Origin of the sequence: Schaalia odontolytica (genome assembly GCF_031191545.1) — a bacterium.
Classification (GTDB): Bacteria; Actinomycetota; Actinomycetes; order Actinomycetales; family Actinomycetaceae; genus Pauljensenia; species Pauljensenia odontolytica.
In genome coordinates this window covers 631,745-747,087 of the sequence record NZ_CP133472.1, presented here as the reverse complement: position 1 = coordinate 747,087, position 115,343 = coordinate 631,745, and the positions used below count along the sequence as shown (strand labels likewise).

Sequence of the window (115,343 nt, the reverse complement as noted above, 5' to 3'; positions counted from 1 at the left end):
TGGTTTTGATGCTGTCTCCCTGGTTCTTCTGGGTGTCGATCATCTGAACCGGTTGAGTGCTCGCGCAGCTACGTGCATGTGGCTTGCTCGTCATAACGCTTGCCCACAGTCAGGTGTGTTCGGCAACAGCCTGGGAGCCGCCGTCGCGCATGGGACGTGCTGCTGTCTAGCGGGTCGACCGAGCGCGGACAGCGACCGAAACCTGGGCGACGACCTCGTCGATGAGTTTTAGATCCGACCAACGAACCCGAATCACCTTCCAGCCAGCGCGTTCGAGGTCTCTCTGGCGACGCTGCTCTGCCTCAATGCTGTCGTGGACTTGATCGATGGTCTCCCCGTACTTGATGCGGCCATCAAACTCGATGGCGATCTTCAGGTCAGCCAGAGCAATGTCGATAAAGTACGTGCGGCCGTCAATGTGGACCTCCTCTTGAGTGCTGATTCCTATAATCCCAGCGCGCAGCAATGCGAGTAAGACGAGGGCTTCCCCGGGAGACTCGCATCCAGCGTCAGCGTGGTTGATGATCCACTTGGCTTGTTTTCGCCCCGGGGTGTTGTGCGGCATCTGTTGAAGCTCGGCGAGTATCTCCTTTCGTGCGCTACTCGCTTTGGTGCGCGACTCCTTCAGATGGAAACGGTCGAACTCTGATGTTCGAGAGAGGCCTGCACATACGAGAGGGAACGATTGCGCATCTTTATAGTTGCGGGCGCAATCGATCAGAATCCGGGTGGGCGTAGCAACCCTAAAACCCAGATATTCCATGGAAGGAATCGGATGTTTCGGTCTCGATGTTTTGAACATCGCGCCAGAAATCTTGGAACCATCAGGTAGCCGGAGTGGAGGAAAGAGGACTTTTCGAGCCCCACCTTGAGTAGGCGAGTAAGCGATGGTGTCCTTGATGCGGCAAGAGGTGGGAAGCCCCAGTAGAATCCCTGCACTTGCACCACTCAAGACGTATCTCGGATGACGAATACTGAATGCTGACAAGCGAGCTATGAGGGCGATCTGTGGGTATTCGCTCAATGGGTGCCCTTCAAAGCTCTCTACGGGAAGATAAACGCCGGTCAGGACACGCAGCACCTCTCCCGATTTGAGCTGTCTGTGTAGTTGAACCTTCGTTCGGTGGACTCCCACAATCAGGAGGGAGGAACGAATGGATGTGATGAGTTCGGACAACATGGGGGCATCACCGTCAAATCATGCGTGTGCGGTTGTTCTGTGAATGGTCTCCCAAGATGGGCCGGCCTGAGAAGTAGAAATACGAACCCTGTGGATACAGGTCCTTGACTGGAGAGGCCTGTGGATAAAAAACGTGCAGTAAAGGGGAATGATGTGAGTCTGCAGGACGTCGTAGGTTTCGTATCTTTCCGAGCTGGAGTTGACAATGGTGCCTGCGGTTTCATGCGGGTCTGGGTGCGCGCTGGCAGTGGTGCTTGCGGTCTCATGCGGTTTGGGTGCGCGCTGGCTGTGGTGTCTGCGGTTTCATGCGGGCGTGTGCGAGTGCTGGCAGTGGCGTCTGTGGTTTCACGCGGAGTGGGTGTTAGTCGGTTGGGTGAAACCGGTGGGGCCTTTGTTGGTTGTGTTGGTGGGCTGGTTGTAACTGGTGGGGCCTTTGTTGGTGGTTTTTGGGCTAGATTGCCGTGTTTTGTGTTATCGGTGGTGCCTGCGGTTTCGTGCGGGCGCGCGCGAGCTGCGGCAGTGGTGCCTGCGGTTTCATGTGGGCGTGTGCGAGCGCTGGCAGTGGTGTCAGTGGTTTCGATTGGGAGTGTCGACGCTGCGGCAGTGATGCCTGCGGTTTCATGCGGGCGTGTGCGAGTGCTGGCGGTGGTGCCTGTGGTTTCATGTGGGTTTGGGTGCGCGCTGGCAGTGGTGCTTGCGGTTTCACGCGGAGTGGGTGTTGGTCGGTTGGTTGTAACCGGTGGGGCCTTTGTTGGTTGTGTTGGTGGGCTGGTTGTAACTGGTGGGGCCTTTGTTGGTGGTTTTTGGGCTAGATTGCCGTGTTTTGTGTTGTTGGTGGTGTCTGCGGTTTCGTGCGGGCGCGCGCGAGCTGCGGCAGTGGTGCCTGCGGTTTCATGTGGGCGTGTGCGAGCGCTGGCAGTGGTGTCAGTGGTTTCGATTGGGAGTGTCGACGCTGCGGCAGTGGTGCCTGCGGTTTCATGCGGGTCTGGGTGCGCGCTGGCAGTGGTGCTTGCGGTCTCATGCGGTTTGGGTCCGCGCTGGCTGTGGTGTCTGCGGTTTCATGCGGGCGTGTGCGAGTGCTGGCGGTGGTGCCTGTGGTTTCACGCGGAGTGAGTGTTGGTGGTTGGTTGTAACCGGTGGGGCCTTTGTTGGTTGTGTTGGTGGGCTGGTTGTAACTGGTGGGGCCTTTGTTGGTGGTTTTTGGGCTAGATTGCCGTGTTTTGTGTTATCGGTGGTGTCTGCGGTTTCACGCGGGCGCGCGCGAGCTGTGTCGGTGGTGCTTGCGGTTTCATGCGGGCGTGTTTGAGTACTGGCGGTGGTGTCTCCGGTTTCACGTGGGCGCGCGCGAGTGCTGGTGGTGGTGCCGGTGGTTTCGTGTGGAGCCGAACACGCGTTGTCAGTGGTGTTAGTGGTTTCGATCGGGAGTGTCGACGCTGCGGCAGTGGCGTCTCCGGTTTCATGCGGGCGTGTTTGAATGCTGGCGGTGGCGTCTCCGGTTTCGTGTGCGGCCGAACGAGTGCTGGCAGTGGCACCAGTGGTGTCACGCCACCACGCCCGCTGGCGGTCGAGCCACCGCGCGATGCCACAGCGGCACACGTAGCCCGCATCTGGACCGGCTTTCATCCGAGGGGCCGCAACCGCCCCGGCCATCAGCCGATGATGGGCTGCTCCTCGGGCATACGGATGACGCGGGAGCGTTGGCGCAAGGCCAGGGCTGCGGCCACGGTCATGGAACCGGTGCGGCCCGCGAACATGAGGAAGATGAGCACGTATTTGGCACCGGTCGGCAGGATCGGGGTGATGCCCGTGGAGAGGCCGACGGTCGCAAACGCAGACACGGTCTCAAACAGGATGATGTCGAGCGTGTACTCCGTCATCGACATCAGCAAGACGACGGAGACGGCAACAAGCGCCAGGCCCAGCAGGGACACGGCGACCGACAGCCGAATCGTTGATGTGGGGATGCGGCGTCCGAAGGCTTCGATGTCGCGGTCGCCTCGAGCCTCCGCGATGACGGCGAGAACGAGGACGGCGAAGGTCGTGACCTTGACGCCGCCGGCCGTCGACGCGGAGCCGCCGCCGATCATCATGAGGATGTCTTGGATGAAGTGGGTCTGCGAGCGCATGGCACCCACATCGAGGGCGGACAGGCCCGAAGAACGGGAGTTGACGCCGGCGAGCATGGCATTGAGGATCTTTGACGGCGTGTCGATCGCGCCGAGCGTCGTCGGATTGTGCCATTCGGTGAGGGCCAGCGCGAGGGCACCGACGAATGCCAGGATCAGGTAGGTGGACAGCGTCAGCTTTGTGTGGAGACGCCAGCGGCGAGGAGTGCGCAGGTTCTTAGCGACGTCCATGATGACGGGGAAGCCGATGGCACCCACGGTCGTTCCGAGGATGATGGGGATCAACATCCACCAGTCGGTCACATGGGGGGCGAGGCCGTCGGGGAGGATGACGAAGCCGGCGTTGTTGAACACGGAGATCGCCATGAAGACGGCATCCCAGATGGCGCGCGCCGGGTCGAAGCCCATGGCGAGGAATCGGGGGAGGAACATGGCGGCCAGGAGTGCCTGCATGGTCAGCGATGTGGCGATGACGGCTTTGAGGAGCGTCGAGATCTGGCCCATGGCCCCCGTCCCGGTCTCCTGCGTGGCAAGCATGCGCTGGGTGAGGCCAAGGTGACGGGAGACGGCGAAGCCGAGGATCGATGCGAGGGTCATGACGCCCAGGCCTCCGACGACGATGCCGGCGGCGATGACGGCCTGGCCGAAGGGGGACCAGTAGGTCGCGGTGTCCACGGTGGTCAGGCCGGTCACGCATACGGCGGAAACGGCGGTGAAGAGCACATCGACGAAAGGCGCGGGTGTGTCCGACGAGGAGGAGATGGGGAGCATCAGCAGCGCCGTGATGACGCCGATGATGAGCGCGAAGGTGCTGAGCGCGAGGCGAGCGGGTGAATAGCGTGCCTGCTTGGATAGCCAGGCGCGCACGCGTTGCGCGGCTGAGGTGGGTACCTCGCCGTGCGGGCTTTGGGGGCCTCCGGGGACACGTCGGACGACTGGGGAGGGCTGCGGATTGAGGGTTTCCTCGGAGATTGCGGGGGACGAGGCCCTGGCTCGTCCGCGCATCAGGGAGCGTGTTGCGCCGGGTTCGGGACGCAGGCGAGGGGGCTTCGCTCGCCCTGTGCGCCCGTTGCGTGCCCGTGCCATCCTTGCTCCTTAACGACTCTGCAACAAAAGTGGACAAAGTTGCAGTTTCCATGTGGTTAGGCAGTAGTATATTCGTGAGGCTACGGAAGCGGTGAACGAATCGGGTTTAGCGCGCCTCGCGAGCACACTGGGAGTCATTAATGGAACAGCAGTCGGCGCCGCGTTTTATGACTGTCACGGAAGTGGCGGACATCATGCGCGTCTCTAAAATGACTGTGTACCGCTTGATTCACGGTGGCGATATGCCCGCGATTCGCGTCGGAAAGAGCTTCCGCGTCCCGGAGGCCGCAGTCGCCCAGATGATCCAGTCTGGTATTGCGGATCACTCTGGTGACCAGGCTCGCGTCATTGGCGGGTAGTATAGGCACGATGTGCCCGGCTCGGGCACCCATCATCCATCAGCGGTAGTACCTCTGCCGCACACACTACGAGGGAGGAACCCCATGGGCTCCGTCATCAAGAAGCGCCGCAAGCGCATGGCGAAGAAGAAGCACCGTAAGCTCCTGCGCAAGACGCGTCACCAGCGTCGCAACAAGAAGTGAGCGAGCGGAGGCCCGGCCATTTGGTCGGGCCTCTCGTGTATCCGGGGCCCTATACTTGGATGTCATGGAACGCACCATTATTCACGTTATGCGCCACGGTGAAGTGGACAATCCGAAGGGTGTTTTGTACGGGCGCCTGCCCGGTTTTGGGCTGACGGAGCTGGGCCATTCGATGGCGGCCCGCGCCGCGCAGTACCTCGTGGATTCGGGGGCGGATATTACGAGCGTGATTTCTTCGCCGCTCCTGCGCGCGCAGCTGACGGCCGCGCCGACGGCGGCCGCGTACGGGCTGACGCTTCAGTCGGATCCGCGTCTCATCGAGTCCGATAACGTGTTCGAGGGAATGCCGGTGAACTCGAATCGCGCGATGCTGGCGAACCCGAAGTACTACAAGTACTACCGCAATCCGCTGCGACCCTCGTGGGGTGAGCCCTACCGCGATGTCGCGTCACGTATGAGCGCTGCCCTCTCGTCGGCCCTGCGCCAGGCTCGGGGGCATGAGGCGCTCGTCGTGTCCCACCAGAATCCGATCGTGACCTTGACGCGCTTCGTGAACGGTCAGCCGCTGGCCCACGCCCCGAAGTCGCGCCACTGCGCGCTCGCGTCGATCACGTCGTTCATTTTCTCGGGCGCGACGCTCGTGGGCACCTCGTACGCGGAGCCCGCTGCAGACCTCGTGGCGATCGCGAAGGATATGACGCCGGGCGACTCGCAGGCGGGCCTGCGCCGCTGAGGCCTACGCCGGGGGCTTCGCGAGGGGCCTGGCGGCCCAGCCACGTGCCCCGAGGCCGGGCCGTGTCGGCGTGCCTCAGTTGGCCTCGTCGCCCGAGGCCGCGGTCGGGTCGCTGTCCTCGCCCTCGGAGCGCTTGCGCCGTTCCTGCTCGCGGCGCTCTTCCTCGCGACGCTTACGCTGGATGTCGCGCTCGAGGCGGAACAGGAACTCCGGGTCGTCGTCGGGAGCGGAGGGGCGCTTCGGGGCCTCGGCCTGCTTGCACTGGGCCTTTTCCGCGCGGGACACCCAGCGCAGCACCAGCCATGCGAGGGGGCCGATGGCGGCGATGGTCGCGGTGAACAGGATGATCATCAGCCAGATTGGCTTAGCGATCTTGCCGGGCATCTCGGCTTCGGGCGTGCGGTGCCAGTCCGCGGCCGCGTAGATGGTGACGGCGAGCATGGCGACGACGAGGGCGATCCTGAGCATGTCCCTAGTCTACGGGGGTGTGGCTGCTCACGCTGGGGGCACTCCCGGGGCAACCGGGGGACGTAGAAGCTGGCTTAGCGTCGAGTGACGCGCGGGAGGGTCGCGTAGGAGGGCGCCGCCCCCGGTGCAAGCACCGCGGTCGATCCCGCCCGGATCCCGTCGGCCACGGCCTCGACGAAGGGCTTTCCCAGTGCCATTGCGGCCGCAAGCGCACCCACGCACGCGTCCCCTGCCCCGGTGGTGTCCACGGCCTCGCCGAGGGTGAGGGCGGGGCAGTGCCCGGCCTCGCTGCCCGACGCCCAGGCTGCTCCGTCCGCTCCGAGCGTCACCATGACGTGCTCGGGGCCGAGGGCTCGGAGCGCCCGCGCAATGCCGATCGCCTGCGTGGGGTTGGAGGGGGTGGGCGTTCCCAGCGTCAGGCCGGCCTCGGTTTCGTTGACGACGAGGATGTCGATACGGGCCATGAACGCGGCGTCGGTGGGGCGTGCGGGTGCCAGGTTGAGCACGACGCGCGCGCCGAACGAATGGGCCCACGCGAGGGCGGCGTCGTTTGCCTCGGCGGGAATCTCGGCCTGGAGGACGACGATGTCGGCGGGGGAGGGGAACAACGAGGCCTTGGCTGGCTCGACCGTCACAGAGGCGTTCGCGCCGGCATCCAGGATGATCGTGTTTTCCCCGGACGCGGCGACGGTGATGAGCGCGGTCCCGGAGGGCCCGTCAACCTCGCGCAGGTGCGTCACATCCACGCCGTGTGATGCGAGGTCGGAGCGCAGGCGTTGGCCCGACGGATCGGAACCGACGGCACCCACGAATGCGACGGCGACGCCCGAGTGTGCGGCGCCGGCGGCCTGGTTCGCCCCCTTTCCGCCCAAGCTGTAGGTCAGGGACGAACCGGACAGGGTCTCGCCCGGGTCGGGGAAGCGGTCGACCGTGACCGTGACATCCTGATTGATCGAACCGACGACGATGACGCGTGCCATGAGGGCTCCTTCGCGAGTGGTTGCTCTATTGTGCCACGTCGCGCATGTGATGATGTGCGCTTCGACGCTTCGTGGACTGGGCCTGGGGCGCGCTCTCGGTGGTGCCGTCATTTAAGTGTTGCTTCATTCGGTCACTAGTTTCCTCTCATACTGCTAAAGGTTTGATTTGTGGTGAACTAATGGCCGTGCGCACCCTCCGCTTCTTCCTCTCGTCGCGCGCGGCAGGCCCCACCTGCCGCGTCAACACCGTACCCTCGCAGGTGATCCGCGGAGCCGACTCGGCCACCGGGGTCAACGTGCGCACCATTGCGACCGACGGTGAGCTGGCGGATGGCCCCGCGCGGGTCCTCCTCCCGCTCCTCGGCGTCTACGCGCTCGGCACCGTCTCCCTGCAGGGATTCAACCTGGTCTACCTGCGCGTCGCGCAGGACATCGGCGCGGGGGACGCCTCCGGCTTGATCACCGCGATCCCCGGCATCGTTCTCGGCGTCGCATGCTTCCTGTACGGAACCCTCGGAGACTTCATTCCGCTGCGGCGTATCGTCGACGTGGGCATCGGCCTCATCGTCGCCGGGTCCCTGCTCGGCTTCGCCTTCTCCACGTCCCTGGTCGGCGTCATCGTCGCCCGAGCGCTCCAGACCCTGGGGTACCAAGCCTCGGCCTCGGCGTACATGATCCTGGCGACAGCCATCCGTGACCCGAGGCGCAGGGGACTCTACGTGGGCCTCATGTGCGCGGCCTTCCAGGGCGGCACCGCGATCGGCATGCTGTCGGGCGGCGTCCTCGCCGACATCAACTGGGCGCTTCTTCTCCTCATTCCCCTCGCCGGCCTTGCCTTCCTGCCCATCATGGGGCGCCGAGTCCCCGCTCGTGCCCGCGCCGGACGCGTCGACGTTGTGGGCCTTGCGATCTTCTCATCGCTGGCCCTGCTGCTCACCCTGGTCGCCGCGAACCCGCGCTGGTGGCTCGTCGCGGGACTCGTGCTCGGCGGAGCGCTTTTCTGGCGCTACATTGGGCGTGCGCGTGCTCCCTTCATTACGCGGTCATTCTTCGCGAACGTGCCGTGGGCGCGCTCGATCAGCCTCATTGTGATCGTCTACTGCATGAACTTCACCGTCGCGCCCCTCATGAACGGCGTCGGTGCCGCGCACTACGGGCTCACGCCCGCGCAGGTGTCCGTGCGCCTGCTTCCCGCCTACTGCGTCGCCCTGGCCACCGCCATGACGTCCGGGATCGTCATGGCACGCATCGGGCGCGGGCGAAGCGTGCGCGCGTGCATCGGCCTCATCCTGACGGGCACCGCCCTCCTCGCCCTGTGCATGAGTATGGGGCCGTGGGTCATCACCGCTGCCATGTGCTTCATCTATGCCGGCTTCGGCGCCTTGTTTACGCCTATCTACGACACGGTGTTCGCGACCGTCTCCCCTGGCCAGAATGGACGCGCCGTTGCCATGAACGACCTCGCCATGCAGGGCAGCGCCGCGATCGGCATCGGCGTGTTCACCCCGTGGCTCGCCTCGGGTGCCTTCCGGGCCGTTGCCCTCGTCTGTGTTGTTGCTGCGGTCATCGGCATCACCGGCGACTGGCTGCACGAATACCTGTACCGCCGCGGTCGCTGACCCGCTAGGTGTTCCGAGCCGCCTGCGGGGCGAGGAGGGCGAGTGGTCGCGCCGCTCGGCGCGCCGCCGTTTGTTGTGTCATCCCTGGCCTGCTGGTGGGAGGGAGGGGTCGAACCAGTCGGGGATACGTCCGGGCTGGTCGATCAGCTGCTTGGGATCGCCGTTGGAGCCGTCCGAGGGAGTGCCCTGCGTGTAATAGTACGTGGCGGTTTCTTCTCCGAGTCGTGTCGTCGCCGACACGACGGCCTGGTACTCCTCGTTAATCCACAGGTAGTCAACGATCTCGACTCCGTTGGAGGTCCAGCGTTTTTCGGATAGTTCGAACCCGAGGGGGAGGAGGCGCTCATTGTAGGTGTCGCGGATGCGATCCGTATCAAGCTCGGCGAAGAAAAACATGCGCGAATGGAAAGAGCAGATAAGCTTGCCATTCTTGTTGAGAGTGTAAACTGTGTAGTTGTTCTTGTACGCCACGAAGTTCTCTTCAGTGACAAGTTCGTTGCGCGCGGCAATGATCGCCGGCTCGATATCACGCTGAAATGCCTCGACAGATTTGACCCGAGGGATGAGCGGATTCATTGGTCCTCCCAAAAACGGTGCGCACGAGGTCGTGCACAGCGCCAGGAGGGCGCATGTGAGGAGGGCGAGTGGTCGCGTCGCTCGGCGTGCCGCCGTTTGTTGTGTCATCCCTGGCCTGCTGGTGGGAGGGAGGGGTCGAACCAGTCGGGGATGCGGCCGGGCTGGTCGATCAGCTGTGGCGGTGTCCCAGTGGATCCGTCCGAGGGCGTGCCCTGCGTGTAATAGTACGTGGCGGTTTGCTCGCCGAGCCGCGTCGTCGACGACACGACGGCGTGGTACTCCTCGTTAATCCACAGGTAGTCAACGAACTCAACTCCGTTGGAGGTCCAGCGTTTTTCGGATAGTTCGAATCCGAGGGGGAGGAGGCGCTTGTTGTAGGTGTCGCGGATGCGGTCGACGTCCAGCTCGGTAAAGTAATACAGCCGAGTATGGAGCGAATACAGCGGTTCCTGGTCGGATCCGAGGCGAGCGATAGATTCTCCGTCTTTGTATGCCATGAAGTTCTCTTCAGTGACGAGCTCGTTGCGCGCGGCAATGATCGCGGGCTCGATGTCACGCTGAAAGGCTTCGACGGATTTGACCTGGGGAGTGCTCGGGGTCATGGGTCCTCCAAGGAGCGGCGCACACGCAGCGCACGCGATAGTTGAAACAAGTATGACAAGGGGTGCGAATAGTCTCCTCATGCGGGAGGGGTCCCTGCAATGACGCTGGCGATGTCGCGGTTCGCCGGAGTATCTTTCTGGAAGTAGCCGCTGTGTTGGTCCCACGGCTGATAGGAGCTCGGAGCAGGGCCGACGTCCCCGGAGAGGTGTTTGTACCCGTCCATCGTGTCGGGGTTCTTACCAAACCAATCATCCGGGCCGACGCCCTGGACCACATCATGAAGGTAGGGAGCAGCGCTTACATAGGTGTGTCCTTCTGGGACGTGGAGCTCGCCCACGTCCTGGACGCCCGAGCCGGGCGAGCCGAATTGCACCAGATCGTCGATGACGCCATCGCCCACCTGGGTTGCGGCGATGCCCGCCGTTGTCGAGCCGTAGGAGTGGGATGCGACCGTGATATGCGCGTCGCCCTTTCCGTGCTCGCGCGCCGCGTCGATGCCGTTCAAGAAGCGGGCTAGCTTCGGCGCACCGTTATTCGCCATGATCGGGTTCGACGCCCCAACGATGCCGCGGGGAGCGTCGTAGCCGAAGAACTCGACCATCGCGACCTTTTCGCCCGGCTTCACAGCACGTTGGGCAGCTTGCCGCATGACTGTAGCGTGATCGTCGTAGTCCAGGATGGAGCCGTTCTTGCCGTTACCCGCAACGCTCGTCGTCATGCCGGGCACGATCACGCCGATGTGGTCGGCGTCGTCGGGGTTGTTCTGCGAGATCGCGGCGAGAATGTTCGGTCCGCTGGCGTCAAGCTGCATCAGGTAGCGTGGAATGGAGGGCTTCTCTGATCCTGATTTCTCGAGGGTTGCGTCGATTTTATCAAGCGCTGTCACGCGGTCTTTTAGGCGCTCTTCCTCAGCGAGCAAACCGGAGTTCTCCGGCGTCACGGGGATGGAAGTGCCGTAAGTATCGTAGAACTGCTGGAGCTCATCCTTTGCCTGCTTCTGAAGGCGAGGCAACATGATGCGATTTGCCTTGTCGCGCGACGCGTAGTCGACGCCCTCAAGGTTGCCGATGACGTCGGGATGCTGCTCGATCATCCACTGCTTATCCTTATCGGACAAAGCGTTCCACCAGGATGCCACCTGCTCAGGAGATGCACTCTTCGGAGGCAGTGTCGGGCGCGTTGCGCCCGTGGCGGAGTAGTGCACGCCGTTGTCGAAAGTTCCCCTGTTGAGGGAGTCGATCATCATCTCAAGCTTTATGACGAGGGCATCGGCAGTGCCGATGATGGTCGCGATTCGCTGGGTAATCCTCGCCATGACGTCTAGCCGGTTGAGTGGATTCTTAATGTAATCAATGACTTCGTCAGCGATGGACCGGAGGAATGAAGCGACTCCGCTCGTATCAATGTGTACGCCGCATGAGTCCGCTAGCTGCATGACGTCTTCGACATCTGCCTTGATCTTGCTGATGCCCTGCACGCCTTCGGAGGCGATCTCGCCCGCCCCGATGAGGTAGTTGACAGTGTCTTCCATAGCCTTGATGCGCTTACGGAGATTGTCCTGGGCGGCAGTGACGGTGAGTCCAGTGCCCGTCAGGCTATTGAGCTCAGTGACGAGGTCTTCGGCTGCTGTCTGCAACCGTTGCTGCTTAGTGGCGCATTTTGTGGCAAGCTCTCGGAGTGGGGCAGGATCCCACTGAAGAATATTAAACCAATTCACGGCTTCATCACCGGATCCAGGGCACCCGCGCCCATCGGGGCGTGCGGGCCCGGCGTGCAGGAATCATTGCTCATCGTGGCCTCCGCTTGAACGGTGAGTAGTGCTGCAGGTCAGCCTACCTGACAGATGGTTGTTTTCATCGCCCGACGGGTTATTGCGAGCGTGAGGCGCCCCGGCCTCGTTGACCAAGAACTAGGAAAGCACCAGGGCGACGGCCGCGAGAATACTCCACGACAGCGCGAAGAAACCGGTGTTGCGCAGGACCGTGATGAGCTCGCGACCCGAGGCGCCGGTGAGGATCGGCAAGCTCACACCCATCGCCCAGGCGGCCGCGCCAACGCCCAGCGCACACGTCGCCAGCGGGTGCAAAGCGACCGCGGCACCGAGAGTGACGATCATCGCGACAGGAAGCCACGCGCAGGCCGCGAACACCCAGCGTGACGGACGGTCGCCCAGGCGAACGGCCGCAGTCATCTTGCCCGACTCGCGGTCTGTCGGAATGTCGCGAATGTTATTGGCCATCAGCAGCGCCACCGACAGCAGACCCAGCGCCGAGGCGCTCATCCACAGCCACCACGGAGCTGATTGAACCTGAGTCCAGGTCGTGCCCACGCACGCCAGCAGGCCAAAGAACACGAACACCATCAGCTCCGACAGGCCGATACCCATGTAGGCGTAGGGGTGCTTGCCGCCCGTGTAGAACCACGCGGCCACGACCGCCGCAGCGCCCGCTGCGATCAGCCACCAGGTGCCCGAAATCGCGACCAGCGCGAGGCCGGCGACGCCGGCCACCCCAAACGAGCCGAGCGCGGCAGCTAGCACCGTCTTCGGCTTGGCGAGGCCGCCCCCCGTCAAGCGAGCAGGCCCCTTGCGGTTGTCGTCCGTGCCGCGAATGCCGTCCGAATAATCGTTCGCGTAATTGACCCCCACCTGCAAGGCCAGCGCCACCACGAGCGCCAACGACGCGCGCACGGCGTCGAAACCCCCCAGGTGGTGCGCGGCCGCCGACCCCACGATCACGGGCGCGGCGGCGGCAGGGAGGGTGCGTAGGCGAGCGCCTTCAATCCAGTCAGAAACGGAAGCCATGCCCACCAGTGTAGTTGGAGCGGGCGCTGACCCGGGCAGCGGGCTAGCGCACCCACTCCCGTTCGGTGCCCGAGGCCTGCGCTGCGGCCTGTGCTGCGGCGGCGCGGTCGATCTTGTCGAAGCCCAGGTAGGGGAGGGAATCTACGGCCACGATCCGGCGAGGAGCCTGCGCGCGTCCGATGTGCGCCGCCGCATGCTCGCGGATCGCCGAGCCAAGCTCCGCCATCTCCAACGAATCCGACGGCATCTGATCGGCAACGACCAACGCGGTGACCACGTGACCCCACTTCTCGTCCGGGGTGCCCAGAATCCACGCATCCGACACGCCCTGACAGAAGCGCACCGCGCGACGCACAGGACCCGGCGCGATCGACAGGCCGCCCGACACGATCACGTCATCCGCGCGGCCGCGCACCTCCACCCTCCCGGAAGCGCGGATGATGCCCAGGTCTCCGGTGATCAGCCAACGGTGGCCGCCCTCGTCGAAGAAGGGGCTGTCCGCGTCCAGGTAGCGGGTCATGAGCGTCGGGCCGTGGATGGCCAGGCGCGTCCGTCCGTCCCAATCCACCGCGCGCACCGACGTGCCCGGCAGCGGCCTGCCGTCGTACACGCAGCCCCCCGCCGTCTCCGTCATGCCGTAGGTGAGGCGCACCTTCAGGCCCGCCTCGGTCGCGCGGGCGTGCACGTGCTGACTCGTCGCCGCCCCACCCACGAGGATTGCCGCCAGGGAACGCATCGGGCCCACGACCTCCTCGCCCGCATCGAGGCACTGGGCGAGCTGGGTGGGCACCAGCGACAGGTAGCCGGGCATCTCGTCCTGCGTGGCCCCCTGAATCGCGGGCAGGAGGGCGCGGGGGTCGAAGCCCTCGGACGTGTCGACGATCTGTGGGTTCGTCTCCGCGACCGCCGCGCGCAGCAGGATCATCGCGCCCGCGATGTGGTGTGCGGGCATGGCCAGGATCCAACGGCCCGGGCCTTCCAGAGCCAGCTCGGTTGTTTTCGCCGAGGCCATGAGAGCCTCGATCGATAGGCCGACGAGGCGGGGGGTGCCCGCGCTCGATCCGGACGTCGGAACGACCAGGTCGATGCCGTCGAAGAAATGAGGGTCGTGGTTGATGCGCTGGGCGAGGCCGGGGTAACGGTCCTCCGGGAAAGCCTCCTCGGGGGCTACCGCGGAGCCGCGCAGTGTCGCCGGTGGCACATCCTCGGGGGTGCGCAGAATGACGACCGTGTGCGGTGCCGGATGATTCGGGTCCGCCTGACGCTCCTCGTAGAGCTCCACGAGCTTATGAATCGACGCATTCGCCAGCGCGACCGCGCCGATAGCGGTGCCCCCGGGCACAACAAGAAGTCGTGGCGCAGTCATGATGAGCCTCCCAAAGTCGACAGCGAACGCATACACAACCAGGATAAGCGCTCGTGTTCCCGCAGGTGGCGAGGGACCTCGCGGCAATAATCACGTTTGTCGGTTGAAACGGCGAAATAATGCCTCTTTCCCTGTGGCAGACAACGCAGCTGAAAATTCAACGTTATGTGCCCGCAACTGCACGCGAGGCTATACGATAGGTGACGATGCTCAAAGTACTATCCCTGAGAACCAAGTGGGCGATCGGCGTTGTGAGCGCCCTCGTCCTCCTCGTCGTGTGCGCCGGCGTCGTCTACGCCGCCAACTACTCCGGACGCGCCCTGCCCGGCACCAGCGTCGCTGGGACCTCCGTGGCGGGCATGACCCGCGACCAGGTCGTCTCCGCCGTGAACCAGCGCGCCGACGCCACCAACGTGACCCTGACCGTCGAAGGCAAGACCACCGAGGCCTCGCTCAACGAAGCGGGTATTTCGGTCGACGCCGACGAAACCGCCGACGCCGCTATGAAGGGCTCCACGTCCTTCCCCGCCTTCGTCAGCGCCCTGTTCTCCGAGCGCGACATCGAGCCCGTCGTCACCGTCAGCGAAGAGTCGATCAAGAAGCTCGCGGCGAGTGCGAACTCGACCCTCACCTCGGAAATGAAGGACGCCTCGGTCATCGTCGCTCAAGATGGCCAATCCTTCACCGTCACCCCCGCTCAGATGGGCAACGGCGTGTCCGCTGAGGACGTGGCCGCCGCCGTGAAGCAGGCGGGTGCCACCCTCACCTCCGTCACCCAGGACGTGAGCGTGCGCCAGATGGAGCCCTCCATCACCACTGAGAACGCTCAGGCCGCCGCCGAGAAGGCCAACGCCCTCCTCGAGACGAACATCGAGATCTCCGACGGTATCGACACCTTCAGCGCCGAGCGCTCCGACAAGGTCCAGTGGGTTGAATTCCTCACCAAGGATGACGGCAGCCTGGACACTCCCTCGATCAGCACCGTCAAGGTCGCCGACTGGGTGAACGCGCTGGCCGCCACCACCGACGTCAAGCCGCAGAACCGCGTCGACAACGTCGACTCCTCCGGCAACGTTCTGACCGTCGCCCGCGAGGGTAAGAAGGGCCTCAAGACCAACAACACCGAGCAGGTCACCAAGGACATCATCGCCGCCATGACCGCTGGCACCCCCTACGAGGGCCTGTTCCACTACGACGATGTCGAGCCCGGCTCCGAGACCAAGCAGGTCGCCGAAGGCACCGAAAACCTGGTCTACCAGGCAGCCGAAGGCGAGAAGTGGGTCGACATTAGTCTCGCCGACAACTCCGTGACCGCCTACGTTGGCGGCAAGGTCGCCGGCGGCCCCTACTACATGGTTCCCGGCGCACCTGACACCCCGACTGTCACCGGCACCTTCCACGTGTACCTCAAGTACGACGTGCAGACCATGCGCGGCGAGAACGCCGACGGAACCAAGTACGAGACCGAAGGCGTCCCGTGGGTCACCTACTTCACCGGCTCCTACGCGATGCACGGCGCCCCCTGGCGCTCCTCCTTCGGATGGAGCGGCTACGGCGGCTCCCACGGCTGCGTGAACATGCCCGTCGACGCAGCGAAGTTCATCTATGACTGGACCGACATGGGCGACACGGTGGTCGTGCATTACTGATCTGTCGTGCGCTGCCGATGACCACTGAGCATCGAGGGCGGGCCGGAACCCACAGGTTCCGGCCCGCTTTTTCCTCACCGTGGTGTTGCGTGTGTAGGCGGGGCTGCCCGCGATTGTATGAGCGTGTAAACGCGCGCATTCGATGGCCCAGGCCGGGTCCCGCAGGGAGGGGTGGTGCCTGCGCGTGTAGGGCACGAGCCCACACGCCGCACATGCCTCGTGCCCAGGTGTGTCGGACGCTGTAGTCTGCCCGTATCGGCCCCGGGCCAGCGTGCCCGAACTCGACGTATGGCAGGTTCTCCATGTTCTTCCGTAACGATGCCCTCGCTCCCGCAGACAGCGGGCTTAGCCCCGACGAGTGGTGGAAGGGTGCGGTCGTCTACCAGATCTACCCCCGCTCCTTCAAGGACTCCAACGGGGATGGTCTCGGCGACCTTGAGGGTATTCGTTCGAAACTCGACTACCTCAAGGGCCTCGGCATCGACGTCCTGTGGCTGTCGCCGATCTACGCCTCCCCGCAGGCGGACAACGGATACGATATCGCCGACTACTACGACATCGACCCCATGTTCGGCACGCTCGAGGACTTCGATCGCCTGCTGGAAGGGGTCCACGATCGCGGCATGCGCCTCGTCATGGATTTGGTCGTCAACCATTCCTCCGACGAGCACCCCTGGTTCGTCGAGTCCCGTTCGTCCAGGGACAACCCCAAGCGCGACTGGTACATCTGGCGCGATCCCAGACCCGGGTACGTCGGCGGCGAGATTGGCGCCGAACCCAACAACTGGGGTTCGTTCTTCTCCGGCTCGGCTTGGGCCTGGGACGAGGCCACAGGCCAGTACTACCTGCACCTCTTCCATCGCAAGCAGCCCGACCTGAACTGGGATAACCCGCAGGTGCGCCACGCCGTCTACGAGATGATGAACTGGTGGCTCGACCGCGGGGTCGACGGCTTCCGTATGGATGTCATCAACCTGATCTCGAAGGACCCCTCACTGCCCGACGGCATCGTCTATCCCGGGCGCTCCTGGGGAGAGGGCTTCCCGCACTTCTCGGAAGGGCCCCGCCTGCACGAGTATCTCGCCGAGATGCGCCGCGAGGTCTTCGAAGGGCGCAGCGCCACCATGACGGTCGGAGAGTGTCCCGGCGTGCGCCGCGACAACGTCCTGCTCTTCACGGACCCGGCCCGCGCAGAGCTCGACATGGTGTTCCACTTCGACCACGTCGACCTCGGCCTCGAATCGGGCAAGTTCCACCCACGCACGCTGCGCCCCGGCGAGCTCGCCGACTGCCTGAGCGCCTGGCAGGAGGCTCAAGGCGAGATCGGCTGGAACAGCCTCTACCTGGACAATCACGACCAGCCGCGCGCCGTCAGCCGCTTCGGCGACGAGGCCTACCGCTACGAGTCGGCGACCGCCCTGGCCACCGCCTTGCACATGCTGCGCGGCACCCCCTACGTCTACCAGGGCGAGGAACTCGGCATGACGAACAGCGTCTTCCGCGGCATCGACGACTATCGCGACGTCGAGGCGCTGCGCTACTACCGAGAGGCCGTGGAGTCGGGGGAGAGCCCCGAGTCCGTCCTGGATGGCCTGGCACTCACCGGCCGCGACAATGCGCGCACCCCCGTCCAGTGGGACGCCGGCCCGAATGCCGGGTTCACGGATGGTACCCCGTGGATCGGCGTCGCCCCGAACTACGAGGAGATCAACGCCGCCGCCCAGGTGGGCGATCCGTCCTCGGTCTACTCCTACTATCGCGCGCTCGCGGACATCCGTCACGGCCTGCCCGTCATCGCGGCTGGCGCTTACGAGCGCATCGTTACGCCCTCGCCCGCGGTGTTCGCCTATCGCCGTATCCTCGACGAGGCTGTTGCAACGGTCCTCGTCAACCTTTCTTCGCAGCCCGCTGTTCTCGGCGATGCGGGGCGTGGGGTGAGTGGAGATCTCATCCTGGCCAACCGCGACCTTCCCGAGGATGACCGGGGTGTCCCGGAGGTCCTCGGGCGATGGGAGGCGCGGGTTTACCTCGCCTGAGAATCTCCAAGGCCCGGGATCGCAGAGATCCCGGGCCTTGGCCGTGAGGTGTTCCCAAGTGAAGCGACGCTCAGTAGTAGTAGGGGTAATCCTCCCAGCGGGGGGCGCGGTGCTCGAGGAAAGCGTCGCGCCCCTCCTGTGCCTCGGCCGTCATGTAGGCCATGCGCGTGGCCTCGCCCGCGAAGACCTGCTGGCCAGCCAGGCCGTCGTCGGCCAGGTTGAAGGCGAACTTGAGCATGCGGATCGCCTGCGGGGACTTTGTCGCGATGGTCGCTGCCCACTCCAGGGCGGTCTCTTCGAGCTGGGCGTGGGGGACTGCGCGGTTGATGACGCCCCAACGCTCGGCGGCCTGCGCGTCGTAGCGCTCGGCGAGGAAGAAGATTTCGCGCGCCCGCTTGTCGCCCGCTTGGCGGGCCAGTAGCGCGGAGCCATAGCCGGCGTCAAAAGACCCCACGTTCGCATCCGTCTGCATGAAGGCGGCGTGCTCGATGGACGCGACCGACAGGTCTGCGACCACGTTGAGGGAATGTCCGCCTCCCGCGGCCCACCCGGGAACCGCCGCGATGACGACCTTCGGCATCGTGCGGATGAGGCGCTGGACCTCGAGGATGTGCAGGCGACCGGCCCTCGCGGGGTCGATCTGCTCGCGGCGCTGGGCGGTGGCCGCCTCGGGGTCCGCGCCCTCGACCTCGTAGCGGTATCCGTCGCGGCCTCGGACTCGCTGGTCGCCCCCGGAACAGAACGAGTAGCCACCGTCGCGCGCCGACGGCCCGTTTCCCGTGAGGATGACGGCCGCGACGCAGGAGGTCTGGCGTGCGTGGTCGAGCGCGCGATACAGCTCGTCGACCGTTCCGGGGCGGAAGGCGTTGCGGATGTCGGGGCGATCGAAGGCGATGCGCACGACCGGCATGTCGGCACCCTCGGGGCGGCCGTCCGCCTCAGGGCCGCGCGAGATGCCGCGGTGGTAGGTGATGTCGGCGAAGTCAAAGCCCTCGATCTCACGCCAGCGGGTCGGATCGAAGGTGTCGGAAACGAAGGGAAGAGCGCTCATGCCTCGGATTCTAATCGACGAGGCAGGGGCAGGCTGCGGGGGTCTGATCGGCGCTCTGGGCGTTTGTGGCGCGATGGTGCCGGAGCCGGACGGCACGAGCGATGACCAGGAGCGCACAAGCTAACCGAGTGGAAGGAAGGATGCTCTTCGCTCGCCATCCGTCATCGTGGCTAGATGGCTCATTGTGTGGCGTGCGAAACGGTCCTGCTTTCCAGGTGTTCTCAAGTCTCTCACAGGCTGTCACTGTGCGCCGCTTACTGCACAATTGGTTACAGGTGGATGCGTGTTGAATTTGTCGAGGGCGTAAGGTTGCGCGATAATGTTACCGATAAGTAAGGAGGGATTGTGAACGCAGGGCAGCAGCCGACACTCATGCGCGTTCCGATGCGCACGCTCAGTCGTCAAACGCGTCACGCCCTCGAAGGCGTCGATGACATCCTCGTGTACAAGGTGGCGATGACGACGCGCTTTCGTGGTGTGACTCGCCGCGAGGGGCTTCTCCTACACGGACATGCCGGCTGGGGCGAGGCAGCGCCATTCTGGAACTATGGCGATGTGGAGTCCTCGCGCTGGCTTGCCGCAGCCCTCGAATCCGCTCGACGTTTGCCGCCGGTGCCGCGCCGCAAGTTTGTGCCCGTCAACGTGACCGTCCCCGTGATCTCTCCTGAAGAGGCCTACGAGCGCGTCAAGGCGTCGGGCGGATGCGCCACCGCGAAGATCAAGGTCGCCGAACCAGGCGTGAGCCTGAGCCGTGACTGCGCGCGCGTCGCCGCCGTCGCCGACGCCCTGCGTGAGACGGTCGGAGGACAGGCCCTGATTCGCCTCGACGCCAACGGCGCGTGGGAGGTCGATGAGGCCCGAGTCGCGATTCCCGCAATGGCATCCGCCGCCGGTGTGGTCCCCATCGAATACGTGGAGCAGCCCTGCTTGACGGTCGACGAGCTGGCGCAGGTGCGCCGATCGGTGGACGTTCCTATCGCCGCCGACGAGTCGATCCGACGCGCCGAAGATCCCCTTGAGGTTGCCCGCAAGGAAGCCGCTGACGTCGTCATCATCAAGGTCGCACCCCTCGGAGGCGTGCGCGCTGCCCTACGCGTGGCGCGCAAGAGCGGGCTCGGCGTCGTCGTCTCCTCCGCTCTCGAAACCTCCGTCGGCCTGTCCGTGGGGGTCGCCGCGGCCGCTGCCGTGCCCGGTGTGCCCCGTGCGGCCGGACTGGCCACGGCCTCGTTGCTGGTGGGAGACGTGACCGCGCCCCTCGTTCCCGACCGTGGCCGCCTGCCCGTGGGACGCCTCGAACCCGACCAGGAGCTCATCGACCGAACCCCGGTCGACGGTGACCTCGTGTCCCGTTGGGGCATGCGGCTGGAAGGAATGGCCGAGCACCTCACGGTGGGAGGCCGGTAGGCTGGGCGCATGCCCTCCGTTGATACCGCCCGCGCCATCCTTAAGTCCCTGGATGCCCTGGGTGTCACGCACGTCCTGTACTGCCCCGGTTCGCGCAGCGCGCCCTTCGCGTACGCCCTCGAAGCGGGGGCTTTTAGCGGGGATGCTCGCGCGATCCTGGATGAGCGCAGCGCTGGGTTCATGGCCGTTGGCCTGGCCCGTGCCGGGGCGCTGCCCGCCATCGTCGTTACCTCCGGCACCGCCGTCGCGGAACTTGCCCCCGCGGTCCTCGAGTCCTCGCACGCGCGCCTGCCGCTCGTCCTCCTGACCGCCGATCGCCCCGGCGAACTGCGAGGCGTCGGTGCCTCCCAAGCGACCGACCAGTCGCGGCTCTTCGGCGGGCACGTGCGCTCGCAGGTGGACCTGGAACCCCAGGAGGCCTCGCCCTCGCTGGTCGGGCGGCTCACGCGCTCCGTCGCTGCGGCGTGCGGCGCGCCCTCGGGAGCGCCCGGGCCCGTGCAGATCAACGTCGCTTTCCGTGACCCGCTCACCCCCGCTCGCCCAGCGTCCGACTCCGAGGCCGTGGCCCCCTTCGTTCCCCGGCCGACCCGGGTGCTGCGCACCCGCGCGACAGCTGAGCGCTGGGAGGACGTTGTTGGTGACGCTCGCGCTGGCCTGATCGTGGCCGGAGAAGGAGCCTCGCCTCACGCAAGCGCATGGTCTCGCGCCGCCCTCTTCCCGCTGCTGGCCGAGCCGGCCTCCGGCGCGTGGGCCCACGGGGAAGTGGTCCCTTTCGAGCAGTCCCTCGTGAGTTCCCCGCTGGGGCGTGAGGTCGACACGGTCGTCGTCACCGGTCGCCCGACCCTGTCTCGCCCCATCCACGCGCTGCTCGCGCGCCCGGACGTGCGCGTCGTCCTCGTCGACGCCTGCGCCCCCTGGGGCGACCTGTCAGGCAACGCCTCGGTGGTGGTGGCCGACCTGACGCCCGCCAGCAGGCCAGTCGAGGCCACACAGGCCGATTGGGCGTTGCGCGTGCGCGATGCCGCTCGCGTTGCGGGTGAGCGCATCGAATCCCTGCTCGCTGCCGGCTCCGGACGGACGATGATCGACTTGGCGCGCGCCGTTGCCTCCTCCACGAGCGGGCCCCTCGTGCTTGGAGCCTCCAATCCCGTGCGCGCCTTCGATCTGGGCGTGTCCTCTTTGGAGGGTCGCGTGATTCACTCCAACCGCGGCCAGGCCGGAATCGACGGCACCATCGCGACCGCCGTTGGCATCGCGCTGGGCTCCGGGTACGCGGGCGAGGCATCGGCGCATCCATGTAGGCGTGTCACCGCCGTCATGGGCGACCTCACGGCCTGCCATGACGCATCCTCCTTGGCCGTGGCCGCGAGCTCCGGAGCGAATCTCGACATCGTCGTCGCCGACGATCAGGGAGGCGGCATCTTCGCCACTCTCGAGCATGGGCGCGCCGCCACCGACGAGGCCTACGGCCGATGGTTCGGCGTCGCCCAAGCGGTGGACTACGAGGCGCTCGCGGCCGCGTATGGGCTCGCCTTCGCGCGCGCCGAAACGCCGTCTGAACTTGCGCAACTGCTCGTCACCGCCGAGGCCGGCCCACGCCTCGTCCATGCGCCCGTCGAGCGCGCCGCGCACCTATACTCGGCCATCCGCGACATCCTCAATTGAGCCCGTGAGGCGCCGTTCACTGTGAGCTGTCGCGGTTTTCAGGAAACATGCAGGACGCTTCCAGTGCCTCTTTGAGAAATCGAATCATACTGGTGGCAGATAACGAACTGACACCAGAGGAAACCATGACCGAGCCTCAGAATCCGACCCCGGACCTATCGCGAGCGAGCGGCGAGGTGACTAGCTACCCGCAGCCCTCGACCGCCGAGGATCCCGCAGCCACCCAGGAGCTGCGCTCTACCGAGGCGACGCGCGAGATGCCCTCCGCGACGAGGATCCCCGCGCCGCCTGCTGTCCCCGTGTCGCCCGCCGATGAACCGATCTCCGCCGCACCAAAGACCGGCGCCCCCTGTGCCGAGGATGCGCCTGCTGCAGGCGGCGTCTACGCCGCTCCCTCCGGTGAGCCCTACGTCGGGTACGCCGCCCCGGCCTCGCCGGAGGCTGCCGGTGCCCCCACCATTGTCGTCACCAAGAAGGGGCCGGGATGGCTCGCCCTGTTCGCCGCGATGCTCCTGACCGTCGGCCTGACTCTCGGCGCCGTGTTCTACGCGCGCCCGGCGATGCTGCGCGCCTCCACGCCGACCAACCTAAACGGCGGAACGGTCGCCACGGTTCCGGCCTCGAACAGTTCCGGGACGGACTGGACGGACGTCGCCTCCGCCGTGTCCCCGGCTGTCGTCACCATCCAGGCGCAGGGAGCCTCCTCGGGCGGCACCGGCTCCGGAGTCATCTACGACGCGCAGGGCGACATCATCACGAACTACCACGTCATCTCCTCCGTTCTCGGAGGTGGACAGATCCAAGTCACCCTCGCGGATGGTCGCCTCTACTCGGCTTCGATCGTCGGCCACGACAAAACCACCGACCTGGCCGTCATCCGCCTGGATAACCCGCCCTCCGACCTGACCGTGGCGCGCTTCGCAACGTCGGCGAACCTGGAGGTGGGTGCTCCCGTCATGGCGATCGGCGCGCCCCTGGGGCTGTCCAACACCGTCACGACCGGCATCGTCTCCGCGCTGAACCGACCCGTCGAGGTCTCCATGGACGAATCCGCGACCTCGGAGGATGGCTCGCAGGCGTCCTCGGATCTCGTGGTGACGAACGCGATCCAGATCGACGCGTCGATCAACCCTGGAAACTCTGGCGGGCCTCTCTTTGACGCGAGCGGCGCGGTCATCGGCATCAACTCTTCCATCAAGTCGCTGGCCTCATCGTCCGATGGGCAGGCGGGCTCGATTGGCCTGGGTTTCGCGATCCCCTCCGATCTGGCGGTGTCCGTCGCCGACCAGCTCATCGCCTCCGGCTCGGCCTCCCACGGCACTCTTGGCGTGACCGTCAAGGCCGCGACGACAACGGTCGGCTCCGACACCTACGTCGGTGCCCAGGTGCAGGAAGTCTCCGCGGGCTCCGGTGCCTCCGCCGCAGGCATCCGTGCTGGCGACGTCATCGTCAAGGTCGAGGGCCAGGAAGTGACCAGCCCCAAACAGCTCATCGGATACGTACGCCGCTACAAGGCCGGTGACAGCGTCTCCATGACGATCGTTCGCGACGGCACCACGCAGGACGTGTCCGTGCGCATTTCGTGAGCTGCATGAGCGCATCAGGGCCCGCCGCCCCTACCGAGGGGTGGCGGGCCTTTGCGCGGGTGCGCGCGAGCATTGGCGGGCGCGGCTCATACGTGTGGCCCGGGCGCGAAGCTCGCGCGATTCAGACCCCGAGGGCATCCAGGAGGGGCCGCATCTTCGCCTCCGTCTCGGCCAACTCGGCGTCGGGGTCGGAATCGGGCATGATGCCGGCGCCCGCGAAGAGGCGCAGGCGAGTGCCCGAGGTGAGTCCGCAGCGCAGCGCGATCGCGAACTCGCCGTCGCCCGCCGTGTCCACCCATCCGACTGGCCCCGAGTAGCGGCCACGCTCAGTGTCCTCCAGCTCCTCGATGAGGCGCATCGCCGCGTCGCGCGGGGTGCCACACACGGCTGCGGTCGGATGAAGCGCCGCCACCAGATCCAGCAGATGCGCCGACCCCAAGCGTGCGTGAACGTCCGTCGCCAGGTGTACGACGTTGGGCAGCGACAGGAGGAATGGCCCCCGTGCCTCCACCTCGGAACACAGGCGAGTCAGGATCGACGACACGGACTCTGAAGCCAAGTCGTGCTCGCGCAGATCCTTCGCGCTCGACGCGAGCGCCTCGCCCTCGCCTGGCCTGCACGTGCCGGCCAGGACGCGCGAGCTTGCCATGCCGTCCGACGCCGCGATCAGCATCTCCGGGGAGGCTCCGATCAGCGAATCCACGCAAAAACGCCACGTCGACGGGTATAGCTCACCCAGGCGCTCCAACAGGAAACGCTCGTCGAAGCCGTGAGGGCAGCGCACCGTCATATCGCGCGCCATGACGGCCTTGTCGGCGGCCCCCTCACGCAGGCGCTGCGCCATCGCTCGCACCGAGTCGCGCCACTGTCCGCGCGACATCGACCCGTGTCCGAAGGTCAGAGACTCCGGCACGCGCGGCGCGGGCCTCGCCCCGGCCAGGGCAGCGTCGACAGCAGCCAGCGGGTCCGGAGCGTCCCCGATGCCCGCGGTGATCGCCCAGCGGGCCCCGGCCTCGTCGATGAGAGTCAGTGCGGGCACGAAGGCGACCGATCGGGCGGGGGAACGGAACGCGAAGGACGCGAAGAGGGCGGGGGAGGGGGCGCCGTTGTCGGTGGACGAGGCTGGCGCGGCCTCCCAGGCGCGGCGCACGTCGGCGATCGCGTCGGAGGTCGCGGACTGAAGCGTCAGCGCTCGTCCCAGGCCCACCATCTGTCGGCGCTGCCCCAGCCAGGCCGCGCCTCCGGAGGTCGGAAGCAGAGATGTCAGCGGGCAAGTAGACCCCGGGTGCTGCGGGGGTAGGACCGACGCCCGAAAAACGAGGCGCGAGCATCCGAAGTCAGTGTGCATGGGTTCCATGGTAGGAGTAGGGGCGGCGGCGCGCTGAAAGACGTGCGAGTATTAACGCATGACTGAATCCCCGCGCGCGGACCTGAACAAGGATCCCGAAGAGATCGCCTCAATGTTTGACTCCCTCGCCTCTCGCTACGACGCGATGGATGCGCTGATGACGGGCGGTTTGGACAGGGTGTGGATGACCGCCCTGCGCAAGGCCGTCGCCCCGCATCCCGGCGAACGCATCCTCGACGTGGCGGCCGGCACCGGTGCGTCGTCGGCGGCGCTGGCCAAGGGCGGCGCCGAGGTCGTCGCCTGCGACCTGTCCGAAGGCATGATCGAGGTTGGCCGTGAGCGCCACCCCGAGCTCGAGTTCGTTCACGGTAACGCCATGGACCTGGATTTTGAGGACGGCTCTTTCGACGCCGTCACCATCTCCTGGGGCCTGCGCAACATCCCGGATCCGCAGCTCGCGCTGCGCGAGATGGCGCGCGTCGTGCGCCCGCGTGGCCGCCTCGTGGTCCTGGAGTTCTCCACGCCGCCCTCGCGCTTCTTCCGCGGCCTGTATAACGTCTACCAGTCGACCGTGATGCCGGCGATCGCGCGCCTGGCCTCGACGAATGACGGTGCCTACGACTACCTGGTGGAGTCGATTCGCGATTGGCCCGCACAGGAGGAGCTCGGCCGCATGATCGCCGCGAACGGCTGGAGCGAGGTCGAGTACCGCAACCTCACCGGCGGCATCGCCTGCATGCACCGCGCGGTCAAGCCGCTGCCGTAGCGCCTTCTCAGCTGCGGCGAGGCCGGGGTACCCGCGTGGGCACCCCGGCCTCGCCGTTTCGCACACGCCCGTCGAGCGGCACCTCACGGCCGCGGAGCAGGCCCGGAGCCGCCGCGCTACTTGGCGTGGTAGCGGGGGCTTGTGCCGATGTGTGTGGGGTAGGGGTTGTTGGGGGAGGTGAGGGCGGTTTCGTCGAGGCCGCGGTAGGTGTAGGAGTTGTCGTAGACGATTTCGGAGGGGTCCACGATCCCGTCGGCGTATTGGCGTACCTCCTCGGGCGTGGGGCTGCTTCCGCCGCCTTTGTCTGCGAGGGGGTTTTCGTCGGGGTATTGGCTGGGGTCGGTGTTGATCATGGAGGCGGGGCTGGCCAGTCCGTATCCGGTGTATTGGTTCCAGGTGCCGTCGGAGTTGACCGTGGTGTGGACCAGGAGCTGCAGGAGCTGGTTCGCGGTCGCGTCCGGCCATTTCTGGCGCGCCAACGCCAAGAAACCCGCCACGATAGGGGTCGAAGTGGAAGTGCCGTAGGTTTCTACGAATGCGTTGCTCGGGTAGTCGCGCGTGATCACGGGACCCCCGAAAGCAGCCGTCGTCACCCCCTGACCCCAGGAAGAGTAGTCGGCTCGCGCGCCGTTGATATCAACCGCAGAAACGCCGACCACGCCAGACCACGTCGCAAGGCTCCCCGAGTCGTTATCGGAGCCACTGTTTCCTATGCCTGCAACGATGATTGTTCCGGAGCTCATCGCCCTGGCCATCGCCCACTTGAGTGAGGCTGTACGGTCATTTGAGCTAATCGAAATGCTGACGATTTGGGCACCGTCGTTGATCGCGTGGTTGATGAGCGACGCGTGCTTATAAATTAGTGCCGAATCTTTGCACGAGGAATCGGCTGTCGAGCCGCTGGCCACAGTCTGATAACTGTTGAGCGTGACATCGGGGGCGACCCCGTAGCCGCGGGCAACCAGTAGCGAGGCGTCTGCCGTGCCATGTTGACGGCTGTCGTTACTTGGGTTGACGGGGCACGGACTCTTATCACTGATTGACGCGCCGCTAAGCTCGGCGACAGACGTATCAACTGGTCCGTCAATGAGTGCGACTGTCACTCCCTTGCCTGTGTATCCCTTGGCTCTGGCTTGGTCGAGGTGGTAGTAGGCGAAGTAGGGCTGCTCGGCGGCCGTGATCGTGTCGGCGGCTCGCGCGGGGGAGGCATCAACGATCGGCATCGCGAGGGCGAGGGCGGCCGCGCAGGACGCCGAGAGCGCGATGCGGGTGCGGGTCGTGGTCACCACTGGCGTTCACTTTGTGTGGTAGCGGGGGCTTGTGCCGATGTGTGTGGGGTAGGGGTTGTTGGGGGAGGTGAGGGTGGATTCGTCGAGGCCGCGGTAGGTGTAGGAGTTGTCGTAGACGATTTCGGAGGGGTCCACGATCCCGTCGGCGTATTGGCGTACCTCCTCGGGCGTGGGGCTGCTTCCGCCCCCCTTGTCGGCGAGGGGGTTTTCGTCGGGGTATTGGCTGGGGTCGGTATTGATCATGGTTGCCGGGCTGGCCAGTCCGTATCCGGTGTATTGGTTCCAGGTGCCGTCGGAGTTGACCGTGGTGTGGACCAGGAGCTGCAGGAGCTGGTTCGTGGTCGCGTCCGGCCATTTCTGGCGCGCCAACGCGAGGAAACCCGCGACGATGGGGGTGGAGATTGAAGTCCCGTTCGTTTCGATGATTTGTGAGGTCCCATAGTCGTAGGCCTTAATTGGGCCGCCGACGGCGGCTGTCGTCACCCCCTGACCCCAGGAAGAGTAGTCGGCTCGCGCGCCGTTGATGTCGACAGCAGAGACGCCGACCACGCCAGACCAGGTCGCAAGGCTCCCCGAGTCGTTATCTGAGGCATTGTTACCCATGCCTGCAACGATGATTGTCCCAGAAGCCATTGCCCTTGCCATCGCCCACTTCAGCGAGGCGTCGCGGTCCTTTGAAGTAATCGAAATGTTGACGATTTGGGCACCGTCGTTGATCGCGTGGTTGATGAGCGACGCGTGCTTATAAATTACTGCCGAGTCTTTACAGGAGGACTCGGCTGCCGATCCGCTGGTCACAGTCTGATAACTGTTGAGCGTGACATCGGGGGCGACCCCGTAGCCGCGGGCAACCAACAGTGAGGCGACTTCCGTGCCATGTCGGCGACTGTCGTCACTTGGGTTGACGGGGCACGGACTCTTATCACTGATTGATGCCCCGGTGAGCTCCGGGCGTGATACGTCTACCGGTCCATCAATGATTGCAACCGTGACGCCTTTGCCTGTGTATCCCTTGGCTCTGGCTTGGTCGAGGTGGTAGTAGGCGAAGTAGGGCTGCTCGGCGGCCGTGATCGTGTCGGCGGCTCGCGCGGGGGAGGCCTCAACGATCGGCATCGCGAGCGCGAGGGCGGCCGCGCAGGATGCCGACAGCGCGATGCGGGTGCGGGTCGTGGTCACCATTGGCGGGGGTCCCATCCGTCGTCCTTGCGCGCCGCGGGCGCAATGTCCCTATCCGATCCGTAGGTCTGAGACATGGGGTTGACGTAACCCGCAGGCACGGCCCCCTCGTCCTCGTCCAGATAGCGGTAGGGCTCGTACTTGCGCCTGCGCCTCTTCTGGTCCTCCTTGGCGCCGCCCGCGCCGGCGCCCATTCCGCCCATCATCGCGGGCTGAGATCCGGCCCCGCCGCCCTGGGGTGCCTGGGCGGCGGGAGGGGTGTAGGTCCCAAACCCTCTGCCGCTGAAGGAGCCGACGCGCAGGTCAGAAGCGCCCGCCGCCGTGCCGATCCCCGCCGATCCCATCCGCGCCGCCCTGCCCAGACCCAGCGCGCCCGCGCCGAGCACGCCGGCGCCACCGAGCCGACCGGCCGCAGTTGCGGTGGAGGCCGGACCGCCGTTGATGCGCCACAGGGGATGGTCGATGTCGGTGGGGCTGGCCGGGACGTGCCCACCCCACACGTAGCCGTTGCGGTGATGATTTGCGTTCACCCGCGCGTGCATGAGATCCATGCCCATCAGATCCTGCGCATCGGTGATCGGCCTGTCGTAGGAGCCCTTCGCGTCCGGCGGGAGGTAGCGCGTGGACACCTGGTGCGAGGCCAGCGCACGCTTGCGTATCGCCTCATCCGTGTCGGGATCGGCGTAGCCGTCCGGGTAGAGGGACTTGTCGGAGCGCAGAGCGGCGCGCCCGTAGTCGTCGGCGGCGCTGCGTCCGTAGGCGCCCAGGTCGTGAGGCGAGTACTGGACGTGGCCCCTATTGAGGTTCTCCTCGGTGCTCGGGGGAAGCGGAATGGAGGGAATATCGATACTGTCGTACTCGCTGCCGGGCCCAGCCTGCGTCAGCTTGTCCAGGCCCCCGCCGAGCTCGCCCACCGTCTCATTGATGCGATTGAGGATCTCAGTGGCCGCCGCCTCGCGCTTGGCGTTCGCCTGGGCTTCCACCGCGTTGACGTAGGCCGCTCCGGTTGCCAGCACCGCCGTGGCGACAAGCCCGGGAACCGGGGCGAGAATGGGAGCGAAAGGCAGCGAGACAGTCGCAGCGCTGCGTAGAGCCTCGGTCTTGGCATCGAGCAGCGTCGGCGACAGCTGCCTCGCATCCGCTTTCGCCTGGGCGACGGCCTGCCTGGCCGCCACGTAGTGGGTGATGCCGCGCGCGTAATATCTCCGCTTTGATTCGAGTCGGGCAACCGTCTTATCCGCCCACTCCTTCAGGGCCTCTCCGGTCTGCCCGGTGAAACCCTGGTGCCGCTGAAAGTGGCGCACGCGCTGGATTGCCTCCTCGAAGCCATCGAGAACGCAGCCGTGCTCGTTGTCCCACGAACGCAACTCCTCGGTGTGATCCGCCTGCGCGGCGAATTGCATAACTCGGTCGTACATCGGTGACGAAACCATGATTGCGATCCTATTCCTCTCAGAACTCGGGCATGCCGCCGACCGGGGCGGGGACACCTGCGGGCTGCGCGCTCGGGGCAGCCGGGGCGGGGGCACCGGAGCCGGAAGTGTTGGGAGTCGCAGTAGTGGGGGAGACGGCTGCGGCTCCGAAATCGGCCTGGAGGGCGTGATTGATTGCCTCGAGCACCGCCGCATTGCCCTCCTCGGCACCCTCGGCTTCCTTCACGGCGATCGACAGATTCGTGCGGAACGTATCGAAGATGTCCTTCTCCTCCGCGAGTGTCTCATTCATCGAATCGAAGAATGCCACGGTCCTCGTTCGGAAGTCCTGGGTCCCCTGTTCGCTCGGCCACCGCGTCTGCGTCTGAGCGCTACTAAGCTGGCGAGTGGCCTCCTCGGAGCGGGACAGCGCCGCCCCCCGTCCTCCACATCCCCGCGCGTGCGCGCGTGAGATTCGCTGTTGAAACCGTAGTCGGCCATGAGTCTGCTTTCTGTCGTCGTCCGGCGCGCGGGGGTGCCGGACGGAACCGGGGTGTCGGTTACACAGTGTATGGATCCTCCAAGGGGGCGGCAAGCAGTTCCGTTGGGGCTGGGATGCCCTCCGTGCCCTACCGTCACGGCCTGTCGACGGTACCGAGGCCGGGTCCGAGATTTACGACAGAGAACCGTTGCGCAAATTGGGATGGTGAGCAACTCTGCGATCCGCATGATTCCCCGAAATATAGCCAAAAAGTAACCTAGGTCGCCGACTGAGGGTTACCTGGCTAGGGTTGCTTGAGGAATGAAGTGATGTGCACGCTTCATCCGCCTTGCACACTCGCGCGGACGCACCCGCGCACCACCTGACGGAGGAATGCCGTGGCATCCACCATGCCTAGTGACATGAGCGCTGACGTCGTCGTCGTTGGCGCAGGCCCGGGCGGGTCCTCCACCGCCTACCACCTGGCCAGAGCAGGCCTCGACGTCATCCTCCTGGAGAAAAGCCCCTTCCCGCGCGACAAAATCTGCGGCGATGGGCTCACCCCGGCCGCCGTCCACGAGCTCATCGCGATGGGCGTGGACACCACCGGCTGGATGCGAAACCGCGGCCTGACCGTCATCGGCGGCGGCCACACCGTCCACATGGACTGGCCCGACCAGAAGTCCCTGCCCGGCTACGGCATGACCCGCGCCCGCATGGACCTCGACCATGCGCTCGCCAAGCGCGCCGTCGAAGCGGGTGCCCGCCTCTACGAGGGCGTCACCGTCGTCGGCGCCATTCAGGATGGCTCCGGCCGCGTCGTCGGCGTGAGCGCCAAGAGCGGGCGCGGCAAGAACGCCACCACCGTTGAGGTGCGCGCCTCCATCGTCGTCGACGCAGGGGGAGTGGCCGCACGACTCGCCACCAGCCTCGGCCTCGAAAAGAAGATGAACCGCCCCATGGGCGTCGCCGCGCGCGCCTACTTCCGCAGCCCGCGCGGCGACGAGGAATGGATGGAATCCCACCTCGAACTGTGGAGCGGCACCCCCGGCGCCTCCGACCTGCTGCCCGGCTACGGCTGGATCTTCCCCATGGGCGACGGCATCGTCAACGTCGGCCTCGGCTCCGTCGCCTCGCGCGCCGGCGCCACCAACCTGCCCTACCGCGAGGTCTTCAAGACCTGGACCGCCAACCTGCCGGGCGAATGGGGCTTCACCCCGGACAACCAGATCGGTCAGCTGCGCTCCGCCGCTTTGCCCATGAGCTTCAACCGCAAGCCCCACTACACCCAGGGCCTCGTCCTCGTCGGCGACGCCGGCGGCATGGTGTCCCCCTACAACGGAGAAGGCATCGCCCCCGCCATGAAGGCCGGACGCTACGCGGCCTCCTGCATCGCACAGGCCCTCTCACGCTCCCACCGCGCCGGTATCGACCGGGCGATGAGCGAATACCCCCACATGCTCCGCGACGAATACGGCGGCTACTACCAGCTCGGCCGCATCTTTGTCGCGCTCATCGAAAACCCGACGATCATGCGCACCTGCACGAACGTTGGGCTGCCCATTGCGCGCCTCATGACGCTCGTCCACAAACTCCTGTCGGACGGCTACGAGAGGACCGGGGGCGACTTCGACGACCAACTCATCACAATGCTGACCAAGGTGGTGCGCCCCGCATGACCACCACCACCGATAACCGGGAGGAACGATGACGAATCCCTACGTGCCGCTGCTCATTATGTCGGCAGCCGCCCTCGTACTAGCCTTCGGAGGCCTGGGCGCCTCCGCGATCCTGGGCCCCACCAAGAAGTCCAAAACCAAGGCCGACAACTACGAGTGCGGCATCCAGCCGACCAGCGCTCACCTCACCGAGGGGCGCTTCCCGGTGCGCTACTACCTGGTCGCCATGACGTTCATCATCTTCGACATCGAAGTTGTGTTCATGTACCCGTGGGCCGTCAGCTTCAACCAGCTGGGCCTGTTCGGACTGGTCGTCATGATGAGCTTCCTGGTCACCCTCTGCGTCCCCTACGCCTACGAATGGCGACGCGGCGGCCTGGACTACTGAGAAATAAGAAGGAAAAGACAAGTGGGACTTGAAGAATCCTTGCCCGCGGGTATCGCGCTCACCAGCGTCGAGAAAGTCCTCGGGCTCGCACGCAAGTACAGCCAGTGGCCCGTCACCATGGGTCTGGCGTGCTGCGCCATCGAGATGATGGCCGCCGGAACCCCCCGTTTCGACATGGCGCGCTTCGGCCTCGAGGTCTTCCGCGCCTCGCCGCGTCACGCCGACATGATGATCGTGTCGGGCCGTGTCTCGCACAAGATGGCCCCCATCATCCGCCGCGTCTACGACTCGATGCCCGAACCCAAGTGGGTCATCTCCATGGGCGCATGCGCGTCCTCCGGTGGCGTCTTCAACAACTACGCCGTCGTCCAGGGCTGCGATCACATCGTCCCCGTCGACGTCTACCTGCCCGGCTGCCCGCCCCGCCCCGAGGCCCTCATCCACGCGGTCCTCGTCCTGCGTGAGCAGATCGGCAAGGAACCCCTCGGCGTCCACCGCCGCGAGATCGCCCGCCGCGCCGAGCAGGCCGCGCTCGAGGCGACCCCCACCCACCAGATGAAGGGACTCCTCGCATGAGCGACCTTTCCATCCCCGAGGAAAACACGCCCGCGGAGGTCGCTCAGTCCTCGTCCCAGCGTGGTTTTGCCCTCCCCGAGCCCATCGCGCACCGCGAGGGCCTCTTCGGCGCGGGCACCGACTCCTCCACCTCCGGTTTTGCCGGCCTGATCTCCGACTCCTTCCTGCCCGGCGAGGCCTCCCGCCCCTACGGCGGCTGGTTCGACCAGGTCGTTGACGTCCTCGAAGAACTCATCGCCGCCGATGGCCTCGACGTCGCCGACGTTATCGAAAAGGTCACCATCGACCGCGGACAGCTCGGGATCTTCATCGCCCGCGAGCACATCGCGCGCGTCGCCAAGTACCTGCGCGACGACGCGGACCTGCGCTTCGAGATGTGCCTGGGCACGAACGGCGCGCACTACCCCCTCGATAAGGGTCGCGAGCTGCACGCCATCTACCCCCTCTACTCGATCACGCACAACCGCATGATCCGCCTCGAGGTCACGTGCCCCGATGAGGACCCCCGCATCCCCTCCATCGTCTCCGTCTACCCCGGAAATGACTGGCAGGAGCGCGAGACCTGGGACCTCATCGGAATTGTCTTCACCGGCCACCCCTCGCTCACGCGCACCGCGATGCCCGACGACTGGGTCGGACACCCCCAGCGCAAGGACTACCCGCTGGGCGGCATCCCCGTGGAATTCAAGGGCGCCGTCAACGCTTCCCCCGACGTTCGTAGGAGTGTGAACTGATGACCACCGCCTTCCACGCGCCCGCCGGCGCGACCGACCTGCCCATCGAGGACATCCCCGAGGTCCTCACCCAGGGCGGCGACTGGGACGACGTCCTGCACGAGATCGAGGCCATTACCTCCGAGCGCATCGTCGTCAACCTGGGCCCGGTTCACCCGGCGACCCACGGCGTTCTGCGTCTGATCCTCGAGCTCGACGGCGAGAAGGTCCGCGAGACCCGCGTCGACACCGGTTACCTGCACACCGGCATCGAGAAGAACATGGAGTACCGCACGTGGGCCCAGGGCGTCGCATACTGCACACGCATGGACTACGTCGCCCCCTTCTTCCAAGAGGCCGCGTACTGCCTGGGCGTCGAGAAGCTCCTCGGCATTGAAGAGGACATCCCCGAGCGCGCCTCCCTGATCCGCATCCTCATGATGGAGCTGTGCCGCATCGCCTCCCACCTGGTCGCCATCGGTTCGACCGGTAACGAAATGGGTGCCACCACGATCATGACGATCGGCTTCCGCGCCCGCGAGGAGATCCTGCGCATCTTCGAACGCATCACCGGCCTGCGCATGAACCACGAGTACATCCGCCCCGGCGGCGTCGTGCAGGACATCGGCGAGGGCACCACGGACTACATCCGTGACCGCCTGCGTCGGGCCCGCAAGGACATCGGCGAGCTCCAGGACATCCTGGTGGAGAACCCGATCTTCAAGAAGCGTCTGTGCGACGTGGCCGTCATGCCGCTCAGCGGCCTCATGGCCCTCGGGACCACCGGCCCCGGCGTTCGGGCCGCCGGCCTGCCCCTGGATCTGCGCAAGAGCCAGCCCTACTGCGGCTACGAGAACTTCGAGTTCGATGTTCCCACCCGCGACAAGTCGGACGTCTACAACCGCACGATGGTCCGCTTCGACGAGTGCTACGAGTCGATGCGCATCATCTGGCAGGTGCTCTCGAAGCTGGAGCAGTGCGAGGGCGCGCCCACCATGGTCGCCGACCCCGAAATCGCCTGGCCCGCGCGCCTGGCGGTCGGCACCGACGGCCAGGGCAACTCGGCCGAGCACGTCCGCGAGATCATGGGGGAGTCCATGGAGTCCCTCATCCACCACTTCAAGCTCGTCACCGAGGGCTTCCACGTGCCCGCCGGCCAGGTCTACCAGACCGTCGAGCACGCGAAGGGCGTCCTGGGCGTTCACCTCGTCTCCGACGGCGGCACGCGCCCGTTCCGCGCGCACTTCCGCGACCCCTCCTACGCCAACCTGCAAGCGCTGGCCATGATGACCGAAGGAGGCCAGCTGGCCGACGTGGTCGTCGCCCTGGCCGCTATCGACCCCGTTCTCGGAGGCGTTGACCGATGAGCTATACACCCGACACCCTGGCACGCCTGCAGGCGGATGCCGCGCAGATCATCGCCCGCTACCCGGACGGTCACTCGCGCTCCGCGCTGCTGCCGATGCTGCACCTGATCCAGTCCGTCGACGGCTACGTCAGCCCGGACGGCATCGACTTCATCTCATCGACGCTCGACCTGCCCCGCGCAGAGATCAGCGCCGTGGCGACCTTCTACACGCAGTACAAGCGTCACCCCACCGGCGAGTACCTGGTGGGCGTGTGCACGAACGCGCTGTGCGCCGTCATGGGCGGCGACGAGATCTGGGAGAAGGTCTCCGGCAAGGTCGGCGTCGGCAGCGACGAGACCAGCGAAGACGGCAAGATCACGCTCGAGCGCATCGAGTGCAACGCGGCGTGCGACTACGCACCCGTTGTCATGGTCAACTGGGAATTCTTCGACAACCAGACTCCCTCGTCGGCGCTGGCGATGATCGACGACATCCAGGCCGGCCGCGACATCCACCCGACGCGCGGTCCCATCGTGGCCCCCACGTTCAAGGAAAACGAGCGCGTCCTGGCCGGCTTCCTGGACGGCCACGAGAACGAAGGCCCCTCCGCGGGCCGCGCCACCCTGCTGGGCCGCGAAATCGCCGCGGCGAACGGCTGGACCGAGCCGGTCGCCGCCCGCGTCACCGACGAGGCCACTGATACGAAGGGAGAAGAGGCGAAGTGAGCACCGCATACGTTGCGCCCGGACCGCTGACCCCGATCCTCACCAACGGGTGGGGAGAGGAGCGCTCCTGGACGCTGGACTCCTACCGTGGCCGCGGCGGCTACCTGGGCCTCGAAAAGGCACGCACGATGGAACCCGCCGACATCGTCGCGGCCGTCAAGGACTCCGGTCTGCGAGGCCGTGGCGGCGCAGGCTTCCCGTCAGGCCTCAAGTGGTCCTTCCTGCCCCCGGCCGACGGCGGCCCGCGCTACCTCGTGGTGAACGCCGATGAGTCCGAGCCGGGCACCTGCAAGGACATCCCGCTCATCATGGGCAACCCGCACGTCCTCATTGAGGGTATCGCCATCACGTCGCGCGCTATCGGCTGCGACCACGCGTTCGTCTACCTGCGCGGCGAGGTCACCCACGTGTACCGCCGCCTCCTGGAGGCCGTGCGCGAGGCGACTGAAGCCGGCGTGCTCGGCGACCTGCGCATCACCGCACACGCGGGTGCCGGAGCCTACATCTGCGGCGAAGAGACGGCCCTCCTGGATTCTCTCGAGGGACGCCGAGGCCACCCGCGCCTCAAGCCGCCCTTCCCCGCGGTCGCAGGCCTGTACGCCCGTCCGACGGTCGTCAACAACGTCGAGACCATCGCTCAGGTGGCGGGCATTTTCCGCAACTCGCCCGAGTGGTTCGCATCGATGGGCACCGAGAAGTCCAAGGGCCACGGCATCTTCTCGGTGTCGGGCCACGTGAACAACCCCGGCCAGTTCGAGGCACCCTTCGGCATCACGATGCGCGAACTCATCGAGATGGCGGGCGGCATCCGCGACGGCCACACGCTGAAGTTCTGGACCCCCGGCGGTTCCTCCACCCCGATCTTCACCGAAGAGGAGCTCGACACGCCCCTGGACTACGAGTCCGTGGGCGCGGCCGGTTCGATGCTGGGTACGCGAGCCCTGCAGGTGTTCGACGAGACCGTCTCGGTGGTCCGCGTCATCACCCGCTGGTCCGAGTTCTACCAGCACGAGTCCTGCGGTAAGTGCACGCCCTGTCGCGAAGGCACCTACTGGATGAAGCAAATCATGCTGCGTCTCGAGCGAGGCGAGGGTCGCCCCGGCGACGTCGACCTGCTCGACGAGATCGCGCACAACATCGCGGGCCGCAGCTTCTGCCCGCTGGGCGACGCCGCAGCAACCCCGATCATGTCGGGCATCAAGCGCTTCCGGGACGAGTTCGAGGCCGGGCTCACCACGCCCGCCCGCGAGCTTTTCCCCTACGAGGCGTCCGCTAACTACGCGCGAGGAGGTAGCCGATGAGCGACGCACCCAACATGATCGACGTCACCATCGACGACGTTCAGCTTTCTGTTCCCCAGGGCACGCTCGTGATCCGCGCGGCCGAGCAGGCCGGCATCCGGATCCCGCGTTTCTGCGACCACCCGCTGCTGGCCCCGGTGGCCGCATGCCGCCAGTGCCTCGTAGAGGTCGGCATGCCCGACCGCAATACGGGCGAGCTGCGCTTCATGCCCAAGCCGCAGCCGTCGTGTGCGCAGACCGTCACCCCGGGAATGGTCGTCAAGACCCAGCACACCTCCGAGGTGGTCGACCGCGCGCAGCGCGGCGTCATGGAGTTCCTGCTCATCAACCACCCGCTGGACTGCCCGGTCTGTGACAAGGGCGGCGAGTGCCCCCTGCAGAACCAGGCGCTCACGGAGGGCCGCGGTAAGTCCCGTTTCACGGACGCCAAGCGCACCTTCAAGAAGCCGCTGCGCCTGACCTCCCAGATCCTGCTGGATCGCGAGCGCTGCATCCTGTGCCAGCGCTGCGTGCGCTTCGGCAAGGAGATCTCGGGTGACGTGTTCATGGACCTGCAGGGTCGCGGCGGCGGCACCGCCCCCACGGAGCACCACTACTTCATGGGCGAGCAGGTCGGCGGCTTCGACTCGACCACGCTCGACTTCTTCGATCCCAAGGCCAAGGAGGCGTCGACCTCGTCCCTGTCGTCCCCGTACGGCACCGACGCGATCGTCGGATCAATCAACGAGGGTGAGCTCTCCGTCGCCGAGCGCGACGTGTCCGGGCGAGCCTTCGCGTCCTACTTCTCGGGCAACATCATCCAGATCTGCCCGGTCGGTGCCCTGACCGCCGCGTCCTACCGCTTCCGCGCGCGTCCCTTCGACCTCGTGTCGACGGCTTCCGTGACCGAGCACGACGCGTCGGGCAGCGCGATCCGTCAGGACGTTCGCCGCGGTGAGGTCGTGCGCCGCTTGAGCGGCAACGACCCCGAGGTCAACGAAGAGTGGATCACCGACAAGGACCGCTTCGCCTTTGAGTGGGACAAGGTCGATCGCCTGACCTACCCGCTCGTGCGCTCCGACGGCGAACTCGTTCCCACCTCCTGGTCCGACGCGCTCGACCGCGTTCGTGAGGGCCTGGAGAATGCGGGTTCGTCCGTGGGCTTCCTGCCCGGCGGCCACCTCACCTTCGAGGACGCCTGGGCATGGTCGAAGTTCGCGCGCACCATCGTCGGCTCCGACTCGATCGACTTCCGTTCGCGTCGCTGTAGCGAAGAAGAGCGTTCCTTCCTGGCGTCCCACGTGGCCGGCTCCGGCCTCGAGACCACGTACGCGGATCTGGAGAGCGCGGGTCAGGTGCTGCTGGTCGCCCTCGAGCCCGAGGACGAATGCGGTGCCATGTTCCTGCGCCTGCGCAAGGCCACCCGAAAGTCGGGCCTGAAGGTCGCCACCGTCGCGCCTTTCACCTCGGCCGGCTCGCGCAAGATGAAGGCGCAGCTCCTGCACGCGGCCCCCGGCGCCGAGCCGGGCGTCGTCGACGCGATCGCCGCCGGCGGTGCCTACGCCGACCTGGCCGAGGCCCTTTCCGGTGGCATCATCCTCGTGGGCGAGCGTGCCGCGCAGACCCCCGGCCTGCTGTCAGCCGTCGTCGCGCTGTCCGAGCGCACGGGCGCCCGCCTCGCGTGGGTGCCGCGCCGCGCCGGTGACCGTGCCGCCATCGAGGCAGGCCTCCTCCCAGGCCTGGCTCCCTTCGGACGCGGAATCGACGAGGCCGGGGCTCAGTCCCTCGGTTGGGGCGAGCTTCCCGCTCGCGGCCTCGACGCCGAGCAGATGATCGAGGCTGCCGCCTCCGGTGAGCTCCAGGCTCTGGTCGTCGGCGGCGTGGACGTTCGCGACTTCGACGACCCCGCCGGCGTGCGTGAGGCCCTTGACAAGGTTCCCTTCCTCGTGTCGCTCGAGGTTCGTGCCTCGGAGATCACCGATCGCGCGGACGTCGTCCTGCCGGTGGCTCCCGCGGTCGAGAAGAACGGCACCTACATCAACTGGGAAGGCCGTCTGCGTCCCTTCGGCCAGGCCCGCTCGGCCACGTCCCTCACGGATCGCGACGTGTTCGTGCGTCTGACCGAGGAGTTCGACCTCGACCTGGGTATCACCGCCCTGTCCGATCTCTACGAGGAAGTCAACCCCCTCATGGAGTGGGACGGCGCGACGCCGCAGTTCGCACCGGTCTCGGCGCAGGCTCCCGTCGTTGCGGGCGAGGGCGAGGTCATCCTGGCCTCTCACAAGCCGATGATCGACGCCGGTCGTCTTCAGGATGGTGCCCCGTGGCTGGCCGGTTCGGCCCGCCGCCCCGTCCTCCTGGCCTCCGCCGCCACGCTGGCCTCCGCGGGCATCGCCCCGGGTGCCGACGCGACGCTTGAGACCGAGCGTGGCACGATCACCCTCCCGGCCGCCATTGCGGACCTGCCCGACTTCGTCGCGTGGGTGCCCGAGTGCTCGACCGGCTCCGTTATTCACGAAAATCTCGGCGGTGCCGGCACCGTCGCGACCCTGCGCGCCACGCAGGAGGTGGCACGATGACACTCGCTCCTTTCGCAGTCCCGGAGTACACCGCCGCGGACTTCAGCCACGAAACCTGGTGGCTCAGCCTGATCAAGGCGGTGTTCATCATCGTCTTCCTCATCGCCAACGTGCTGATAGCACTGTGGGTCGAACGCCGAGGCCTGGGCCGCATGCAGACGCGTCCCGGCCCGAACGTGGCGGGCCCCCTCGGCCTATTCCAGGCGTTCGCCGACGCCGGCAAGCTCCTCTTCAAGGAGGACATGTGGACCCGTCGGGCCGAGAGGTTCCTGTACTTCCTGGCCCCCGCGATCGCGGCGTTCGCGGCGTTTAGCGTCTACGCCGTGATCCCGATGGGCCCGAACGTGATGATCTTCGGCCACTCCACGCCGCTGCAGCTCGCCGACATGCCCGTCGCCTCCCTGTACATCCTGGCGATCGCCTCGCTGGGCCTGTACGGCATCGTTCTCGGTGGCTGGTCGACCCGCTCGACCCTGCCCCTGTACGGTGCCGTGCGTTCCTCCGCGCAGGTCATCTCCTACGAACTGGCCATGGGCCTGTCCCTCGTGAGCGTCTTCCTCATGTCGGGCTCCATGTCCACCTCGCAGATCGTTGCGGCCCAGGGACAGTTCTGGTGGGCATTCACCCTGTTCCCCGCGTTCGTCATCTACTGCATCAGCGCCACCGGCGAGGTTAACCGTCTTCCCTTCGACCTCCCCGAGGCCGAAGGCGAGATCGTCGCGGGCCACATGACCGAATACTCGTCGATGAAGTTCGGCTGGTACTACCTGTCCGAGTACGTCAACATGCTCAACGTCTCGGCCGTGGCCACCACGATGTTCTTCGGCGGATGGCACGCCCCGTGGCCGCTCTCCCACGTCGAGTTCCTCAACTCCGGTTGGTGGGGCATGCTGTGGTTCTTCCTCAAGATCTGGTTCTTCATGTTCCTGCTGGTCTGGACGCGCGCCACGCTGCTGCGTTTCCGCTACGACCAGTTCATGAATCTCGGCTGGAAGCGCCTGATGCCCATCGCCCTGGGCTGGCTCGTGCTCGTCGCCCTCGTGCGCGGCATCACCCAGTTCGTCCAGCTGCCCAACCACATCCTGTTCGGAGGCGTCGGTGTCCTCTTCGTGATCGCCCTGGCGATCATCTGGCTGACGGACAAGTCCGAGCCCGAGGAGATCCCCGCCTCCGAGCGCGAATACACCGGCTTCGAGGACGGCTTCCCCGTCCCGCCGCTGCCCGGACAGACACCCGTTGCCTCGCCGCGCGGACTCGCCACCATCGAGGGCGAACTGGCGACGGCCTCGGCAATCGATAGCCCGAAGGAGTCCACCGATGAGTGAGAAGACCACCGACGAGGAAATGCTCTTCGAGCATGACCCCAAGGGTGCGTTCGCCCAGTTCGTCGCACCCATGGCCGGCTACGGAGTCACCATGGCTTCCTTCTTCCGGCCCACCGTCACCGAGCAGTACCCGCGCGAACCCGCGCGCGTCATGCCCCGTTTCCACGGACGTCACCAGCTCAACCGCTACGACGACGGCCTGGAAAAATGCGTCGGCTGCGAGCTGTGCGCCTGGGCGTGCCCCGCTGACGCGATCTTCGTCGAGGCCGCGTCTAACACCCCCGAGGAACAGTTCTCGGCGGGCGAGCGCTACGGCCGCGTCTATCAGATCAACTACCTGCGTTGCATCTTCTGCGGCATGTGCATCGAGGCCTGCCCCACGCGCGCCCTGACGATGACGAACGACTTCGAGATCGCCAAGTACACCCGCGAAGACGACATCTACGAGAAGGAAGACCTCCTGGTCCCGCTCGCAGACGGCATGCTCGCAACGCCCCACCCCATGGTCGAGGCTAAGAACGACATCGACTACTACTGCGGGGAAGTCACCGGCCCCACCGCCGCCCAGGTTGACTGGGTTGCGAGCCGCCGCCCCGACGACCCCTCCCTCAAGACGGTACGAGTCGCCGAGGAGGCACACTGATGAACCTGTCCAACGGTTGGCCCATGATGGGGTCAACGGGGGAGATCATCCTCTTCGCATGCACGGCCATCTTCATGGTCGCCTGCGCTGCGGGTGTCCTCTTCTTCAAGAAGGCCGCGCACTCGGTCATCTGCATGGTCGGCGTCATGCTCGGCCTTGCGGTCCTGTACATCGCGAATAGCGCCCCCTTCCTGGGTGTCGCGCAGATCGTCGTGTACACCGGCGCGATCATGATGCTCTTCCTCTTCGTCATCATGCTGATCGGTATCGGCACCTCCGACGACTACGCCCGCCAGTCCCGCGGCGCGATCGTCGCTGCCGTGCTCGGTGGCCTCGGACTGATCGTCATCGTCGCGACGGCGATCCTGAAGTCCATGCCCGCCACGCACCCCGCCAGCGAGGTCGATCCCTACTCGAATCAGCCCATCACCGACCTGGCGATCATGCTGTTCCAGCAGCACTGGCTGAGCATGGAGCTCGCCGGTGGCCTGCTGATCACCGCCGCCGTCGGCGCGATGCTGCTGACCCACTCGGATCGTCTTACCCCGAAGGCCGACCAGGCCGAGACGGCTCGTAACAAGATGCGTGCATTCGCGCAGAAGGGTGCCCGCATCGGTCAGCTGCCCGCCCCCGGTGTCTACGCCAAGTCGAACGCGGCCGACGTGCCCGCCATCTCCGGTGAGACGCTCGGACCGGTCGAGGAGTCGGTGCCTCGAGTCCTTCGCGTGCGTGGCCTGACCCGCACGATCGGCGAGGTCACCCCCGAGGTCTCCGAGCAGCTCGCACTCGCGCGCACCGAGGATGCCGGCACCTCCGACCTCGACGAGTCGCCCTACACCATCGGGCGCACGCCCGACGTCCCGCGCTCAGGTTCCTTCGGGATGCCCGGCGCCGCCGCGCCCACCGGCCTGGCCCAGCCTCGGGCCCGCAAGGCGCGCACCACCACCCCCATTGAGAAGAAGGAGGAGAGCAAGTGAGCCTCGCCTGGTACCTCATCCTTGCGGGTGTGCTGTTCGCCATCGGTGCGACCACGGTCCTCGTGCGCCGCAGCGCTGTCATCGCGCTCATGGGTGTCGAAATGATGCTCAACGCCGCGAACCTCGTGCTCGTGACGTTCGCGCGCATTAACTCCAACGTTGACGGAGAGATCATGGCGTTCTTCGTCATGGTCGTCGCGGCCGCCGAAGTCGTCGTCGGCCTGTCGATCATCGTGTCCATCTATCGTTCGCGCTCGACCACGAGCATGGACGATCTCAACCTGCTGAAGAACTGAAGGAGGACACACGCATGACCACCTTCATTCCCGCTCAGGCTACCGGCACAGTCGATACGGTCGCGGCAACCGGAGCTGCCTCCTACGCGTGGCTGCTCATCCTCATCCCGCTGGCCAGCGCCGGCCTGCTCCTCCTGCTGGGCCGCGCCTCGAACAGGTGGGGCCACCTGCTGGCGACGCTAGCCTCCTGGTCGACCTTCGTGGTCGGCGCGCTGATCGCCGCCCAGATGTCGAACGCCCCCGAAGCGGCGCGTCGTTTCCAGCAGACGCTGTTCACGTGGATCCCGGCGGGTGACTTCACCGTCGACTTCGGTCTTCTCGTGGACCCGCTGTCGATCACCTTCGTGATCCTGGTGACCTTCGTCGGTTCGCTCATCCACGTGTATGCGATCGCGTACATGGAGCACGACGAGGCTCGCCGCCGCTTCTTCGCCTACCTGAACTTCTTCATCGCGGCGATGCTGACCCTGGTCCTCTCGGATTCCTACGCCGGCCTCTTCGCCGGTTGGGAAGGCGTGGGTCTAGCCTCCTACTTGCTGATTGGCTTCTGGAACCATGTCCCCGCGTACGCGGTAGCCGCCAAGAAGGCGTTCGTCATGAACCGTGTCGGCGACATGGGCATGCTGATCGCCATGATGGCGATGGTCGCTTCCTTCCACTCGGTGTCCTTCTCCGAGGTCTCCGCTTCAGTCGCTTCGATCCCGACGGCGTCGGCGACCGTCATTGGATTCTTCCTCTTGGTCGCAGCCTGTGGTAAGTCCGCACAGTTCCCGCTGCAGGCGTGGCTGGGTGACGCCATGGCTGGCCCGACCCCGGTGTCCGCGCTTATCCACGCGGCCACGATGGTCACCGCCGGCGTCTACCTGATCGTTCGCTCCGGTGCCGTCTTCCTCGCGGCTCCGGTGGCCGCGACCGCCGTCGCCGTCATCGGTGCGATCACGCTCCTCTTCGGTGCGATCGTCGGTTCCGCGAAGGACGACATGAAGAAGGTCCTCGCCGCCTCGACCATGAGCCAGATCGGGTACATGATGCTGGGCGCGGGCCTGGGTCCCATCGGTTGGGCGTTCGCGATCTTCCACCTGTTCACCCACGGCTTCTTCAAGGCCCTCATGTTCCTCGGTGCCGGTTCCGTCATGCACGGAATGGGCGACCAGGTGAACATGCGCCGCTTCGGCGCCCTGCGCGGTGCCATGAAGGTCACGTGGCTGACGTTCATGATGGGTTGGCTCGCGATCCTCGGCGTCCCGCCGCTGTCCGGCTACTGGTCGAAGGACAAGATCATTGAGGCCGCGTTTAGCGCGCACACCTTTGGCGCCACCGAGGCCGCGTGGATCGGTTGGGTCTACGGCCTGGTCACCCTGGTCGGCGCGGGCGTGACCGCTTTCTACATGTCGCGCCTCTTCTTCATGACGTTCCACGGCAAGGCCCGCTGGACTACCGAGGCGGAGGGCTCCCCGGTGCATCCGCACGAGTCCGGCCCCCTCATGACGATCCCCATGATCATCCTCGCGATCGGAGCGGTCGTCCTGGGCGCCGCCTTGTCCATCGGTGACACCTTCGTCAACTGGCTTGCCCCAGCGATCGGCGAGCTCGAGCACGGCCACCCCGTCCTCAACGAATACGTCATTCAGGGAGCCACCCTCGCCCTCGTCATCCTCGGCGCGCTCATCGCGTGGATGAAGTACGGGCGCGACGAGGTTCCCACCTCCGTCCCCGCAGGCAACGTCCTGACCGAGGCCGCACGCCGCGACCTCTACCAGGACACCGTCAACGAGACCCTGTTCATGGTGCCCGCCAAGGGCCTCGTCACCGTCGCGACAGTCGGCGATGCGAGCGCCATCGACGGTGCGCTGAACGGCCTCGGCGCTGGTTCCCAGCTGCTCGGACGCCTCGTCGGCATCACCCAGAACGGCCTCGTGCGCACGTACGCCGCCTACATTCTGGGTGGCGTCATCCTCGCCCTGGCCATCGTCCTCGGATTCAGGCTGTAAGGGGTACACGACAATGGAAAGTGCAATGGTTGCTGCTAACTTCCCGTGGCTGTCCGTCCTCGTGGCCGTTCCGGCCGCGGGCGCGGCCCTCCTCGGCTTCGTCCCGCCCCTGAGGCGCGCCGTTGGGCGCGTGGTCGCTCTGGCGATCGCCCTCGTCGAGCTCGCGCTCGGCGTGTACGTCGCCGCCTCCGTGTTCGACTGGTCTGCCCCGGCCTCGTACCAGGTGTACGAGAGCCACCTGTGGATCCCCCAGATCGGCATCACCTGGTCTCTCGGCGTTAGCGCGCTGGGCCTCGTCATGATCCTGCTGGCCATCGGCCTCGTGCCGCTCGTGCTCATCGCGGGGTGGGACGAGGACGATGCCGCGGACCGCGGTGCCTACCCGGCGCTCGTCCTGGCCCTCCAGGCGTTCATGGTCGTCATCTTCGCGGCCTACGACCTGACGGTCTTCTACTTCGCCTTTGAGGCGATGCTCGTGCCCCTGTACCTCATGATCGGTCGCTACGGCGTCGGTGAGGAGGCCGCGCGTCACAAGGCCGCCATGAAGTTCCTGCTGTACTCGCTGTTTGGCGGACTCGTGATGCTCGGTGGCATCCTCTACCTGTGGGCGATGAGCTCGAACGCGGCGCAGGACGTCTCGACGCTGTTCCGCATGGACACGCTCACCCAGATCATGCCGAACGCCCCGATGGCGGTTCAGATGGTCGTCTTCGTGACCTTCATGGTCGCCTTCGCGATCAAGGCCCCCATGGTTCCGGTCCACACGTGGCTGCCCGACACGGCCGCCGTTGCCCGCCCCGGCACCTCGGTCCTGCTCGTCGGTGTCCTGGACAAGATCGGCACCTTCGGCATGATCGCCCTGTGCCTGCAGCTCACACCCGCAGCGGCCTCCTCGGCGAAGTGGGTTATGTGCGTCCTCGCCGTGATCTCCATCCTGTGGGGAGGCCTGTCGGCGAACGGCCAGAATGACATCATGCGCCTCGTGTCCTACACCTCGGTGTCGCACTTCGGCTTCATGGTTCTGGGTATCTTCATCGGTTCGCAGATTGCTCTCGTCGGTGCCATGTTCTACATGGTCGCCCACGGCGTGTCGATCGCCGCGATGTTCCTGCTCTCCGGCTGGCTCTCGCGCCGCGGTGGCACGCAGGACATGCGCGAGTACGTCGGCATGCAGCGCGTGACCCCGGTTCTCGCGGGCCTGTGGCTCGTCTCCGGTCTCGCCTCCATCGCACTGCCGGGCCTGTCCGGCTTTGTTCCCGAGTACCTCGTGCTCATGGGCACTTGGTCGGTCAGCGCGCCGCTGGCGCTCTTCGCGGTGCTGGGCGTCGTCATTGCCGCCCTGTACGTGCTCATGCCCTACCAGCGCGTCTTCACCGGCGCTCCGGGCGCGGGCAAGGAGGACCTAGCGGACCTCGGCGCTCGCGAGCGCGGCGTCATGGTCCCGCTCGTGGCCGCGATGCTCATCCTTGGTATCTGGTCGGCGCCTCTCGTGAGCGCCCTGACCCCGGTTGCTTCAGACCTCGACCTGACCAACTCGCAGGTCGGCGCCACCGTTGAAGGGAGCGCACAGTGAACGTTCTACCCATGGCTAACTTCCAGGCCCCCGAGGTTCAGTGGCTGAGCCTCGCGCCGATCCTCATCGTGCTCGGCGCCGCCGTCCTCGGTGTCCTCGTCGAGGCCTTCGCCCCGGCCAAGGCACGCCGTCCCATCGTGATCGGCCTGTCGATCCTGGCAACCGCGGGTGCCTGCGTCATGCTCGCGCTGCGGTGGGCTCCCGTCGTGGCCGCGCCGGCCTCGCTGGGGGAGTACATCGAGGACCCGCTGACGATCGTCGCCCAGTCGGTGCTCGTCATCATTGGCTTCCTCGCGGTTCTCGTGATGGCCGACCGTACGACCGTCGGCGACGGCGCGTTCGCAGGCCAGCCTTCGGATCGCCCGGACTCGGCGGCCGAGGAGCTGTCGGAACGTAAGGGCTACCAGCGCTCGGAGATCTTCCCGCTGACCCTGTTCTCGCTGGGCGGCATGATGATCTTCCCTGCGGCGGATAACTTCGTGACGCTCTTTGTGGCCCTTGAGGTCATGTCGCTGCCGCTGTACATCATGGCTGCGACCGCGCGTCGTCGCCGTCAGCTGTCCTACGAGGCCGCCCTGAAGTACTTCGTGCTGGGCGCATTCTCCTCGGGCTTCATGCTGATGGGTTCGGCGTTCCTCTTCGGTTTCTCCAATTCGCTGCGCATCTCGGCGCTGGGCGAGGCGATCTCGTCGGACACCTCCATGGACTGGATGGTCCTCATCGGCGTGTTCTGCGTGATGGTCGGCCTGCTGTTCAAGGTGGGTGCCGCCCCCTTCCACGCGTGGACACCCGACGTCTACACGGGCGCCCCGACCCCGGTCACGGGCTTCATGGCCGCTGCCGTGAAGGTCGCCGCGTTCGCCGCGATGGCTCGTTTCTACCAGGCCGTCGCCGCCTACCTGCAGTGGGACTTCCTGTACGTCTTTGCCGCCGTCGCAGTCCTGACGATCCTCGTCGGTACCTTCGCCGGCCTCGTGCAGGATGACGTCAAGCGGATGCTGGCCTACTCGTCGATCGCTCACGCGGGCTTCATCCTCATGGGCATCCTCGCGATCCAGAAGGGCGGTACGGGTCATGTGTTGTTCTACACGCTCGGTTACGGCCTGGCGACGGTTGGTGCCTTCGCGGTGGTCTCGCTCGTGCGTGGCCGCGATGCGGACGGCAACGTCCTCGGCGAGGCGACGAGCCTGCGCAAGTGGGCGGGCATCGGCCGCACCAACCCGTGGATCGCGGGCGCGATGCTCGTCTTCCTGCTGTCGTTTGCTGGCATCCCGCTGACCGGCGGTTTCATTGGTAAGTTCGTGGTTTTCTCCGACGCGATCAAGGGCGGCATCGGCTGGCTCGCGATCGTGGGCCTTGTGGCCTCGGCGATCACCGCGTTCTTCTACTTCCGCCTCGTGCGCCTGATGTTCTTCACCGAGCCCGGTGAAGAGTCCGTCGTGGTGAAGTCGGAGGGCCTGTCCGCTCTGGCGATCATCGTGTGCGCGATTGGGACGCTCGCCCTGGGCGTCTTCCCGGGTCCCGTGTTGAGTCTGCTCGAAAAGATCGTCATACTGATTCCGTGAGCGCTCAAACACCCGACCTTCATGTTCCCGACCTCGAGTCCCGTATTACCCCGGGGCTCGAGGTCGTCGAGCGTCGTCTCCTCGACGCCGTGTCCTCGTCGCGTGATCTGACGGACGAGCTGACCCGTCACCTCGCTGTCGCCGGCGGCAAGCGGATGCGTCCGCTGTTGACGCTCGTGTGCGCGCAGCTGGGCGATGCCGAGCGAGCGCTTGACGAGCAGGTCATCACGGCGGCCACGGCCGTGGAGCTGACGCACCTGGCGTCCCTGTATCACGACGACGTCATGGACTCCGCGCCGACTCGTCGCGGCGTGCCCTCGGCTCAGCATCTGTGGGGCAACAACCGGGCGATCCTGGCCGGTGACATCCTGTTCGCCCGCGCCTCCCTCCTGGTTGCCTCCCTGGGGCCCGAGATGGTCACCCACCACGCGCGCACCTTCGAACGCCTGTGTGAGGGCCAGCTGAACGAGACCTTCGGTCCGACGGACGGCACTGATCGCGTCGACTTCTACCTGCAGGTCCTGGCGGACAAGACGGGCTCGCTCGTCTCCACCGCCGCGTCCTTCGGCGCGCTGCTGTCGGGTGCTGGCCAGCTGATGGCTGACGTGGTCAGTGACTTCGGCGAGAAGGTCGGCGTCGCCTTTCAGATCGCCGACGACGTGCTCGACCTGGCGTCTTCGGGCGAGCAGTCGGGCAAGACCCCCGGCACGGATTTGCGCGAGGGCGTCGACACGCTTCCCGTCCTCCTTCTGCGCCGCCGCGCGGCCGCCGGAACTATCGACGAGGCCGGTGCGCGCATCCTCAGCGAGCTGACGGGGGACCTGTCCTCCGACGAGGCACTCGCTTCGGTTGTCGAGCAGCTGCGTAGGCACGACGTGCTCGAGGAGACACGCCTCCTTGCGCGCACCTGGGCGAATGACGCGGTCGCTGCACTGGCACCGCTGCCCAAGGGTGAGGCCAGGACGGCGCTCGAGGCCTTCGCTAACCTGATGGTGGATCGCCTGGTCTGAATCCGTCCCGAGGCCGGGGCTCGGCTGCGCGCACCAGCGCGGCTGGCCCTGGCCTCGTCGTATGCGCGCAACACTCTTGAGGAGTGTGAGGGTCTCAGCTAAGGTTGCCCTTGGCATCGGGGCGCTAGACTTAGTGCCCAGGTGCGCGCACACGCGCGTGGTCACGAAGAAGGAGAAATCGGTTGGCACCGCTCAACGTCGCCGTCATTGGCGCTGGTCCCGCTGGCATTTACGCGTCGGATATCCTGTCCAAGTCGGGGCTCGAGGTGAATATCGACCTGTTTGAGCGTCTTCCCGCGCCCTACGGTCTCGTGCGCTACGGCGTCGCGCCGGATCATCCGCGGATCAAGCAGATCATCGTTGCGCTGTACAAGATCCTGCAGCGCGGAGACATCCGCCTGCTCGGTAACGTTGAGGTTGGCCGCGACGTGACGATCGACGACCTGCGCGACCACTACGACGCGATCATCATCGCGACGGGCGCGGATCGCGATCACCCTCTCGATATCCCGGGCGTGAACCTGCCCGAGTCCTACGGCGCCGCTGACTTCGTGTCCTGGTACGACGGTAACCCGGACTACCCGCGCACGTGGCCGCTGAAGGCGCGCGAGGTCGCGGTCCTGGGCGTCGGCAACGTGGCGCTGGACGTGTCGCGTGTCCTGGCCAAGCACGCCGAGGACATGCTCAAGACCGAGGTGCCGGCCAACGTGGCCGAGGCCCTCGCGGAGAACCCGATCACCGACGTGCACGTGTTCGGTCGTCGTGGCCCGGCGCAGGTGAAGTTCACGCCCCTGGAGCTGCGAGAGCTGGGCAAGGTGCCGGACGTGGACGTCATCGCCTCCGAGGAAGACTTCGATTTTGACGAGGGTTCGGAGGAGGCGCTGCGCGCGTCGAACCAGCAGCGTCAGGTCGTCAAGACGCTGACGAGCTACGCGATGGCGGACCCGGAGGAGCACACGGCCTCGCGCCGCATCCACATTCACCTGTTCCAGTCGCCGGTCGAGATCGTCGCGGATGAGGACGGCCACGTGAAGGCCCTGCGCACCGAGCGTACCGCCCTCAACGGCGATGGGAGCGTGTCGGGTACGGGCGTCATCACGACGTGGCCCGTGCAGGCCGTCTACCGCGCGGTGGGCTACTACTCCTCGCCGATCCCGGGTCTGCCCTTCGATAAGCGGGCAGGCGTCGTGCCCAACGTTGAGGGCCGCGTCATCGAGGGCGAGACCACCAAGGACGAGTCCGCCCCAGTCATTCCCGGCGTGTACGCGACCGGCTGGATCAAGCGCGGCCCCGTCGGCCTCATTGGCTCCACGAAGTCGGACGCCCAGCAGACCATCTCCCACCTCGTGGAGGATGCTTCCGAGGGGCGCCTGCACGCGAACTCCGTAGAGGTGGGCCACGAGGCCATGGTGGCACTCCTGGAGTCCCGTGGCGTCGAGTTCACGACCTGGGAGGGCTGGGAGCTCCTCGACGCCTACGAGCAGGCTCTGGGCGAGGACTACGGCGAGCTTCCGGGCGGCCGCGGCAGGCGTGAGCGCATCAAGGTCGTCTCGCGTCGCGCGATGACGGATATTTCGCGTGGCGCTCAGGTGGATCCGCACAGCGTGGACCACATCGGCGATATGGGCGAGATGGGTGTTCCCACCGCTCCCGAGCGCTTCGAAGACTACACGGGCCCGGGCCGTCGCAACTGACGCGTCCTGATTCGCAGGCGAGGTCGTGGCCGGTTGTCCGGTCGCGGCCTCGTTCCGTTCGTGTGTCGCTGACCGGTCAATCGGTTCCCACCCGCGATTCGGCAGACTCCCAGGGCCTTCTCAGTTAACCGCCATAGGATCCCCTGTATGGTGCACCGCAACTATCACAACGGTCTGAAGACGACGCTCCTGCTGGGAGGCATGTGGGCGCTGCTGCTCGCCATCGGTGCGCTCATCGCTTCGGGCACGGGCCGTGTGGTGTGGATCGTTGTGTTTGCGGGCATTGGGCTCGCGCAGACCGCGTACTCGTACTGGAACTCGGCGACGATTGCGCTGCGCTCGATGGGCGCCTATCAGGTGGCTGAGGCCGAACAGCCCGCCCTCTACGCGATCGTTCGGGAGCTGTCGGATCGTGCCCAACAGCCGATGCCGACGATCTGGGTGGCTCCGACGCTGACCCCCAATGCGTTCGCGACGGGCCGTAACCCGAACAATGCGGCCGTGTGCTGCACGGAGGGTATCCTGGCGATTCTCAACGAGCGCGAACTGCGCGGTGTGCTCGGGCATGAGCTCATGCACGTGTACAACCGCGACATCCTGACGACGTCTGTCGCCGCGGCCATGGGCGGCGTGATCGCGACGGTAGCGCAAGGCCTCCTGTTTTTTGGCGGAGGGAATCGCCGCGAGGGCGGTGCGGTGGGCTTCATCGGCTTGCTCGCGCTCAGTCTCCTGGCGCCGATCGCATCGATGCTCATCCAGTTCTCACTGTCGCGCACCCGCGAGTTCGACGCGGATGAGGATGGCGCGATGCTCACGCAGGATCCACTCGCACTCGCCTCGGCTCTCCGCAAGCTCGAGATAACGACGGATCGACGCCCGATGGAGGACACGCCGCGCACGCGCAACGTCGCGGCCATGATGATCGCGAACCCGTTCCGTGGGGAGTCTCTCGAGCGTATGTTCTCGACTCACCCCCCGATGGAGGAGCGGATCGCCCGTCTGGAGAAGATCGCGGGCTATTAGGCACACGAGCAGGGGGCGGCCGGATATTCCGGCCGCCCCCTGCTGCTGTGGTTAGCGGTAGTTCACGAACTGGAGTGCGACGTCCAGCTCCTCGCCCTTGGGACCTTTGAGAAGGGTGATGACGGCCTGCAGGTCGTCGCGGGACTTCGAAGAAACGCGAAGTTCGTCACCCTGAATCTGGGCTTTGACGCCCTTGGGGCCTTCCTCTCGGATGAGCCTCGAGATCTTCTTCGCGGTGTCCTGCGGGATGCCTTCCTTGAGGGGGCAGGCGAGCTTGAAAAGCTTGCCCGAGGCCTTGGGTTCGCGGTCCTTGTAGTCCAGAACCTTCAGGGACAGGCCGCGGCGAATCAGTTTGGACTGCAGCACATCGAGGATTGCTAGGACGCGGGAAGCGGAGTTCGCCTCCATCGCGATCGTATCGCCGCTGAGGGAGATGGCGGCGTCCACGCCGCGGAAGTCGTAGCGGTTGGCGATCTCCTTGGCGGTCTGGTTGACAGCGTTGTCGACCTCCTGGCGGTCGAGTTTGGAGACGACGTCGAAAGAGGAGTCTGCCATGGGTGTACCTTTCGTTGGAATTGCACCGATCGCCGTTCCGATTGGCGCTTGGAACCATTTTAATGCTATTCTTTCACGGCACCGCGAGAGCGGCGCACGGCAGGTTACCAAAGCGGCCAAATGGATCTGACTGTAAATCAGACGCTTCGTGCTTCGGGGGTTCGAATCCCTCACCTGCCACCACTCGCTGGTTCCAGTGAGTAACGCCTGTGATGTCATTCTCAGGCTCCGGGATTGCTTCGGCGCTCGGAGATGAGATAGGCTTTCCGGCGTTGCCCCGATAGCTCAGTAGGCAGAGCGTCTCCATGGTAAGGAGAAGGTCAAGGGTTCGATTCCCTTTCGGGGCTCCGGTCGCGGATTCATCCGCTTCCGGCGGCGGGGTAGCTCAGCTGGTCAGAGCGCACGACTCATAATCGTGAGGTCGCGGGTTCGAGCCCCGCCCCCGCTACCAATTCTTTGATCCGACAGGTCGCGCGAGCGACAAAACAAAGCGAGGGAAACAACCGTGGCAAGTAAGTCCCAGGACGTTCGCCCCAAGATCACTCTGGCCTGCTCGGAGTGCAAGGAGCGCAACTACATCACCAAGAAGAACCGTCGTAACACGCCGGATCGTCTCGAGCTGGCGAAGTACTGCCCGCGCTGCCACAAGTCGACGGCGCACCGCGAGACCCGCTGACGGCTTCCGTCTCAAAGCCCCGAGGAACATAGGTTCCCCGGGGTTCTTTGCATGTGTGCGAAACACCTGCGTTATTCTGTGCGTATGACTGACCTTCCTGCCTCTCGCTGTGTTGTCGCCCCGAAAGGCGCGGGCGAGGCGCGCATCCCCGGCCTCGTGACGCTCGCGGATGGGCGCACGGTTCTGTTCTATGATGAGCGCCCCGCCCCGGCCTCGGGCGTGGGATCAGACTTTAACGGGTTGACGATGGCGTCGGATCTGCCGAACCCGAATCGAATCCACTGGATGGTCCGCGCGGGCGACGGACAATGGGGGGCGTCGAGTCCGCTTCCCGTCGGCGGCCCGGCCGTGTCCTCGGATGCGTGCGTCGGTGTGGACGGCGGCGGGATCATGCACCTGGCGTTTGCGTCCACGGACGGGCGCGTGGGATATATGGACTCGCGTGCCGATGGCGAGCGCTTGCGTGCCTGGTGGGCGTGGGGGAGCGGCCCCGAGGATATGACATACGCGGATATGACGGATGAGCTGTATGAGCTCACGGGAGCGGACGCGTTGTTCGCCACGTCTGGCGGCACTGCGACCGTCGACGGTTCCGTGGCGCTGCCCTACGTCGTGCGCACCGGCGAGGAGACGCACGTGCGCGTCGTCTACGCGCGCGCTGGGCGCCTCGTTGGGGCGGCGGATGCGCTTGTCGGCGATGGGGGCGTGCTTCTCGACGAGACGACCCTCAGCGCGTGGGGCGGCCGCGTCGTCGCGAACTGCCGGCTTCAGGGCTTCGAGGGGCGCGGTTCCGGCGCGCGCTACCTCGCGTGGGGGGACGGGCGAACGTGGGAGGGCGGGTGCCTGTGGCAGCTGGACGATCCCGGCTGCAACGCGCGCATGGACGGTGCCTTCTTCGTTCATCCGGGGCTGCGCGACGCGCGGGCCGGTGGCGAAGTCCTGCGTCTTAGCCCGCCGTGGGAGGGCTCGGTCCGTGCAGAGGTTGTCGCGTCCTTTGGGGAAGGGGACTTCGGATACAGCGACCTGGCCTTCGCGGGGGACGAGGCAGTGGTGGTCTTCGAAAGGGGCCGTGGCCTCTGGGAGACCGTGGTCTGCCTGTAAATGGGTACAGAAAACCCGGTGCGTGTGCCCCCGCAACGCTCCGGGTTTTTCTGTGTGTTCTAGCGACCTTCGATGATCGCGAGAAGCGGGGCGTAGTGCGCGTCGACTGCCGCGGCGTACGCCTCGACATCTCCGGCTTCGCATGCCCGCAGGATGGCCGCGTGGGCCTCGGCGGTGTCTTCCATTTCCTGGCGCGACGCTGCTGCCAGCTGGGGGGTGACGCTCTGGTGGACGAGCCACATGGCGGCCACCAGCTGATGCATGAGCTCGTTCTCGACGTAGGCCAGGAGGCCCGAGTGGAAGGCGATATCCTGCTCGAGGTAGGTCGAGCCTGAGTGGGCGTATGCAGTCATGGCCTCGACGAGCGCCCACAGGTGCGGGTTCTTCGTGCCCTTCATGGCCCGCGTGAGGGGAACTGCGATCCCGAGGTCCAGGGCGCGACGGGTGTCGATGATCGAGTGCAGAGACTGTGCGCCGTTGATTTCGTCGAGGGCGGCGCGCAGAACGAGGGTCTCGACGAGCGGCTGCATGGACATCTCTCCCACGTAGGAACCGGAACCCTGACGGACCGTCACGATGTCGAGAGCCTGGAGTCGACGTAGCGCTTCTCTCACGGAGGAGCGTGAAACGCCAAGGTCGGCGCACAGTGCCGATTCTGTTGGGAGTCGGTCGCCTGGGTGTAATCCGTGTCGCAGAATATAGGACTTGATTGCATCCATCGTTACCGAGGATCTCGAGTCAATTGCCCCCGGTCCGTGTCGATTCGATTCTTTTCCTGTGGGTGGTGGCGGTGATATCGCTTGCACTAATTTGTCTGACAACATAGAATCAGTATAGCGAGCGGAACAACAGAACCGCACGTCCTATTTTCTCGATGATGAGGAGCGAGAACATGCGAATGCGTAAACACTTCGCGACCGGCGCTGCGCTGACCGCAGCTGCCGCCATGATCCTGACCGCGTGCGGCGGCGGATCTTCCACCACCACGTCCTCCGGCGGCGGCTCCACGGCCTCCGAAGGACCGAAGGGTACCGTCACGGCCGGTGTCGCCTACGAGACCACCGACTACGGACCGATCACCACCTCGGCACTCGGCATGGGTGCGAACTGGCAGGTCCTCGAGGGCCTGTACCGTTTCAACATGGCCGACTACTCCGTCAGCCCCGCGCTGGCCGCCGGTGACCCCGTGAAGGTCTCCGACACCGAGTACGAGGTGAAGCTGCGCGACGGCGCGAAGTTCTCCGACGGCACCCCCGTGACCGCCGCTGACTTCGTGTCTTCCTACGAGCGTGCGACCTCCGAGAAGTCGATCTACCGTCAGTTCTTCACCTTCGTCGACTCTGTCGAAGCGAAGGATGACAACACGATCACGATCAAGCTCAAGCACCCCTTCGCCAGCCTGAAGGAGCGCTTCGTCAACGTGCGCGTCGTTCCCTCCTCGATGGACGAAGACTCGCTCAAGGCCAAGCCGATCGGCACCGGTCCCTACAAGTACGAGAACATCACGGCGACCGAGATCACCGCTGTTCCGAACGAGAACTACACCGGCAATGAGCCCGCGAAGGTTGCAACCCTGAAGTGGCAGTCCCTCAAGGATGACTCCGCCCGCCTCGCCGCGGCCATCGGTGGCACCATCGACGTCATGGAAGCCGTTCCCGCCTCCGCGCAGGATCAGCTCAAGGGCGCCGGTTGGAACGTCGAGTCCAAGCCCGGCTACGGCAACCCCTTCCTGATGTTCAACACGCAGAAGGCCCCCTTCGACAAGCCCGAGGTTCGCCGCGCGATCCTGAAGTCCATCGATAAAAAGAAGCTGATCAGCTCCGCGCTTGAGGGACAGGCCGTCGAGGCTACCTCCTTCCTACCCGAGGCCAACCCTGCCTACAAGAAGCCCGCCACCGATCTGTCCTACGACAAGGATGCCGCCTCCAAGCTCCTGAGCGATGCCGGCGTCTCCGGCCTCGAGGTCAACCTGGTGTCGACGGACCACCCGTGGGTCCTCTCCCTGGTTCCCCAGATCAAGTCCGACCTGGAGGCCCTCGGCCTGAAGGTCAACCACACGCAGATGGCTTCGTCCGACCTCTACTCCAACGTCACCGACGTTGACAACCCCACCTACGACATCGTGTTGGCCCCCGGCGACCCCTCGGTCTTCGGCACCGACCCCGGCATCATCATCTCCTGGTGGAACGGCGACAACGTCTGGACCAAGAAGCGTGACGGTTGGCAGACCTCGGACCCCGAGTCCTTCAACAAGCTGCAGTCGATCATGGACGAGGCCGTTCAGCTTGACGGCGACGCCGCCAAGGCCAAGTGGGGCGAAGCTCAGGATCTGCTCGCCGAGAAGACCGTGATCTTCCCGCTCGTTTTCCGCAACATGATCACCGGCTCCAACCCCAACAAGGTGGATGGATTCCAGGCGATCTCCTCGACCGGCCTGCAGCTGATCGGTGTGAGCGCTAAGTAAGTCCCCTAGGGACCACTCAGAAGGGAGGGGTGGAGCGCCACCCTGAGGCAGACGCCACAGTCGGGCGCCACCCCTCCTTTCCTATTGCCAAAATCCGTTGAAATGGAGGTCTAGCAGTGAATAACCTTCTGCGACTCATCGGACGACGACTGGTGGCCCTGCCGATCATGGTGGTCGGCGTGTCCTTCCTCGTCTTCTTCATCATGTCGCTGTCTCCCATCGACCCGGCCTACTCGGCACTGGGCGAGACCGCGACCCCCGAAGCTCTCGAAGAGTACCGTGTGCAGCACGGTCTCAACGACCCCTTCTTCGTTCAGTACGGCCGCTACCTGTGGAACATGCTCCACGGCGACCTCGGTACCTACGGCGTTGGTACGTCCAACCATGTGACTGACCTGGTTGCTCAGGCTCTTCCGATCACCCTGCAGCTCACCTTCCTCGGCCTGTTCTTCGCCGTGATCATCGCTTTCCCCCTCGGTGTCCTCGCCGCCCTGTACCGCGACCGCTGGCCCGACCAGGTCATCCGCGTGTTCTCGGTCATCGGCATCGGCACCCCGTCCTTCTGGCTGGCGGCGCTGCTGGTCCTCGGATTTGTTCAGAAGCTTCCGGTCTCTGGCCCGCTGCCCGCGTTCAGCGAAGATCCGAGTGGCTGGTTCCTGCGGATGCTTCTCCCTGCCATCGCGCTGGCGGTTCCCGTCGTTGGTCAGATGACCCGAGTCGTGCGTACCTCAATGGTTGAGGAACTGGACCGCGACTACGTTCGCACCGCGGTCGGCGCCGGTATCCCCAAGCGCATCGTCGTGGCCCGCAACGTGCTGCGCAACGCGCTCATCACGCCCGTGACCGTCCTCGGCCTGCGCATCGGCTACCTGATGGGTGGCGCAGTCGTCATCGAGATCATCTTCTCTATCGATGGAATGGGTAAAGCGGTCCTGCTCAAGGGGATCCAGGAGAACTGGGTGACCCTCGTGCAGGGAGGCGCGCTCGTCGTCGCGATCGCGTTCATCGTGGTCAACATCATCGTTGACATGCTCTACCTGCTCATCAATCCGCGTATTAGGTCGGTGTGAGGCATGAATCAGAAAGAAAAGCTCGGCAAGGTCACCGCGAAGGGCGCGCGTTTCTCGCGCATCGGTGCAATGTCCACCGGATCGAAGATCGCGATGGGCCTCCTTGCCCTCATCGTCCTCGTCTCGGTCCTGGCACCCTACGTTTCTCCCTACGGTCCCGATGAGATCTTCGACAAGTGGAGCGCCCCGTCCGGCGCGCACCTGTTCGGAACGGACCACGTGGGCCGCGACATCTTCGCGCGCGTCCTGTTCGGTGGTCGCTTCTCCCTGCTCATCGGCCTGTGCTCGACCCTGATCGCCCTCTTCTTCGGCGCGATTATCGGCTCGATTGCAGCCGTCGTGCGCAAGTCCTTCTCCGAAGCGATTATGCGCGTCATGGACATCATCATGGCGGTGCCAGGCATCGCCATGGCGGCAGTCTCCGTCCTGGTCTTCGGGCGCACGCTCTCCAAGTCCGGCAACACCTTCGGCCTGGTCATCGTCATCATCTGCTCGATCGCATTCGTGTATATCCCGCAGCTCTCCCGCATCGTGCGCGCGAATGTCATGGCGGCGTACGGGGAGGACTACGTCCGCGCTGTGATCGTCTCCGGTGCCCGCGCCCCGTGGATCCTCGTCAAGCACGTCATGCGTAACACGGCCGCCCCGGTCCTCGTGTTCGCCACCGTCCTGGTCGCCGACGCGATCATCCTCGAGGCCTCCCTGACCTTCATCGGTTCGGGCCTCCAGGCGACCACCGTGGCCACGTGGGGCAACGTCCTGTCCGAGGCCTCGTCGAACCTGTCGGTTCTGCTGGGCAAGTGGTGGACTGCCTTCTTCCCGGGCCTGTTCATCATGATCACCGTCCTGTGCCTGAACATCCTGTCCGAGGGCATCACGGACGCCATGGTGGCCGCCCCATCCTCGGGTGCTGTCGCTCAGGTCGACAAGGACTCCGACCGCGAGGCCGACAAGCTCCTGCTCGACCCGCGCCGCGCCTACGCCGAGCAGGCCGAGTCCCTGCAGGCTCGCCTCGACGACCTCGAGTCCGTCGAAGGCAAGCGCACCGACCGCTTCGAGGCCTCCTTCGAGAAGACCCCGCTGCTTGAGGTCAAGGATCTGTGCATCGAGTTCGAGCGCCACGGCGAGGTCAACGTGGTCGACCACGTGTCCTTCAAGGTGCGTCCGGGCGAGACAATGGGCCTCGTCGGAGAATCCGGCTGTGGCAAGTCGATCACCGCTTTGACCATCATGGGTCTCATCGACCCGAAGGCGAAGATCACGGGTGAAATTCTCTACCAGGGCGAGAACCTGCTGGACAAGACCACCGAGGAGCGCCGCGCCCTGCTCGGACACGAGCTGGCCATGATCTACCAGGACGCCCTGTCGTCCCTGAACCCCGCCATGCTGATTAAGGCGCAGATGAAGCAGCTGACCAGCCGCGGTGGCACGCGCAGCGCCGAGGAACTCCTCGAGCTCGTGGGTCTCGATCCCAAGCGCACCCTTGAGTCCTACCCGCACGAACTGTCGGGCGGACAGCGCCAGCGCGTTCTCATCGCTATGGCTTTGACCCGCGACCCGAAGCTCATTATTGCGGACGAGCCGACCACCGCCCTGGACGTGACCGTCCAGAAGCAGGTCATCGCACTGCTCAACGAGCTGCGCGAGAAGCTTGGGTTCGCCATGATCTTCGTGTCCCACGACCTGGCGCTTGTCGCCGAGGTGGCGCACCACATCACCGTCATGTACGCCGGACAGGTCATCGAGCAGGCCCCCACGAAGGAGCTGCTCACGCACCCGACCCACGAGTACACGCGCGGCCTGCTGGGTGCCGTCCTCTCGATCGAGTCCGGCTCCGGTCGTCTGCACCAGGTTCCCGGTACCGTGCCGTCGCCTCGCGACTTCCCCAAGGGCGACCGCTTTGCACCCCGATCCTCGCACCCCGATTACGGACTGGACATCCGCCCGGTTCTCACCGAGGTCGGTCCCGAGCACGTGTACGCGGCTCTGCCTCCCCGCGGCGAGGCCGACGCGCAGGAAACCACCGGTAAGGAGGAGACCCGATGAGCGAGAACGCTGCGATCATCGAACTGAAGGACGTTGAGGTGACCTTCACCTCGCGTACCGGCTCCCTGTTCAAGCCCAACAAGGTCCACGCGGTGCGTGGCGTCAACATGCGCCTCGAGCGCGGGCAGACGCTCGGCATCGTCGGCGAGTCCGGCTGTGGCAAGTCCACGACCGCAAACGTCATGTGCGGCCTGCAGATGCCGACGAAGGGCCAGGTGTTCTTCAACGGCAAAGAGGTCACGAAGCGTAGCGCCGCCGCACGACGGGAAATCGGTCGCGTCGTTTCCGTGGTCTTCCAGGATCCGGCGACGGCCCTCAATCCGCGCATGCACGTCCAGGATCAGCTCGCTGACCCCCTGCGCGTGCACGGCATCGGCGACGAGGCCTCCCGCGCTAAGCGGGTACGAGAGTTGATCTCGCTCGTCGGCCTGCCGTCCAGTGCCCTCGATGCGCTGCCCGGACAGCTCTCGGGTGGCCAACGTCAGCGCGTGGCGATCGCCCGCGCCCTGTCCATCGGCCCCGACGCGATCATCGCCGACGAGCCGACCTCCGCGCTCGACGTCTCGGTGCGCGCACAGATCCTGAACCTGCTGACGGACCTGAAGAAGGACCTCGGCCTGGCGATGGTGTTCATCTCGCACGACATCCAGACGGTGCGCTACGTGTCGGACCGCATAGCCGTCATGAATGCCGGAAAGGTCGTGGAGGAAGGCCCGGCAGCTCAGCTGCTCGCCGACCCCAAGGACCCCTACACCCGCAAGCTGCTGGGCGCCGCGCCCTCGCTGCTGCACCCCAACCTCGAAGGAGAGAAGTAATTATGTCCTCGAAGATCCGTGGCGTCGTCCCGCCCCTGGCCATTCCGCTCAAGGATGGCGAACTCGACGTCCCCTCGCTTGAGCGCCACATCAACCGCATGATCGAGGCAGGCCTCGACGGCCTGTTCGTGTCCGGCTCCACCGGTGAGGTCGCCTTCTCGACCGCCGAGCGTCGCGCCCAGATCCAGCGCGAAGCCGTGCGCATCGTCGACGGCCGCATCCCGCTCCTCGTCGGCGTCATCGACACCGAGACCGAGCGCGTCATCGAGAACATCAAGGCCGTGGAAGAAATCGGCGGTGCCACAGGCGTCGTCGCGACCGCCCCGTTCTACGCCCTCGGCGGCGAGACGGAGGTCGAGAAGCACTTCCGTCTCCTTAAGGAGAATACGAGCCTCGAGCTGTGGGCCTACGACATCCCCGTGTGCGTTCACACGAAGCTGTCGCCCGACCTGCTCATGCGCCTGGGACGCGACGGCATCATCGACGGCGTCAAGGACTCCTCCGGCGACGACGTCGCGTTCCGATGGCTGTGCCTGGCGAACGAGGCCGCCGGCCACCCGATGCAGCTGCTCACCGGCCACGAGGTCGTCGTCGATGGCGCCTACATGTCCGGCGCGGACGGCTCCGTGCCCGGCCTGGCCAACGTGGACCCCGAGGGCTACGTGCGCCAGTGGCAGGCCTACGAGCGTCGCGACTGGGAGACCGTGCGCTCCGAGCAGGACCGCCTCGCCGAACTCATGCGCATCGTCCAGGTGAAGGGCGTGGCGGGCTTCGGTGCCGGCGTCGGTGCCTTCAAGGCCGCCCTGCACCTGCTCGGCGTCTTCGATTCGCCCGAGATGCCGCGCCCGGTTGCCGCCCTCGAGGGTGACAACGTCGAGCACGTTGCCTCCGTCCTGCGCGGAGTCGGCCTGCTCTCCTGATACGTCGACGAGGCCGGGGCAGTTTCGTTCCGCATATTGCGCGCCCGAGGGCGCGCGCCCCGGCCTCGTCGATCTTCTTATACCCCTGACTTTTCGTAAGGATCCCCATGACTACGCTCCTTGCCCTCGACATCGGTGGCACCAAGGTTGGGTGGGGCATCGTCGAGGCCGGTGACACCTACGAGGTCACCGAGCGCGGATCGATCCCCACCGACGCGATGCGCGGCGGAGCGGATGTGGCCTCGCGCATCTGCGACCTCGCCTCGTCCCTGGTCGCCTCTCACCCGGCGGTGTCTGGAGTGGCCGTCGCCAGCGCCGGCGTCGTCGACCCGGCCACGGGCGACATCGTATCCGCGACGGGTACCATGCCCGGCTGGGGAGGCACCCCCCTCGGCGCTTTGCTTCAGGAGGCGACCGGTCTGACGGTGCGCGTCCTCAACGACGTGCACGCCCACGGCCTGGGCGAGGCCACGCTGGGGGCCGGCCAGCCATACCGCGCCGTCCTGTCGATCGCGGTGGGCACCGGCATCGGCGGCGCGCTCGTCGAAGACCGCCAGGTCTCCTTCGGGTCGCGCGGAATCGCCGGACACGTCGGCCACATCCACCACCACTTCGCCCCCGACATGACGTGCTCGTGCGGCCGCAAGGGCCACATCGAGTCATTCTGCTCCGGCTCGGGCATCACGGCCTGGTACGACTCGCTGCGCAGCTCCTCCGACCCCGAGGTCGACGGCGGGCGCGCCCTCCAGGAACTTGCGCAGTCCGGCAATGCCCTGGCGGCCGCCTGCTTCACCCGCTCCGCGTTCGCGCTCGGCGAGGCCACGGCCTCGTTGGTCAACTGCGTGGACCCGGCCGCGGTCATCCTCTCCGGGTCGATGACCCGCTCGGGGGACATCTGGTGGGACGCCCTGCGCGAAGGCTTCGCGGCCAGCGCGATGACGCCCGTCGCGAACACCCCCATCCTCGTTGGTTCCCTCGGCGGCGACGCGCCGCTGCTTGGGGCCGTTTCATTCTTCCTGCACGCATAGGAGAAAACCATGCACCCGCTTATCGCCCACCTGAAGGGTAAGCTCATCGTCTCCGTCCAGGCCTACCCGGGCGAACCCATGCGCCACCCCGAGACGATGGCGCAGATCGCCCGCGCCGCAGAGATCGGCGGCGCCGCCGCGATCCGCTGCCAGGGCCTGTCCGACATTTCCGCGATCAAGGGCCGCGTCGACGTGCCCGTGATCGGCCTGTGGAAGGAAGGCCACGAGGGCGTGTATATCACGCCGTCGCTGCGCCACGCCCGCGCCTGCGTCATGGCCGGATCTGACATCGTCGCCCTGGACGCGACCGGTCGTCCCCGCCTGGACGGCCTGAGCTTCGCGCAGACTGTCGCGGCCCTGCGCGAGGACGGCACCCTCGTCATGGCTGACTGCGGCTCCTTCGAGGATGCCCAGCGTGCCGTCGATGCGGGCGTGGACATCGTCTCCACGACCCTGGCCGGCTACACGGGCGACCGCGTCAAGACCGATGGCCCCGACCTGGAACTCCTGCGCGAGGTCGTCGCCGCGTTCCCGGATGTGCCCGTGATCTGCGAGGGCCGCGTCCACACGCCCGAGCAGGCCGCCTTCGCGATGGAAGCCGGTGCCTTCGCCGTCATCGTCGGCACGGCCATCACGCACCCCACGTCGATCACGACGTGGTTCAAGGCTGCCGTAGAAGGCTGATTCTTCCTCCGCTGAAACAGTGCGCGGGCGGGTGATCAACACCCGCCCGCGCGCTACGTTTCTCTCGCGAAAAGACACGTATATTACCCGGTATGTCCGTCCCGCACTCTCGCGCTCACGCCGCCCTGCGTGCCACCTGCATCGTCTACGTGTGCCTCGGTTTTGGCACCTCCGCGTGGCTCTCGCGCCTGCCTGACGTGCGCGACGACCTCGGGCTGACTCCGGCGACGATCGGCACGATGCTGCTCATCGCCTCCCTCGGCTCTCTGTTGACACTGCCCACCTCCGGCCCGATCGTCACGAAGATCGGCGCGCGAGCCTCGGGACGCATCGGCGTGCTCATCTGGGCGATCGGCATCGTCTGCGCGGGCCTCGGGGCTCTTCACGTGTCGATCCCGCTGGCGACCACCGGCCTCGTCCTGCTCGCCGCGGGCAACGGCCTGTGGGGTGCGACCATGAACATCGAGGCGGGCCTGGTCCAGGCGGCCGTGCGCCGCACCGTCGTCCCCGTCATCCAGGCGATGTACGCGGTCGGCATGCTCGGCGGCGCACTCCTCGGCGCGCTCGCCGCTCAGCTGGGCCTGTCCCTCGGCGCCCATCTCTTCGGCCTGGCCGCCCTCGAGTTGATCGCCTGCGGGATCTCCGTTGGCTTCTACCTGACGAAGGAGGAGGTCGCGGCTCTTGCGCCCGTTCAGGACAGTGGTGAGGGGGAGAAGGCCGCGTCCTCTCGCGGCAAGGGCCTGACCCGCGTCGCCTGGCGCGAGAAGCAGACCGTCCTCATCGCCCTCATGGTGATGAGCGCGGGCCTCATGGAGGGTGCGGCCAACGACTGGCTCAACCTGTCGATGGTCGACGGCTACGGGTACTCAACCGCGGCGGCCTCGGCGGCCTTCGCGTTCTTCCTGCTCATGATGACGATCGTGCGCTTCGCGTCCCCGCGCTTGGAGGCTCGCCTGGGCTCGCCCATGCTGCTGCGCATCACCTTCACGGGCGCGGTTGTGGGCCTCCTTCTCGTGGCTTTCGCGCCACACCACGGCCTCGCGGTCGCGGGCATCGCCCTGTGGGGCATCGGCTCGGCCCTCGGCTTCCCGCTGGGCATCTCCGCGCTGTCTGTCGACCCCGTCATGACTCCCGCGCGCGTCTCGGTGCTGTCGACCGTCAACTACGGTGCGGCCCTCATCGGCCCGCCCCTGCTGGGCCTCATCGCGGACCACATCGGCTACCACCGTGCTCTGGCCTTCGTTGCCCTGCCGATCCTGCTCGCGATCGTGCTGGCCGGGCAGGTGCCCGACCGTCGCGGGACGAAGCGCACGGACCTGGCCTTCGGCGACTAGGCTTAGGGGCATGACGACCCTCGCTGATTTGACGACGCTGCGCGTGGGCGGGCCGATCGCCCGCCTCGTGCCCGCCACCTCCGCCGACGCACTCGTCGATGCTGTTCGTTCGGCCGACGCCTCGGGCGATGCCCTGCTAGTTGTGGGCGGCGGCTCGAACCTGCTGGCCTCCGACGCCCCCTTCGAGGGAACGGTCGTCGACGTGCAGCCCTTCGGCGACGTCGCATCCGTCATCCACGAGGATCCCTCCGGCTCTGTCGTCGTGCGCGCGGCCGCGGGCTCGGTGTGGGATGAGTTCGTCTCCTGGACCCTGGCCCAGGGCCTCTCCGGCATCGAGGCCCTCTCAGGCATCCCGGGCACCGTCGGTGCCTCCCCGGTGCAGAACGTGGGTGCCTACGGGCACGAGGTCTCCGAGACGATCGAGAGCGTCGAGGCCTACGATCGCCTCCACGGCCTCGTCGTGCGACTGGCGCCCGGCGACCTCGGCTTCTCCTACCGCTCCTCGGCCATCAAACGCAGCGTTGGTCAGGTGGGCCCGAATGAACGCCCGTGGGGCCCGACCGGTCGCTGGGTGGTCCTCTCCGTCGACTTCCGCCTCGAGCGCTCCCCCCTGAGTGCGCCCGTCATGTACTCCGAGCTTACCCGGCGCCTGGGCGTCGAGGCCGGGAAGCGCGCCGATGCCTCTTTGGTGCGCTCTACGGTCCTGGAGCTGCGTCGCGGCAAGGGCATGGTGCTCGATCCCGAGGATCACGATACGTGGAGCGCCGGTTCCTTCTTTACGAACCCGATCCTGCCCGAGGCCGCGGCTGCGTCCCTGCCCGAGGGTGCCCCCCGCTTTAGCGCGGGGGAGGGACTGGTCAAGACGAGCGCCGCCTGGCTCATCGACCACGCGGGCTGCGGCAAGGGCTTCCACCTGCCCGAGGCCGGGGAACCGCCGCGAGCGTCCCTGTCCACCAAGCACGTGCTGGCCCTGACGAACAGGGGCGGCGCGAGCGGTGCCGACATCGAGGCCCTGGCCCGCGCCGTGCGAGAGCGAGTCTTCGAGGCATACGGCGTGACCCTCGTTCCCGAGCCGGTCACGGTCGGGATCACCTGGTAGTTCTTGGCGGCGTCGCTGCAGACCGTGAGGTGTTGGCGTGAAGGAGTACGTGGAGGGCCTGGAAACAGAGTTCTCGACCATTGAGAGAGGGTTTGTGCACGAACAACGGCGTGCTCGCTCCGACTACGACTCCTTCGATTCCGACACGGCCGTGCGTGTGGCGTACCTGGCCTACCGCTCCGAGGCGTATCAGGTACGCATGTATGCGGTCTTTCTGCTCGGATACCTGTCGCAGGATCCGCAGGTTCTCGCTTTCCTGCGCGACGAGGTCTCAGAGGATTCGAATTGGAGGGTCCAGGAGGTCCTCGCGAAGGCCGTCGACGAGTCCTGCGCCGTCAAGGGGTATGAAGAGGCGCTTCCCGTCATCGATGAGTGGCTGAGCGATCCGCGGCCCAACGTGCGCAGAGCTGTCTCGGAAGGCTTGCGGATCTGGACCAGCCGGCCATACTTTCGTGACAATCCACAAGAGGCTATTCGCAGGCTTGCCGGGCTGCGCTCCGATGCGAGCGCATATGTCAGAAAGTCGGTGGGAAACGCGCTGCGGGACATCAGCAAAAAATACCCGGAGCTGGTCGCAGTCGAACTGGGGACGTGGGACCTGGAGACCAAGGAAGTCTCGCAGGTGTACCGCCTGGCTTCGAAGGTCATCGAACGCGGATAGCTTGGCGCGATGCGGATAGGTTATTCGCTTGCGGATAGCTTAATAGCCTATCCGCATGTCCACTACCTATCCGCGTGCGCGTAACCTATCCGCGTGCCGCGTTCTGATGAGCGACGCGCGACTACGGCGCGGGCTTGGCCGCGAGCCACGCGTCGATGTCGGCCTTCCAGGCCGCCTTGCGCGTCGGCGAGGCCAGCGACGCGTCGATCGACGAACGCGCCAGGTCCGCCAGGGCCTCGTCGGACAGCCCGAACACGTCGCGCGCGACCTCGTACTGAGCGACCAGGCGCGAGCGGAACAGCAGCGGATCGTCGGACGACAGGGCGACCGTGGCACCCGCCGAGAGCAGCGTGGGCAGCGGCACCTGAGAGAAGTCCGTGTACACGCCCAGGTGTACATTCGACGTCGGACACACCTCCAGGGCGATGCCCTCGTCGATGACGGCGCGCAGGAGCGCCGGATCTTCGCTGGTGCGCACCCCGTGCCCGAGGCGGGCCGGGGCCAGGGAAGAGACGACCTCGCGCACGGAGGAAGGCCCCAGGAGCTCGCCGCCGTGTGGGACGCCGACGAGCCCAGCGCGGCGTGCGATGCGGAACGCGGGAGCGAACGCAGCCGTGGAACCCACGCGCTCGTCGTTTGACAGGCCGAAGCCCACGACATCTCCAGGGCCGTCGCCCGCGAACGAAGCGGCCAGGCGAGCGAGGGTGCGCGCGTCCAACGGGTGCTTCATGCGCGACGCGGCGACGATCACCCCGATATCCACGCCGGTGTCCCGAGAGGCCGAGCGGGCCTCGTCGACGATGATCTCGAGCGCGGGGGTGATGCCCCCGACGAAAGGCGCGTAGCTGGTGGGGTCGGCCTGGATCTCCATGCGCACGGAGCCCTCGGCGGCGTCGTCCTCGGCGGCCTCCCGGACGAGGCGGCGCATCGCGGCCTCGGAACGCACGAGGTGGCGCGCCGAGTCGTAGGCGCGCTGGAATCGGAACCATCCGCGCCCGTCGGCAGGCATGGACGCGGCGTCGATGTGCAGCAGGTGTGGGGGCAGGCGCACGCCTTGGGTCCGAGCCATGTCCACCATGGTCGAGGGGCGCATGGCCCCCGTGAAGTGCAGGTGCAGGTGAGCCTTGGGCAGGGTCGTGAGGTCACGCCTGCCCGACGGGGTGGGGTGCGGGGCAGTCAGGTTAGGGACAGCGGGCGAGCCCACGGTCTAGTACTCCCCGAGCCAGATGACGATGTCGCGCATCAATCCGGGGCCTTCGGGCTCGTTGAGCAGCTCGTGGTAGGCACCGTCCACGATGCGCAGGTGAATGTCGGCGTTCGGGTTCGCAGCGCGTGCCGCGCGAACGAGCTCGCGCGATCCGCGCAGATCCGCCATCCGGTCGTTCGAGCCGTGCATGACGAGCGTCGGGGTGCGCAGGCGGTTGGCGTGCGCGATGACCTCGTCGCCCTGAATGATCATGGTCGCGCCCGTCAGGATCGGCACGCCGCCCTTGTAGGTGAGCGGATCGGCGTCGAAGTCGCGCTGGACCTGCGGGTCGCGCGACAGGGGAGAGACCTCCATGTTGGAAGCCCCCTTCGCCACGACGAGGCCGGGGCGCAGCCTCGCGATCGGCGCCAGCCTGCGTGCTTGGGAGGGGGAGACGTGGGGGAGGGGGCGCAGCGCGGGCGCGGACAGGACGGTGCCGCGCAGCCGCGTCGGGTCGAGGATCGTCGACGCGGCCGCGATGATGCCGCCCATCGAGTGTCCGAACAGGAACAGGTCCGGGGTGCGTGCGTGGGCGAGTGTCGCCCGGCGGGCGTCGCCGAAGTCGCGAATGAGCGCGCCCACGTCCACGCGGGCGCGGGGGCCCTCGGAGGTCCCGTGGCCCGCGTGGTCGTAGTAGGCGACGTCGTAACCGGCGCGGGTGAGCGCGGAGCGCAGGTGGGCGTAGCGCCCACAGTGTTCCGCGTACCCGTGGGCAAGGAGGACCGTCCCCAGGAGGGCCTCCCGCGCTGTCCGTTCGAACGAGACGTGCATCAGGCGAAAAGCTCCTGCACGCGGGTGATGCCCTCGACGAGGTCGTCGTCGGCCAGGGCGTAGGAGAAACGCAGGAAGCCGGAGGGGCCGAAGGCCTCGCCCGGAACGGCCGCAACCTCAACCTCGTCGAGGATCAGGTCGGCGAGCTCGCCCGACGTGTTGGCGACGCGTCCGCGGATCTCGCGACCCAGCAGGCTCTCAACCGAGGGGTACGCGTAGAACGCGCCCTTTGGCGTGGGAACGTCGAAGCCGTCAATCTGACGCAGCATGTCGACGATGAGGCGGCGGCGACGATCGAAGGCGACGCGCATCTCGTCCACGGCGTCCAGGGAACCCGACACGGCGGCGCGGGCGGCCTCCTGGGCGACGTTGTTGACGTTGGAGGTCAGGTGCGACTGGAAGGACAGCGCGGCCTTGATGACGTCGGAGGGGCCGATCATCCAGCCCACTCGCCAGCCGGTCATCGCGTAGGTCTTGGCCACGCCGTTGAGGATGATGGCCTGGTCGGCCAGCTCGGGCACCAGCTTGACGATGTGGGCGCTCTGAGCGTCCTCGTACAGCAGGTGCTCGTAGATCTCATCCGAGATGACCCAGATGCCGTGCTCGAGTGCCCACTGGCCGATCGCCGTCAGCTCGGCGGGGGTGTAGACGCTGCCCGTCGGGTTCGACGGCGAGCACATGAGCAGCACCTTCGTGCGCTCGGTGCGTGCGGCCTCCAGCTGCTCGACGCTCACCTTGTAGTCCTGGTCGGCGCCCGCGAAAACCTCGACGGGGGTCGCGCCGGCGAGCTTGACGACCTCGGGGTAGGTGGTCCAGTAGGGGGTCGGCAGGATCGCCTCGTCGCCGGGGCCCAGCAGGGCGGCGAACGCCTGGAACACGGCCTGCTTGCCGCCGTTGGTGACGACGATGTCTGCGGGGGAGACCTCGTAGCCGGAGTCGCGCAGGGTCTTGGCGGCGATGGCTTCACGCAGCGCGGGCAGGCCGGCGGCGGGCGTGTAGCGGTGCATCGCGGGGTTGCGCGCGGCCTTCACGGCGGCCTCGACAATGTAGTCGGGCGTGGCGAAGTCGGGCTCGCCGGCACCGAAGCCGATCACCGGGCGACCGGCGGCCTTGAGGGCCTTGGCCTTCGCGTCCACGGCCAGGGTCGCGGACGGGGTGATGGCGTTGAAACGATCAGAGACACGGGTGCGAGGAGTATTGGTCACCCCTCCATGGTCCCACGTCGCGCGTGCGTGCGGCGGGGAGCGCACGCGATGTGTGCGTGGTCTACCTCTCATTCGCGAGGTCGGGGCTGGTATTTCGCGGCACTCGACTCGCTGGCGGGCTTCTCGGTTGGACAAAAGGCTGCCTTATCCACTAATGTTCGTCAGGCAGGTTTTCCTGCGTAGGGCAGTGGCGCAATTGGTAGCGCACCGGTCTCCAAAACCGGCGGTTGTGGGTTCGAGTCCCGCCTGCCCTGCGGATTAGGCTGATCATTTTCGTAGGAGGATTCCCATGGCCGATCGTGTTGCCTCGGATGCCGAATCCTCGCGCCGAGATCGCACTAAGAGCGCAGCGACTCGCAAGCGTAGCGAGGCTGCCACGGAGCAAAACAAGCGCCCCGGTTTCTTCGCAGGCATCTGGCTCTTCTTCAAGCAGGTCATTGACGAAATGAAGAAGGTCACCTACCCGACGGGTTCCGAGACCTGGACCTACTTCCTCGTCGTCGTTGTGTTTGTCGCCGCAATCATGGCTTTCGCTGGCCTACTCGACTTCGGATTCGGTAAGCTAAGCGCATTGATCTTCGGCTGAGACCGACGAACCCGCCCGCAGGACACTGCAGGCGGGTTTCTTCTACGGTCCGGCCCCACTCGCAGGAGGGAAACACCGTGAGCGACGAAAAGTACACCGAGGAACAGATTCTCGAGGCCGCCCAGGACAGCGTCGAGCAGGAGGCCGTCGAGCCTCAGGCTGGCGAGCAGGTCTCCGATGCTGCCGAGGAGGTGACCGGAGAGGTCGCCACCGAGGAGGTCGCGTCCGAGGAAGAAGCCCCGGCCTCGTCCGAAGAGGAAGCGATCGCCAAGCTGCGCCGCAAGCTCTACGCCTCCCCCGGCGACTGGTACGTCATCCACACCTACTCCGGACACGAGCGCAAGGTGAAGGCGAACCTCGAGCAGCGCATCACCACGCAGAACATGGAAGACTACATCTTCGCCGTCGAGGTCCCGGACGAGTACGTCATGGAGTACCGCGGCAGCGCGAAGAAGCGCGTGCGTCACGTGCGCATCCCCGGCTACGCGATCGTCTGCATGGACTTCAACGAGGCCTCGTACCGCGTCGTCAAGGAGACGCCCGCTGTCACCGGCTTCGTGGGCGACCAGCACAACCCGGTGCCGCTCTCGATCGACGAGGTCGTCATGCTCCTGACGCCCAACGTTCTCGAGGAAGCCGCCGAGGCCGCCAAGGATCAGCCCGCCCCCATCCAGGTTGTCCAGACCCAGTACGAGGTCGGCGAGATCGTCACCGTCACCGACGGACCTTTCGAGACCATGTCCGCCACCATCTCCGAGATCATGCCGGAGACCCAGAAGCTCAAGGTCCTCGTCACCATCTTCGAGCGCGAAACGCCGCTCGAGCTCGGCTTCGACCAGGTGGAGAAGCTCGAGCAGTGACATCACGCACCCGGACTTGGGATCAAGACCGGAATCGCGTTATGATTCACTTTTGTGTGCGTAGGGCGCACTATGCCCACTGAGACCCAGTGAGCTGACGTCCAACGCTCCACCCTGACCGACAGCCGTCGGCCAGAACTTCAGAAGAAAGACCCGCATTCATGGCACCGAAGAAGAAGGTCACCGGCCTGATCAAGCTTCAGATCGCAGCCGGCGCCGCCACCCCCGCACCGCCCGTCGGCCCCGCTCTGGGCCAGCACGGCGTGAACATCGTTGAGTTCACCAAGGCGTACAACGCGGCTACCGAATCTCAGCGCGGAAACATCATCCCCGTCGAGATCACCGTCTACGAGGATCGTTCCTTCACGTTCGTCCTCAAGACGCCGCCCGCCGCTGAGCTCATCAAGAAGGCTGCTGGCATCCAGAAGGGTTCCGGCACCCCCAACACCGTCAAGGTTGGTTCGATCACGATGGACCAGGCTCGCGAGATCGGCCAGTCCAAGATGGCTGACCTCAACGCCAATGATGTCGAGGCTGCTGCCAAGATCATCGCCGGCACCGCCCGCTCCATGGGCATCAACGTCGAGGGCTGACCTCAACCAACCCCCCCGTGGTAGGGCATGCGCTGCCCGACACCCACGACTGCAAGGAGAAGAAGCAGAATGACCAAGCGCTCCAAGAGCTACCGCGCAGCGGCCGAGAAGGTCCACGCGGACGTGCTGTACACCCCCTTCGAGGCCATGAAGCTGGCCAAGGAGACCACCGTCACCAAGTTCGACTCGACCGTTGAGGTCGTCTTCCGACTCGGTGTCGACCCCCGTCAGGCGGACCAGATGGTCCGTGGCACCGTTTCCCTGCCGCACGGCACCGGCAAGACCGCCCGGGTCTTGGTCTTCGCCGTTGGTCCGCGCGCTCAGGAAGCGATCGACGCAGGCGCCGACGAGGTCGGCGGCGACGAGCTCATCGAGAAGGTTGCCAAGGGCTACACCGACTTCGATGTCGCCGTTGCTACCCCCGACCTGATGGGCAAGGTTGGCCGCCTCGGCCGCATCCTCGGCCCCCGTGGCCTCATGCCGAACCCCAAGACTGGCACCGTGACCATGGACGTCGCGAAGGCCGTCAAGGAGATCAAGGGTGGCCGCATCGAGTTCCGCGTCGACAAGCACGCCAACCTGGCGTTCATCGTCGGCAAGGCCTCCTTCACCGCCGAGCAGCTGACCGAGAACTACGCCGCCGTCCTGGACGAGGTGCTGCGTCTGAAGCCGACCTCCTCGAAGGGCCGCTACCTGCTCAAGGGTGCCGTCGCCACGACGATGGGTCCCGGCATCCCCGTGGATGTCACCAAGGTCAAGGACCTCATCGAGAAGTGAGTCTAGCTCGCTGATCAAGCATTCGGTCCCCGCGCAGCGCCGCTGCGCGGGGACTCTCTTTTTGCGTGACGATCTGCTTCCGGGAAGCTTAGTGACGCACGGATGCGGTAAGGGACATAGGTCACATGTTATAGCTTGGTGTGTAGGGTAGCCTTAGTTCACTTCTGCAAACCTATGTTCTTGAAGGGGCGCACAATGTCTCAGGTTGCGGGTCTGGGTGTCACCAAGGCGCGCTCAGTCGTCACGATTGGTGCTTTTACCGCCGTCTACTTTGTCCTCATGTGGTGCTCGGGAATGCTGGGCTTCTTCGGGCCGGCGTTCATGTTCGTTGGCGGCGTGGTGAGCCTCCTGCTCAACGGTTCGGTCGTCATGCTCATGCTCGTGCGCTCGCGCATGTTCGGCACTCTCACGATCATGGGGGCTGTCGTCGGCCTCCTCATGGTTCTCACCGGCCACGCTTGGGTCACCCTACCGGTCGCCGTCGTTCTCGGTTTCTTGGCAGATCTCATCGCACGGGGCGGCGGCTACGTGTCGGCGCCCCGTAATATCGCGGCGTACGTGCTGTTCTCACTGTGGGGAATCGCCCCCCTGTCCCCGGTCTTCTTCGCGCCCGACCCCTACTTCGCCGACATTGCCGCGTCGATGGGGCAGGACTACGCGGACGCCATGCGCGCTCTGTTCAGCCCAGCCGTGATCGTTGGGTGGAGCGTCATCATGTCCTTCGTCGCGTGTGGTGGTGGCCTCATCGGTCGCTTCCTTTTGCGCAAGCACTTCGCGAAGGCCGGCGTTGCCTGAGATCTCTCCCGCTCAGACAGCCCCGGGTGCCAAGGCGAGCAGGCTGGACCCACGCACGAAGCTCCTTGCCCTCCTCGTGCTCAACGCGCTTGTCATGCGCGCGAGCCCCACGTCCACGCTCCTTGCGGTCCAACTGCTCGCGGTGGTCGCCCTCGCGTGGGAGGTCTCCGTCAGGTCCGCAGTGAAAACGGGGGCCGGGTGTCTTGCCTGTAACGCCCTCGGGCTGGGGGCTCCCTACCTCGTGTCGTGGGTGCAGGCGGCGGGCTGGCCTCGGGGTGTGGTTGTCACGATCGGCACATTCGGCGTGATCTTCTACTGGTTTGCGCGCTTCTTCGCGGGCTTTGGCCTGGCCCTCTACGTGTACCGCACGACGAAAATCGGTCAGATGAAAGCGGCACTACGCGCGGTTCACCTGCCGCGCGTCTTCGTCGACGCTCTCGCGGTCGCTTTCCGTGTGATCCCCACGGTCAGCGCCGAGGCCGTCGCCATCTGCGAGGCGATGTCCATGCGCGGCGTTGACCTGGGGCTGCGCGGCGTGCTGCGCCACCCGCTCGTGATCGCCGAACGATTCCTGGTCCCCCTCCTATCCTCCGTCGCGCGCGTCGCCGACGACCTGGCGGCCTCGAGCATCGTCCGCGGCCTCGGGACCGCAACGCCACCCACCTCCCTGGTGGTGCTGCGCGCCACGCGCTGGGATGCCCTCGCGCTCGCCTGCGCGGCAGCTGTCCTGACGCTTGAGTACTTATGCTACCTGGGGGTTCTACCGTGATCGATGTCGACGGCCTGTCCTTCTCCTACGTCAACGCGCTGACGGGGGAGCGGGTCGACGCGCTCAATGGCGTCGACCTGGAGGCCGAGCCGGGGACCTTGACCCTGGTGTGTGGCGCGTCCGGCTGCGGAAAGTCGACGCTCATGCGCGCGCTGACCGGCCTCATTCCTCAGATGACGCCGGGCGACCTGTCGGGGACGGTGCGGATCAACGGACGGGAGCTCGCCGAGGTCCCCCTCGCGGAGGTCGGACACCTGTCCTCGTCGGTCTTCCAAAACCCGCGCACCCAGTTCTTCTGCGACACGGTCGCCGAGGAGCTGGCCTTCTGCGGCGAAAACTACGGGAAGGAGCGGGCCGTCCTACGCGAACAGAGCGACCGGGCGGCCGCACTCATGGGGATCACTCACCTCATGGATCGCAAGCTCTCGTCCCTGTCGGGCGGGCAGCTCCAGAAGGTCGCGCTCGCCTGCGCGCTCGCCTCCGGCGCGCCGGTCCTCCTGGCCGACGAGCCGACCTCGAACCTGGACCCCGCCGCGATCGCCGACGTGCGACGGGCGCTGGGCATCCTCAAGGAGCAGGGCCTGACGGTCGTCGTCGTCGAGCATCGCCTCCACTTCCTGCGAGGCCTCGCCGATCAGGTGCTCCTCGTGGAAGGGGGAACGGTGAAGCGGCGCTGGAGCGGCGAGGACTTCTATTCGATGGGCGAGGAGGAACGCCGTTCGCTTGGCCTGCGAACCCTCGCCGATCCCGGAGCGCCCGAGGCCTGGGTGACCCCACGGTGCGGCGAGGCGCGGGAGGAAGGCACGCGCGTCGAAGATGCGCGACTATCGTGCCGAAACCTGTGCTTCTCCTACGGCGACAATACTGTGTTCGAGGGGCTCGACGCAGACTTTCCGGCCGGGCAGATCACCTGTATCGCCGGAGCGAACGGCGCCGGAAAGACGACCCTCGTGCGTGCGCTGTGCGGGCTTGCGGCGCCGAGCGGCGGAACCATCAGCCTGGACGGCCGTCCCACCTCTCGCAGGCAGCGTCGGGCGGCCTGCGCCCTCGTCATGCAGGACACTGGACGCCAGCTCTTCTCGGACACGCTTGCGGGTGAGCTCACCATTGGCGCGTCGCGCGCCGATGGTGAGGACGGAGAACGGCTCCTGGCGGACTTTGACCTCGCGCAACTGGGGGACCGTCATCCCCTGAGCCTGTCCGGCGGACAGAAGCAGCGCCTCGTCATCGCGGCGGCGCGCGCCACGCGGCGACCCGTCGTCATCCTCGACGAACCCACGTCGGGCGTCGACGCCAGGCACCTCGACTCCATTACCACCACCCTGCGACGCATCGCGGACGAGGGGGCGGCCGTCATAGTCGTCACCCACGACGGGGAGTTTGCCTCGATGTGCGCCGACCGACTCATCACCCTGACGCCGATGGATGCATCACGAAACCGAGAAGGAGACACCCCATGACCTCCACCAACCAGGGGCGGGCCGAACGCGAAGATGAGCGGGCATCGTCCTCGCGGAGCGCGCAAGCCGACGATCCCCGAGCGGGGCATCGGGCGGGCAAGCGTGCCTTCAAGGAGCTCACCGCCCCCATCCGCGTCTCGATGACGCTCGCACAGGTCCTCGGCACCCTCTACGGCGCGCTCGCGGTCGCGCCCTATGCCATCCTCATCCAACTTGGCGAAGTGCTGCTCGCTGCAGGGAGGTCGGGCGTCTCCCCTGACCGAGGCGAGGTGATGGAACTACTCATGTGGCTCACGGGGGCCTTCGGACTTCGCTACGGCATCTACTTCGTGGCCCTGACTCTCACCCACCTGGCGGACGTGCGATTCGGCCACATCGTGCGCTCGCGCATGGTCGATGTCCTCGCCGCCGCGCCTCTGGCGTGGTTCACCTCTACGAACTCGGGGGCCGTGCGCAAGGCGATCCAGGATGATACGCACGATGTACACACGGTCATCGCGCACGCTCCCGTCGAATCCGCTGCCGCCGTCAGTGCTCCCCTGTCCCTGCTTGTCTACTCCTTCGTCGTCGACTGGCGGCTCGGCCTGCTGTCGGTCGCCACCGTGCCGATCTACGGCATCATCAACGCGTGGATGATGCGGGGGATGGGAGAGAAGACCGTCGAGATGGACCGGCACCTGAGCCGCGTGTCGGCCACGATGGTCGAGTTCGTCTCCGGCATCAGCGTCGTGAAGGCCTTCGGAACCGTGGGGCGCGCGCACGAGCGCTTCACACGGGCTGCCGACGACTTCTCGCGCTTCTACGTCGCCTGGTGCGGCCCCCTGTTGAAAGGATCCGCGCTGGGGCAGGCCACCGTGTCCCCCTCGATGATCCTTCTCATCTCGACGGCGGGAGGGGCGGCGCTCGCGGCCGCGGGCGTCGTCAGCCCCGTTCAGGTCATCACCTGCGCGCTCATCGCCCTCGTCATCCCTGCTGCCATCGAGGTCCTCGGAACGACGGCCTGGTCCTACCAGATCGCGGGAGCCGCCGCGCTGCGCATCGTCGATCTCCTCTCCGTGGCACCGTTGCCCGCCGAGGGCACCGAGCAACCCGAGGGAGCGGACGTGGACATAGACGGGGTGTCCTTCTCCTACGGACCCACGCTCGCCCTCGATGACGTCACCCTGAGGATCCCCGAGGGGACGGTTACTGCGCTGGTGGGGGCATCCGGGTCGGGAAAGTCGACGCTTGCGACGCTGGTTGCACGCTTCGCCGATCCGGACAGTGGAAGCGTGCGAATCGGGGGAGTCGACGTGCGCGACGTTGCCCCCGGCGTCCTCTACCGTCACGTGTCCTTCGTCCTCCAGGACCCCCAGCTTCTCGACATCTCCGTGCGCGACAACATCGCGCTCGGAGCTCGGGGCGCCAGCGACGAAGCGGTGTGGGCGGCCGCCGGGGCCGCGCGCATCGACGACTATGTGCGTTCTCTGCCCCGAGGTCTCGACACCGTCATCGGCGAGGACGCCCACCCATCGGGAGGGCAGGCGCAGCGAATCGCGATCGCGCGGGCCCTCCTCGTCGACGCTCCGATCCTCGTGCTTGACGAGGCCACCGCCTTCACGGACCCGGAAGCAGAAGCCGATATTCAGGCGGCGCTGACCCGCCTCGTGCAGGGGAAGACGGTCCTGGTCATTGCGCACCGCGCAGCGTCCATCGCCGGCGTCGACCAGATCGCCATCCTTGACGCGGGTCGCATCATCGCGATGGGCACGCCCGACCAGCTCGCCGACCACCCCTACATGCGGCGCATGAGCACGCCCGCGAAAGGACACTGACATGTTCGGCCTCATCTCCCAGCTACGCGAACCCCTCTCCGAGCAGGGGCGAGCCGACTTCGCCCAGGCGAGCGTCCTGTCCTGCATCGTCGGCGTGGTGCGCGGAGTCTCCCTGGTTGCTTTTATCCCGGCCTCCATTGCCCTGACCTCGGGCAATCCCGCGTGGGGCATGAGTCTGCGTGCCTGGCTCATTGCCTTGGCCGCATGCGCTGCGCTCTCCTTCGTCGCAGAGTATCTGCTGGCCATGCGCTCCTACTCGGTGGCCTTTGACTTCCTGTCCAACATGCACCGCGCGATCGGGGACAAGGTGGCATCCCTGCCGCTGGGATCGTTCCGGGCGGAGTCGGCTGGAAAGACCTCGCGCCTCGTGTCGCGCGAACTTATGGTGCTGGGCGAGATCTTTGCCCACATGTACTCTCCCCTGATCGCCTCGATAGTCACATCGCTGACGATGCTCGTCGGCATCACCGTCTTCTCGCCGGTCCTCGGGGTGGTGTGCGTGGCTTCGATTCCCATCGTCGGCGGGGGAGTCTGGGTGGCCCGCCTGTGCCTTCAATCGGGTTCCGCGTTGAAGGAGCCGCCCGCCCGTGAGCTGTCTCACCGCATCGTCGAGTACGCGACCAAGCAGGGAGCGCTGCGCGCGTGCGGGCGCTCATCCTCCTACGAGCCTCTCCAACGAGCCGAAAACGCTTACGGGGCAGCTGCCCGCCGCTCTCTCATCAGGGAAACCCTCGGCCAGATTGTCAACGGCATGGCCGCGCAGGTTGTCGTCGTCTCGCTGATATGCGCGATCGGTCTCCTGGCAGTCGGGAAGAGCGTCGGCCCCGTGGAGGCCATCGTCGCCATCGGCCTGCTCCTACGCTTCACTCAGGTGCTCGTTGACGTTGGCATCCTCACCTCGGCTTTCGAGACGCGTCGTCCCGTCCTGGACCTCAGCCACGAGATCCTCTCCGCCCCCGAGCTGCCCGTCCCCGCTCACGGGGTGACGGGCGAGGAGGTTGACGCCGCGTTGAGTGGAAGCGTTTCCTTCGAGGAGGTGAACTTCTCCTACGAGGCCGACCGTCCTGTGCTTCGTGGGGTCTCCTTCCGAGTCGAACCGGGGACCATGACGGCGATCGTGGGTCCCTCGGGCTGCGGCAAGACGACGATCGCGCGCCTGGTTGCGCGTTTCTACGACGTGGACGGTGGTGTCGTGCGTCTCGGCGGGCATGACGTGCGCGACTGGGACACGGCGGAGCTGATGGCGCAGCTCTCCCTCGTATTTCAGGACGTCTACCTCTTCGATGACACTCTCGAGGCCAACGTCGCGGTTGGTCGCCCCGACGCCGGTCGCGCGGCGATTGAAGAGGCAGCCCGCCTGAGCGGAGTCGACGAGATCGTCGCCCGTCTGCCGCTCGGCTGGAACACTCCCGTCGGTGAGGCCGGTCGGGCACTGTCCGGCGGCGAACGCCAGAGGGTCTCCGTCGCCCGGGCACTCCTGAAGGCGGCGCCCGTCGTTCTCTTCGACGAGGCGACGAGCGCCCTGGACCCCGAGAACGAATCGCGCGTCACCGACGCCATGGCAGCCCTGCGGCGCGACGCGACCCTCATCGTCATCGCGCACAAGCTCGACACGATCACGGCCGCCGACCAGATCATAGTCCTCGGCCATGATGGGCGCGTCGCGCAAATTGGCACCCACGAGGAGCTCTATGCGCAATCCGGCGGCCAGTACCGGGCCTTCTGGGAAGCCCGATCCCGCGCAGCCGGCTGGCGTCTCGTGCAGTCGCGGTAGAGCTCAACGAGGCACATGCGTTCCCTGGGCAGACTCGGGGTAGCGGTCGCCAGTACGAGGAAGTGCCCTGAGCTGAGCGTCAGCGTACAGACACATCGGCCTCGTGCGACGACCGGACTGCCAGTGCGCGCCGGTGTTCTTGCCCGAGCCTCGTCTGTGATGCTCGCCCCGTTGCTTGCGAGCCGTTGCGCACCCTGTTAAGCTGATCTGTGCCGAAGACCGTTGGTGTCCACGATAGTGGAGGAAAATCCAACGCAGGTGAGTGAGTAGCCTTGTGCTGCAATCGAGCGTACGCCCGACACGATCCTGCGTGTCGGGTTTTTTCTTACCCACGGTCACGTATCTGGAAGGAGGACCATGGCGAAGTCCGACAAGGTGGCAGCAGTTGCCGAGCTCGTGGAGCGTTTCCGCGCAGCCGACGCCGTCCTGCTGACCGAGTACCGCGGCCTGACCGTCGGCCAGCTGAAGCAGCTGCGTCGCGGCCTGGGCGAGAACGCGACCTACGCCGTGGCAAAGAACACGCTGGCGCGCCTGGCTGCCAAGGAGGTCGGTCTCGACTTCCTGGCTGAGGACCTCAAGGGTCCCACGGCCATCGCTTTCGTCTCCGGCGAGCCCGTCGAGGCTGCCAAGACCCTGCGTGATTTTGCTAAGGACAACCCCGCCCTCGTGCTGAAGTCCGGCGCGATGGACGGCGCTCCCCTGAGCGCTGAGGGTGTCAAGAAGCTTGCCGATCTCGAGTCCCGTGAGGTCCTGCTGGCCAAGGCCGCAGGCGTCCTCAAGGCCAAGATTGGTCAGGCGGCGTTCGCATTCAACGCTCTGCCCGTCAAGGCAGTGCGCACCATCGATGCTCTGCGTGAAAAGCAGGGCGAGGCGGCCTGACGAGACAGGCCATGTTCCACGCCGTCACCCTGGCCGCGTGAAACTACCCAACAATCTGCACTCGTGCAGGCCAATTAGGAAGGATGCCACTCATGGCTAAGCTCTCCAATGACGAGCTCATCGCAGCTTTCAAGGAAATGACCCTCATCGAGCTCTCCGACTTCGTGAAGCTCTTCGAGGAGACCTTCGACGTCGAGGCCGCTGCCCCCGCAGCCGTCGCCGTTGCCGCCCCCGCCGGTGACGCCCCCGCCGAGGAAGAGAAGGACGAGTTCGAGGTCGTCCTCGAGTCCGCCGGTGACAAGAAGATCGCCGTCGTCAAGGTCGTCAAGAACCTGGCCGGCCTGGGTCTGAAGGAAGCCAAGGACCTGGTTGACTCCGCGCCCTCCACCATCTTCCCCGCCGCGAAGAAGGAAGACGCCGAGAAGGCCAAGGCTGAGATCGAAGAGGCCGGCGGCAAGGTCACCCTTAAGTGACGTTCCCCGTCTGAATCGTTCAGACTTTCACCCCTCGTTGGGTGAGCAAGCCCCGTCCCGCATCCGCGGGGCGGGGCTTGACGCATGCGTGGGGGCGTTGTGTTGCTTGTGGCACCACCGGTGTTCCGGGCGCCGCGGTCTGTTTGGGCCGGGCTGCTTGGTGTGCCCGTGGGCGGCGGCCTGCCCGCGAGCCGTCCGCGCCGCGAGCCTTCGGCTCGGCGCGTCGTCTCGAAGCCCGGCCAGGCCCCGCCGCCGCCCACGGGCACCGCAGCCAGGTCCTCCGGTCTCTCCGGTGCCCTCCACACCAGTGGGGCCTGGTGTGCTGAGTACGATTCGCCTCGTCTCGAAGCCTAGCTATGGCCGTCAACCAGCAAGTTCGCACGTAATTCTTCTATGACTCATTCAAACATCGACCTTACATCGCTGGAATTGCAACGTTTTTGAGGCGTCTCGAAAAATGACCGCGTTAAATTACGTGCGAGATTTGCCTGGTTGTGGCGTCGTTACTGCCCGCGTGGTGCCGCACCCAAGCTCGCTGGTTCTCCCGGTGGCCTCCACACCGGTGGTGATGGGGGTTTGGCAGCATTAGAAGCTGGCTGCCGGCGTGTCGTCGGCGTGTCGCGGTTCTAATGGTGCGATTCCCCCCAATTGGCGGCGATGAGCCCGCGACTTGAGGCGGTGTCGTCATCAAACTGCAGACCGATCGAGTGGAAACGCCCAAAACAAGCCTTTTGGCTGAATCAGGCTGTGTGTGTGGATAGGTTGTTGCTATCCGGATAGGTTGTGAGCATCCGGATAGCTTATTAACCTATCCGGATCGTCGTAACCTATCCGGATCGCCAGACTGCCCGGTCAGGGACATCTGCGTGCCTGATCGGCGGGCCCGCGTGCTCTGGCGTGTTTTTCACGTGCCCGCGACACGGGAACTTTCTTCCGCTTGACCATGACGTGACGTGAGGCTTCAGAATCATTTCCATGAGCGACGACAACATTTTCTACACCGTCGGCGAGGTCGCTGAGCGATTCTCCTTGACGGTGCGAACGCTGCATCACTGGGAGGCCCGAGGCCTCCTCGCTCCCGCCGAGCGAAGCTGGTCGAACTACCGGCTCTACTCAGCCGAGGATTGTGCCCGCGTCCAAAGGATCATCATCTACCGGGCGACCGGGATGGGGCTGACGGACATCAAGGCTCTTCTCGATTCCGGCGAGTCGGGGATCTCCCACCTGAAGCGGCAACGAGAAAGGCTCATCGCTCACCGTCAAGAGACGGACATGATGATCGAAGCACTCGACATACTTCTGGAGGATGCAATGAACGACAACGCGCTGACCGTCGAACAGATCGGGGAGATTCTGGGGGACGCCGACTTCGCGGCCCACCAGGCGCGAGCCGAGGAATGCTACGGCGAGACCGACGACTGGAAAGAGTGGCACCGCCGCACCGCCTCGTGGCAGGCGGGCGACTGGCATGCGAGCACCGAGCGAATCCGCAGGATCGAATCGGACATGATCGATGCCATTCGCGCACGCGTCGCCACTGACAGCGACAGGGCCGTCGAGCTCGTTGATGCACACCGGGACGCGCTGAGCGAGTACTTCCCCGTGAGCCCAGCGAAGCACTACCTCATTTCTCGTGCCTACCTGTGCGATGAAAGCTTCCGCTCCCACTACGACTCTCAGCAGGAGGGCTTTGCTCAGTGGCTCGCGGACGCAATCGAGCACGTCGCAGTTGCGCGCGGCGTCGATACGGACGACCCGCAGTGGCGTTGATGCGGAGCTTCCCGCTCTGAGAGCGCTGGACCCGCAGCCTCGAGTGAGGGCTGCGGGTCAGGCGCTTCGACTAGCCGCGCAAGCCTGAGCGGCACGGAGAAGTGCGTGCCTCCTAGGGGCGCAGCAGCAGCCGCCCTCCTGCGTGATGCGCAGCATAGCGGTGGAGCTGTATCCGGCTTGCCAGTTTCGCGCCGCCTCTGCTAGTATCTTCTCTTGTCGCAATCCTGCGTAGCTCAACGGCAGAGCATCCGACTGTTAATCGGACGGTTACTGGTTCGAATCCAGTCGCAGGAGCTTCTCATTCCCCGGTCCTTGTGGGCCGGGGAACTTTTTGCTCATCTGCTGTGACTCGCGCCCAGCGCTGGCCCATGAAGCGTGCCGTTCAACCCGCCCAGCCGCGGGAGTCAGACCGGGCTGGGGCGATGCGTTCTGCTGGAACTAACGCGGTCGCATCGCCCATACAGCGACACCTGTCCCTCACCCGCGACCAACACGTTTTTTCTGTAACCACAGCGTTCTGCGAGCCGGGTTCTCGGATAACCGAGATAGTATCGACGGCGCAGACATCGCGCAGTGGAGCGCCGCCGGAGTTGGACAGTACCGTTCAACGGCTTCGCTGGCCTCCGCCCACGCTGCCGCGAGTACGAAAACAATCGGAAGGTATGGATCCATGGCGAGCGATCCCTCCACTCAACCCGGCCACGGCGGCGCGGACGCCACCGCGACGGCGCAGGCATCTATTCCCCAGGCGGTGGATGCGCTCGGGGCCACCGGCGGCGCGCAGGCGAGGAATTCTGGCGCAGGAGCGCACCTGCTCAGCGTGGATGAGGCCTCGGCCCCCGTCCACGCGGCCGGCGCCGACATGGTCAAGAGGCTTCTGGCTGGACGACCGTTTTACATCAGTCACCGGATGGGAGGAACCGAGTATCCGGAGTTCACTCAAAAGGGACTCGACGCCTCGCTCCGAGCCGGATTCACAGCGCTTGAGGTCTCCTTGCGACGCTGCGCGTCGGGGGAGTTTGTCGCGATCCACGATTGGACCACCGCTCGAACCGTGCCGGGAACCAAGTATCAGATTTGGAACACTCCGTGGTCGACGCTGCGCACCCTGCGTCAGGGGGCGGGGCCTTTCATGCGCCTGACGGACATCGTTGCGCGCATCCCCGCCAACGTCGTCCTCGCCATCGACCATAAGACAACCTCTTCCCAGGACCAGAAGAACAAGGGGGATCTGGCTTCCGAAAAGGCTCTTTTCGAGTACCTCCACAGGGCATTCGGAGGCCACCCCGAGCGACGCGTCCTGTGGAAGACCTTCGCCAAGGGCACGAGTGCAACGCGAGCCAAGGCGCGCGGATATCGGACGATGGCCATGCTGTACCCTGCCGAGGTGGCGGGGGCGCGGCTCGCCCAGTGGGACGTCCTCGGCATGGAATGGAATGCGGGAGCGCACGTGTGGAAGACCCTGGCGGCGGCAAAGAAGCCGACAATAGCGCACATCATTACCAATGCCGGGCAGGTGAAGCGAGCCCTCGCAAATGGAGCATCTGGCTTGATGGCCTCGTATCCGTCGAGGGTGCACCCGTAGCCATCAGGCGACGAGGCAGAATATGCGGGAGGATCTGGTTGAGGCTGTGCTGCGGGTCGTCGAGGCGGTACCGCCGGGGCGGGCGGTGACCTACGGGATGATTGCTGCGGCTCTTGGGACGGGGCCTCGGGTGGTTGGCCTCATCATGCGTGATTGGGGAGAGAACGTCCCGTGGTGGCGCGTCGTGAACGTTCACGGAACTTTTCCAACAACCGTTCGGGGTGAGGGAGTTTCTGAGTGGGAGAGAGAGGGGATGCCTCACGATCCGCATCGCGGAAAACTGCTGCTCAGTGAATGCGTCGTCGAGCAGGATTGGCTCAACGCTGTCGCGCGGGCTGTCGTTGAAAAAGTGCGAAATGACCTCGAATTGTCAGGATGATTGGCATCCTTGTTCGATTACGATTTGATTACGTGATCCCCGATTTGGGTCGCGCGATCTCCTGTGATGCCTTACGCTAAGGGGGACGCCGAAGAGGGCGATTCCTCGGAACAGTGACCGTTAGCGTTAACGAAGCCGGGGGAGCAAACTCCAGAAACAGAGAAGTTACTGGTACCCAAGGGGTGAGAAGTGACGAACTTACTAGAGCTAAAGGGGATCTCAAAGACGTTCCCCGGAGTGAAGGCGCTGTCCGACGTGGACCTCGACCTTCGACCCGGTGAAGTCTTGGGTCTCTGCGGTGAGAACGGAGCGGGCAAGTCCACGCTCATGAAGGTGCTCACCGGTATACACAAGTCCGACCCGGGCGGCGAGATCTGGCTGCAGGGGAAGAAGGTCGACATTCAGTCGCCGGAGCACGCACGTGACCTCGGCTTGTCGATCATCCACCAGGAACTCAACATCGTTCCTGACCTGACCGTCGCCCAGAACCTGTACATCGGTCGACCCGGTACATCCAAGTTTGGATACGTCGACGACCGGAAGATGGTTCGTGATGCGCGCGAGCTCTTCGAGCGCCTCAACATGGACATCGATCCCACCGCCCACTGTCGCGACCTGCCCGTCGCGCGCCTGCAGATGGTGGAAATCGCGCGAGCGCTGTCCTTTGATTCGAAGATCCTGGTCATGGACGAGCCCACGGCTCCTCTGACCACGACCGAGACCGAGTCTCTCTTTGAGCTGGTGCGCGACTTCGTGTGCCCGACGACCGGTCTGATCTTCATCACGCACCGCATGCCCGAGCTCACCGAGCTCACCAACCGCATCTCGGTCCTGCGCGATGGCAAGTACATCGGCACAGTGGACACGGCCTCGACCCCCATGAGTGAGGTCGTCAAGATGATGGTCGGTCGCGAGGTCCCGGCGGACGCTCGCCCCACCACCCAACCGCTCTCCGACGAGGCCGTTCTGCGCGTCGAGCACCTCTCGACCGTCAAGGCTGTCCACGATGTCTCCTTCGAGGTCAAGAAGGGCGAGATCTTCGGATTCGCGGGCCTGGTCGGCGCCGGCCGCACCGAGGTCGCGCGCGCCCTGTTCGGAGCTGACCCCCACACCGCGGGCGACATCTACGTCCACGGAAAGAAGGTCTCGATCAAGAGCGCGACCGACGCCGTGAAGAACGGCATCGGCTACCTGTCCGAGGACCGCAAGCAGTTCGGTTTGCTCCTGGACAAGGACCTGTCGTTTAACACGGGCATGGCTGCCATGGATCACTTCACGAAGGGGTCCGTCGTTGCCGTCAAGAAGCTGCGCGAGGTCGCTCAGGACTACGTGAAGAAGCTGCGTACACGCACCCCCACCGTCGACGTTGAGGTCCGTAGCCTCTCGGGCGGTAACCAGCAGAAGGTCGTCGTGGCCAAGTGGCTCGAGCGTGATACCGACATCCTGATCTTCGACGAACCGACACGCGGTATCGACGTGGGCGCGAAGGACGAGATCTACACGCTGCTTGAAGACCTGGCGAAGCAGGGCAAAGCCATCATCGTGATCTCCTCGGAGCTACCCGAGGTCCTGCGTCTGGCGAACCGCATCGCCGTCATGGCCCACGGCCGCATCATCGGCACCCTCTCCAACGAGGAAGCCACCCAAGAAAACATCATGGAACTGGCCACCGTCGGCCAGGAAGAAGCGAACGGAGTACACGCGTGAGCACCGCCGCCGTCGATAACAAGGGCCTGGAGGCGCCGTCGCCTTTCAAGACCTTCATGAAGAACAACATGCAGCTGCTGCTCGTGACGCTGGCGCTGCTGGTCGTTCTGGCATTCTTTAGCTTTGCAGTGCCCAACTTCGCGTTCGTGAATCGTGAGGTGTACCTGGGCATCGTCCTGCAGTCCGCCTACATCGGCGTCATGGCCCTGGGCGCAACCTTCGTCATCGCTACTTCCGGCATCGACCTCTCCGTTGGTACCGGCCTGAGCCTCGTGGCCGTTATGGCCGGTGTTTTCCTGGCGGGCGACAAGATGAACCTGCCGCTCGGTGCGGGCCTGGTCCTCACCCTCCTCGTCGGCATGGCGATTGGCCTGGTCAACGGCCTGAACATTTCGATCCTGGGTCTGCCGCCCTTCATCGCAACGCTCGCGATGATGATGGTTGCCCGAGGCCTCGCCCTGATCATCTCCGACAAGGCGTCGATCTCGATCGCGAACCCGGGCTACAAGTACATCGCCTCCGGCATGCTCATCCCGTACGTCGCCAACGCCGTCCTCATCTTCGTCCTCCTCACGATCCTGGCGACCTTCCTCATGAACAAGACGCTGCTGGGCCGCTACGCCCTCGCGATTGGCTCCAACGAGGAGGCCACGCGCCTCTCGGGCGTCAACGTGCGCCTGTGGAAGATCATCATCTACGTCGTTGCGGGTGCCTTCATGGCCATCGGCGCCGTCCTCTACTCTGCCCGTGGTGGCCTTGTCCAGCCCGCCGAGGGCGTGGGCATGGAGCTGAACGTCATCGCCGCGGCCGTCATCGGCGGTACCTCCCTGTCGGGTGGCCGCGCCTCGATCCCCGGCGCTCTGGTCGGCGCGATCCTCATGGAGACCCTCAAGAAGGGCCTCACCATGATGGGTATCGCCGCCGAATGGCAGTTCGTCGTCACCGGTATCGTCCTGCTCCTGGCGGTCGTCATCGACAACCTGCGTCGCATCCGCGAAAACGCAGCCTGATTCTTCATCCATCCCAATTACACCCGTGAACCAATGCCGGTTCACCCCTCCAGATAGGCGGGATCCTCCCGCCTCCCACGAAAGGAAAACCAATGCGCCCCATCGGACGTATCTTCGCCGCCGCCGCCGTCGGTTCCATGGCCCTGGGCCTGGCTGCCTGCACGACTTCGACGGACTCCTCCGCTTCCTCGGACTCCAAGCCCAGCGAGAGCTCGGGCTCCGCTAAGGTTGACACCTCCGGCGACATGCAGGACTGGGAGAAGGCCGCGGTCAAGGGTGATGGCACCAAGACCATCTACCTAGTCTCCAAGGGCTTCCAGCACCGCTTCTGGCAGGCAGTGAAGGAAGGTGCCGAGCAGGCCGGTGACGAGCTGGGCTACAAGGTCAACTTCGTCGGCCCGCAGGACGAGACCAAGGTGACCGAGCAGACCGATCAACTGAAGTCCGCGCTGGACTCCGGCCCGGCTGCCATCGGCTTCGCCGCCCTCGACTCCAAGGCTGCCGCTGACCTGCTGTCGGAGATCGATGGAAAGGGCATCCCGGTCGTCGCCTTCGACTCCGGTGTTGAGTCCGACATCCCCGTCACCACCGTCCAGACGGACAACAAGGCCGCCGCCGCTGAGGCCGCCAAGCACATGATCGAGCTGCTCAAGGGCAAGAAGGGCTCGGTCGGCATGGTCTGCCACGACTCGACCTCCACCACGGGCAAGCAGCGCTGCGAGGGCTTCAAGGAGTACTTCAAGGCCAACGCTCCCGCGGACCTGAAGCTCCTCGACGAGCAGATCGCCGGTGAGGTCACCAAGGCCGCCGACACCTCGCTGTCCATCATCCAGGCCAACTCCGACATCGTCGGCATGTACGGCTCCAACGAGGCCGCGGCTTCGGGCATCGTCCAGGGTGTTGCTGAGTCTGGCAAGGAGCTCTCCGTCGTCGGCTTCGACTCGGGCAAGACCCAGATCGACGCCATCAAGGCCGGCACCGAGGCTGGTGCCGTGACCCAGTCGCCCGTCAAGATCGGCTACTACACGGTCAAGGCTGCCGTCGCCGCCCTCAACGGCGCTGAGCTGCCCGAGGTCATCGACTCCGGCTTCGCTTGGTACGACAAGACCAACATTGATAACGCTGACATCAAGGCGAACCTGTACGAGTGAGTCGCTAGCTGAATCGGGCACGAGGCCGGGGCCGGGGAAGTGACAAACTGAACCGGTGGCCCGCCGCGGGTCCCGCTCCACGAGGGTGGGGAGGGTCCCGCGGACCCGGCACTTTTTCATTCGAAGGATCCGAGGGGGCGAGCGCCCCCGCGCTCCGACATCGACGTCTTCAAGAGGGATGAAGGATAAATGACAAACCACCCCCGCATCGGAATCCGACCCACCATTGACGGCCGCCGCAAGGGCGTTCGTGAGTCGCTCGAAGAGCAGACCATGAACATGGCGAAGTCCGTCGCCGAGCTTTTTACCTCCAACCTGCGCTACCCGGACGGCAGCCCGGTCGAGGTCGTCATCGCTGACACCACGATTGGTCGAGTCCACGAGGCGCAGGCCTGCGCCGCGAAGTTCCGTGCGAACAACGTCGGCCTGACCCTGACGGTCACCCCCTGCTGGTGCTACGGTACCGAGACCACCGACATGGATCCCGCGATGCCGCACGCCATCTGGGGCTTCAACGGCACCGAGCGCCCCGGCGCCGTGTACCTCGCCGCCGCCCTGGCCGGCCACGCCCAGATCGGCATCCCCGCATTCGGCATCTACGGCGAGCACGTGCAGGACGCTGACGACACCTCCATTCCTGAGGACGTGCGCACCCGTCTCCTCGACTACGCGACCGCAGGCCTGGCCGTCGCCCAGATGAAGGGTGAGGCCTACCTGTCCATGGGTTCCGTCTCGATGGGCATTGCAGGCTCCGTCGTCGACCCCGACTTCTTCGGCTCCTACCTCGGCATGCGCAACGAGTACATCGACATGACCGAGTTCACCCGTCGCATCGAAGAGGGTATCTACGATCCCGAGGAGTACGAGAAGGCGTACCAGTGGATCCGCGAGAACTTCAAGCAGGGCAAGGACTGGAACCCGCCGGAGTGGCAGTACCCCGAGAAGCACGAGGACTGGTGGAAGTTCGTCACCAAGATGACGCTCATCGCCCGCGATCTCATGCACGGCAACCCGCGCCTGGCTGAGCTGGGCTTCGAGGAAGAGGCCGGTGGCCACGGTGCCATCGCGGCCGGTTTCCAGGGCCAGCGTCAGTGGACCGACCACTTCCCCAACGGCGACGTCCTGGAGACCATCCTCAACACGAACTTCGACTGGACCGGCATCCGTCAGCCCTCCGTCGTGGCCACTGAGAACGACTCGCTCAACGGTGCCTCGATGCTCTTCGGCTACCTGCTGACCAACACACCGCAGATCTTCTCCGACGTGCGCACCTACTGGAGCCCCGAGTCCATCGAGAAGGCTACCGGATGGAAGCCCGAGGGCCGCGCGGCCGCCGGTCTGCTCGACCTGCGTAACTCCGGATCGACCACGCTGGACGGTGCCGGCAAGGCCGTGCGCGATGGCAAGAACGTCATCAAGCCCTGGTATGAGTTCACCGAGGAGGACCGCGCGGCCACGCTCGAGGCCACGACCTTCCACCCGGCCTCGACCGGCTACTTCCGCGGCGGTGGCTTCTCGACTCACTTCCGCACCTCCGGCGAGATGCCCGTAACGATGTGCCGCATCAACCTTGTGCGCGGCCTCGGACCGGTCATGCAGATCGCCGAGGGCTACACGGTCGAGCTGCCCGACGAGGTTGCCTTCACCATCGAAGAGCGCACCAACATCGAATGGCCCACCACCTGGTTCGTCCCGAACCTGACGGGTGAAGGTGCCTTCAAGAGCGTCTACGACGTCATGAACGCGTGGGGCGCCAACCACGGCGCGATCTCCTACGGCCACATCGGTGGCCAGCTCATCACGCTGGCGTCGATGCTGCGCATCCCGGTCAACATGCACAACGTCCCCGAGGAGCGGGTGTTCCGCCCCAAGGCATGGTCGCTGTTCGGCACCGAGTCCCTCGAAGCCGCGGACTTCCGCGCCTGCGAGACCTTCGGTCCGATGTACCGCTGATGCAACTCCCGGTCGGGCTCGGGTGTCCTCTCTCCTCGAGCCCGACCGGTGCCACTCCCTTCCGGGGAACCTTTTTCCGGGACGCAGCCCCGGCCTCGCCGATGAGGAGAGCTGCGCGAGAACCCAACGACGGGACACGCCGACCCAGGGCGTATCTGGAGGAGACCTTCAATGACCACCGTACTTGCTGTTGACCTTGGATCCGCATCCGGACGAGTGCTAGCCGGAACGCTGCACGAGGGACGCTTGGACGTCACGGACATCCACCGTTTCAAGCACGAGGCCCGCCGCCGCGAAGACGGCACCCTCACGTGGGACGTGGCCACGATGGAGGCCGAGACGATTACCGGCCTGAAGAAAGCCCTCGAGCAGTTCCCAGATGCCCGCGCGGTCTCGATCGATACGTGGGGTGTGGACTGGGCCCCCCTCGATGAGCGCGGCGAGCTCGTCGGCGACGTCGTCGCCTACCGTGACGAGCGTACCTCCCGCACCCTCGATGCTTTCCGCGATCGCATTGGCGACCGGGAGTTTTTCGACCTGACCGGCAACCAGCCGGCGACCATTAACACGGCGAACCAGCTCTTTGCCTTCCTGCAGGAGAACCCCGCCGACGCGCAGCGCGTCGCCGCAGCTCTGTTCCTGCCCGACTACTTCGCCTACCGTCTGACCGGCGTCGTCGGATGGTCTCGGACGATCGCCTCGACCTCCGGCCTGCTGACCCCGGGCGGTGGCGACTTCAACGCCGAGGTATTCGACCGCCTCGGCATCCCGCGCGGCTGGTTCGGTGATCTGTCCGCCGACCGTACCGTCGTTGGGCCCTGCACCATCCCCGGCCTCGAAACCCTGACAGTCGTGCGCGGCGGCGCCCACGACTCCGCGTGCGCCGTTCATGGTCTGCCCATCGAAGAAGGCAAGCGCGCCTACTTCCTGTCCTGCGGTTCCTGGTCCGTCCTGGGTGCCATCGAGGACCAGCCCCTCATGAGCGACGCCGCCTTCGACCTGGGCATCACGAACGAAGGGCGCACCGACGGGGGAGTGCGCCCCCTGTTCAACATCACCGGTATGTGGATCCTCCAGGAGATCCAGCGTCAGTGGGAGCGTGAGGGCACGCCCACCGACACCGACGAGCTGGTTGCGCAGGCCCGCGAGCTGCCCGCCGCCTCGGGCACATTCGACCCCGACGAGGAAGCCTTCGCCACCCCCGGTGACATGCAGCGCAAGATCGATCAGGCCCTGGACGCCCAGGGTGCGGCCCGTCCCGACTCCATGGCCGGGTACGTGCGCGTCATCATCGAGTCCTTCGCCCGCCGTTACGCGCGCGCGATCGGAGAACTGACCGAGGCCACCGGGCAGGCCCCCGACCAGCTCAACCTCGTGGGTGGAGGCGCGCGCAACCGCCTCCTGTGCGACCTGACCGCTCAGATCTCCGGCGTGACCGTCGTGCGCGGACCCATCGAGGCCTCGACCTTCGGCTCCCTCCTCGCGCAGCTTGAAACCATCGGCGCCCTCGCCGAGGAGGACCGCGCCTCCGTCATCGCAGCCAGTGCAGCGACCCATGTCCACGTCCCGACCCGTAGCTAAGAAAGTCTCGCTGGCCGACATCGCGCGGCGGGCAGGCGTATCGACGAACACGGTCTCGCGGGTCGTACGCGGGGACCCCGAGGTGTCGGAGAAGACGAGGGCGCGCATCGCTAAGCTCGTTGAGGAGTTGGGCTACGTGCCCAACTACGCGGCGCGAGCGCTCGCGGCCAAGCGCACCAACGTCCTGCAGGTCGTGCTGGCAGCCCCCATGTTCCACGGACACGGGCGCGTGCTGCTGTCGATCCTCAACGCCTCGTCGCAGGCCGGGTATCACGTGTCCCTGTCCTACGCGTACGGCCCGGATGGTCAGTTGCGCAACGACTTCGCTCCCTTCGACGTCGACGGAGTCATCATCCTGGGTGGTCAGGACCCGACGATCGACGTAGCGATTGAAGCGGGCAAGCGTTTCCCAACCGTCCTCGTCCTGACGAGCGAAAAGGGGCTCGACGGCATCTCCACCGTCGCGGTCGACAACGTGCGAGGTGCGCGCCTGGCGACCGAGCATCTTCTCGCCCAGGGGCTCACCGACGTCGTCCACATCTCGGGTCCGGCCGGCTGGTCGGACGCGCAGATGCGGCGCATCGGCTACGAGCAGGCGTGTGCGTCCTACGACATCGAGCCCGTGGTGCTCGAGCCCGACTCGTGGGACTCGCGTGACGGCTACGACGTCATGCGAGCGGCCGGTCGTCTGCCCCAGGGCGTACAGACCGCGAACGACCAGCTGGCCCTGGGTGCCATGCGCTACATCTACGAGCGCGGGGGAGTGGTCCCTCGCGACGTGCGAGTCGTCGGCTTCGACGACATCGACGGCGCGGACTCCTACGCGCCCCCGCTCACGACGATTCACCAGCCCTTCGACCGCCTGGGACGCACTGCGGTGCGGCTCGTGCGCTCGCTCATGGGCGGAGGTCCCTCCCAGGACATCGTTCTCGACCCCGAGCTGGTCATCCGGTCCAGTTCACACCTGTAAGAAAGGTACGCTCATGCTCTATGGTCCTATGACTCACCCGCAGTTCCTGCGCGCGCTCGCGGCCGCCGGCCACGGCTCGAAGATCCTGCTGGCTGACGCGAACTACCCGCACACGACGGGGGTGAATCCGCGCTGCGAGCTCATTTCCCTCAACCTCGCCCCGGGGCTCCTGGATGTTAGCCAGGTGCTTGACGTCCTCAAGCGCACGATTCCGATCGAGCGCGCCGAGATCATGACCCCCGCGCCCGATGCTGATCCGGTGGAGATCCCGATCCACGACGAGTTCCGCGCGGCGCTGCCCGGCGTGGAGTTCGGCGAGATTTCCCGCTGGGACTTCTACGATGCCGCGCGCGAGGAGAACGTGGGCATCATCGTAGCGACGGGTGAGCAGCGCCTCTACGGAAACCTGCTCCTGACGGTTGGCGTCCGTCAGCCCGGGGAGTAAAACCCGTTTTCCGCCCCAGGAAGCACCGTGATCCAAGAGTGACGAGTGCTTTCGTTTCATTTTCGTTTCTTGTGGAGGGGGCTGGGGGGATTCGCCGGAGAGTTGCATAGCTGGTGGGTGGCCTGAACGGGTCGCCCACCAGTGTATTTATCCCTGCAATATCATTGAATGTTGACGAATGGGAAGCCTCGTCCTGAACGTTTGTGCGCCCTGCGTGCACGCCTGTGACCGTTGATCGCGTGATGTTGCATACTTTCGTTTTAGTGACTATTCTTTTCTTAACGAAAGACAAAGCGACAAGGAAGGTCGCTGATTCCGTGAAGAGGTGCCCATGGGACGTGCAGAAGAACGCACGAACTACATCCTGGATCGCCTCGCCCGGGAGGGTGAGGTGAGCGTCGCGCAGCTTGCCTGTGACCTGGGTGTTTCGCCCGTTACCGTGCGCGCCTCCCTCAAGAGCCTCGACGAGCAGGGGTACCTCGTGCGCACCCATGGAGGCGCGCGCCCCACCACCTTCCGAAACATTCACCTGCGCCAGAACGACCGCGTCGAGGTCAAGGGACGTATCGCTCGCGCTGCCGCCGACATGATCCACGACGACGACCGCATCATGATCGAGGCCGGCACCACGTGCGCCCTCATCGTCAAGTACCTCACCGGCAAGCGCGGAGTTCAGGTTCTCACAAACTCCGTGCTCGTCTTTGCAAACGCCCGCTCCAACCCGAACCTGAACATCACGCTGACGGGTGGACACTTCCGCGCCGAGTCCGAGTCCCTCGTGGGACCGGTTGCCGAGCGCGCAATCAATGACTTCAACGCGCGCGTCGCCTTCCTCGGAACCGACGGGTTCAGCGTTGATCGGGGCCTGACCACCCAGCTCGTAGAAGGTGGACAGGTCGGCTCCATTATGCGCACTCGCGCACAAGAGACGTGGCTGCTCGCTGACTCCTCCAAGTATGGGGAAGCCGGCTTCGTCAGCTTCATGGGGATCGACGAGGTCACCGGAATCATCACCGACGATGAGATCCCCGAAGAATCCATCAAGGAATTAGCCGAGCGCACGAAGCTGCGCATCGTCTAGGAGGAAACACATGGCCACCATCGTGGTGATGCCCCAGCTGGGCAACTCTGTTGAGTCATGCATCATCGTCGAGTGGATGATCGCAGAAGGCGACACCGTCGCCGTCGACCAGACGCTCGCGTCCATCGAGACCGACAAGTCGACCATGGAGGTGCCCTCGACCGCCGAGGGTACCGTCCTGAAGCTCCTGTGGGAGGAAGGCGACGAGGTCCCCGTGAAGGATCCGCTCATCATCGTCGGTGAGCCCGGGGAGGACATCTCCGGCCTCGTTCCCGGTGGCGACGCGGCCCCCGCCGAGGCCGACGCTCCCGCCGAGCATTCCGCCGCTCCCACTGAATCGGCCACCCCCGCGTTTGCGACCGAGCGCGCCACCGGTGCCGTCTCCCCGCGTGCCCGCGCCCTCGCGGCCTCCAACGGCGTCGATGCCTCGGCCATCACCGAGGGCTCCGGCCCCCACGGCCGCGTCATCGAGCGTGACGTTGCCGCCGCTATCGCCGCCGGCCCCGCCCTGACCTCCGCCGCGCGCGTAGCCGGTGTGAGCGCCGCTGAAGGCACCGGTATCGGCGGACGCGTGTCCGTCGCCGACGCCGACCGCGCCCCCGAGGCCGCCCCGGCCGCCGCGCTCGCCGCCCCCGCCGCAGCCGCAGACTTCCCCGGCGCCTCGACCTCCGCCCCGCTCAAGGGTGTTCGCAAGGTCGTCGCCAAGCGCATGATGGAGTCCCTGACCTCCACCGCGCAGCTGACCCTCAACACGACGGCCAACGCCGCCGGCATCCTCGCGATGCGCAAGAAGGTCAAGAACGCCGACGAAGCACTGGGCCTGAACAAGATCACGCTCAACGACCTGGTCTGCTTCGCCGTGTCTCGCACCCTGCTCAAGTACCCCGTGTTCAACGCTCACCTCGAAGGCGGCGTCCTCACCGAGTTCGAGCAGGTCCATCTCGGCTTCGCATGCGACACCCCGCGCGGGCTCCTCGTCCCCGTCATCCGCTCCGCGCAGGCCCTGGGCCTGAAGGCATTCTCCGACGAGGCCAAGCGCCTCGCCGGCGGAGCGATCGACGGCACGATTTCGCCTGACTACCTGTCGGGCGGCACCTTCACGGTCTCCAACATCGGATCCTTCGGTATCGAGACCTTCACCCCCGTCATCAACCTGCCCCAGACGGCCATCCTGGGCGTCGGAGCGATCACCCCGCGTCCGGCCGTGGCCGCCGACGGAACGATCGGCGTGGAGCAGCGCCTCAACCTGTCGCTGACGATCGACCACCAGGTGATCGACGGTGCGGACGGCGCTCGCTTCCTGCGCGACCTGGTCGCCGCCATCGAGAACATTGACGTGACGGTCCTGGCCTGAGGAAAGAGGAATACTCATGAGTGAGACGCATTTCGACGTTATCGTCCTCGGTGCGGGCCCCGGCGGCTACCTGGCCGCTGAGCGCCTCGGACACGCGGGCAAGAAGGTCGCCCTCGTGGAGGAGCAGTACCTGGGCGGCACCTGCCTGAACGTGGGCTGCATCCCCACCAAGACCCTGCTTAACGGCGCGAAGAACTACCTGCACGCCAAGGAAGCCAGCCAGTTCGGTGTGGACGCGCAGGGCGTGGCCGTCAACTGGACGCAGATGCAGGCCTGGAAGGACCAGGTCGTGAAGGGCCTGGTCGCAGGCGTCGCCGCCACAGAGCGTAAGGCGGGGGTCACCGTCATCAACGGGCGAGGCCACCTCGACGCCCCCGGTCGCGTGACCGTTGAGGGCACGACGTACACCTCGGACCACGTCATCATTGCCACGGGTTCCGTGCCCGCCATGCCCCCGCTGCCCGGCACCCAGGACAACCCGGCGCTGGTCGACTCCACGGGCATCCTCTCTCTGCCGCAGATCCCGGCCCGTCTCGCGATCATCGGCGGCGGCGTCATCGGCGTCGAGTTTGCCTCCCTGTACGCCACTCTCGGCTCCCAGGTGACCGTCATTGAGATGGCCCCCGAGATCCTTCCCTTCATGGACGACGACCTGGCCGCCAAGGCGCGCGCCGCCATGAAGGACGTGACCTTCGAGCTGGGCTGCCGCGTCGAGTCCCTCGACGGTGGTACCGTCCACTACTCCAAGGGGGAGGAGAAGAAGAGCGTCGAGGCCGACGTCGTCCTCATGGCCGTCGGTCGCCGTCCCGCGACGGAGGGCTGGGGCGCGCAAGAGGCTGGCCTGGAGATCAACCGCGGCGTCGTCGTCGACGACACGATGCGCACCAACCTGCCCAACGTGTGGGCCATCGGTGACGTCACCGGACGTTCCCTCCTGGCGCACGCAGCCTACCGCATGGCGGAGATCGCCTCGGCGAACATCCTGGACCCTGCCGCCAAGAAGCGCGGCGAGGTCATGCGTTGGCACACTGTCCCGTGGGCCGTCTTCTCGATCCCCGAGGCCGCCGGCGTCGGTCTGACCGAGTCCGCCGCCAAGCGTGAGGGCCGCGATGTCCTCGTCGCGAAGGTTCCCGCCCTCATGTCCGGCCGCTTCATCGCGGAGAACGGATTCAAGGCACCGGGCGAGGCGAAGATCCTCGTCGACCCCACGACTCACCAGGTGCTGGGCATCCACGTGCTGGGCGCGTACGCCGCCGAGATGATCTGGGGCGCGCAGGCCGTCCTCGAGATGGAACTGACCGTCGAGGACCTGCGTCAGGTCGTCTTCCCGCACCCCACGGTTTCCGAGGTCATCCGCGAAGCCGCGTGGGCCGTCAAGCTCTAATGAACATCCCCTACGTCAAGGAAGAGTAGAATTATGACTCAGTCTCTTATCATCGACCCCAACGAGGTGCGTCGTCCCGGGTACGTGAAGTTCCCCGAGGTTCCCGTCAACCAGTACACCTTCGACCGTGACACCGAGATTGCCCGCTACGGCGAAAAGGGCATGGTCCAGATGCTTCACGACATGATCGTCGTGCGCACCTTCGAGTCGATGCTCGACTCCATCAAGAAGACCGGTGCCTGGGAAGGCGTCGAATACAACCACCCCGGCCCCGCCCACCTGGGCATCGGCCAGGAGAGCGCCTACGTCGGCCAGAGCTACGTCCTGGCCCCCGAGGACTTCATCTTCGGTTCGCACCGCTCGCACGGCGAAATCCTCGCCAAGTGCTACTCGGCCATGCACCAGATGGACGATGGCCAGCTCGAGGGCATCATGAAGGGCTTCCTCGGCGGCGAGACACTGTCCTACGCCGAGAAGATCGACTACAAGGACACGAAGGACCTCACCGAGAACTTCATCCTCTTCGGTGCCCTCGCGGAGATCTTCGCCCGCAAGTCCGGCTTCAACCGAGGCCTGGGCGGCTCGATGCACACCTTCTTCCTGCCGTTCGGCTCCTACCCGAACAATGCGATCGTCGGCGGTTCCGCCCCCGTCGCGAACGGCGCGGCCCTCTTCAAGCGCATCAACCGCAAGCCCGGCATCGTCATCTCCAACGTCGGTGACGCGGCCCTGGCGTGCGGCCCCGTGTGGGAGGCTATGAACTTCGCGTCCATGGACCAGTTCCGCTCGCTGTGGCGTGAGGAGGACGGCGGCAACCCGCCGATCCTGTTCAACTTCTTCAACAACTTCTACGGCATGGGCGGCCAGACCTTCGGCGAGACCATGGGCTACGAGGTCCTCGCCCGCGTCGGCGCGGCTCTCAACCCCGAGGCCATGCACGCCGAGCGCGTCGACGGCCTCAACCCGCTGGCCGTCGCCGATGCGACCACCCGCAAGAAGAAGATCCTCGAGGAGGGCCGCGGCCCCGTCCTCATGGACACCATCACCTACCGTTTCTCCGGCCACTCGCCGTCGGATGCCTCCTCGTACCGCACGAAGGAAGAGGTCGACCTGTGGGAGCAGGTGGACTGCATCAAGGAGTACTCCAACCTGCTCATCTCCAACGGCCTGACCACCCAGGATGAGATCGACGGCTACACGGCTTCGTTGACCGAGAAGCTCGTCAACGTCCTCAAGCTCTCGATCGACGACGAGGCCACCCCGCGCGTCGCAGACGGCTACATCGACTCCGTCATGTTCTCCAACGAGAAGGTCGAGGCCTTCGACGACGCGACCCCCGAGATCGACCTCGAGGACAACCCGCGTGTGAAGGCGCTGGCCAAGAAGGTGCGTACCTCCGTCGACGAGAACGGCAAGCCCGTCTCCAAGATGCGCATGTACCAGTTCCGTGACGGCCTGTTCGAGGCCATGCTCCACCGCTTTAAGACCGATCCGACGATGGCCGCATGGGGCGAGGAGAACCGCGACTGGGGCGGCGCTTTCGCCGTCTACCGTGGCCTGACCGAGGCCCTGCCCTACCGTCGCCTGTTCAACTCGCCCATCGCCGAGGCCTCGATCGTGGGCGCCGGCGTCGGCTACGCGATGGCCGGTGGCCGCGCGGTCGTCGAGCTCATGTACTGCGACTTCCTGGGCCGCTCCGGCGACGAGGTCTTCAACCAGATGGCCAAGTGGCAGTCGATGAGCGCCGGCCTGCTCAAGATGCCTCTCGTCCTGCGCGTGTCCGTGGGCGCGAAGTACGGCGCCCAGCACTCCCAGGACTGGAGCGCCCTCGTCGCGCACATCCCGGGCCTGAAGGTCTACTTCCCGACGACCCCGACCGACGCCAAGGGCATGCTCAACCTTGCGCTGGCCGGCACCGACCCGGTCGTGTTCCTCGAGAGCCAGAAGCTCTACGACAAGGGCGAGGACTTCGAGCCCGGCGGCGTGCCCGAGGGCTACTACGAGACCGAAGAGGGTGAGCCGGCAATCCGCCGCGAGGGCACCGACATCACGATCGCCGCCTACGGCGCGACCGTGTACAAGGCCCTCGAGGCCGCGGACGTCCTGGCTGAGAAGTACGGCCTGAGCGCCGAGGTCATCGACCTGCGCTTCGTCGCACCGCTCAACTACGACAAGCTCATCGCCTCCGTGAAGAAGACCGGTCGCCTCGTCCTCACCTCGGACGCGGTCGAGCGTGGCTCCTTCCTCAACACGGTCGCCGCGAACGTGCAGACCCTGGCCTTCGACGCCCTCGACGCGCCGATCGCCGTCGTCGCCTCGCGCAACGGCATCACGCCCGGACCCGAGATGGAGTCGTTCTTCTTCCCGCAGGTCTCCTGGATCCTCGACGCAATTCACGAGCGCATCCTCCCGCTGCCCGGCCACGTGCCCACCACGAAGCACGCGACCGAGGCCGAGATCGCGCGCCTGAACCGCGCAGGCCTCTGAGGCGTTGGGGGCGGGTCGTTCCCCTTTCCGACCCGCCCCCGTCCCTGGCTCGCACTCCCTGACGCGAGCCCGCGAGGCCGGGGCCACACTCCTCCTCACCGAGCCCCGGCCTCGCCCCCACTTTCGATACGACAGCTTTTTCTCCACCCAACGAAGAGATGGCAGAACCTATGGACATCACCAACGACCCGGCTACCACTGCGGAACAGCGCATTGAAGCGCTGCGCGCGGTGGTCGCTGACGAGCACTTCCCGAGCTGGGTGCCCGAGTCAAACAACCACATTCACACGTGCTTCTCCTTCAGCCCCTACACGCCCACGCACGCCGCGCTCATGGCGCGCCGCAACGGCCTGCGCGTTGTTGGCTCGGTCGACCACGACTCGATCGGCGCCGCGGCTGAAATGAGCGAGGCGACCCGCATTCTGGGAATGGGTTCCGTCACCGGCTTCGAGATCCGCGCTCGATTCGGCGAGGGCACCGCGCTCGCCCAGCGTAAGCTCAACAACCCCGATTCCGTGGGCGTCGCCTACATGACCGTGCAGGGCGTGCCCGCTTCGGCCCGCGAGAAGGTCGCGCAGTGGCTGGCACCCAAGCGCGCCGCCCGCCTGGAGCGCACGCTGGCGATGGCCGAGCGCGCCAACAGGATCCTCACAGACCTTGGCTTGGAACCCTTCGACCCGCGCTCCGACATGGTAGGCATCTCGCAGTACGCAAACGGCGGCGGGATCACCGAGCGCCACCTGCTCGCCGCCATGGCCTCGGCCCTGATCCGCGGATTCGGCCGCGGCCCCGCCCTGGTACAGGGGCTGGACTCGATGGGTGTCGAGGTCCCCGAGTCCCTCGCCCGCGTGCTCTCCGACGCGGACAACCCGCACCTCATGTACGACCTTCTGGGCGTCCTCAAGGCCAACTACCTGGATCGAATCTACATCCAGCCCACCGACGAGCTGCCCAGCGCGGCCGAGGTCGTCGCCTTTGCCGACTCGGTCGGCGCGATCGCCACCTACGCCTACCTGGGCGACGTGTCTGCCTCGCCGACGGGCGACAAGAAGGCAGAGAAGTTCGAGGACGACTTCCTCGACGAGCTCTTCGAGTACATGGAGTCCATCGGCCTGCGCGCCGTCACCTACATGCCCCCGCGCAACACCCCCGAGCAGCTGGAACGCATCCACGCGCTGGCGGCCGCCCACGGCATGCTCGAGATCTCGGGCGTGGACATCAACCAGCCCCGCCAGCGCTTCACCTGCGAGGAGCTGCGCCGCCCCGAGTTCGCGGACCTCAACGAGGCGACGTGGGCCCTCGTCGCGCACGAGGCCCTGTCCTCCGTGGACCCCTCCCTGCACCTGCTGGGCCGCACGGGTCGCCTGACCCCCGAGGCCCTCGCTGAGCGCATCAGCCAGTACGCACCCCTGGGTCGTGCGATTGCCGACGGCGAGGACGCCGCCGCGGTCGCCGCCCGAGCCACATCGATTAACTGACGAGTTTCGTCGAGAAAGAGAGACATCATGAGTAACGCCCCTGAGGTACGCGGGCTCTTCCTGAAGGCCCTCGGCCGCCCGGTCATCGTGGCCCCCAGCGACGCCGAGCCGACCGTCACCTTCGACGGCCCGCTCACCGAGGTGTGCCCCTGCTCCCTGAAGGAGACGGAGCTTCCCGTCGTCGTGCGCGCCGGCGAGGAGACCTTCGAGGTCCGCGCCACCGCCACCGGTGAGCGCGCCATCAACGGCCGCGTCGCCCTCGTCACGGGTGGAGCCCAGGGCTTCGGCGCGGAGATCGCGCGCGGCCTGGTGGACGCCGGTTGCTTCGTGTACGTCGCCGACCTGAACGGCGAGGGTGCGGCAGCCAAGGCGGCCGAGCTCGGCGGCGAAGGCGTCGCCCACCCGATCACGGTCAACGTTGCCGACGAGGAATCCGTCGCCGCGATGGCCTCCGAGATTGAGCGCGTCACCGGCGGCCTCGACCTGGTCGTCTCCAACGCGGGCATCGTGCGCGCCGGCTCCGTCCTCGAGCAGGACGCCTCCGCGTTCCGCCTGTCCACGGACATCAACTACGTGGCCTTCTTCCTGGTCACCAAGCACCTGGGCCAGCTCCTGGCCCGCCAGCACTCGACCGCCCCCGAGTGGCTGACCGACATCATCCAGATCAACTCCAAGTCCGGCCTCGTCGGCTCGAACAAGAACGCCGCCTACGCGGGTTCGAAGTTCGGCGGAATCGGCCTGGTCCAGTCCTTCGCCCTCGAGATGGTTGCTCACGGCGTGAAGGTCAACGCGATCTGCCCCGGCAACTTCTACGACGGCCCGCTCTGGTCCGACCCGGACCGCGGCCTCTTCGTCCAGTACCTGAACTCCGGCAAGGTCCCTGGCGCCAAGACGGTCGCCGACGTCAAGGAGTTCTACGAGGCGAAGGTCCCCATGCGCCGCGGCGCCCAGGGCATCGACGTTCTGCGCGCGATCTTCTACATCGTTGAGCAGGAATACGAGACCGGCCAGGCCGTGCCCGTCACGGGCGGCCAGGTGATGCTTTCCTGACATCGTTACGAGGCCGGGGACGCATGTGGGTTTCTCGCCAGCTCCCCGGCCTCGTCCTTTCTTCCCACGTTCAGTTGTTTTTCCAGTGAAAGAGTCAGTCATGACCCAGATTCCCTCCACCCAGTACGCGATTCAGATCGTCGGCAAGGAAGAGTTCGTCGTTAACCCGGCGAAGCCCGTTGACCCCGTTGGCCCGACGCAGATCATGCTCGAGGTCGAAGCCTGCGGCATTTGCTTCTCTGATACGAAGCTGCTCCACCAGTTCGATGGCCACCCGCGCAAGTCGGACGTGGTGGCGGGCATCGACCTGGACGCCCTCAAGGACATCCCGTCCTACCACCCGAACCAGGAGGCCGTGACGCCCGGTCACGAGCCCGTCGTGCGCGTCGTGCAGGTCGGCGAGAAGGTCACGCACTTCAAGGTCGGCGACCGTCTGCTGGTCCAGGCCGACTGGAAGCACCTGCGTACCGCGAAGTCGAACGGCGCCTTCGGCTACAACTTCGATGGTGCCCTCGAGGAGTTCGTCGTCGTCGACGAGCGCTGCGTCGTGTCCCCGGACGGGGAAGAGTTCCTCATCCACGTGTCGGAGGGTCCGTCGGCTGCGGCCGTCGGCCTCATCGAGCCTTGGGCGACCGTCGAGGGTTCCTACGCGTGGGCCGAACGCAACCACGTCGCCGATGGCGGCCGCCTGCTGGTCGTCGGTGAGGGCGATATCGACGCTCTGACCGCCGAGCACAAGCCCGCCGAGGTCGTGCGCGTTGCCGCCGACGCCATCGAGGGCGTCCTGGGCGAATTCGACGACGTCGTGTTCTTCGGTGCGGACGCCGACGCCATCGAGAAGGCCGCGCTCCTGATCGGCACCCGCGGCACCATGTGTGTCGTCCTCGGCGGCGAGAAGATCTCGCGCAAGGTGTCCCTGGACATCGGCCGCGTCCACTACGACTTCACCCGCTTCTGCGGCACGACCGGCTCGGACCCGCGCGAGGGCTACGCCTGGATCCCCGCCAACGGCGATCTTCGCGAGAACGACCGTTGCGTCTTCGTCGGCGCCGCCGGCCCGATGGGCGTCATGCACACCATGCGCGCCGTCACCTCCGGCGTTCCCGGCCTCAGCGTCGTGGGCACCGACCTGTCGGACGAGCGTCTAGCGAACCTGATGAAGGTCGTCGGCCCGACCGCCGAGAAGAACGGCGTGCCGCTGGACATCGTCAACACCTCCTCGACGCCCCTGGAGTACGGCTACACCTACGCGACGTGCCTCGTGCCCGTCCCCGCGCTGGTCTCCCAGGCCGTCGACCTGCTGGCTGAGGGCGGCATCCTGAACGCGTTCGCCGGTATCCCGGCCGGTACGTTCGGCGACTTCGACCTGCAGGGCATCATCGAGCGCCGCATCTTCATGCTGGGCACCTCCGGCTCGGACGTCTCCGACATGCGCACGGTCCTGCGCAAGATCGAAGCCGGAATCATCGACACCACGATCTCCCTGTGGGCGATCACCGGCATGGCGGGCTTCGGCGACGCCATCAACGCGGTGATGGACCGTACCTCGGGCGGCAAGATCATGGTCTTCCCGATGATGCACGACCTGGGCCTGACCCCCGTGTCCGAGCTGGCCGAGAAGCTGCCGACGGTTGCCGCGAAGCTCGACGCCGCCGGCCTGTGGACCAAGGAGGCCGAGGAGGCGCTGCTCGCCACCCGCTGAGCGCTCCGCCTCGACCTTCGCCCCAGCCTCGTCTGTTTCGACGAGGCCGGGGCTTCCTGCGCCTGCGAAGCGTGCGGGGCTGCTCTTATTCCCGGCCGAAGGAGTATGCTAGGAAGAGGCGAGTCGCGGGAGGGGACATGCGTTGTTGGCGATCGCTGGTGGATCACGGTTCTCGTGCGCCGGTGACAAGAGACGAAGGCTACGTCGCGTTGCAGGCGTGGCTGGTCGGCCAGCTGAACCCGCGCACGCCCCACGCGGCGGACGTCTTTGCGCAGGACAGGGAGTGCCTCTACGATGCCTTCCTGTCCGTGCTCATTGGCACGGGGCTGGGATTCATCGACTACGACGACATCCGCTTCCACCACGGCCTCTACGCCTTCGACTTTTTCGTGGGCGACGTCCACGCGCCACCCCGGCGTGGGGGAGCGGACGGGCCGGGGGAGTCCCGCGCGGCAGGGCAGCTCTCCCCGGCGGTCGCCACCCCGGCGATGTGCCACGCGATTGTCGACACGTGGCTCGGTGACGTGGGCAGGCACATCCACTTCGTGGCCTCCGTGATCGCTTCCGTGGCTACCCTCGAGCTCGTCGCCGATGTGAGCGTCGACGAGTGCGTCTTCGAGTGTGACCTGCCGCCGGGCTACGCGCGCTCCACCGCGAACATGCCGTTCGAGGACGGGAGCCTGCCAATCGGCTCGCTGGATTTGTCCCTGGTTGCCCCTGATCCACTCATTCACCTCGAGGCGCGCCCGCGCTACAAGGGACAGGCCCTGTCCCCCTCGGGCTTTACCGAGGCCTTGGCATCGGCCGTGCAGATGGGGCTCGCCGTGGAGTCGTCCTCTGCGTTCGCCTTTGGGGCCGCCGCCACTCTGCGCGCCCCACACGGGGGCCCTGAGATGCTCGGCTGGGCCGCCGACGCGGTGGCTCGTGCCCTGTCCGCGTGCGGGCACACCGGGGGAGTGCAGATCCGAACGCGCTTCGCTCACGCGCCGGCGTAGTATCCGATCGCCGCGCCGTCGCGCATAACGAAGCCCCGGCCTCGTCCGTTCAATCAGACGAGGCCGGGGGCTGGTTGCTGGGGGAGAGAACCCTTACGCGTTGGTCTTCTCGGCGGAGGCGACGGGGGCGTCATCCTGCCAGTAGTCCAACTCTGCGGGGTTCAGGCCAATCGAGGAGGCCCGGAACTTCGGGTCGAGGCCCGCCTTACGCTGGGCGACGTAGTCGTTCGCGCAGCGGATGGCCTGGTTGCCCAGAATGACGATGACGGGCAGGTTGATCAGAGCCATGAGCCCCATCAGGATGTCGCCAAGGTTCCACGCGACCTCGAACTTGAGGAGAGCGCCAGCGAAGACGAGCAACGCAGCGACAGTGCGGAAGACGGTGAGCATCCAGTGCTTCATGTGCACGTTGCGCAGCAGGAAGCGGAAATTCACCTCGGCGTAGTAGAAGTTACCAACCAGCGTCGTGAACGCGAAGAGGAACAGAGCGACCGAGATGAATACCTGTGCGACAGGCTGGCCGAGAACCGTTGCCATCGCATCCTTCACGAGGGGAGCGCCCGTCACGCCACCGTCCTGGCCAACGCCCGACGAAAGAACAACGAACGCCGTGAGGGTGCAGATGATCATCGTGTCGATGAAGACGGACAGCATCTGAACGAGGCCCTGCTTGGCCGGGTGCGAGACGGAGGCGGACGCGGCGGCGTTGGGCGCGGAGCCGACACCGGCCTCGTTGGAGTAGAGGCCACGCTTGATGCCGTACATCATGGCCGATCCGGCGAAAGCGCCGAAGATCGCCGGGAAATCGAAAGCATTAGAGAAGATAGCAGAGAACATAGCCGGGATGTTCTGGTAGTTGAGCACGACCACGATCAGGCCGACGCCCAGGTAAATGATCGCCATCACCGGAACCAGGAAGCCCGTCACGTCGGTCAGGCGGCGCGTGCCACCGAAGATGGAGGCGGCCATGAGAACCGCGAGAATGGCACCGATGATCCAGGGAGTCCACTCGTTGGCCCAGCTGTACTGGGTGAAAGCGTCGGCGACGTTGAAGGAGGCGAGCAGGTTGAAGCCGCCCATGTAGGTCAGAATGAGGACCGACGCGAAAAGCGTGGCAAGCCAGTTCTGCTTGAGGGCCGTCTGAATGTAGTAGGCGGGGCCACCGTAGGAGTGGTGGGGCCCCTGCTTCTTGTAGATCTGCGCGAGAGTCGATTCGATGAAGGCGGACGCGCCGCCGAGGGTCGCAATGACCCACATCCAAAACACGGAGCCGGCGCCGCCGAGCGTCACCGCTGTCGCCACACCGGCAATGTTGCCGACGCCCACGCGCGAGGCTGTGGAGACCATCAGAGCGCGGAACGAGGAAACCTCGCCTTCCTCGTGCGGAGGCTCGGTCACGACGCGGATCGCTTCCTTGAAGAGCCGCAGAGGCAGCGCGCGCGTGCGGACGAAGAAGTACAGGCCGACGCCAATGAGAAGGGCGACGAGCAGGTACGTGTACATGAAGCCCGAGATCGTATCCAGGGTGCCGGCGAGATCGAAGGCCGGACGCAGGGTGCCGTTCATGGTGTTTCCTAGCATTGTCGGATGCGGTAAAACCGCACTGATGGCGGCAAGTATAGCGCTAGGGTCAATGGATAGTAAAAACTTTGCTAAGAACTGTGATGGTTTCTGCCATAAGTCCAGCTCGCGAGTGCCTGGGGACTGCGCTATTGCGGATCGGGAGCTGCCGTAGAGAGCGCTGGGGCACACTTTCGCTCAAATCATGTGGTCTGGGACATGAAATTGCGCGATTCTGGGCTGGATTCAGCCTTGTCCTCCGGCCGTTTCGGCTACATTCTGCGGAAAAGTGCCTGAAGGGGTGTTCGGTACGTACGATTTGACGATGTCGAGCAACCTGCGTATTGTTTTCCTTGTTGCGCCGAACGGCAGCGAACGAAGCGAAAAGCTCGGGTCGCGGAAACATGGCGCGAAACGCCTTTCGAAAGCATGCGATACGGTCGCGTGCGCTTGATCGTGTGGGTGTTGTTTGTGAACTCGATAGTGTGTTTGTTTGTTTTTTATGCCTGTTTTTTGTTTTTGAGTGTTTTTGGTTGGGATTGCTGACTGGGCGTTTTGTTTGGTTGGTTTTTCTGGGCTTTAACGTTTTTGTTTTTGTTCGGAGAGTTTGATCCTGGCTCAGGACGAACGCTGGCGGCGTGCTTAACACATGCAAGTCGAACGCTGAAGCTCAGCTTGCTGGGTGGATGAGTGGCGAACGGGTGAGTAACACGTGAGTAACCTGCCCCCTTCTTTGGGATAACGCCCGGAAACGGGTGCTAATACTGGATATTCACTGATCTTCGCATGGGGGTTGGTGGAAAGGTTTGTTCTGGTGGGGGATGGGCTCGCGGCCTATCAGCTTGTTGGTGGGGTGATGGCCTACCAAGGCTTTGACGGGTAGCCGGCCTGAGAGGGTGACCGGTCACATTGGGACTGAGATACGGCCCAGACTCCTACGGGAGGCAGCAGTGGGGAATATTGCACAATGGGCGAAAGCCTGATGCAGCGACGCCGCGTGAGGGATGGAGGCCTTCGGGTTGTAAACCTCTTTCGCTCATGGTCAAGCCGCAACAGTGGTTGTGGTGAGGGTAGTGGGTAAAGAAGCGCCGGCTAACTACGTGCCAGCAGCCGCGGTAATACGTAGGGCGCGAGCGTTGTCCGGAATTATTGGGCGTAAAGGGCTTGTAGGCGGTTGGTCGCGTCTGCCGTGAAATCCTCTGGCTTAACTGGGGGCGTGCGGTGGGTACGGGCTGACTTGAGTGCGGTAGGGGAGACTGGAACTCCTGGTGTAGCGGTGGAATGCGCAGATATCAGGAAGAACACCGGTGGCGAAGGCGGGTCTCTGGGCCGTTACTGACGCTGAGGAGCGAAAGCGTGGGGAGCGAACAGGATTAGATACCCTGGTAGTCCACGCTGTAAACGTTGGGCACTAGGTGTGGGGGCCACCCGTGGTTTCTGCGCCGTAGCTAACGCTTTAAGTGCCCCGCCTGGGGAGTACGGCCGCAAGGCTAAAACTCAAAGGAATTGACGGGGGCCCGCACAAGCGGCGGAGCATGCGGATTAATTCGATGCAACGCGAAGAACCTTACCAAGGCTTGACATGCACGGCGGCACTGCAGAGATGTGGTGGCATTTAGTTGGTCGTGTGCAGGTGGTGCATGGTTGTCGTCAGCTCGTGTCGTGAGATGTTGGGTTAAGTCCCGCAACGAGCGCAACCCTTGCCCTATGTTGCCAGCACGTGATGGTGGGGACTCGTGGGGGACTGCCGGGGTTAACTCGGAGGAAGGTGGGGATGACGTCAAATCATCATGCCCCTTATGTCTTGGGCTTCACGCATGCTACAATGGTTGGTACAGAGGGTTGCGATACTGTGAGGTGGAGCGAATCCCTTAAAGCCAGTCTCAGTTCGGATTGGGGTCTGCAACTCGACCCCATGAAGGTGGAGTCGCTAGTAATCGCAGATCAGCAACGCTGCGGTGAATACGTTCTCGGGCCTTGTACACACCGCCCGTCACGTCACGAAAGTTGGTAACACCCGAAGCCCATGGCCTAACCGCTTTGTGCGGGGGGAGTGGTCGAAGGTGGGATTGGCGATTGGGACGAAGTCGTAACAAGGTAGCCGTACCGGAAGGTGCGGCTGGATCACCTCCTTTCTAGGGAGCCCTGTTGTGTGGGGGAGCAATTCTTTTACTGCGCGGGCCCATGTGGCTGGTGTGGTGGGTTGTTCTTCTTGTGCCTGCATTCGTTCGCTGCCCGTGGTGGGTGGTGGGTGTGGGTGCGTTTTTTTGGGGTTGGGCATAATAGTTTTGTGGCAGACAAGCACACTGTCGGGTTCACGTTCAACACCGTGTGAGCGTCCGCTGCCTTGAGGGTGGTGGTTGCCTGCGCAGCCAGCCGGCGGCTTGATGTTGTTGGTGTGGGTTGTGTGTGGTGGGTTGTTTGTGATTTGTATAGTGGTTGCGAGCATATTTGTTCTGTACTGTTTTTGTGATTTTGTTTAGTTTTATTGGGCATTCGGTGGATGCCTTGGCATCAAGAGCTGATGAAGGACGTTGCGGCCTGCGATATGCCTCGGGGAGCTGGCGAGCGAGCGTTATTATCCGAGGGTGTCCGAATGGGGGAACCTAACCTGGGTTGTGCTGGGTTACCATCATCTGAACGTGTATAGGGTGGTGGGGGGAACGCGGGGAAGTGAAACATCTCAGTACCCGCAGGAAAAGATATTCCGTGAGTAGTGGCGAGCGAAAGCGGAGGAGGCTAAACCAGATGCGTGTAAGAGGCGGCGGCCGTTGCGTGTTTGGTGTTGTGGGGCCATGTTGGACTCTTCTGCCGGGGGGTCGCACCATGTGATGCTGGGAGTTGAACAGTTTGGGAAGGCTGACCGTAGAGCGTGAGAGTCGTGTAAACAAACTGGTGTTGTGTGGTGTGGGTGTGGTGCCCGAGTAGCGCGGGACTCGTGAAATCTCGTGTGAATCTGCCAAGACCACTTGGTAAGCCTAAATACTACTTGATGACCGATAGTGCATAGTACCGTGAGGGAATGGTGAAAAGTACCCCGGGAGGGGAGTGAAATAGTACCTGAAACCGTGTGCCTGTAAGCCGTCAGAGCCTTGTGGGGTGATGGCGTGCCTTTTGAAGAATGAGCCTGCGAGTTAGTGATACGTGGCGTGCTTAACCCGTGTGGGGTATGCGTAGCGAAAGCGAGTCTGAAAGATGGCGTTTGTCGCGTGTTCTAGACCCGAAGCGGGGTGATCTACCCATGGTCAGGTTGAAGCAGAGGTAAGACTGTGTGGAGGACCGAACCCACCAGGGTTGAAAACCTGGGGGATGAACTGTGGGTAGGGGTGAAAGGCCAATCAAACTCCGTGATAGCTGGTTCTCCCCGAAATGCATTTAGGTGCAGCGTCGCGTGGTCCCTGGTGGAGGTAGAGCTACTGGATGGCCGATGGGCCCTATGGGTTACTGACGTCAGCCAAACTCCGAATGCCATTAGGTGTAGCGCGGCAGTGAGACTGCGGGGGATAAGCTTCGTAGTCGAGAGGGAAACAGCCCAGATCATCAGCTAAGGCCCCTAAGCGTACGCTAAGTGGGAAAGGATGTGGAGTCGCGGTGACAACCAGGAGGTTGGCTTAGAAGCAGCCATCCTTGAAAGAGTGCGTAATAGCTCACTGGTCAAGTGGTTCTGCGCCGACAATGTAGCGGGGCTCAAGCGTACCGCCGAAGCTGTGGCAACAACACGCGTTGCTGGCACCAGGAACTGGATGTCGGTGTGTTGTTGGGTAGGGGAGCGTCCTGCACGAGGTGAAGCCTGGAGGGAACTTCTGGTGGATTGTGTGGGAGTGAGAATGCAGGCATGAGTAACGAATCTGCGGTGAGAATCCGCAGCGCCGATTGACTAAGGGTTCCAGGGCTAGGTTTATCCGCCCTGGGTTAGTCGGGTCCTAAGGCGAGGCCGACAGGCGTAGTCGATGGACAACCAGTTGATATTCTGGTACCGCGTTATGACCGCCCATGCTGAAGTCATTGTGCTAACCAATTTGCTCACGCCGCTTCCATGCCTTCGGGCGTGTTGGTGTGTGTGGGTCTTGGGGCCCCGGTGATGGTAGGCAAGCGTGTTAACAGGGGTGACGCAGACAGGTAGCTGCAGTGCGCCGATGGTTGTGCGTATTTAAGGTTGTGGCCCGTTCCTCAGGTAAATCCGGGGGGCATTGTGGGTGAGAACTGATGAGGGACACACGCGTGTGTGGACTTGTGGTGATCCTAAGCTGCCGAGAAAAGCCTCGACGTGAGGGCATAACGCGCCCGTACCCTAAACCGACTCAGGTGGTCAGGTAGAGTATACCGAGGCGTTCGAGTGAATCGTGGTTAAGGAACTCGGCAAAATTCCTCCGTAACTTCGGGATAAGGAGGACCCCGTGACTTCCCTCCGTCATGCGCGGTGGTGGGGTTGTGGGGTCGCAGAGAATAGGGAGAAGCGACTGTTTATCAAAAACACAGGTGCGTGCGAAGCCGTAAGGCGATGTATACGCACTGACGCCTGCCCGGTGCTGGAAGGTTAAGAGGAACCGTCAACAACCCCTTTGTGGTTGTGAAGCGGTGAATTTAAGCCCCAGTAAACGGCGGTGGTAACTATAACCATCCTAAGGTAGCGAAATTCCTTGTCGGGTAAGTTCCGACCTGCACGAATGGCGTAACGACTTCTCCGCTGTCTCAACCGCGAACTCGGTGAAATTGCAGTACGAGTAAAGATGCTCGTTTCGCGCAGAAGGACGGAAAGACCCCGGGACCTTTACTATAGCTTGGTATTGGTGTTCGCTTGGACTTGTGTAGGATAGGTGGGAGACTGTGAAGGCGCCGCGCCAGCGGTGGTGGAGTCGTCGTTGAAATACCATTCTGGTTCAAGCGGTCACCTCAACCTAGACCCGTGATCCGGGTTGGGGACAGTGCCTGGTGGGTAGTTTAACTGGGGCGGTTGCCTCCTAAAAAGTAACGGAGGCGCTCAAAGGTTCCCTCAGCCTGGTTGGTAATCAGGTGGCGAGTGCAAGTGTACAAGGGAGCTTGACTGTGAGACCGACGGGTCGAGCAGGTGCGAAAGCAGGAACTAGTGATCCGGCCATGGCACGTGGGTGCGTGGTCGCTCAACGGATAAAAGGTACCCCGGGGATAACAGGCTGATCTTGCCCAAGAGTCCATATCGACGGCATGGTTTGGCACCTCGATGTCGGCTCGTCGCATCCTGGGGCTGGAGTTGGTCCCAAGGGTTGGGCTGTTCGCCCATTAAAGCGGTACGCGAGCTGGGTTCAGAACGTCGTGAGACAGTTCGGTCCCTATCCTCTGTGCGCGCAGGAAACTTGAGAAGGGCCGTCCCTAGTACGAGAGGACCGGGATGGACGAACCTCTGGTGTGCCAGTTGTACCGCCAGGTGCATGGCTGGTTAGCTACGTTCGGAAGGGATAACCGCTGAAAGCATCTAAGCGGGAAGCCTGCTTCAAGATGAGGTTTCCACGCCCCCCCCGTGGGGTGAGAGGCCCCCGCCAGACTAGCGGGTCGATAGGCCAGAGGTGGAAGCACAGCAATGTGCTCGAGAGCCGACTGGTACTAATTGGCCAACACTAAACAACACCCAACACAACGGGCCCACAACAACAGCGAACAACGCCGCAACCACTATACAAACCACGATCAACCCACACCCACACACCAGTGGGACACGGAAGAACACACAATCTTGTGGTGGTCACAGCACCGGGGAAACGCCCAGCCTCCATTCCGAACCTGGAAGCTAAGCCCGGCAGCGCCAATGGTACTGCAACCGACAGGTTGTGGGAGAGTAGGACACCGCCACAACACACGTAAGACGGAGGGCCTCACCCAATCGGGTGAGGCCCTCCGTATTTTGTGCATCGCCGGCACTCTCTTTCCCGCTGCAGTTGCGATGGGCTTGGGCTGGTGTTGTTGGCGCTTCGTGAAGCGGGTATGTTACCCGCGGAAAGTGAGGTGCCTGGTATGGGAACTCGTCGTCGTTTTACGCCGGAGTATCGTCGTGATGTTGCGTGTCTGGTATTGGATACAGGGTCTACGATCGCGTCTGTGTCCCGTGATTTGGGGCTGGGTGAATCGGTGGTAGGCCGGTGGGTCACACTCGAGCGCGAGCGGCGCCAGGCCGTGCGTGAGGGCCGTCCTGACCCACGCGAGATGGAAGCTGAGATCACTGCCGTTGCGTCGGCGGGTGCGCGAGCTGGAGAAGGAGAATGAGCTTGTGGGAAAAGCCAGCGCCTTCTTCGCGTCTGGGCACCACAACACCAGCGCTTTGAACTGATGGACGTGCACAAGGGCTTCCTACTCGATCGCTGTGATGGCCAAGGTTGTAGGGGTCACGCCCGCAGGCTATGACGCGTGGAAAAACCGAGCGTCCCACAGGGGTGAGCCCGCGCTGGTGCGCAGGCGTTTGGATGAGGCGGCGGCCTGGGAACACGAGGTGTCCAGTGGCACCTATGGGGCTCCTCGCATCCGCCATGCTCTGACGCGCGCGGGCCTGGATGTGGGTATACTACATGCGGTCGCCGCGTCGATGCGCCACCAAGGCCTCACAGGCCTGAACACGCACCCGCGCCCAGCTAGGCGCGGCGGACGGGGACCTGTGGCCCATGAAGACCACTACGCCCACCAGAGGGACCAAGGCGCCCTGGACCGGGTGTGAATCACGGACTTCTTGCCTACCTGCGCTGCGCCCAAGGCTGGGTCTACCTGGCGGACGGGGACCTGCGGCCCATGAGGATCGCTGTGCCCGCCAGTGAGATCAAGGGGCCCTGGACCGGGTGTGAGTCACGGACTTCTTGCCTACCTGCGGTGCGCGCAAGGCTGGGTCTACCTGTGCGCCGTACGCGATGCGCACTCACGCCCAGTCCTGGGATACGCCACGGGCGAGCAGCAAAGCGCCGACCTGGTCATCACCGCACTCGACATGGCCGCCACCACCCCTGGCACCTTCCCCGCAGGGGTCGCGTTGCATGCTGATCGAGGAACACAGTTCACCTCCCAGAAACTGGCCGCCTACATGCGCGCCGTCCAAGGAACCATGTCGATGGGCCAGGCCGAAGTGTGCTGGGATAACACCATGACCGAATCCTTGTGAGCCACCCTGAAAACCGAGTACTACTACCGGCGTACCTTCACCACCCGCGACCACGTCTACACCGGGTCACCACCTGGATCGAAGACTTCTACAACCGCCGCCGCAACCACACCAGCCTCGGCGGCAAATCCCCATCGAATACGAACGACACCAAGCGGCCTGGACAACAGCCGCATAAACAAACCGTCAACAACTTGCGCACAGACCCAGCCTGTAGCCCGCTAGATAAGCAAGACCGCCGACCCAGCACCGAGCACTCATGCAACCACCGGCACCACTGTCGGGCCGGCACTGAGCATTCATGCAACCGCTGGCACCACTGTCGGTCCACAACACCGCATTTCAGCCATTTTTCACTCAACAGAGGTGTCACCGGTTTCAAAGACGGCACACAACCAACCAACAGAGGTGTCATTGGTTGCAGATCCCGCCTGCAGACTGCCAGATAGGCAAGACTGTCGGCCTGTCACCGAGCACTCATGCAACCGCCGGCACCACTGTCGGGCCGGCACTGAGCATTCATGCAACCACCGGCACCACTGTCGGTCCACAACACCGCATGTCAGCCATTTTTCACTCAACAGAGGTGTCACCGGTTTCAAAGACCGCACACAACCAACCAACAGAGGTGTCATTGGTTGCAGATCCCGCCTGCAGACCGCCAAAATGGCAAGATATCCGCATCCACACGAGCCTCGGCGGCAAATCCCCATCGAATACGAACTACACCAAGTGCCCTGGACAACAGCCGCATAAACAAACCGTCAACAACTTGCGCACAGGCCCACGATAATTCCCCGTGCGTAGGCTAGAGGAGCGCAGACAAGGTCCGTACCGGCTCGACGCCTCTAGCGTTAAGCTCATCGAGAGGAAGGCGGTAGACACCGTCGGCGATCACGAGCGCTAAGGACCTGTGTCTTAAACGATACGATTACGTGGTTGTGTTCTGCATGCTCCCGGACTATTATAGTTGATGTTTCAATAAGCCTCTGAAAGGACACATCATGTCTTCCATTGCAATCGTTCTTGGTTCCGTTCGCCCCGGCCGCGCCGGTGAGCAGGTTGTTCGCTGGATCGAGGAGCAGGCGCGTCAGCTTGAGAACGTCAAGACCATCTTCGTCGATCTGTGCGACTACGATCTTCCCCCGTTCGCCGAGGAAATGCCCCCGTCGATGAAGGCTCCCGAGCTGGCTGAGGCCGTTCGTCTGCGCGCCAACCTCGAGGCCAACGATGCTGTCGTGTTCGTGACCCCCGAGTACAACAACTCGATTCCTGGCGTCTTGAAGAACGCGATCGACTACGTTCCCCCGGCCTCCCTGAAGGACAAGGCCGTCGGCCTCGTCGGCTACTCCTGGCACGGCGGGGTTGCTGCTCTCGGCCACCTGCGTGAGATCGTTGCTACCCTTGGTGCGGCGATCCCCGAGCAGCAGGTGAGCATCAACCTCGGCTCGGACTTCCAGGACGGCACCTTCACCCCCTCCGAGGAGCTCAACGGCCAGCTTCGTGAGCTGCTCGCCTCTCTCGCCTGACAGGGGTTTCATCGGCACGTTGGTGCCCGCCCCGTGATGCGTGCCGAAAGGTGGCGTCTCTACATTGCGGTGCGGTACCCATGCCTCGTGCGACCGGTATCCCCGACTGAGCGGATGTCAAGGTTCATGGGTGTGGCCCGGCAGGAAACTGCCGGGCCACACCCATACCGATTAGTTGCGCGTCCCGCTTAGATCCACGAGGGCAGCCACATGTGAGAGCGCCAGAAGCTGTAGTCGACGACGTCCGCGCGCCACAGAGGCATGAAGTATGCGGCGCACGCGAGGATCAGAATCGTCAGGACTGCGGCGAGTGTCCAGCCCATCAGCTCGGTGCGTCGGGGGAGGGGGGCGGCAAGTGGGCACCCGTCGGCGCTTACCCAGCCCGCCACAAGCCCGATCATCCATGCCACGGCAAGCGCGACGAATGGTGCGAAGACGACGGTGTAGAACGTGAAGATCGTCCGATGCGCGTACGCGAGCCACGGTGCATACAGGGCGATGTATCCCAGCGCGATGACACCCGTGCGCCAATTAAAGTAACGAAGCGTTGTCCACAGGACGAGTGCGAGCGCGCCGATTCCGATCCACCATAGGAGTGGGTTGCCGAGGGCGACGATGTCCGTCACGCACTTTTCGGATGCACACCCTGTGATCTCCGCTCCGTTCGCCCAGTGGAAGGAGGTTGCGCGGTACTGTGCTAGCCAGGTGTAGGGGCTGGACTGGTAGGTGTGCGGGGTGCTCAAGTTGTTATGGAATGCCCACATCTCCTTGTGGTACAGCCATAGGTCTGCCAGTGATCCGGCAAAGCCGCGGATTCCGGAGCGGCCATGTCCGTGGGCGCTAGGGTGTGCGAACCATCCGAACCACGAAGCGATGTACGTGAGGATCGCAGTTGGAACCATAAGGGAGAAAGCCCACCAAATGTCCGCAAGAAGTGCTCCGCGGATGGGGGCGGGGTGTCCGGCTTTCCAGCGGCAAGTGACCTCGCGCAGCGCGACAAAGAGACCGAGGAAGGCGAGAGCGTAGATTCCGGACCACTTTACGGAACAGGCGAGGCCGGCGCAGAGGCCAGCGGCGAAAAGCCAGGGGCGATTCCCAGCGTTGGGGCCAATCGCATAGGGGCGGTGCTCACGCCGGGCGAAATACTCGCGGGCGTCGTCCCATCCGCGCCTGGGGGTGCCCAGGCCTTCCCACTCGGACAGCTTGGCCTCGAGCCTCGGCCGGGACACCTGCTGATCCTTCACGACGCACAGGAATGCTGCCAGTGCG

At 65.3% G+C, this 115,343-nt stretch carries 95 protein-coding genes, 5 tRNA genes and 3 rRNA genes (1 of these 103 cut by a window edge); 81 read left to right on the top strand and 22 right to left on the bottom strand.

Annotated features, from left to right (window positions below; translation table 11 throughout):
• Positions 1–166: 166 nt before the first annotated feature.
• Together RDV55_RS03265 and RDV55_RS03260 are read right to left on the bottom strand one after the other, a co-directional pair.
• Positions 167–1,180, bottom strand: coding sequence for a DUF559 domain-containing protein (locus tag RDV55_RS03265; protein WP_111824336.1), 1,014 nt, complete (start codon positions 1,178–1,180; stop codon positions 167–169).
• 1,649 nt (positions 1,181–2,829) lie between these two features.
• Complete coding sequence (locus RDV55_RS03260; protein ID WP_174703852.1) at positions 2,830–4,392, bottom strand: TrkH family potassium uptake protein; 1,563 nt, start codon at positions 4,390–4,392, stop codon at positions 2,830–2,832.
• Between the two features lie 140 nt (positions 4,393–4,532).
• On the opposite strand from RDV55_RS03260, the gene RDV55_RS03255 reads away from it, so the two are divergent.
• The 3 genes from RDV55_RS03255 (at position 4,533) to RDV55_RS03245 (ending at position 5,667) form a co-directional block, all read left to right on the top strand.
• Complete coding sequence (locus RDV55_RS03255; RefSeq protein WP_111824553.1) at positions 4,533–4,751, top strand: helix-turn-helix domain-containing protein; 219 nt, start codon at positions 4,533–4,535, stop codon at positions 4,749–4,751.
• Between the two features lie 84 nt (positions 4,752–4,835).
• Positions 4,836–4,934 carry a 30S ribosomal protein bS22 gene (locus tag RDV55_RS03250; protein ID WP_003792170.1) on the top strand — a complete coding sequence of 33 codons (99 nt, stop codon included), beginning with the start codon at positions 4,836–4,838 and terminating at the stop codon, positions 4,932–4,934.
• A gap of 64 nt (positions 4,935–4,998) precedes the next feature.
• The gene (locus RDV55_RS03245; protein ID WP_111824552.1) at positions 4,999–5,667 is read left to right on the top strand and encodes a histidine phosphatase family protein; all 669 of its coding nucleotides are present in this window, start codon (positions 4,999–5,001) and stop codon (positions 5,665–5,667) included.
• Between the two features lie 75 nt (positions 5,668–5,742).
• Here the strand turns inward: RDV55_RS03245 and RDV55_RS03240 are convergent, their stop codons facing one another.
• Both RDV55_RS03240 and RDV55_RS03235 read right to left on the bottom strand, forming a co-directional pair.
• Positions 5,743–6,135 (bottom strand): phospholipase, encoded by a 393-nt coding sequence (locus RDV55_RS03240; protein WP_111824551.1) that lies wholly within the window; start codon positions 6,133–6,135, stop codon positions 5,743–5,745.
• 74 nt (positions 6,136–6,209) lie between these two features.
• Positions 6,210–7,115, bottom strand: coding sequence for a ribokinase (locus RDV55_RS03235; protein ID WP_111824550.1), 906 nt, complete (start codon positions 7,113–7,115; stop codon positions 6,210–6,212).
• A 185-nt stretch (positions 7,116–7,300) separates the two neighbouring features.
• Between RDV55_RS03235 and RDV55_RS03230 the strand changes: the two genes are divergently transcribed.
• Complete coding sequence (locus tag RDV55_RS03230) at positions 7,301–8,734, top strand: MFS transporter (RefSeq protein WP_111824554.1); 1,434 nt, start codon at positions 7,301–7,303, stop codon at positions 8,732–8,734.
• A 78-nt stretch (positions 8,735–8,812) separates the two neighbouring features.
• Here the strand turns inward: RDV55_RS03230 and RDV55_RS03225 are convergent, their stop codons facing one another.
• The 5 genes from RDV55_RS03225 to RDV55_RS03205 form a co-directional block, all read right to left on the bottom strand.
• Positions 8,813–9,310 (bottom strand): DUF4853 domain-containing protein, encoded by a 498-nt coding sequence (locus RDV55_RS03225; protein WP_309187989.1) that lies wholly within the window; start codon positions 9,308–9,310, stop codon positions 8,813–8,815.
• 104 nt (positions 9,311–9,414) lie between these two features.
• Positions 9,415–9,912: a DUF4853 domain-containing protein gene (locus RDV55_RS03220; RefSeq protein WP_111824541.1), complete on the bottom strand. Its 498-nt coding sequence runs from the start codon at positions 9,910–9,912 to the stop codon at positions 9,415–9,417.
• 77 nt (positions 9,913–9,989) lie between these two features.
• Positions 9,990–11,549 carry an alpha/beta hydrolase gene (locus RDV55_RS03215; RefSeq protein ID WP_245907791.1) on the bottom strand — a complete coding sequence of 520 codons (1,560 nt, stop codon included), beginning with the start codon at positions 11,547–11,549 and terminating at the stop codon, positions 9,990–9,992.
• 273 nt (positions 11,550–11,822) lie between these two features.
• The gene (locus RDV55_RS03210) at positions 11,823–12,716 is read right to left on the bottom strand and encodes a 1,4-dihydroxy-2-naphthoate polyprenyltransferase (RefSeq protein ID WP_111824539.1); all 894 of its coding nucleotides are present in this window, start codon (positions 12,714–12,716) and stop codon (positions 11,823–11,825) included.
• A 43-nt stretch (positions 12,717–12,759) separates the two neighbouring features.
• Positions 12,760–14,082 carry an AMP-binding protein gene (locus tag RDV55_RS03205; protein ID WP_174703850.1) on the bottom strand — a complete coding sequence of 441 codons (1,323 nt, stop codon included), beginning with the start codon at positions 14,080–14,082 and terminating at the stop codon, positions 12,760–12,762.
• A 206-nt stretch (positions 14,083–14,288) separates the two neighbouring features.
• Between RDV55_RS03205 and RDV55_RS03200 the strand changes: the two genes are divergently transcribed.
• Together RDV55_RS03200 and RDV55_RS03195 are read left to right on the top strand one after the other, a co-directional pair.
• Positions 14,289–15,731 carry a L,D-transpeptidase family protein gene (locus RDV55_RS03200; protein WP_111824537.1) on the top strand — a complete coding sequence of 481 codons (1,443 nt, stop codon included), beginning with the start codon at positions 14,289–14,291 and terminating at the stop codon, positions 15,729–15,731.
• Positions 15,732–16,033: 302 nt separating this feature from the next.
• Entirely contained in the window at positions 16,034–17,767 is a 1,734-nt protein-coding gene (locus tag RDV55_RS03195; RefSeq protein ID WP_111824536.1) for an alpha-glucosidase, read from the top strand.
• Positions 17,768–17,837: 70 nt separating this feature from the next.
• Here RDV55_RS03195 and RDV55_RS03190 read toward each other — a convergent pair whose 3' ends face one another.
• Positions 17,838–18,818, bottom strand: coding sequence for a 1,4-dihydroxy-2-naphthoyl-CoA synthase (locus RDV55_RS03190; RefSeq protein ID WP_111824535.1), 981 nt, complete (start codon positions 18,816–18,818; stop codon positions 17,838–17,840).
• Between RDV55_RS03190 and RDV55_RS03185 the strand changes: the two genes are divergently transcribed.
• From RDV55_RS03185 to RDV55_RS03170, 4 genes are all read left to right on the top strand, one after another.
• Positions 18,817–18,942, top strand: coding sequence for a hypothetical protein (locus RDV55_RS03185; RefSeq protein ID WP_281267702.1), 126 nt, complete (start codon positions 18,817–18,819; stop codon positions 18,940–18,942). The genes RDV55_RS03190 and RDV55_RS03185 overlap by 2 nt on opposite strands.
• Positions 18,943–19,190: 248 nt before the next feature.
• Positions 19,191–20,222: an o-succinylbenzoate synthase gene (locus RDV55_RS03180; protein ID WP_111824542.1), complete on the top strand. Its 1,032-nt coding sequence runs from the start codon at positions 19,191–19,193 to the stop codon at positions 20,220–20,222.
• 9 nt (positions 20,223–20,231) lie between these two features.
• Entirely contained in the window at positions 20,232–21,887 is a 1,656-nt protein-coding gene (gene menD / locus RDV55_RS03175) for a 2-succinyl-5-enolpyruvyl-6-hydroxy-3-cyclohexene-1-carboxylic-acid synthase (RefSeq protein WP_111824534.1), read from the top strand.
• Between the two features lie 125 nt (positions 21,888–22,012).
• Positions 22,013–23,473, top strand: coding sequence for a S1C family serine protease (locus RDV55_RS03170; RefSeq protein WP_111824533.1), 1,461 nt, complete (start codon positions 22,013–22,015; stop codon positions 23,471–23,473).
• Positions 23,474–23,594: 121 nt separating this feature from the next.
• Here RDV55_RS03170 and RDV55_RS03165 read toward each other — a convergent pair whose 3' ends face one another.
• On the bottom strand, positions 23,595–24,821 hold the full coding sequence (locus tag RDV55_RS03165; protein WP_245907789.1) for an isochorismate synthase: 1,227 nt from the start codon (positions 24,819–24,821) through the stop codon (positions 23,595–23,597).
• 58 nt (positions 24,822–24,879) lie between these two features.
• Between RDV55_RS03165 and RDV55_RS03160 the strand changes: the two genes are divergently transcribed.
• The gene (locus tag RDV55_RS03160) at positions 24,880–25,587 is read left to right on the top strand and encodes a class I SAM-dependent methyltransferase (protein WP_111824531.1); all 708 of its coding nucleotides are present in this window, start codon (positions 24,880–24,882) and stop codon (positions 25,585–25,587) included.
• A gap of 116 nt (positions 25,588–25,703) precedes the next feature.
• Here the strand turns inward: RDV55_RS03160 and RDV55_RS03155 are convergent, their stop codons facing one another.
• From RDV55_RS03155 to RDV55_RS03140, 4 genes are read right to left on the bottom strand one after another with little or no spacing between them, the layout of a single operon-like run.
• Positions 25,704–26,876 carry a S8 family peptidase gene (locus tag RDV55_RS03155; RefSeq protein ID WP_111824530.1) on the bottom strand — a complete coding sequence of 391 codons (1,173 nt, stop codon included), beginning with the start codon at positions 26,874–26,876 and terminating at the stop codon, positions 25,704–25,706.
• A 6-nt stretch (positions 26,877–26,882) separates the two neighbouring features.
• On the bottom strand, positions 26,883–28,070 hold the full coding sequence (locus tag RDV55_RS03150) for a S8 family peptidase (RefSeq protein ID WP_111824529.1): 1,188 nt from the start codon (positions 28,068–28,070) through the stop codon (positions 26,883–26,885).
• On the bottom strand, positions 28,049–29,485 hold the full coding sequence (locus RDV55_RS03145; protein ID WP_111824528.1) for a hypothetical protein: 1,437 nt from the start codon (positions 29,483–29,485) through the stop codon (positions 28,049–28,051). Before RDV55_RS03145 ends, RDV55_RS03150 begins: the two co-directional genes overlap by 22 nt.
• A gap of 19 nt (positions 29,486–29,504) precedes the next feature.
• Positions 29,505–29,795 (bottom strand): hypothetical protein, encoded by a 291-nt coding sequence (locus tag RDV55_RS03140; RefSeq protein WP_111824527.1) that lies wholly within the window; start codon positions 29,793–29,795, stop codon positions 29,505–29,507.
• A gap of 548 nt (positions 29,796–30,343) precedes the next feature.
• Here RDV55_RS03140 and RDV55_RS03135 point away from each other — a divergent pair.
• From RDV55_RS03135 to htpX, 18 genes are all read left to right on the top strand, one after another.
• Positions 30,344–31,624, top strand: a complete 1,281-nt coding sequence (locus tag RDV55_RS03135) for a geranylgeranyl reductase family protein (protein ID WP_111824526.1) — start codon at positions 30,344–30,346, stop codon at positions 31,622–31,624.
• Between the two features lie 28 nt (positions 31,625–31,652).
• Positions 31,653–32,012 carry an NADH-quinone oxidoreductase subunit A gene (locus RDV55_RS03130; RefSeq protein ID WP_007588160.1) on the top strand — a complete coding sequence of 120 codons (360 nt, stop codon included), beginning with the start codon at positions 31,653–31,655 and terminating at the stop codon, positions 32,010–32,012.
• Between the two features lie 21 nt (positions 32,013–32,033).
• Positions 32,034–32,588 carry an NADH-quinone oxidoreductase subunit B gene (locus RDV55_RS03125; RefSeq protein WP_003792236.1) on the top strand — a complete coding sequence of 185 codons (555 nt, stop codon included), beginning with the start codon at positions 32,034–32,036 and terminating at the stop codon, positions 32,586–32,588.
• Positions 32,585–33,322 (top strand): NADH-quinone oxidoreductase subunit C, encoded by a 738-nt coding sequence (locus tag RDV55_RS03120; RefSeq protein ID WP_309187988.1) that lies wholly within the window; start codon positions 32,585–32,587, stop codon positions 33,320–33,322. The genes RDV55_RS03125 and RDV55_RS03120 overlap by 4 nt, the downstream gene beginning before the upstream one ends.
• A complete protein-coding gene (locus RDV55_RS03115) occupies positions 33,322–34,668 on the top strand; it encodes an NADH-quinone oxidoreductase subunit D (RefSeq protein WP_309187987.1) in 1,347 nt (448 codons plus the stop codon). The genes RDV55_RS03120 and RDV55_RS03115 overlap by 1 nt, the downstream gene beginning before the upstream one ends.
• A complete protein-coding gene (nuoE, locus tag RDV55_RS03110; protein ID WP_111824393.1) occupies positions 34,665–35,375 on the top strand; it encodes an NADH-quinone oxidoreductase subunit NuoE in 711 nt (236 codons plus the stop codon). The genes RDV55_RS03115 and nuoE overlap by 4 nt, the downstream gene beginning before the upstream one ends.
• Complete coding sequence (gene nuoF, locus RDV55_RS03105; protein WP_111824392.1) at positions 35,372–36,676, top strand: NADH-quinone oxidoreductase subunit NuoF; 1,305 nt, start codon at positions 35,372–35,374, stop codon at positions 36,674–36,676. Before nuoE ends, nuoF begins: the two co-directional genes overlap by 4 nt.
• Positions 36,673–39,234 carry an NADH-quinone oxidoreductase subunit G gene (locus tag RDV55_RS03100; RefSeq protein WP_111824391.1) on the top strand — a complete coding sequence of 854 codons (2,562 nt, stop codon included), beginning with the start codon at positions 36,673–36,675 and terminating at the stop codon, positions 39,232–39,234. Before nuoF ends, RDV55_RS03100 begins: the two co-directional genes overlap by 4 nt.
• A complete protein-coding gene (nuoH, locus tag RDV55_RS03095; protein WP_111824390.1) occupies positions 39,231–40,559 on the top strand; it encodes an NADH-quinone oxidoreductase subunit NuoH in 1,329 nt (442 codons plus the stop codon). The genes RDV55_RS03100 and nuoH overlap by 4 nt, the downstream gene beginning before the upstream one ends.
• Positions 40,552–41,202 carry an NADH-quinone oxidoreductase subunit NuoI gene (nuoI, locus tag RDV55_RS03090; RefSeq protein WP_111824389.1) on the top strand — a complete coding sequence of 217 codons (651 nt, stop codon included), beginning with the start codon at positions 40,552–40,554 and terminating at the stop codon, positions 41,200–41,202. Before nuoH ends, nuoI begins: the two co-directional genes overlap by 8 nt.
• Positions 41,202–42,179, top strand: coding sequence for an NADH-quinone oxidoreductase subunit J (locus tag RDV55_RS03085; protein ID WP_111824388.1), 978 nt, complete (start codon positions 41,202–41,204; stop codon positions 42,177–42,179). The genes nuoI and RDV55_RS03085 overlap by 1 nt, the downstream gene beginning before the upstream one ends.
• The gene (gene nuoK, locus RDV55_RS03080; RefSeq protein WP_003792247.1) at positions 42,176–42,475 is read left to right on the top strand and encodes an NADH-quinone oxidoreductase subunit NuoK; all 300 of its coding nucleotides are present in this window, start codon (positions 42,176–42,178) and stop codon (positions 42,473–42,475) included. The genes RDV55_RS03085 and nuoK overlap by 4 nt, the downstream gene beginning before the upstream one ends.
• A 14-nt stretch (positions 42,476–42,489) precedes the next feature.
• Positions 42,490–44,466 carry an NADH-quinone oxidoreductase subunit L gene (gene nuoL, locus RDV55_RS03075; RefSeq protein ID WP_111824387.1) on the top strand — a complete coding sequence of 659 codons (1,977 nt, stop codon included), beginning with the start codon at positions 42,490–42,492 and terminating at the stop codon, positions 44,464–44,466.
• Between the two features lie 25 nt (positions 44,467–44,491).
• Positions 44,492–46,039, top strand: coding sequence for a complex I subunit 4 family protein (locus RDV55_RS03070; RefSeq protein ID WP_111824386.1), 1,548 nt, complete (start codon positions 44,492–44,494; stop codon positions 46,037–46,039).
• An 11-nt stretch (positions 46,040–46,050) separates the two neighbouring features.
• Positions 46,051–47,604, top strand: coding sequence for an NADH-quinone oxidoreductase subunit NuoN (nuoN, locus tag RDV55_RS03065; protein WP_174703845.1), 1,554 nt, complete (start codon positions 46,051–46,053; stop codon positions 47,602–47,604).
• Positions 47,601–48,614: a polyprenyl synthetase family protein gene (locus tag RDV55_RS03060; RefSeq protein WP_111824384.1), complete on the top strand. Its 1,014-nt coding sequence runs from the start codon at positions 47,601–47,603 to the stop codon at positions 48,612–48,614. The genes nuoN and RDV55_RS03060 overlap by 4 nt, the downstream gene beginning before the upstream one ends.
• A gap of 182 nt (positions 48,615–48,796) precedes the next feature.
• On the top strand, positions 48,797–50,308 hold the full coding sequence (locus RDV55_RS03055) for an FAD-dependent oxidoreductase (protein WP_111824383.1): 1,512 nt from the start codon (positions 48,797–48,799) through the stop codon (positions 50,306–50,308).
• A 147-nt stretch (positions 50,309–50,455) separates the two neighbouring features.
• A complete protein-coding gene (htpX, locus tag RDV55_RS03050) occupies positions 50,456–51,331 on the top strand; it encodes a zinc metalloprotease HtpX (RefSeq protein ID WP_111824382.1) in 876 nt (291 codons plus the stop codon).
• Between the two features lie 51 nt (positions 51,332–51,382).
• Here htpX and RDV55_RS03045 read toward each other — a convergent pair whose 3' ends face one another.
• Entirely contained in the window at positions 51,383–51,886 is a 504-nt protein-coding gene (locus tag RDV55_RS03045; protein ID WP_111824381.1) for a YajQ family cyclic di-GMP-binding protein, read from the bottom strand.
• A gap of 98 nt (positions 51,887–51,984) precedes the next feature.
• Here RDV55_RS03045 and RDV55_RS03040 point away from each other — a divergent pair.
• The 5 genes from RDV55_RS03040 (at position 51,985) to RDV55_RS03020 (ending at position 53,663) form a co-directional block, all read left to right on the top strand.
• Positions 51,985–52,069: transfer RNA gene (locus RDV55_RS03040), tRNA-Tyr, on the top strand.
• A 91-nt stretch (positions 52,070–52,160) separates the two neighbouring features.
• A tRNA-Thr gene (locus tag RDV55_RS03035) sits at positions 52,161–52,233 on the top strand.
• A gap of 27 nt (positions 52,234–52,260) precedes the next feature.
• Positions 52,261–52,337, top strand: a tRNA-Met gene (locus RDV55_RS03030).
• Between the two features lie 54 nt (positions 52,338–52,391).
• The gene (gene rpmG / locus RDV55_RS03025) at positions 52,392–52,562 is read left to right on the top strand and encodes a 50S ribosomal protein L33 (RefSeq protein ID WP_003792256.1); all 171 of its coding nucleotides are present in this window, start codon (positions 52,392–52,394) and stop codon (positions 52,560–52,562) included.
• Positions 52,563–52,646: 84 nt separating this feature from the next.
• A complete protein-coding gene (locus RDV55_RS03020; protein ID WP_111824395.1) occupies positions 52,647–53,663 on the top strand; it encodes a sialidase family protein in 1,017 nt (338 codons plus the stop codon).
• A 59-nt stretch (positions 53,664–53,722) separates the two neighbouring features.
• Here the strand turns inward: RDV55_RS03020 and RDV55_RS03015 are convergent, their stop codons facing one another.
• Positions 53,723–54,382, bottom strand: a complete 660-nt coding sequence (locus tag RDV55_RS03015; RefSeq protein WP_111824380.1) for a FadR/GntR family transcriptional regulator — start codon at positions 54,380–54,382, stop codon at positions 53,723–53,725.
• Positions 54,383–54,555: 173 nt separating this feature from the next.
• Between RDV55_RS03015 and RDV55_RS03010 the strand changes: the two genes are divergently transcribed.
• The 10 genes from RDV55_RS03010 to RDV55_RS02965 all read left to right on the top strand — a co-directional run bounded on the left by RDV55_RS03010 (position 54,556) and on the right by RDV55_RS02965 (position 65,784).
• Positions 54,556–56,127 carry an ABC transporter substrate-binding protein gene (locus RDV55_RS03010; RefSeq protein ID WP_111824379.1) on the top strand — a complete coding sequence of 524 codons (1,572 nt, stop codon included), beginning with the start codon at positions 54,556–54,558 and terminating at the stop codon, positions 56,125–56,127.
• A 116-nt stretch (positions 56,128–56,243) separates the two neighbouring features.
• Positions 56,244–57,197, top strand: coding sequence for an ABC transporter permease (locus tag RDV55_RS03005; RefSeq protein ID WP_111824378.1), 954 nt, complete (start codon positions 56,244–56,246; stop codon positions 57,195–57,197).
• 3 nt (positions 57,198–57,200) lie between these two features.
• A complete protein-coding gene (locus RDV55_RS03000) occupies positions 57,201–59,243 on the top strand; it encodes a dipeptide/oligopeptide/nickel ABC transporter permease/ATP-binding protein (RefSeq protein ID WP_111824377.1) in 2,043 nt (680 codons plus the stop codon).
• Entirely contained in the window at positions 59,240–60,058 is an 819-nt protein-coding gene (locus RDV55_RS02995) for an ABC transporter ATP-binding protein (protein ID WP_111824376.1), read from the top strand. Before RDV55_RS03000 ends, RDV55_RS02995 begins: the two co-directional genes overlap by 4 nt.
• Before the next feature lie 2 nt (positions 60,059–60,060).
• Positions 60,061–60,978: a dihydrodipicolinate synthase family protein gene (locus tag RDV55_RS02990; protein WP_111824375.1), complete on the top strand. Its 918-nt coding sequence runs from the start codon at positions 60,061–60,063 to the stop codon at positions 60,976–60,978.
• Positions 60,979–61,085: 107 nt separating this feature from the next.
• Positions 61,086–62,006, top strand: a complete 921-nt coding sequence (locus RDV55_RS02985) for an ROK family protein (RefSeq protein ID WP_111824374.1) — start codon at positions 61,086–61,088, stop codon at positions 62,004–62,006.
• 9 nt (positions 62,007–62,015) lie between these two features.
• Positions 62,016–62,690, top strand: coding sequence for an N-acetylmannosamine-6-phosphate 2-epimerase (locus tag RDV55_RS02980; RefSeq protein WP_111824373.1), 675 nt, complete (start codon positions 62,016–62,018; stop codon positions 62,688–62,690).
• Positions 62,691–62,782: 92 nt separating this feature from the next.
• On the top strand, positions 62,783–64,024 hold the full coding sequence (locus tag RDV55_RS02975; RefSeq protein ID WP_111824372.1) for an MFS transporter: 1,242 nt from the start codon (positions 62,783–62,785) through the stop codon (positions 64,022–64,024).
• A gap of 10 nt (positions 64,025–64,034) precedes the next feature.
• The gene (locus RDV55_RS02970; protein WP_111824371.1) at positions 64,035–65,123 is read left to right on the top strand and encodes a UDP-N-acetylmuramate dehydrogenase; all 1,089 of its coding nucleotides are present in this window, start codon (positions 64,035–64,037) and stop codon (positions 65,121–65,123) included.
• A gap of 37 nt (positions 65,124–65,160) precedes the next feature.
• Positions 65,161–65,784 (top strand): HEAT repeat domain-containing protein, encoded by a 624-nt coding sequence (locus RDV55_RS02965; protein ID WP_111824370.1) that lies wholly within the window; start codon positions 65,161–65,163, stop codon positions 65,782–65,784.
• 121 nt (positions 65,785–65,905) lie between these two features.
• Here RDV55_RS02965 and RDV55_RS02960 read toward each other — a convergent pair whose 3' ends face one another.
• The 3 genes from RDV55_RS02960 to RDV55_RS02950 are packed head-to-tail and all read right to left on the bottom strand — an operon-like array spanning position 65,906 to position 69,006.
• A complete protein-coding gene (locus RDV55_RS02960; RefSeq protein ID WP_111824369.1) occupies positions 65,906–66,988 on the bottom strand; it encodes an adenosine deaminase in 1,083 nt (360 codons plus the stop codon).
• A gap of 3 nt (positions 66,989–66,991) precedes the next feature.
• Entirely contained in the window at positions 66,992–67,801 is an 810-nt protein-coding gene (locus RDV55_RS02955) for an alpha/beta hydrolase (RefSeq protein ID WP_111824368.1), read from the bottom strand.
• Entirely contained in the window at positions 67,801–69,006 is a 1,206-nt protein-coding gene (locus tag RDV55_RS02950; protein ID WP_111824367.1) for a pyridoxal phosphate-dependent aminotransferase, read from the bottom strand. Before RDV55_RS02950 ends, RDV55_RS02955 begins: the two co-directional genes overlap by 1 nt.
• Before the next feature lie 181 nt (positions 69,007–69,187).
• On the opposite strand from RDV55_RS02950, the gene RDV55_RS02945 reads away from it, so the two are divergent.
• From RDV55_RS02945 to RDV55_RS02795, 31 genes are all read left to right on the top strand, one after another.
• A tRNA-Trp gene (locus tag RDV55_RS02945) sits at positions 69,188–69,260 on the top strand.
• 35 nt (positions 69,261–69,295) lie between these two features.
• Positions 69,296–69,592, top strand: coding sequence for a preprotein translocase subunit SecE (gene secE / locus RDV55_RS02940; protein WP_111824366.1), 297 nt, complete (start codon positions 69,296–69,298; stop codon positions 69,590–69,592).
• A 77-nt stretch (positions 69,593–69,669) separates the two neighbouring features.
• Positions 69,670–70,452 (top strand): transcription termination/antitermination protein NusG, encoded by a 783-nt coding sequence (gene nusG, locus RDV55_RS02935; RefSeq protein ID WP_111824365.1) that lies wholly within the window; start codon positions 69,670–69,672, stop codon positions 70,450–70,452.
• Positions 70,453–70,613: 161 nt separating this feature from the next.
• Positions 70,614–71,045 (top strand): 50S ribosomal protein L11, encoded by a 432-nt coding sequence (rplK, locus tag RDV55_RS02930; RefSeq protein WP_003792281.1) that lies wholly within the window; start codon positions 70,614–70,616, stop codon positions 71,043–71,045.
• 69 nt (positions 71,046–71,114) lie between these two features.
• The gene (gene rplA / locus RDV55_RS02925; protein WP_309187986.1) at positions 71,115–71,822 is read left to right on the top strand and encodes a 50S ribosomal protein L1; all 708 of its coding nucleotides are present in this window, start codon (positions 71,115–71,117) and stop codon (positions 71,820–71,822) included.
• 195 nt (positions 71,823–72,017) lie between these two features.
• Positions 72,018–72,617, top strand: a complete 600-nt coding sequence (locus RDV55_RS02920) for an MptD family putative ECF transporter S component (RefSeq protein WP_111824340.1) — start codon at positions 72,018–72,020, stop codon at positions 72,615–72,617.
• A complete protein-coding gene (locus RDV55_RS02915) occupies positions 72,610–73,386 on the top strand; it encodes an energy-coupling factor transporter transmembrane component T family protein (RefSeq protein WP_111824341.1) in 777 nt (258 codons plus the stop codon). Before RDV55_RS02920 ends, RDV55_RS02915 begins: the two co-directional genes overlap by 8 nt.
• Positions 73,383–74,846, top strand: coding sequence for an ABC transporter ATP-binding protein (locus RDV55_RS02910; RefSeq protein WP_111824342.1), 1,464 nt, complete (start codon positions 73,383–73,385; stop codon positions 74,844–74,846). Before RDV55_RS02915 ends, RDV55_RS02910 begins: the two co-directional genes overlap by 4 nt.
• Positions 74,843–76,660 carry an ABC transporter ATP-binding protein gene (locus tag RDV55_RS02905; protein ID WP_111824343.1) on the top strand — a complete coding sequence of 606 codons (1,818 nt, stop codon included), beginning with the start codon at positions 74,843–74,845 and terminating at the stop codon, positions 76,658–76,660. The genes RDV55_RS02910 and RDV55_RS02905 overlap by 4 nt, the downstream gene beginning before the upstream one ends.
• Position 76,661: 1 nt before the next feature.
• Complete coding sequence (locus RDV55_RS02900) at positions 76,662–78,434, top strand: ABC transporter ATP-binding protein (RefSeq protein WP_111824344.1); 1,773 nt, start codon at positions 76,662–76,664, stop codon at positions 78,432–78,434.
• Positions 78,435–78,791: 357 nt separating this feature from the next.
• A complete protein-coding gene (gene rplJ / locus RDV55_RS02895; protein WP_111824345.1) occupies positions 78,792–79,313 on the top strand; it encodes a 50S ribosomal protein L10 in 522 nt (173 codons plus the stop codon).
• A 92-nt stretch (positions 79,314–79,405) separates the two neighbouring features.
• Positions 79,406–79,786, top strand: a complete 381-nt coding sequence (rplL, locus tag RDV55_RS02890) for a 50S ribosomal protein L7/L12 (RefSeq protein WP_111824346.1) — start codon at positions 79,406–79,408, stop codon at positions 79,784–79,786.
• Positions 79,787–80,761: 975 nt separating this feature from the next.
• On the top strand, positions 80,762–81,556 hold the full coding sequence (locus tag RDV55_RS02885) for a MerR family transcriptional regulator (RefSeq protein ID WP_111824347.1): 795 nt from the start codon (positions 80,762–80,764) through the stop codon (positions 81,554–81,556).
• 222 nt (positions 81,557–81,778) lie between these two features.
• Positions 81,779–81,850: transfer RNA gene (locus RDV55_RS02880), tRNA-Asn, on the top strand.
• 376 nt (positions 81,851–82,226) lie between these two features.
• A complete protein-coding gene (locus RDV55_RS02875; protein WP_111824348.1) occupies positions 82,227–83,141 on the top strand; it encodes a glycerophosphodiester phosphodiesterase in 915 nt (304 codons plus the stop codon).
• 22 nt (positions 83,142–83,163) lie between these two features.
• Complete coding sequence (locus RDV55_RS02870; protein ID WP_111824349.1) at positions 83,164–83,520, top strand: MGMT family protein; 357 nt, start codon at positions 83,164–83,166, stop codon at positions 83,518–83,520.
• A 189-nt stretch (positions 83,521–83,709) separates the two neighbouring features.
• On the top strand, positions 83,710–85,227 hold the full coding sequence (locus tag RDV55_RS02865; protein WP_111824350.1) for a sugar ABC transporter ATP-binding protein: 1,518 nt from the start codon (positions 83,710–83,712) through the stop codon (positions 85,225–85,227).
• Between the two features lie 56 nt (positions 85,228–85,283).
• Complete coding sequence (locus RDV55_RS02860; RefSeq protein ID WP_111824363.1) at positions 85,284–86,237, top strand: ABC transporter permease; 954 nt, start codon at positions 85,284–85,286, stop codon at positions 86,235–86,237.
• A 92-nt stretch (positions 86,238–86,329) separates the two neighbouring features.
• The gene (locus RDV55_RS02855; protein WP_111824351.1) at positions 86,330–87,388 is read left to right on the top strand and encodes an ABC transporter substrate-binding protein; all 1,059 of its coding nucleotides are present in this window, start codon (positions 86,330–86,332) and stop codon (positions 87,386–87,388) included.
• Between the two features lie 189 nt (positions 87,389–87,577).
• The gene (locus RDV55_RS02850; protein WP_111824352.1) at positions 87,578–89,341 is read left to right on the top strand and encodes an L-fucose isomerase; all 1,764 of its coding nucleotides are present in this window, start codon (positions 87,578–87,580) and stop codon (positions 89,339–89,341) included.
• A gap of 171 nt (positions 89,342–89,512) precedes the next feature.
• Complete coding sequence (locus RDV55_RS02845; RefSeq protein WP_111824353.1) at positions 89,513–90,922, top strand: rhamnulokinase; 1,410 nt, start codon at positions 89,513–89,515, stop codon at positions 90,920–90,922.
• Positions 90,897–91,892, top strand: a complete 996-nt coding sequence (locus RDV55_RS02840) for a LacI family DNA-binding transcriptional regulator (RefSeq protein ID WP_111824364.1) — start codon at positions 90,897–90,899, stop codon at positions 91,890–91,892. The genes RDV55_RS02845 and RDV55_RS02840 overlap by 26 nt, the downstream gene beginning before the upstream one ends.
• Before the next feature lie 13 nt (positions 91,893–91,905).
• On the top strand, positions 91,906–92,337 hold the full coding sequence (locus RDV55_RS02835; RefSeq protein WP_111824354.1) for an RbsD/FucU family protein: 432 nt from the start codon (positions 91,906–91,908) through the stop codon (positions 92,335–92,337).
• Positions 92,338–92,668: 331 nt separating this feature from the next.
• Positions 92,669–93,418 (top strand): DeoR/GlpR family DNA-binding transcription regulator, encoded by a 750-nt coding sequence (locus tag RDV55_RS02830; RefSeq protein ID WP_111824355.1) that lies wholly within the window; start codon positions 92,669–92,671, stop codon positions 93,416–93,418.
• Between the two features lie 10 nt (positions 93,419–93,428).
• On the top strand, positions 93,429–94,772 hold the full coding sequence (locus RDV55_RS02825; RefSeq protein ID WP_111824356.1) for a dihydrolipoamide acetyltransferase family protein: 1,344 nt from the start codon (positions 93,429–93,431) through the stop codon (positions 94,770–94,772).
• A gap of 16 nt (positions 94,773–94,788) precedes the next feature.
• Positions 94,789–96,156: a dihydrolipoyl dehydrogenase gene (lpdA, locus tag RDV55_RS02820; RefSeq protein ID WP_111824357.1), complete on the top strand. Its 1,368-nt coding sequence runs from the start codon at positions 94,789–94,791 to the stop codon at positions 96,154–96,156.
• Positions 96,157–96,189: 33 nt separating this feature from the next.
• Positions 96,190–98,643 (top strand): alpha-ketoacid dehydrogenase subunit alpha/beta, encoded by a 2,454-nt coding sequence (locus tag RDV55_RS02815; protein WP_111824358.1) that lies wholly within the window; start codon positions 96,190–96,192, stop codon positions 98,641–98,643.
• A gap of 158 nt (positions 98,644–98,801) precedes the next feature.
• Positions 98,802–100,121 carry a PHP domain-containing protein gene (locus tag RDV55_RS02810; protein WP_111824359.1) on the top strand — a complete coding sequence of 440 codons (1,320 nt, stop codon included), beginning with the start codon at positions 98,802–98,804 and terminating at the stop codon, positions 100,119–100,121.
• A 27-nt stretch (positions 100,122–100,148) separates the two neighbouring features.
• Positions 100,149–101,171 (top strand): SDR family NAD(P)-dependent oxidoreductase, encoded by a 1,023-nt coding sequence (locus RDV55_RS02805; RefSeq protein ID WP_111824360.1) that lies wholly within the window; start codon positions 100,149–100,151, stop codon positions 101,169–101,171.
• A gap of 100 nt (positions 101,172–101,271) precedes the next feature.
• Complete coding sequence (locus tag RDV55_RS02800; protein WP_111824361.1) at positions 101,272–102,873, top strand: alcohol dehydrogenase catalytic domain-containing protein; 1,602 nt, start codon at positions 101,272–101,274, stop codon at positions 102,871–102,873.
• Between the two features lie 137 nt (positions 102,874–103,010).
• Positions 103,011–103,868: a hypothetical protein gene (locus tag RDV55_RS02795; RefSeq protein ID WP_373462906.1), complete on the top strand. Its 858-nt coding sequence runs from the start codon at positions 103,011–103,013 to the stop codon at positions 103,866–103,868.
• 93 nt (positions 103,869–103,961) lie between these two features.
• Here RDV55_RS02795 and RDV55_RS02790 read toward each other — a convergent pair whose 3' ends face one another.
• The gene (locus tag RDV55_RS02790; RefSeq protein WP_111824362.1) at positions 103,962–105,434 is read right to left on the bottom strand and encodes an alanine/glycine:cation symporter family protein; all 1,473 of its coding nucleotides are present in this window, start codon (positions 105,432–105,434) and stop codon (positions 103,962–103,964) included.
• Positions 105,435–106,023: 589 nt separating this feature from the next.
• On the opposite strand from RDV55_RS02790, the gene RDV55_RS02785 reads away from it, so the two are divergent.
• From RDV55_RS02785 to RDV55_RS02765, 6 genes are all read left to right on the top strand, one after another.
• A 16S ribosomal RNA gene (locus RDV55_RS02785) occupies positions 106,024–107,563 on the top strand.
• Positions 107,564–107,904: 341 nt separating this feature from the next.
• Positions 107,905–111,031 (top strand): 23S ribosomal RNA (locus RDV55_RS02780).
• 108 nt (positions 111,032–111,139) lie between these two features.
• A 5S ribosomal RNA gene (gene rrf / locus RDV55_RS02775) occupies positions 111,140–111,257 on the top strand.
• The 16S, 23S and 5S rRNA genes sit together here, the layout of an rRNA operon.
• A 129-nt stretch (positions 111,258–111,386) precedes the next feature.
• Entirely contained in the window at positions 111,387–111,665 is a 279-nt protein-coding gene (locus RDV55_RS10510) for a transposase (protein ID WP_133256506.1), read from the top strand.
• Between the two features lie 565 nt (positions 111,666–112,230).
• The gene (locus RDV55_RS02770) at positions 112,231–112,545 is read left to right on the top strand and encodes a DDE-type integrase/transposase/recombinase (RefSeq protein ID WP_165835816.1); all 315 of its coding nucleotides are present in this window, start codon (positions 112,231–112,233) and stop codon (positions 112,543–112,545) included.
• Between the two features lie 1,004 nt (positions 112,546–113,549).
• Complete coding sequence (locus RDV55_RS02765) at positions 113,550–114,074, top strand: NADPH-dependent FMN reductase (protein WP_111822639.1); 525 nt, start codon at positions 113,550–113,552, stop codon at positions 114,072–114,074.
• A gap of 188 nt (positions 114,075–114,262) precedes the next feature.
• Here RDV55_RS02765 and RDV55_RS02760 read toward each other — a convergent pair whose 3' ends face one another.
• Positions 114,263–115,343: the 3' portion of a dolichyl-phosphate-mannose--protein mannosyltransferase gene (locus RDV55_RS02760; RefSeq protein WP_309187985.1), read on the bottom strand. 620 nt of this gene lie beyond the right edge of the window; the window shows 1,081 of its 1,701 coding nt (coding positions 621–1,701); its start codon lies beyond the right edge, outside the window — the gene reads right to left on this strand; its stop codon occupies positions 114,263–114,265.

Bases quoted from the DNA above. Each gene is read 5' to 3' on its own strand.
- RDV55_RS02855 (WP_111824351.1), top strand. From the start codon at position 86,330: ATGCGCCCCATCGGACGTATCTTCGCCGCCGCCGCCGTCGGTTCCATG.
- secE (WP_111824366.1), top strand. From the start codon at position 69,296: ATGGCCGATCGTGTTGCCTCGGATGCCGAATCCTCGCGCCGAGATCGC.
- RDV55_RS02870 (WP_111824349.1), top strand. From the start codon at position 83,164: ATGCGGGAGGATCTGGTTGAGGCTGTGCTGCGGGTCGTCGAGGCGGTA.
- RDV55_RS02900 (WP_111824344.1), top strand. From the start codon at position 76,662: ATGTTCGGCCTCATCTCCCAGCTACGCGAACCCCTCTCCGAGCAGGGG.
- RDV55_RS03185 (WP_281267702.1), top strand. From the start codon at position 18,817: ATGCCTCGGATTCTAATCGACGAGGCAGGGGCAGGCTGCGGGGGTCTG.
- RDV55_RS02810 (WP_111824359.1), top strand. From the start codon at position 98,802: ATGGCAGAACCTATGGACATCACCAACGACCCGGCTACCACTGCGGAA.
- RDV55_RS03205 (WP_174703850.1), bottom strand. From the start codon at position 14,082: ATGACTGCGCCACGACTTCTTGTTGTGCCCGGGGGCACCGCTATCGGC.
- RDV55_RS02875 (WP_111824348.1), top strand. From the start codon at position 82,227: ATGGCGAGCGATCCCTCCACTCAACCCGGCCACGGCGGCGCGGACGCC.
- RDV55_RS02970 (WP_111824371.1), top strand. From the start codon at position 64,035: ATGACGACCCTCGCTGATTTGACGACGCTGCGCGTGGGCGGGCCGATC.
- RDV55_RS03000 (WP_111824377.1), top strand. From the start codon at position 57,201: ATGAATCAGAAAGAAAAGCTCGGCAAGGTCACCGCGAAGGGCGCGCGT.
- RDV55_RS02995 (WP_111824376.1), top strand. From the start codon at position 59,240: ATGAGCGAGAACGCTGCGATCATCGAACTGAAGGACGTTGAGGTGACC.
- RDV55_RS02860 (WP_111824363.1), top strand. From the start codon at position 85,284: ATGAAGAACAACATGCAGCTGCTGCTCGTGACGCTGGCGCTGCTGGTC.
- RDV55_RS03265 (WP_111824336.1), bottom strand. From the start codon at position 1,180: ATGTTGTCCGAACTCATCACATCCATTCGTTCCTCCCTCCTGATTGTG.
- nuoN (WP_174703845.1), top strand. From the start codon at position 46,051: ATGGCTAACTTCCAGGCCCCCGAGGTTCAGTGGCTGAGCCTCGCGCCG.
- RDV55_RS02990 (WP_111824375.1), top strand. From the start codon at position 60,061: ATGTCCTCGAAGATCCGTGGCGTCGTCCCGCCCCTGGCCATTCCGCTC.
- RDV55_RS02920 (WP_111824340.1), top strand. From the start codon at position 72,018: ATGTCTCAGGTTGCGGGTCTGGGTGTCACCAAGGCGCGCTCAGTCGTC.
- RDV55_RS02800 (WP_111824361.1), top strand. From the start codon at position 101,272: ATGACCCAGATTCCCTCCACCCAGTACGCGATTCAGATCGTCGGCAAG.
- RDV55_RS03245 (WP_111824552.1), top strand. From the start codon at position 4,999: ATGGAACGCACCATTATTCACGTTATGCGCCACGGTGAAGTGGACAAT.
- RDV55_RS03200 (WP_111824537.1), top strand. From the start codon at position 14,289: ATGCTCAAAGTACTATCCCTGAGAACCAAGTGGGCGATCGGCGTTGTG.
- RDV55_RS02905 (WP_111824343.1), top strand. From the start codon at position 74,843: ATGACCTCCACCAACCAGGGGCGGGCCGAACGCGAAGATGAGCGGGCA.
- RDV55_RS03085 (WP_111824388.1), top strand. From the start codon at position 41,202: ATGAACCTGTCCAACGGTTGGCCCATGATGGGGTCAACGGGGGAGATC.
- lpdA (WP_111824357.1), top strand. From the start codon at position 94,789: ATGAGTGAGACGCATTTCGACGTTATCGTCCTCGGTGCGGGCCCCGGC.
- rplA (WP_309187986.1), top strand. From the start codon at position 71,115: ATGACCAAGCGCTCCAAGAGCTACCGCGCAGCGGCCGAGAAGGTCCAC.
- RDV55_RS02825 (WP_111824356.1), top strand. From the start codon at position 93,429: ATGGCCACCATCGTGGTGATGCCCCAGCTGGGCAACTCTGTTGAGTCA.
- RDV55_RS03225 (WP_309187989.1), bottom strand. From the start codon at position 9,310: ATGAATCCGCTCATCCCTCGGGTCAAATCTGTCGAGGCATTTCAGCGT.
- RDV55_RS03170 (WP_111824533.1), top strand. From the start codon at position 22,013: ATGACCGAGCCTCAGAATCCGACCCCGGACCTATCGCGAGCGAGCGGC.
- RDV55_RS02975 (WP_111824372.1), top strand. From the start codon at position 62,783: ATGTCCGTCCCGCACTCTCGCGCTCACGCCGCCCTGCGTGCCACCTGC.
- RDV55_RS02795 (WP_373462906.1), top strand. From the start codon at position 103,011: ATGCGTTGTTGGCGATCGCTGGTGGATCACGGTTCTCGTGCGCCGGTG.
- RDV55_RS02985 (WP_111824374.1), top strand. From the start codon at position 61,086: ATGACTACGCTCCTTGCCCTCGACATCGGTGGCACCAAGGTTGGGTGG.
- nuoE (WP_111824393.1), top strand. From the start codon at position 34,665: ATGAGCTATACACCCGACACCCTGGCACGCCTGCAGGCGGATGCCGCG.
- RDV55_RS03195 (WP_111824536.1), top strand. From the start codon at position 16,034: ATGTTCTTCCGTAACGATGCCCTCGCTCCCGCAGACAGCGGGCTTAGC.
- RDV55_RS02835 (WP_111824354.1), top strand. From the start codon at position 91,906: ATGCTCTATGGTCCTATGACTCACCCGCAGTTCCTGCGCGCGCTCGCG.
- RDV55_RS03015 (WP_111824380.1), bottom strand. From the start codon at position 54,382: ATGGATGCAATCAAGTCCTATATTCTGCGACACGGATTACACCCAGGC.
- RDV55_RS03250 (WP_003792170.1), top strand. From the start codon at position 4,836: ATGGGCTCCGTCATCAAGAAGCGCCGCAAGCGCATGGCGAAGAAGAAG.
- rplJ (WP_111824345.1), top strand. From the start codon at position 78,792: ATGGCGAAGTCCGACAAGGTGGCAGCAGTTGCCGAGCTCGTGGAGCGT.
- RDV55_RS02850 (WP_111824352.1), top strand. From the start codon at position 87,578: ATGACAAACCACCCCCGCATCGGAATCCGACCCACCATTGACGGCCGC.
- RDV55_RS02840 (WP_111824364.1), top strand. From the start codon at position 90,897: ATGTCCACGTCCCGACCCGTAGCTAAGAAAGTCTCGCTGGCCGACATC.
- RDV55_RS03010 (WP_111824379.1), top strand. From the start codon at position 54,556: ATGCGAATGCGTAAACACTTCGCGACCGGCGCTGCGCTGACCGCAGCT.
- RDV55_RS03115 (WP_309187987.1), top strand. From the start codon at position 33,322: ATGACCACCGCCTTCCACGCGCCCGCCGGCGCGACCGACCTGCCCATC.
- RDV55_RS03235 (WP_111824550.1), bottom strand. From the start codon at position 7,115: ATGGCACGCGTCATCGTCGTCGGTTCGATCAATCAGGATGTCACGGTC.
- RDV55_RS03150 (WP_111824529.1), bottom strand. From the start codon at position 28,070: ATGGGACCCCCGCCAATGGTGACCACGACCCGCACCCGCATCGCGCTG.
- RDV55_RS03070 (WP_111824386.1), top strand. From the start codon at position 44,492: ATGGTTGCTGCTAACTTCCCGTGGCTGTCCGTCCTCGTGGCCGTTCCG.
- RDV55_RS03020 (WP_111824395.1), top strand. From the start codon at position 52,647: ATGACTGACCTTCCTGCCTCTCGCTGTGTTGTCGCCCCGAAAGGCGCG.
- RDV55_RS03130 (WP_007588160.1), top strand. From the start codon at position 31,653: ATGACGAATCCCTACGTGCCGCTGCTCATTATGTCGGCAGCCGCCCTC.
- menD (WP_111824534.1), top strand. From the start codon at position 20,232: ATGCCCTCCGTTGATACCGCCCGCGCCATCCTTAAGTCCCTGGATGCC.
- RDV55_RS02885 (WP_111824347.1), top strand. From the start codon at position 80,762: ATGAGCGACGACAACATTTTCTACACCGTCGGCGAGGTCGCTGAGCGA.
- RDV55_RS03220 (WP_111824541.1), bottom strand. From the start codon at position 9,912: ATGACCCCGAGCACTCCCCAGGTCAAATCCGTCGAAGCCTTTCAGCGT.
- RDV55_RS03045 (WP_111824381.1), bottom strand. From the start codon at position 51,886: ATGGCAGACTCCTCTTTCGACGTCGTCTCCAAACTCGACCGCCAGGAG.
- RDV55_RS03100 (WP_111824391.1), top strand. From the start codon at position 36,673: ATGAGCGACGCACCCAACATGATCGACGTCACCATCGACGACGTTCAG.
- RDV55_RS03190 (WP_111824535.1), bottom strand. From the start codon at position 18,818: ATGAGCGCTCTTCCCTTCGTTTCCGACACCTTCGATCCGACCCGCTGG.
- RDV55_RS03160 (WP_111824531.1), top strand. From the start codon at position 24,880: ATGACTGAATCCCCGCGCGCGGACCTGAACAAGGATCCCGAAGAGATC.
- RDV55_RS02790 (WP_111824362.1), bottom strand. From the start codon at position 105,434: ATGAACGGCACCCTGCGTCCGGCCTTCGATCTCGCCGGCACCCTGGAT.
- nuoL (WP_111824387.1), top strand. From the start codon at position 42,490: ATGACCACCTTCATTCCCGCTCAGGCTACCGGCACAGTCGATACGGTC.
- RDV55_RS02765 (WP_111822639.1), top strand. From the start codon at position 113,550: ATGTCTTCCATTGCAATCGTTCTTGGTTCCGTTCGCCCCGGCCGCGCC.
- RDV55_RS03120 (WP_309187988.1), top strand. From the start codon at position 32,585: ATGAGCGACCTTTCCATCCCCGAGGAAAACACGCCCGCGGAGGTCGCT.
- rplL (WP_111824346.1), top strand. From the start codon at position 79,406: ATGGCTAAGCTCTCCAATGACGAGCTCATCGCAGCTTTCAAGGAAATG.
- nuoH (WP_111824390.1), top strand. From the start codon at position 39,231: ATGACACTCGCTCCTTTCGCAGTCCCGGAGTACACCGCCGCGGACTTC.
- RDV55_RS03260 (WP_174703852.1), bottom strand. From the start codon at position 4,392: ATGGCACGGGCACGCAACGGGCGCACAGGGCGAGCGAAGCCCCCTCGC.
- RDV55_RS10510 (WP_133256506.1), top strand. From the start codon at position 111,387: ATGTTACCCGCGGAAAGTGAGGTGCCTGGTATGGGAACTCGTCGTCGT.
- RDV55_RS02815 (WP_111824358.1), top strand. From the start codon at position 96,190: ATGACTCAGTCTCTTATCATCGACCCCAACGAGGTGCGTCGTCCCGGG.
- RDV55_RS03240 (WP_111824551.1), bottom strand. From the start codon at position 6,135: ATGCTCAGGATCGCCCTCGTCGTCGCCATGCTCGCCGTCACCATCTAC.
- RDV55_RS03255 (WP_111824553.1), top strand. From the start codon at position 4,533: ATGGAACAGCAGTCGGCGCCGCGTTTTATGACTGTCACGGAAGTGGCG.
- rplK (WP_003792281.1), top strand. From the start codon at position 70,614: ATGGCACCGAAGAAGAAGGTCACCGGCCTGATCAAGCTTCAGATCGCA.
- RDV55_RS02980 (WP_111824373.1), top strand. From the start codon at position 62,016: ATGCACCCGCTTATCGCCCACCTGAAGGGTAAGCTCATCGTCTCCGTC.
- RDV55_RS03165 (WP_245907789.1), bottom strand. From the start codon at position 24,821: ATGCACACTGACTTCGGATGCTCGCGCCTCGTTTTTCGGGCGTCGGTC.
- nuoI (WP_111824389.1), top strand. From the start codon at position 40,552: ATGAGTGAGAAGACCACCGACGAGGAAATGCTCTTCGAGCATGACCCC.
- RDV55_RS03210 (WP_111824539.1), bottom strand. From the start codon at position 12,716: ATGGCTTCCGTTTCTGACTGGATTGAAGGCGCTCGCCTACGCACCCTC.
- RDV55_RS02830 (WP_111824355.1), top strand. From the start codon at position 92,669: ATGGGACGTGCAGAAGAACGCACGAACTACATCCTGGATCGCCTCGCC.
- RDV55_RS02805 (WP_111824360.1), top strand. From the start codon at position 100,149: ATGAGTAACGCCCCTGAGGTACGCGGGCTCTTCCTGAAGGCCCTCGGC.
- RDV55_RS02955 (WP_111824368.1), bottom strand. From the start codon at position 67,801: ATGCACGTCTCGTTCGAACGGACAGCGCGGGAGGCCCTCCTGGGGACG.
- htpX (WP_111824382.1), top strand. From the start codon at position 50,456: ATGGTGCACCGCAACTATCACAACGGTCTGAAGACGACGCTCCTGCTG.
- RDV55_RS02845 (WP_111824353.1), top strand. From the start codon at position 89,513: ATGACCACCGTACTTGCTGTTGACCTTGGATCCGCATCCGGACGAGTG.
- RDV55_RS03145 (WP_111824528.1), bottom strand. From the start codon at position 29,485: ATGGTTTCGTCACCGATGTACGACCGAGTTATGCAATTCGCCGCGCAG.
- RDV55_RS03180 (WP_111824542.1), top strand. From the start codon at position 19,191: ATGCGCGTTCCGATGCGCACGCTCAGTCGTCAAACGCGTCACGCCCTC.